Source organism: Nonomuraea sp. NPDC005692 (genome assembly GCF_040631115.1).
Taxonomy (GTDB): Bacteria; Actinomycetota; Actinomycetes; order Streptosporangiales; family Streptosporangiaceae; genus Nonomuraea.
The window spans coordinates 1-111,399 of sequence record NZ_JBEXYU010000021.1; the positions used below are offsets into that span (position 1 = coordinate 1).

Genomic DNA, 111,399 nt, shown 5'->3' on the forward strand with positions numbered 1-111,399 from the left:
TCAAAACCCACAGCCACTACGACCAAGCAACCGCCTGGTCACACCACGACTACGACCTCACCGCTTGACACTCAACGTCCAGGGATGTCTGACCCGCCCGCTACTCGTCGTCCCAGGCCATCGAGCTCATCCGCCATCCGGCGGGCGTCCGGACGAACTGGGTGGTCTTGCGGCCCGCGCCCTCGAACCGCACGCCGTCCCGGACGCCGGACTTGCGGTAGTCGCTGAACCGCTGGGCGACCGACCCGAAGATCTCGGTGCGCTCGGCCACCTCCCACTCGCGAAACTCCGTCAGCGTCCCGTCGGTGAGCATCCGCTGCCGGGGCTCGACGAAACCGTCCAGGTCGTGGACCACGGGCTCGGACCCGGTGTTGTTGACGATCATCGCCTGCGGGACGAACAGCCCCCGGACGGCGCCGACGTCCGGGCGGCGCCCGCCGGTGTTGGTGAAGGCGTCCAGGAAGGCCGCCATCAGCCGGTCGAGCTCGGCCTTGACGCCGGAGGCGGGCGCGTCGCCGGCCAGCAGCGACCAGACCTCGCTGTCGTGCCGCTCGCCCCGGTGGGGGAAACGCTCGCGCAGCACGCCGTCGCGGGTCATGCCGAGCCGGCGCGCGACCCCGACGCTGCGCGTGTTGCCCGGCGAGACCCACCACTCCACGCGCGCCATGCCGCGCTCGGCGAACGCCCAGTCGATCAGCAGCCGGCAGGCCCGGGTCACCAGCCCCCGGCCCTCGCCGGCCGGCTCCAGCCAGCAGCCGATCTCGCACACCCCCGACACCGCCTCGAAACGGGTGAACATCACGCCGCCGACCAGCGTGCCGGCCAGCCAGATCCCGTAGATGCGGGCGCCGTCGGCGGCCTGGTCGTCGGCGTAGCGCTGCAGGACGGCCGTGGCCGAGGCCAGGTCGGTGCTGCGCGAGGCCCACGGGATCCACGGGTCCACCGACGGGCGGGCGCGGTCGATGTGATCGAGGAACTCCTGGGCCCGCCAGGGCTCCAGCGGGCGGAGCTCGGCCTCGTCGCCGAGCGGAACTGCGAACACGGACACCGTCCCAAGGTACGTAACGAGCGTTCGGTATGTAAGGTAGCAGCATGCCGCCCGCCGCAGGAGACCGTGAAGCCCGCCGTGAAGACGTCTCGCAGGCGGTCTGGCAGGTGCTGGCCGACAAGGGGTTCGGCGGGCTGACGCTGCGCGCCGTCGCCGCCGCCATGGGCGTGTCGACCGGCCTGCTCATGCACTACTTCCCCACCAAGCGGGCCCTGGTCGGGCACGCGCTCGACCTGCTGGAGAAGCGCACCGCCGCCCGTCCCCGCCGCGAGCCGCCGGCCGCCGGCCTGGCCGCGCTGCGGGCCGCGCTGCTCGACATCCTGCCCCTGGGGCCCGCCGACGTCGCCCGCAACCGCATCTGGGTCAGCTCATGGGATCTGGCCCTGGCCGACGACGATCTCGGCGCCGGCCAGGCCGCCCGCTACACCCGGCTGCGCTCGGCGCTGCGCGCGCACCTGGAGACCGCCCGCGACCTCGGCGAACTGCCCCCGCAGGCCGACCCGGAACAGCTGGCGGCCGGGGCGGTGGCCTTCACGCACGGGCTCGTCGTCCAGGCGTTGTTCGACCCCGGCCGCTTCCCCGAGGACGTCCAGACCGCCCTGCTCGACGACTTCCTCGCCTCGATCGCGGCCCGCCCCTAGCCGGCCACCGAGACGACGTGCCCCGCGGAGGCGGGGTCGCCGGCCAGCTTCAGCATGCAGTCGGCCAGGTCGGCGCGGGTGGTGGAGCGCCCGCCGCGCAGGTTGAGGTCCACGGCCGTGCGGTAACGGCCGGTGGGCCCGCCGTCGAGCAGGCGGGAGGGGCGCACGATCGTCCACTCCAGGCCCGAGGCGCGCAGCAGGCGCTCGGACTCGGCCAGGTCGGTGTAGGAGTTCTTCAGCAGCGGCCGCAGGATGAGGGGCTTGAGCACGTACCGGGTGAACAGGCCGTCGCCCGCGTCGGCGACCATGCCCGCGGCGCTCACCAGCAGCACCCGCCGGGCCGAGACCCGCGCCATCGCCTGGAGGATCGAGCGCATGCCGGTCGTGTGCACGGTCGTCGGGCCGCGCCCGCGCGGGCCGAGCGCGATCAGGACGGCGTCCCTGCCCTTGATCGCCGGGGCGACGGCCTGAGAGTCGGCCAGATCGGCGGTCACGGTCTCGACGCGGTCGCGCAGCCCGGCCGGCAACCGGGCGGGGTCGCGGACGACGGCGGTGACCTCGTGGCCCAGGTCGAGCGCCTGCCGGACGAGCTCCAGCCCCGTTCGGCCGGTCGCCCCGAAGATGACGAGCCTCATGTCGTGCCCTTCACGAGAGGGTGGGTGAACACTTACTCACCCTACTCGCCACAGCCCTCAGACGGCGTCGGCCGGGACGTGCGCCGCCGCCAGCGCCCGCGCCGCCGCCACGACCGCCGCACGGCGACGGGCCAGCGCCCGGCCCGCGTCGGGCTCGTCGAGGATGAGCCGGCGCATCTGCGGGGCGGCGAAGTTCCACGCCACCAGACCCAGCACGGTGAACAGCCAGTCCTGGGCCGTCGCGCGGTCGCGCATGCCGGCCGCCGTCAGGCCCTCGACGTGCTCGACGTAGGACTCCCTGCGCTCGCGCTCCCCCTCGACCGGCGCCTCGCCGACCTCCAGCGCCTCCCACATCAGCAACCGGACCAGCTCCGGATGCTCCTGGTACCAGTCGAACAGCACGCCGACGGCCTCGGGAAGGGTGCGCGGGTCGAGGCTCACCGCGTGGCAGATCTCGTCGAGCTTGTTGCGCACCACCGTGCCGAACAGCTTCTCCTTGCCGCCGAAGTAGAGGTAGATGGCCTGCTTGTTGGCCTGGGCGGCGGTCGCGATGCGGTCGATCCTGGCACCGGCCAGGCCGTGCTCGGCGTACTCGGCCGTGGCGGCCGTCAGGATGCGCCGCCTGGTCGCCTCCGCGTCGTAGCTCATGGCGGCAATTAAACCATCCGGTTGACATTTTGGCGGAAGCGCGCCAGGGTTCTCGTAAACCAACTGTATGGTTTATTTCTGAGGAGACCGATCATGACCGTGAACACCCTTGCCCCCGTCCCGGTGAGCCTGCCCCTGCCCGCCGCGCTGGCCGGCCGTACCGTCGTGGTCGTCGGCGGCAGCTCCGGCATCGGGCTCGCGGCCGGCGCGCTGCTGGCCTCCGCCGGGGCGCGCGTGACGCTGGTGGCCCGCGACCGCGACCGCCTGGCCGCGGCCGTGGAGCAGGTGTGCACCCCCGGCGCCACCGTGACGGGCATCGCCGGTGACGGCACCGACGAGCGCGACCTGGAGCGCGTGCTGGACGAGGCCGGCGGCCCCGTCGACCACCTGCTGGTCACCGCGGGCGGCCTGGCCGGCGGCCCGTTCCTGGACACCCCCGTCGACCGGCTCCGCCAGGCCGTGGACGGCCGGTTCTGGGGCGCCTACGCCGCCGCCCGCGCCGCCGCCCGCCTCATGCCCCCCGGCGGCTCGGTCACCTTCAGCTCCGGCCTCTACCTCCAGCGGCCCGTCCCCGGAGCGGCCGCTGCCATCGCGATCCTCGGCGCCGTCGAAGGGCTCACCAGGACCCTGGCCGTCGAGCTCGCCCCGATGCGGCTGCGCGTCAACGCCGTCAGGTACGGCGTCGTGGACACCCCGCTCTCGCGCGGCAGCCTCGGCCTCGACGGGGCGGAGGCGGTCGCCGCGGCCGGCCGGAACACGCCGCTCGGCCGGTTCGGCACCGCGCAGGAGGCGGCCTCGGCCGCGCTGTTCCTCATGGCCAACAACTTCGCGACCGGCACCGTGCTCACCGTCGACGGAGGCCAGAGCCTGGTCTGACCTCCGCTCGGAACGGCCCTCAGGCCAGGTTGAGCTGCCAGGAGACGCCGAACCGGTCGTTGACCCAGCCGAACCTGGTGCTGAAGCCGTAGGAGCCGATCGGCATCAGCGGCTGGCCGCCCTCCACCAGCGCCGCGTAGAGCCGGTCGATCTCCTCCTCGGTGTCGCACGCGACCCAGATCGACATCGAGGGGGTGAAGCCGAACGCGTGCCGCTCGCTGCTGTCGATGCACATGTACTCCTGGCCGGCCAGGGTGAACGTGGCGTGCGTGACGGTGCCCTCGGGCCCCGGCCCCTCCGGGCCGTAATGGGAGACGGCCACCACCTTGGAGTCCTCGAACAGCGACACGTAGAAGTTCATCGCCTCCTCGGCGTCGCGGTTCTGGAACATCAGGAACGTCGTGGTCTTCTGGGTCATGACTGGTCCTCCGTCGGTAGGTAGAAGGCGGTGGTGGCGGCGACCGCGGCGGCGGCGGCCTCGGGCGGCGCCCCGGCCTCCTCGAAGGCCGTGCCCCACGCCCGGCTGCTGGCCGTGATGTAGCGGCGGCCGTCGCCGGTCAGCTCGAAGCCGGTCTTGTCGGGCAGGGGCAGCCCGGAAAGGTGCAGCCCCAGGCCCAGAAGCCCGAGGTCCCAGCCCACGCCGACCGCCCCGGGCCCGAACCTGCCCCACATCTCCGGCGGCACCTCGGCGGTGTGGCTCAGCTCGAACAGGGTGCCCCCGCCCTCGGCCGACAGGCGCACCTCGACCTCGGAGAAGCCGGGGTCGGGCCCGAACAACCAGCTCACCCTGAGGTAGGAGGGCGGCTCGCAGGCGAGGATCTCCCCGCCCGCGTTGCCCTCCAGCTGGTACGTGCCCCCCAGCCGCAGATCGCCGGAGACCGGCATGAACCAGCGGGCTATGCGCTCACCGTCGGTGCAGGCGTCCCAGACGTCCTCCACCTCCGCGTCGTAGTGGCGGGTCAGTGTCACGGTCTTGCGCTCGCCGTCCTTCAGCTCGCGCCTGATCCGGGATATCTCGTCAAGGCTGTCCATCGTGCTTCTTTCTTCTGCCCCGCGCCAGCTCGGTGGCCAGCGCGTCGAGGCGCTGCTCCCAGAAGCCGCGGAAACGGTCGAGCCAGAGGTCGACCTCCCGCAGCGGCGCGGGCTCCACGGCGTAGAGCCGTCGCGTGCCCTCGGCCCGCACGCTGGCGAACCCGTTGTCGCGCAGCACCTTCAGGTGCTGGGAGACCGCTGGCTGTGAGACGCCGAACTCTCGCTGGATGACTGCGGTGACCTCGCCGGAGCTCTGCTCGCCGCCGGCCAGCAGCTCCAGGATCCGGCGGCGGACCGGATCCCCGAGGACGTCGAACGCGTGCACGACCTCAGTGTTTCAGGCTCGACTTATATAAGTCAAACCTGGGATAGGTGGTGGCGGATGAAGTCCAGCTCCAGCAGCAGCAGGTTCTCGGCCACGTCCTCCTGAGGGGCCATGTGCGTCACGCCGCTCAGCGGCAGCACCGTGTGCGGACGGCCCGCGGCCAGCAGCGCCGCCGACAGGCGCAGCGTGTGGGCGGCGAAGACGTTGTCGTCGGCCAGGCCGTGCACCAGCATCAGCGGACGGGAGAGGCTGGGCGCGTCGGCCGGCAGCGAGCAGCGGTCGTAGGCCTCGGGATGCTCGTCGGGGTGGCCCAGGTAGCGCTCCTGCCAATGGGTGTCGTACAGGCGGGGATCGGTCACCGGGGCGCCCGCGACGGCCACGTGGAAGACGTCGGGATGACGCAGCACCGCCGCCGCCGACAGGTAACCGCCGTAGGACCAGCCGCGGATCGCCACCCGGCCCAGATCCAGGTCGGGGTGGCGGGCGGCGGCGGCCTGCAGCGCGTCGGCCTGGTCCTCCAGCGCGGCGCTCAGCTTGTCGAACCGGACCGCGCGCTCCCAGGCCGGCCCCCGGCCCGGCGTGCCCCGGCCGTCGGTCACCAGCACGGCGAAGCCCTGGTCGGCGAACCACTGCTCGATGGCGAAGCCGTCCAGGCCGCGCAGCACCCGTGCCGCCATCGGCCCGGCGTACGGCGACAACAACACCGGCAACCGCCCCGACCCCGGCACGTGCCCGGACGGGAACAGGATCGCCGTACGCAGGTCGCGCTTGCCCAGCGCCACCAGCTCCACCCGCGGCCGCAGCACCGGGACCGCGCCGTGGGAGGCGATCACCCGGCCGCCCACGGCCACCCGCACCCCGTGCTTCTCAAGGGAGCGGCGCACCACGACCGTCGCCCCGCCGGCCCGCGTGCCGGTGTGCACGCCGGGCTCGGCGGTCACCCTGACCAGGCCCTCGGCCCTGGACCAGGTGCACAGGTGCCGTTCGGTGGGCTCCTCGCAGCACTGGAGGAGCACGGTGTCGCCGTCGACGGCCAGCACCGCCAGCACCTGCAGGCCGGGCGGGGTCACCACGTCCTGGCCCACCATCAGGCGGCGGGTGTCGTCGCGGTCGACCGTCCAGACCAGCTCGCCCGCGGCCGTGCGCGACGGCACGCCGGGCACCAGCTCCAGCCAGGCGTCGTCGGTGTCCTCACGCACCGGCGTGGTCGCCCCGGTGGCCGGATCGACCTCCAGGACGCGGGTGGTGCGCTGGTCGCGGCTCTGCACCAGCACCAGCAGGCCCTGCCCGGTCCACGACACCGCCGCCACGTACTCGAAGGCCGCCCGGTCCCACACCACCCGGGTGCGCCGGCCCTCCAGCGTGACCAGCCACAACGACACGTCGGCGTTGGCCGTGCCGGCCGGCGGGTAGGCCACGGTCCGCGGCGGCCGGCCGGGGTCGGCCGGCTCGGCCAGGCACCACTTCTGCACCGCCGCGTTGTCCACCCGGGCGGCCAGCAGGCGGGTGCCGTCGGGCGCCCACCAGTAGCCGCGGTGACGGCCCATCGACTCGCCCGCCACGTGCTCGGGCAGCCCCCACGTCACGTCGGTGCCGTCGGGAACCAGCAGCGGCCGCTCGCCGACGTGCAGCGCCCCGCCGGAGACGAACGCGACGTGCTCGCCGGTGGGGTCAAGTCGCGGGTCGGAGCCGGTCAGGCCGAGCGGGGTCACCTCGCCGGTCAGCAGGTCGACGGTGTGCAGCGCGCCGTCGACCGCGTAGACGGCCTTGGTGACGGCCGCGTCGGTGGCGTAGGCGACGATGCCGGAGGCGTGCTCGCGGGTGCGCTCCCGGCGGGCGCGCTCGGCCTCCGGCATCCGCGCGCCGGGCACGGGCGCGCCCGGCTCGGCCAGCAGGCGCTCCTCCCCCGTGGCCACGGTGAACGACCACAGCCGGTGCACCGGGTCCTCGCCCGAGGACGACCGCAGGAAGATCACCCGCGCGCCGTCCGGGGAGATCGTGAAGTTCCGCGGGACGCCGTAGGTGAAGCGGGCCGTACGGGCGTGCTGGCGGGGAAGTGTCAGGGGAGGCATGGCGCGATCATAGGCACGGCCCGTCGAGGCGGCGCAAGGCAGGCCAAGGTGGCGGCGCGGGCACGCTCCCGCGCCGCCACGCGAGGTCAGCGGTCCTCGAACCGCACGTCGTCGAACAGCGCCTCGTCGCCGGTCGGAGCGGTGCCCGCGCTGCTGAAGGCGTAGCCGTCCATCGAGGTCACGGCGGCCGTACGGGGCAGCGTGGCGATCTGCCGGTCACCGGCGTACAGGGTGGCGGCCGAGGTGGTGGCCTCCAGGCGGATCCTGGTCCAGCCCTCGCCGACCGTCCCGGCGGCGGCCAGGGTCGTCCACTTCTTGGTGGCGGCGTCGTAGCGGCTGACCGCGCCCGCCCTGCTGATGCTCAGGTGGTAGGCCGACGTCGTCCCGCTGGTCACCGTGAACAGGAAGGAGTTGGTCACGCTGACCGGCTTGTAGCGGAACTCCAGGGTCTTGCGCGCGCTCGCGGTCGTGCTGCGGGCGGCCTTGGCCATGAGGGTGGTGGACCTGTCGGACAGGGTCAGCGCCCGGTCGGCGCCCACCTCGTACGGCGACACCCACGCCGCCGACAGGCTCTGGTAGCCGCGCGGGCGCAACCAGATCGGGTCGTTGTCGAAGGTGTCGGTCGTGGAGTGGAGCTCGACCTCGTTGAGCATCGCGCAGCTCGGGCCGATCTCGGCGTCGCAGCCCGGCGTGGCCTCGACGACGATCTTGACGTGCCGGCCGGTGGCGTTCACCGGCTGGTGGCGCAGCGCGTAGTCGGTGCGTCCGGTGACCGTGGCCACCGGACGGCCCCAGTCGGCGCCGTCCTTGGAGACGTAGACAGTGGCCGAGGCCGGGTGCCCGGGGCGCAGGCTGAGGCCGATCCGGTTGAAGGTCTGCTCGCGGTCCAGGTGCAGGACGTACTCGCCGGGCCCCTGGGAGACGGCGCCGGACCAGTACGCGGTGCTGCCGTCGAAGGCGCCGTCGGGGCGCACCCGCGGCCGCCGGGCGTCGGCCCAGGTCATGTTCGTCTCGACGGTCAGCTCGCCGGCTCGCTGCTTGGCGGCCAGGTCGATCCGGCCCGCGCCGGGGGCCAGGACGTCCAGGTGGCGGCGCTTGACGGCGTACCAGCCGCCGTTCTCGAACCTGCCGCTCGCCGGGCAGGCGGTCTCGTTCAGCGTGCCGTCGGCCCTGACGCCGGGCAGCTTGCAGTTGTCGAAGAGCTGGACCAGCCGGTTGGCGCCGACGGCGGCCAGCGCGGTGTAGCCGGACGAGCCGTGCGTGTCGTAGACGCCGTCGCGGTTGTGGTAGGTCACGCGCTGCTGCGTCCAGGAGTCGCCGCGGCCGTCGGGGGAGATCGCCAGCCAGCTGTCCGGGCGGCCCGAGCTGAGCACCAGCACGCCGTTGGGCATGAGCAGCAGGCGCGGGGCCACGCCGCGCACCGTGCAGCTCTGGCCGGACAGCTGCAGGTCGCGCACCGCCGACCAGGTGCGGCCCTCGTCGGTCGAGCGGCTCCAGGCCAGCGTGGAGTAGGTGCCGCCGTCCTTGCGCATGACCGCCAGCAGGCTGCCGTCGGCGGTCTGCTCGACGGCCGTCTCGTTGTACGTCGCCTCGCCGGCCGGACGGGCGATGACGCCGCGGCGGGCGAAGGTCCGGCCGCCGTCGGCGCTGGCGTACAGCTCGGCCTGGTTCTTCCCGCCGGTGGCGGTGTAGCGGGCGTAGACGGTCACCAGGACCGTCCCGTCGGCCAGCTGGATCGGCACGCCGTGCGCCACGCCGCCGCCGACCAGCTCGTCCGGGCTGGTGAAGGTGGCCTTGGCGGTGTCCCAGGTCTGGCCGAGGTCGGTGGAGGTGTGCACGTCCAGCTCGTTGGTGTGGGCGTCGACCTTCGCCAGGTAGTAGGCGGTGCCGAACAGGCGGCCGTCGTGCAACTGCACCGGCGCCTCGCGCAGCGGGGTGGTGCGGGCCGGGCCGAAGGTCAGGCCGCCGTCGTCGGAGACGGCCATGCCGCTGGTCTGGGCCATGACCGCGTCCACATTGGTGGACCAGGTGGCGATCAGCTTCTGGCCGGGCGTGCCGTCGGGCCGGACCACGTCGATCGCGGTGAGGTTGGGGAAGCCGGCGTAGTCGCGGCGCTGGGCCGCCGTCGGCTCCTTGGCCGCCGGGCGCGGGCTGGGGTAGACCCAGTCCACGAAGGCGTCGCTGCCCGATCCGGCCAGGTAGCCCTCACGCGGCCCCGACTCCTGGGCGGTGAGGGCGGGCGTGTCGGGAATCGAGCAGTACGCGGCCGCGTGCGCCGTCCCCTGCAGGACGGCGGGAAGGGGGACCAGCAGGCAGGCGGCGAGCAGCGCTCTTGTGGGCAGCACGGGGGAAGGACTCCTTGCGCAACGAACGATCGACGTCCGTTTTGTCGTTTATTTACGCAAGAAGGCTATATTTGACCAAAAGTGGAGGCGTAAGTTGTAACTGCCTTATGTCCGCTTTGTGATGTTGTGCGGGTCAGTCGTCGAGCCCACGGGCCGACAACGCCTCGCCCAGCGCGTCCGCGTGCCGCAGAGCCCCCACCACCAGCGGCACCGCGAAGGCCCGCACGCTGCGCTCGACCCCTCGCGCCCGCTGCGCCTCCCTGATCCGCACCGCCAGCGACGCCACCACCGGCACGCTGCGCACAGTGAGCGAGAGCAGCAACGACAGCCGGAACGGGTCCAGCCCCACGAACCTGACCGGCGACAGGACGCGCTCCAGCGCCGCCAGCATGTCCGCCGTCCGCGTGGTCAGCGTCACCAGCCCCGCCAGCGCCACGGCCAGCACCACCCGCAACGTCGAGGACACCGCCGCGTCCAGGTCCGCGAACACCAGTTGCAGCACGAACAGCATGACCGCGAACCAGCGCACCGGCCGGACCTGCGCCCACGCCGCGCGTCCCCCCACCCGCGCCGACGCGTACAGCGCCGCCACCACGACCGCCGCCCCCGCCAGCGCCACCGGCGGCCGCACCAGCACCAGCGCCGTGCACGACACCGCCAGCCCCGCCAGCTTGACCCCGGCCGGCAGCCGGTGCAGCCACGAGCCGCCCGGCACGTACGCCCCGGTGAGCCCGTTCACGCCATCAGCTTGGTGTAGTGGCCGATCGCCTCGGCCGGCGTGCCGTCGGCGACCACCCGGCCCTCGTCCAGCACCAGCACCCGGTCGAACCCGGCCAGCAACGGCAGGTCGTGCGTCACCGCCACCACCTGCTGCGGCATCTCCCGCAACAACTCGGCCACCTGCCGCGAATGGCGCAGGTCGAGCAGCGTCGTGGGCTCGTCCATGACCAGGATGTCGGGTTCGAGCACCATGACCGCGCACAGCGCCAGCAACTGCTTCTGGCCGCCGGACAGGTGGTGGGCCGGATGGTCGGCGTGCCCGCCCAGGCCGTGCCGGGCCAGCACGTCGTGCACCCGGCGCTCGACCTCCTCGCGCGGCAGGCCCTTGCGGCGCAGGGAGAAGGCGACGTCCTCGGCCACGGTCGGCATGACGATCTGCGCGTCGGGGTCGGTGAACAGGAACCCCACCCGCCGCCTGATCCGCGCGGCCTGACGCCGGGTGTCCAGGCCGAGCACGGTGACCTCGCCCGAGGTCGGCAGCGCCAGGCCGTTGATCAGCCGGGCCAGCGTGCTCTTGCCCGAGCCGTTCGCGCCGACCACGCCCACCCGGCGCTCGGCCAGGCTCGCGGTGACGCCGCGCAGCACGTCGCGGGCGCCCAGCCGGACGTGCACGTCGGCGAACTCGATCATGCGACCACCTCGAACAGCGCGGCCACGCCCAGCCCGCCGCCCACCGCCGCGGCCGCCAGCCCCAGCGTGCCCGCGGGCGCCCCGGCCCGCACCAGCCTGGAGAAGAGCCTGGTCACCACCACCGCGCCGGTCGCGCCCCACGGATGGCCGAGCGCCAGCGCGCCGCCGCCGGTGCACACCCGCTCACGGTCGGCGTCCAGCGGGTCGAGGCCGAGCGCGTCGGTGACGGCCAGCACCTGCGCCGCGAACGCCTCCACGATCTCCACCGCGGCCACCCGTCCCATGTCCACCCCCGCACGTGCCAGCACCCGGCGGACCGCGGGCACCGGCCCCCACCCGGGCAGCGCCGGATCGCACCCGACGACGGACCCGGCCAACAGCCGCAACCCCGGCAGGCCGGCCCGCTCGGGCGCCAGCGCCACGGCGGCCGCGCCGTCGCTGACCGGGGAGGAATTACCGGCGGTCACTGTACCGCCCGGCACGAACGCCGCGGGCAACCGGGCCAGCGAGGCCGCCCGCAGCGCCCTGGGACGCTGGTCCTCCGCCCGGCCGCCGACCGGCACGACCTCCTGGTCGAAGGCGCCCGCCGCGCGGGCGGCCAGCGCCTTGGCGTGGCTGAGGCGGGCGTAGTCGTCCTGGCGGTCGCGGCTGATGCCGTACGCGCCGGCCAGGGCCTCGGCGGCCGGGCCCATGTCGGGGTCGGGATGGCCCTCGGGGGCGAAGGGCGCCCGGTCGTAGGGGCGGTCCGCGCCCCGCGGCGTGCGCAGCGGCGCGGTCGAGGCGCTCTCGGCTCCCCCGGCGATCACCAGGTCCATCTCCCCCGACGCCACCGCCTGCCCGGCCACCAGGATCGCGGCCAGCCCGCTGCCGCACTGCCGGTCGACGGTCAGGCCGGGCACGCCGTGACCGAGCCCGGCGGCCAGCGCCGCGACCCGGGCCACGTTCCCGCCGGGGCCCATGCAGTTGCCGAGCACCACGTCGTCCACCGGCCGGCCGGCCTCGGCGGCCACCGCCTCGATCACGGGGGCGGCCAGCCGGTCGACGGTCACGTCCTTGAAGGCGTGCCCGGCCGTGCCGATGGGCGTACGGCGGGCCGCCACGATGACGGGTCGCCCGCCCACGTCAGACCAGCCGCCGCAGCTCGGGGTCGCCGCCGGCCAGCCGGTCGGCCACCAGGCCGCGCGCCGGCTTGCCCGACCCGGTACGCGGCAGGGCAGGGACGGCGTACCAGCGGCGGGGCCGCTGCGCCACGTCCAGCCCGCTGCGCGCGACGGCCTCCAGCAGCGCGCGCGGCGGCGGCGAGGCGCCCTCGACCACCGCGGTCACCACCGAGCCGAGCGACGGGTGCGGCGAGCCGATCACCACGATGTCCCCCACACCCGGCACGTTCCGCAGCACCGCCTCGACGTCCTCGGGCACGACGGTCGCGCCGCCGGTCTGGATCGCGCCGTCGCCGCGCCCGCGCACCCGCAGCACCTGCCCGGCCCGGTACGGCTCGGCCAGGTCGCCGACCGTCATCCAGCCCGCGCCGTCGCGGCGCAGCGGACCCCTCGCGCCGCCCAGATAGCCTTCGGCCAGCCACGGCGAGCGCGCCCACACCTCGCCCAGTGTGCGCCCCGGCTGGGCCCTGACCTCGATCTCGACCTCCGGGAAGGCGCGCAGCCCGCCCCCGTCGGCGTCGAAGGCCACGAACGACAGCTCGGTCGCGCCGTAGTAGGACATCACCCGCACCCCCGCCCGTCGGGCCAGTTCCCGCGCCCGCCCGCTCAGTGCCGCGCCGCCGACGACGGCCGTACGCAGGCCGGGAGCCTGCTCCAGCACCTCGGGCAGCCGGTGGGGCACCAGGTGGATCGCGGTCGCCGCGCGCAGCGACGCCGCCGTGGGCCGCCCGCCCGGCACCACCGCGGTCGCGCCGACGGCCAGCGTGTGCACGGCGGCGAAGGCGTACAGGGAGGAGACCAGCGGGCCGGGCACCAGGACGACGTCGGCCGGGCCGATGCCGGCCAGCTCGGTCAGGTGCGGGAAGGAACGCGTCCAGGACGCGCGGGTGCGCGCGACCGCGCGCGGCCGGCCCGTGCTGCCCGAGGTGAAGCACGCCCACGCCCGGTCGCCGGGACGGGGCTCGGGCACGAGCGGGGCGCCCGGCGCGGACCGCAGCGGCTCGTCGACCCGCAGGTCGGCGCCGGCCGCCCCGGCCACCCGCGCCCACCGCTCCGGGCTCCAGGCCGGGTCGCCCACCAGCGGCGTCACGCCCGCCAGATCGGCCGCCAGCACGGCGGTCAGCAGCTCGACCGGGTCATGCAGGGCGATGGCGGCCAGCTCGCCGCGCCCGCGAAGATGCCGCGCGCCGCCCTGAACGCGTCCGGCCAGCTCACCGTAGGTCAGCGAGCCGCCCGGACCGCGCAGCGCGACCCGGGACGGGCTGTCGGCGGCGTGCCGCAGGACGTGCTCGGCGACCGGCATCAGCGCACCCGTTCGCGGTGGACGGCCGGAACGGCGTCGGGATAGGCGCGCTGCGTGCCCCTGGCCACCAGCGCGGCCACCACCGCCTTGAGCGCGTCGCCCGGCAGGAACACGGCGCTGAGGGCCAGTGCCTTGGTCAGCGGCAGCCCGGTGACCAGCGCCTGCACCGGCACGCCGACCAGGTAGACCACCCCGATCCCGCCCACCGCGCACGCCACCAGCAGCCGCAGGACGCTCGGCGTCCGGCCCGCCCGCTCCACCAGCAGCCCGGTGACCGCGGCGCCGGGAACCCAGCCGAGCAGGAACCCGGCGGAGGCGGCGGTGAACACGCCGAGCCCGCCGCGCCCGCCCGCCAGCAGCGGCAGCCCGGCCGCGACCAGCACCAGCAGCACGACCACCGCCAGCGCCCCCCGCCGGCTGCCGAGAATGGCCCCGGCCAGCATGACGCCGAGCGTCTGGAGAGTGATCGGCACCGCGTTGCCGAAAACGTTGACCGCGCCCGGCGCGCCCAGCACCGCGATCAGCGCGGCGAACACCGCGATCCTGGCCAGGTCGCCGGTGGGGAACCGCCGCTGTCTTCCTGCGTTCGTCATGAGGACGATCCCACACCAGAACGGGTCCGTCCCGCATGCAGGGTTCCCACAACGCCGGTGGCTACGCCTTGTCAGAGGCGCTCATGCAGTGCGCCGTCCGGAACGCGTTGGCGATCTTCGTGTGCCAGGAGTCCAGCTCGCGGGCCGACAGGGTGGTGTTCGGGAAGGTCACCGTGACCCGCCGGGACACCCCGGAGATCGTCGCCGCCATGGAGACGTGGATGCGGTCGGGGATCACCGTCGTGCCGTCGGGGTAGTGCACCTGGACGCGGTAGTCGGCCACCGCGCCGCCCTTGGCCTCCAGGCAGGCGCGGGCGCCGTTCTCGACGCGGAGCATCAGGCCCTGGTTGATCTGCCTGCCGCGCATCGGGACGAGGTTGTAGCGCAGGCTGGCGCCGGAGAAGGAGGAGGCGATGAGATGGCCGCCCTGCCAGTCGCCGCTGCCGCCCCAGTTGCCGACGGTGGCCTCGCACCCGCTGCGCGCGGCCGCCTTCCTGGCCAGCCGGGGGGCCAGGGCCTGGGCGGGCCGTCCGGCGCCGTCGGTGGTGTAGGTGCGGGAGCCGTCCTTGTAGGTGTGGTTCTTGGCCAGGTTGCGGATGCAGGCGGCGGCGTCCGTGCTGGGGCCGGCCGCCAGCGCGGGGGCCGTCAGGGTGGCGGCCGCCAGCGCGGCGGCGCACAGGACAGGGGGGAGCCGGGTCATGGGCATGAGAAGGCATTCCTCTCGCGGGGGACGCACGACGGGCCCGCTTCGGCAGGCTGCTTCGCCCTATGGGCGACCGCGTCGGCTTTGTCGCGATATTGATGCCCGAAGAACTCGTAGCGGAACGTTGCCAGAGCGCTACTGTTCGTAGTGATTACAGGTAGGTCGCTCTGTTCAGGGTTCGACCACGGCCCAGCCGTGCGGGGGCAGGGTCAGCAGCGAGCCGTCCAGGACGCTGTCGCCGGCGGCCAGGCTCCCGGAGAAGGGCAGCGTGACCTGCGACGGCTCGTCGGAGGTACTCAGCGCGACGGCCAGCGCGTCGCCGCCGGAGCGGCTCTCGTAGGCGTAGAGCTGGTTGGACAGGACCAGGTCGGTGGTGTGGGCGCGGGGCAGCCACCGGTGGCGGCGGCGCACCGCGACGAGCCGCCGGTGCAGGTCGAGGACCGGCAGGCCGGCCGGCGGCATCTCCAGCGGGGAGGCGGGGAAGGTCGGGCGCACGGCGTCGTCGCCGCCCTCGCGCTCCTCCTTGACGCCGCGCAGGGCGTACTCGTCGCCGGCGTACAGCGAGGGCGTGCCGGCGACCGTCATCAGCACGGCCAGGGCGTGCGGCAGGTGGCGCTCGTCGGCAAGACGGCTGGCCAGGCGGGTGACGTCGTGGTTGCCGACGAACGTCATCGGCACGAAGGACTCGGCGAAGGCGGTGTGGCGCTTGAGCGCCCAGGCCAGCTCGAAGGCGTTGCGGTCGTTGAGCGAGCTCCAGATCGCCTTCCACAGCTCGTACTGGGTGACCGCGTCCACGCCGGTCTCGGCCACGAACGCGGCGTAGTCGCCGTGGATGACCTCCCCCACCACGTACGCCTCGGGCCGCCCGCGGCGCACCTCGGGCAGCACCCGCGCCCAGAACTCCGGCGGCACGGCGTAGGCGGCGTCCAGCCGCCAGCCGTCGGCGCCGCGGTCGAGCCAGTGGGCCATCACCGCCGCGACGTGCTCGGCGACGGCCGGTTCGGCGTGATCGAGCGCGACGAGCGACTGGTGCCCCTCGAAGTCGTCGTGCGCGGGCGCGCCGCCGCCGGCGGGCCAGCGCAGCCGGAACCAGCGCGCGGCCGCCGAGCCCGGCCCCTCGCGCAGCGCCTGCTGGAAGCGCGGGAAACCCTGGCCCACGTGGTTGAAGACGCCGTCGAGGAGCACCCGCAGCCCGCGCTCGTGGGCGGCCGACACCAGCGCGTCGAAGTCGCCGTCGTCGCCCAGGCGCGGATCGACGCGGAAGTGGTCGAGGGTGTCGTAGCCGTGGGTCTCGGCGGCGAAGATCGGGCCGAGCTGCAGCCCGTCGGCGCCCAGCGCGGCGGCGTGGTCGAGCCACGGCGTCAGGCCCGCGAGCCGGTGGGTGACCCGCGGCACGGCGGCGCGCTCGGCGCCCAGGAAGCCCAGCGGGTAGACGTGCCAGAAGATCGCCTGCTCTGCCCAGGACGGCACGTCAACCCCCCGATGAAGATCCGAAGCCCATTCTAGGCGGGCCCCCGCCGCGAGCCGCCCGCCGGGGGCTCGACCGTGAGGCGCTTGTAGAAGAAGCTGCAGTCGAGCAGCGTTCCGTCGGGGGCGCCGGCGTAGCCGGGCACGACGCCGTAGCGGGTCCAGCCGCCGGTGAGGTAGACGTGCTCGGCGGCGCTGCCGGTCTCGGTGTCCAGCACCAGCAGGCCGGCCCCGGCCGCGACGGCGCCGTCCTCGGCGGCGGCCAGCAGGAGGCGGGACAGGCCGCGCCCGCGCGCCTGACGGTGCACCAGGAGCTTGACCAGCTCGGCCCGGTGCCACGAATTGGGCTTGCGGGCCGGCACCAGGCTGACCGTGCCGGCCAGGAAGCCGTCGGCGTCACGGCAGCCCCACACCGCCATGCCGCCCTCGGCCACCGCCGCCGCCTGCTCCCGCCACCAGGCCGCCGCCTCGGCCGGGCCGAACGGCTTGAGGAAGCCGACCGAGGCGCCGCCGTCGACGGCGTCGGCCAGCAGCACGGCCAGCTCCTCGACGCTGCCCGCGAACTCCTGCGCGGACATGCGGGTGACGGTGTGCACGAGAGGGCTCCTTCTGTCCGGGCTGCGCTCAGGGCAGGACGACGAGCAGGGCGTAACGGGCGGGCGAGGGCCCCGGGCAGCGGAACCGCGACCGCCCCCACAGGCGGAACCGCAGGCAGTCGCCCGCCTCAAGCCGGTGGGCGCGGCCGTCGGTGGTGATCTCCACGACGCCTTCCAGCACCCAGACGTGCTGTTCGAGCCCGGGGACCGGCGGCTCGTCGTAGGAGATGTCCGCGCCCGGCCGCAGCCGCCCCTCGACGACCTCGCCGCGCAGCCCGGGATGCGGCGGCGAGACCGAACGTCGCTCGAAGCCCGAGCTCTCGTCCCGCCACACCGCCTGGGACGCCGCCCGCACCACCTGCGCCGGCTCCGGCTCCACCTCGGCCAGCAGGCGCGACATCGTGCGCCCGTAGACCGCGCAGAGCTTGTTGAGCAGGGCGGCGGTGGGGCTGATCTCACCGCGCTCCAGCCGGGACAACGTCGAACGGCTGATCCCGGCCCGCCGCGCCAGCTCGTCGAGCGACCAGTCGCGCTCGACCCGCAACTCGGCGAGCCGACCGGCCAGCCGCTCGTCCAGCTCGTGTCTCATATTCGGGACCATATCCCAGATATGGGATCAGCGACGACCCTTCCTGCGGATCCTGATGTCCCGCATGTCGGTTACCGCGACCTGCAGCACCTGGTACGGCACCCCGTACGCCTCCAGCGCCGCGACCGCCCGCCCGGTGGCGTCGTGCTCCCCGTCGTCCGGCCCGGCGGGCACCTGGCAGCGGAAGGTGAACGCCGACACGGTCCCGTCGTGGGTGAACGTGCCCGCCTCGGTGAACGCCGTGTCGTGCGCCGCCAGCACCGCGGCCCGTCCCTCCTCGTCGATGCCGTCGAACTTCCCGCGGATGGTCACCCGGAACAACGCTCAGCCCTCCCGTACGGCATAGATCAGCAACGGCTCGCCGAGCAGCCCCTCGGTCACGTCCAGCAGCTCCAGCACGGCCTCGGCGATGGCGTCGGGCCCCTCCCCGGCGGCCACCCGCCTGCCGACCTCGGCGTAGACCAGCGAGTGCAGGCAGCCGATCTGCCAGGCGACGGCCCGCGGCAGCGGATCGCCCGGCTCGGCCCCCGTCTCCGCGGCCAGCGCGTCGGCGAGCGCGTCGGTCATCTGGCGGCCCAGCTCCTCCAGGCGCGCCCGCAGCGTGGGAGCGGCCAGCATCATCTCCAGCACCTGGCCGAACCCGGCCGTCAGCCCCAGGCTGCGCTCGCGTCCGCGCACCTCCTCGCGCAGGCGGGCCAGCACCGCCCGCACCGCCGACACGCCCGGCGCGCGCTCGCGCACGATGTCGGCGAGCCGCTGCGGCGAGGCCTCCTCGGGCGGCAGCACGAGATCTTCCTTGGCGGTGAAGTAGTTGTAGAGCGTGTTCACCGACACCTCCGCCGCCGCGGCGATCTCGGCGATCGTGACCTGGTCGAAGCCGCGGTCGACGAACAGCCCGATCGCCACGTCGGAGAGGTGCCGGCGGGTCTTGCGCTTCTTGCGCTCGCGAAGCCCTTCGGTCATGCCAGGACTCTACTGCAAAATTGAAGTGGATTGCAGTTTTGGGGCCGTCATCGGGATTCGGCGTCGGCCGCGAACCGGTCCCACGCCGCCTGGCGGGTGATGCCGAGGGCCTCGCCGATCCTGGCCCACGTCACGTTGCGGGCGCGCAGGATGGCCACCCAGGCGCGCAGGTCGCGCTCGGCCTGCTCAAGGGTGAGCACCTGGCGGGGCAGGGAGGCCAGCACGTCGTCGTCGGACATGCCGGTCACGTACTTGTCGTCCGGGGCGGGGCCCCAGTGGACGCGCCCGGCGTCGCTGGCCGGCGGCTTGCGGAGCTCGGCGTGGACGATCTGTTGGCTCAGGTCGACGCAGGCGTCGCAGATGTAGACGCCGGGCCCGGCGACGACCTTCCTGGCCTCCTCGTGTGGCGTGCCGCAGAACGAACACCTCGTCGCCAGCTGCTCGACGGGTGTCATCTCCCGGGGTCTCCTGCTGCGTGTCGTCATGCTGTCAGCCTCCCCTTGACGGACCGCCGTGTCAAGGGGAGGCTGACGGCCATCGGGACCGCCGGCGAACGCGCGGCGGGCGTGCGGCAGCAGCGCCCGCACCGCCGGGCCGCCGCCCTCCCGCCAGACCAGGGCGAGCAGCGCGGGTGTCCGCACGTCGTCGATGGGCAGCGCGGTGAGCCGGTCGCGGTGGAGCGCGGCCATCGACTCGCTGAGGATCGCCACCCCGAGGCCGCGGACGGCCAGGCCGGCGATGGCGTCGGCGGCGCCGGCCTGCAGCGCGATCGGCGGCCGCAGCCCCTGGGCCGCGCACGCCTCGTCGAACACGGCCCGCAGCCCCGTGCCGCGCGGCATGCACACGATCGGGTGCTCGCGCAGGTCACGCAGGGCGATCCGCCCCCGCCCGGCCAGCGGGTGCTCCGGCGGGACGGCCGCGACCAGCCGCTCGTTGACGATCGTCAACGCCTCCAAGCCCTCGGGGACGGCGTTCGCGACGCCGATGAGCGCCAGGTCGAGCGCGCCGCCGCGGACGCCCTCGACCAGCTTGTCGGAGTTGTCCTCCAGCAGGGACAGCTCCACGCCCGGATGCGCCCGGCGGAAGGCGGCCAGCGCGTCGAACAGGGGTGTGACCGTGCAGCCGAGCACCATGCCGACCGTCAGCGTGCCGCGGATGAGGTCGGTCACCTCGCCCACCGCCTGGCCCACCGCGCCGGCGGCGGCCAGCGCGGCGCGGGCGTGCTCGAGCGCCGCCTTGCCCGCGACGGTGAGCGTGGCCACCCGGGCCGAGCGGTCGAACAGCTCGGCCCCGAGCTCGCGTTCGAGCTGCCGGATCTGGGCGCTGACGCCCGACTGGCTGATGTGCACCCGCTCGGCCGCACGGGTGAAGCTGCGCTCCTCGGCCACCGCGACGAAGTACTCCAGCTGCCTCAGTTCCATAACCGTAGATTCTAATGGCTATAGCAAGCATCTGTTGGACTTCTGCTCCGACAGTCGGCAGGCTGGCACCATGACCGCATACAAGAAGGCCATGCAGCCCGAGGACATCACCCGCCTGTTCGTCGAGCGTTCCAACGCCGGCGACGCGGCCGGCGTCGCCGCGCTCTACGAGGAGGACGCCGTACTGGCCTACCCGCCCGGCAGCCGTACCGTCGGACGGGCCGCCATCCAGGAGTTGTGGGAGAAGGTGCTGGCCGGCCGCCCGCACTTCGAGCCGGAGCAGCCGCTGCCGACGCTGGTCAGCGGCGACCTCGCCCTCACCTCGACCCCGCCCAAGGACGGCACGGGCGCCCGCGCCCAGGTCGTGCGGCGCCAGCCCGACGGGAGCTGGCTGCGCGTGCTCGACCAGCCCGAGTTCGTCAGCCCCGGCGAGCGGGCCTAGGCCGGGACGGTGCCGCTGACGGTCGTGCCCTCACCGGGCACGCCGCGCACCGACAGGCGCCCGCCCAGCGCGGCGAACGCCTCGCGCATCCGGCCGACGCCGCCGCCCGGGGCCGTGGCGGCGAAGCCGCGGCCGTTGTCGCTGATCGTCAGGCGCAGGCCCTGGGCCCCGGCGGTGACGGCGAGCGAGGCGGTGCTCGCGCCGCTGTGGGCCTCGACGTTGCCCAGCGCCTCTTCCGCGACCGCCAGCACGGCCCGCCGCAACGGCGCCGCCACCGGACCGGCGGGCAGCGCCCAGATCTCCACGGTGATCCCCGTGCGCTCGGACCACCGGCCGCACAGGCTCTCCAGCTCTCCGGCCAGAGCCGGTCTGGCCTTGTCCATGATGCCCGTCATCGCATCTCCTCCGGCCGCCCTTGCCCTTGAACGGGTGGGACTGCCCTGAGCATGGCGATCGGGGCGTTGAGCCTGTGTTGAGCCGTCGTTGAGCCCTTGTCCGGGCACGATCGTCGAAGCGTAGCACCACGGCCCGCCGGTCACCCGGAAGGCGTGCGGCCGGGCGCGAAGGGGTCGAGCCCGGTCAGGGCGGTGCTCGCGGCCCACAGACGGGCCGCGAGCTCGGCGTCGGCCATGTGCCCGCGCACCGGCTCGCGGGCCGGCAGGCCGCGCATCCCCAGCACCCTGGGCCCCCACAGCTCACCCCCGCGTACGGACGGATCCAGCACGGCCCGCACCGCCGGCCACGCCGCGGCCTCCTTGCCCTGCAGCAGCAGCCCGGCGGGCAGGCCGCGCAGCCGCTCGCCGGCGGTGCGCGGGCTGACCGGCCGCGAGGGCGTCAGGGAGTCGAGCGCGCCGCCGGGATGGGTGACCACGCTCGCCGTGGTGGCCCCCGCGGCGCGCAGGCGGCGGTCCAGCTCGAAGCCGAAGAGCATCTGCGCCAGCTTCGAGCGCGCGTACACCCGCTTGGGGCGGATGTCGCCGAGGCTCTGCAGGTCGTCCAGGTCCAGGGTCTCGGACCTGGCGGTGAGGCTGCCGGTGGTCACGACGCGGGCGGCGGGGGCGGCGGCCAGCAGCGGCGCCAGGTGCGCGACCAGCGCGAAGTGGCCGAGATGGTTGGTGGCGAACATCAGCTCGTGGCCGTCCTTCGTCTCGCGCCGCGGCGGGTGGTCGAGCAGCACGCCGGCGTTGCACACGACGGCGTCCAGGCTCGGCAGCCGCAGCGCCGCGACGACGGCCTCGACCGAGGCGAGATCGGCCAGGTCGAGCGGCACGTGCCGGACGCAAGCACCGGGGACCCGGCTGCGGATGGAGAGCGCGGCGGTCTCCGCCCTGGCGGGGTCGCGGCTGCCCAGGATCACGGTGGCGCCGGTGCCGGCGAGCTGCTCGGCCACGAAGTAGCCGATGCCGGCATTGCCGCCGGTGACCAGGAAGTGCCTGCCCCGGGCGGACGGCAGGCGCCTGACGTCCCAGGGCGCGGTGTGGGAGGACACGGAAGCTCGTTTCTGTAGTCACTATGAATTCAGAATCATTCTAGTTTTTGCTACGATGGGAGCATGACGACAGGACGCCGCGAACGCAAGAAGGCGCAGACCCGCAAGGCCCTGGCCGAGGCCGCGGTGCGGCTGTTCGCCGAGCACGGCTACGACGGCGTCACCGTCGCCCGGGTCGCCGACGAGGCCGACGTCTCCATCGCCACCTTGTTCGCGCACGTGCCCGACGGCAAAGACGCGCTGATCTTCGACGACGGCGACGAGCGGCACGTCTGGCTGGCCGCCGCGGTCCGCGAGCGGCCTGCCGGGCAGAGCGTGCTGGCGGCCCTGCGGCGCTGCCTGGCCGAGCGGGGGCCGTTCGCCGGCGACCTGCCGCCCGAGCAGCGGCGCAAACGCGACCTGATCGTGGGCACGCCCGCCCTGCGGGAGTACTCGCGCCGGCTCTGGATCGCCGCCGAGGGCCCGCTGGCCGAGGCGATCGCGGCCGAGACCGGGCGCGACCCCGCCGACATGACCGTGCGCGCGCTGGCCCGCTACGTGCTGGAGATCCCCGAGCTGGCCGGCGCCGAGCCCGACCCGCGCGCCGCCCTCGACGCCGTCTTCGACCTCCTGGAGTCCGGCTGGCCCGAGCGCGGCTGACGCCGGCGGGGCGTTGACGCGGCGGACCCGGCTCTGGTCCGCTGTACGTCACTGATCATCTACTTCGGGGAGCGAGCCCGTGTGGTTTCCCAGGCGCCTGGCCGCCGTGATCGTCTCGTCGGTTCTGGCCGTCTCGGCCGTGCCCGGCGCGGCCCGAGCCGCCACGCCCGTCACCGTCTGGCACTGGAACGCGGCCGGCAACACGCTGAACCACGGCTCGACCGGCAACGGCATGGTCCGGGCCGCCGTGGGCTCGATCGTGGCGCGGGGCGCGACCCTCGTCTCGTTCAACGAGCTGTGCGCGAGCCAGTACCAGGCGCTGGTCACCGGCCTGCGGGAGGCCGGCTGGCCCGCTGACCAGGGCAACTTCGCCCGGTTCGTCGCCACCTACCCCGCCCGGACGGGCGGGCCGTGCGGCGGTGGCGAGTACGGCAACGCCCTGTTCAGCAAGCAGCCACTGGGGGCCGCCGAGCGGATCACCCTGCCCGACGACGGCAAGACCGAGCAGCGGAAGATGATCTGCGCCCCCCTGCAGTCCCGCCCCGCCCTGCGGTTCTGCGTCACGCACACCACGTACGTGGACGCCTACCGCGCCGCCCAGCTCGACGCCGTGCTGACCAGGCTGGAGGCGTACCACGCGGCCGGTGACACCGTGGTCGTCGCGGGCGACTTCAACCTCCCGCCCGACGCCGCCCGCCTGAACGGCTACTACTCCCCCACCGTGAACACCCCCAACAACCGCGGCAACACCGGCCGCTACCACGAGCTCGACGACGCCGACACGGGCAACTGCCCCGGCTACGGCGAGCTGACCGTCAGCACGCCGGACGGCAAGGGCCCCTGCGGCTCGGGGACGAAGCTCGACATGATCTTCGCCAGGGACGACCGGATCAGCGGCGCCTACTCGGCCGACTCGCTCGCCCCCGCGACCACGTGCACCGGCAACCCGGGCGGCCTGTGCTCCGACCACCGGGTGCTGGTCGGGACCGTCACCCTGTCGTGAGAACGGCCGTGGCCCACCCCGGGGAGTACGGGACGGGCCACGGCCTGTCCGGCCGGCGGACGCTCACCGACCCGGCCGGACCAGCAGCACGTTGCCCAGCGCGCGCTGCCCGGTGGCGTCGGAGGGACGGTTGACGATGCCGCTCCGCGCCGTCGCCATCACGCTGGAGCCGCCGCCGTCGAGGTTCATGGCCTCCACCGCGCCCAGGCCCCGCATCAGCTCGGCGGCCCGGGCGATGCCGAGGCCCTCGCTGTAGCCGTCCTGGCGGCCGTCGACGACCACCAGCAGCAGGCGGCCACGGTCGTCCAGCCCGACCATCGAGCGCGGGTTGGCGCGGACGGTCCAGTTGTAGGTGAACGTCTGGTCGGCGCCGTCGCGGATGACGCCGTCGGCGGCGGCGTCGACCGACACCCGCCCGTCCCGGACGAGCGTCGGGCCGACCTGCAGGATGGTGGTGTCCGGGGTGAGCGGGACGCGGCGGCCCCGGCTGTCCTCGACCCGCTCGGTGACGGTCAGCCTGGCCCCCACGGCGGCGTGCGCGAGCAGCCAGTCGGCGCTGTCGCCGATCGCCTGGACGGTCGAGCCGCCCGCCGGCACGGCCGCGCCGCGCGTGCCGTTCACCGCCAGCACCCTGCCGCGGGCGTCCAGAACGACCTCGGCGCCCGCGCCGGACGGCGGGGTGCCCCACTCGGGGGTGAACCGCACCAGTTCGCTGGGGTCGGTGCACTTGAAGTCGTGCTGAGGCTTCTCGGTGGGCAGGTCGCCGCCGACGCCGCCGCAGTTCCAGATCTCGCCGGGCAGGCGGTTCACGCCGTCGATCTCGATGGTGTCGCGGCCCGCGCGCAGCGTCACGTGGGCGGTGTAGGCGTCGGCCTCCAGCCGGCGGCCGCCCTGCGTGATCCTGATGCCGCCGCGTCCCTGGGTGGCGCTGCCGATCAGCCTGCCGTCCTTGACGTACAGGCCGGTGGGCGAGCTGTTGAGGAACCACTGGGCGTTGACGCCCGCCACGGCGCCGGTCGAGGCCATGAGGTCGGTCAGCGTCTCCATGCCGCTCAGCGTGGGGCCGAAGTCGGTGTCCACCGTGCCGCGGAAGCGGCGGAAGTCCACGCGCAGCACGTGGACGCGCTGCGGCGCCCCGGCGTCGGTGCCGTCCTGGGCGGTGTAGCGGGTGCCGCCGGTCAGGCCGGCCGCCTTGATGCGGGCCAGGCCGGCGGCGGCGTCGGTGGCGGTCGCGTACCGGCCGACGCGCACGACCCAGCCGAGCACGCCCGCCGGCCGGTCGGCGAAGGCGGGCAGGTCCACCTGCTCGACGCGGGGCTCGAAACCCTTCTCGCGCAACGTCGCGGCGACCCGGTCGGCGATCTCCCGTGGGCCCAGCGCCGTGGCCGCCCGGTTCAGCGGGCCGTCGATCGTGGCGGGCAGGTAGACGTGCACGGTCCAGAAGTCGTCGTCGTTCTTCGCGCCGAGCGTGAGCTGCGTCAGCGTCACGCCGGGGGCCACGTCCACGGTGTCCGGGGACGCCGTGGTCCCGGTGGCCGCCGTGGCCGGGGACGTGACCAGCAGCGACGCGACCGCCATGAGAGCGGGGAGAGCTTTGCGGTACATGCGCGCCACTCCACCGCAGCCGGGTGACGCGCACCCGCCCTGGACGGGACGCCCCCGGAGCCGCCACCCGAAGATCACATGAACGCCGCGGGGCCTGCTGACAGGCGCCTGTCAAACAGCGGCCACCCACCTTGTCGGCCAGGTCGCGCGGGCGCACAGTCAAGGCACATCACCGCCCAGGAGGATGGATGAACGGAAGACCCGCCCCCCACCGTCACGCCTTGACCGCGGTAAGACGTCTCTTATCCGCTGGTCTGGCCGTGTTCGCCGCCGCCTTCCTCGTCGCGACCCCCGCCGGGGCCATGGCGCTGCCGACGGCCAAGGAGTTCGTGTCGAACCTCGACCTCGACTGCTTCAAGACCACGACGTACCAGCCGCCGGCCGTCGCGCTGTCGCTGCGGCACATCAACCCGGTGCTCGCCAACCAGCCGCCCGTGCAGGTCACGCTCGGCCCGCGTGAGCAGCTCTGCGTGCCGGTGGCCAAGAACAACGTCATCCCGCCGGCGACCGTGCTCAACTTCATCAGGTACGTCGACCTGTCCTGCTACCGGGTGACCGGCCCGCAGATCAGCCTGCCCCTGTCGCTGCGTCACCTCAACCCCGTCCTGCAGGGCCTGCCGGGCCTCAGCGTCACGCTGGTCTCGCCCCAGCAGCTGTGCGTGCCGGTCAGCAAGAACGGCGTCGTCCCGCCGCCGGACGTCCTCAACGTCGTCTCGCACATCGACCTGCTGTGCTACGCGCACACGCCGAACCCGTCGATGAACAAGGCGCTGAACCTCACCCAGCTCAACCCCGTCCTGGTCAACCAGATCCCGCCCAGGACCGTGCAGGTGGCCGCCGCCCGTCAGCTCTGCGTCCCGGTGCAGAAGAGCGGCGACCAGATCCCCGCGGACGTGTTCGCCCTCGTCCGCTGGGTCGACCTGGAGAAGTTCGACGTCGTCAGCCCGGCGACCCCCATCGTGTCGCTGACGCTGAAGCACCTGAACCCGGTGCTGGCGAACCTGCCCGCCGAGGAGCTGCGGCTCACCGGCGCCTCGCAGCTCGCCGTGCCCGTCTCCAAGAACGGCGCGGTGCCGCCCGGCTGACGCACCCGGCCGGGCCGGAACCACCGGCCCGGCCGCCTACCGCGCCGATCCCGCAGGACAAAGGATTCCCCAGCTTCGGGTCGTCCGGGAGTGGCGTCCCCCTGGCGGCGGTATGACCTGTTTCCGATAGGTCGTGGAGCATTCGGGGGAACGGTGGGGATGTCCTGGCGGGCGGCCGTGGCGCTGCTCGCCGCCGTGGCGCTGACCGGCGGTTGCGGCGACGGCGGTCCGGACGGCTCCGGGGCGGGCGAGGCCGGGCCCGGCGTGCCCAGGCAGGCCCGGCCCGTCATCACGCCGGACGCCCCGATCGTCCCCGACGACGCCGGCGACCTCCCCGACCCCACCGCGCAGGTGGGCCTGGACTGCCAGAAGATCCTCCAGGACCGGGACTTCGCCGGACCGGCGGCGCAGAAGATCGACGAGGTGGCCGCCGACCCCGGCAGCTCCGACAGCCAGAAGGCGGTGGCCAACGCCTGCGGCGCGGTGATCAAGGCGAACAGCGGGAAATGGGACGAGTCGATCAAGCGGGCCGACGCCGCGAACCGTCACCGGAAGAAGATTCCCCCGCAGATGCGCGCGCCGTTGTTCGCCATGATCGACCAGGCGGAACTGGAGAGCGCCGCCGCGCTGGGCGATCGCGACAGGGTCCGGCAGGTCATCGCCCGCATCAAGCGGGAGGGCGGCCAGGTCCCGGACGGCTACCTCAGGAACGCGTGCGCGGTGGTGTCCGGCACCGGGACCCTGCCGGAGTGCGCGACGCTCACCGCCTCGCCCGGCTCCACGCAGCCGTCGTCCGAGCCGTCGTCCGAGCTCACGTCCGGGCCCTCGCAGCCGTCGGAGCCGGGCGAGCCGTCCTCCGGAGAGCCCGGCACCGAGCCGCCCGGCGAGCCCCCGGACACCGGCGGCGGGACCGAGCCGCCCGGCGACCACTCCGAGCCGCCGCCGGAGGAGACCGGCCCGGCGCCGGGCCCCTCGTGACCGCCCCACCGCCCGCCGCCGAACCCCCGGACGACGTCGGCGGCACCGGCCAGGACGTGTCCCGCCTGTGGCGGATCCTCGCCCACGTGGTGACGCCGACCACCTTCATCGCCGCCATCATGGTGTACTTCGGGGCGGTCCGTACCAACACCATGTACGCCCGCCTCGGCGTGGACCAGAGCATGCTGGGCCTGTCCCTGCAGGACTACGCGCTGCGCAGCGTCACGCTGGCGGCCGAGCCGCTGATCCTCGTGCTGGTGACGGCCCTGGTCGCGCAGCCGGCGCACGCGTGGCTGACCCGGTCCGCCCAGCGGCATCGTGCCTTCGCCAGGTGGGCGGTCAGGGTCATGGCCGTCCTCGGGGTGGCAGGGGCTGCGGCGGGCATCGCGAGCCTGGCCGGATGGCGGCCGCTGCCGCCCTACGCCATGCCCCTCTGCCTGGGCCTGGGCGTCTTCCTGCTGGTCTACGGCTCCTCCCTGCGGCAGCGGCTCGATCCGGCTCTCACGCCCTCCGCCGCCGACCAGCTCGTCCGGCGCACGCTCTGCACGGCGCTCCTGCTGTTCCTGCTGCTGTGGGGGATCACCCTCTTCGCGCAGTCACGCGGGGAGCGGGAGGCCGACCGGACGCTGGCCGACATGCGCAGGCTGCCGAGCACGGTGGTCTACGCGGCCCGGCGCCTGAACCTGCAGGGGCCGGGCATCACCGAGACCGCCCTGCCCGACCCCGGCGCGATGTACCGCTTCCGCTACACCGGCCTGCGCCTGCTGATCAACTCCAACCAGCGGTACTTCCTCCTGCCCGCCTGCTGGATGTCCGACCTGTCGGCACGGGCCATCGCCCTGCCCGCCGACGACTCGCTGCGCCTGGAGTTCGGCGTGTTCCGGATGCCCCCCGACTGCCCGCCCTGACCGCCCCCCTGGCCGACCGCCGGTCGCGGTCACACGCCGATATGCACGTACGGCGCCCAGAACATCGGGCTGCCGAAGCGGGCGGTGCCGCGCAGCCGGGTGACGGCCCGGTGCAGCGCCACCGCGGGGTCGGCGGCGCCCGCGGCGAGGACGGCGTACACGTCCGCGGCCACCTCGGCGGCCGAGGCGTCGTACATCGACCACAGGGTACCGATCACGTTGCGGTAGCCCGCGAGCTGGAACGCCGCGGCCAGGTGGATGGCCTCGTCGGTGAGCGCGGCGTCGCCCTGCGCGGTCTCGCAGGCCGACAGGAAGGCCAGATCGCCCCCGTCCACGCCGACCGTGGTCAGGTCGAGCACGGTCAGGTCGGCGTCGTGCAGCGCCAGGCGGCTGGCGGAGGGGGCGGCGTCGTCCTGGTCGCCGTGGCAGGCGAAGTGGACCCGCCGGTAGGCGGGGATGGCGTCGAGCACGGCGCGCCGGGTGGCGGCCGAGTCCTCGATCACGACCGCCCGTGGGCCCAGGGCGGCGCGGATGGCCCGTACCTCGGCGGGGACCTGGGGCAGGTTCGCGTACTGCCGGTCAGGACGCGAGGTGGCGGCCAGCGCGGCCACCAGGACCGGCGCGGACGGCGGCGCCGACGGCATGGCCCTGGCGCGGAGCAGAGCCTGAAGGGTCGGCGTGTAGGAGGACACGACGTGGTCGCCCGCCCACGGGCCGCCGTCACGGTGCCGTCCGGCGGCGTGCAACGGCAGGCCCGCCAGCGGCCCGGTGGGGCACCACCAGAGCCTGGGCGGGTCTCCGTCCGAGGCCGCGGGCAGGTCGAGCTCGTGCAGCACGGGGCCGGTGACGGCGTCCCACAACCATTCCAGGGTGGCCAGCACGGTCTGGGCGGCGGAGATGCGCGCCGCCATGCCGCCGTGCGCCGCTCCGAGCGTGCGGCGGAACTCCCGAGCCCGCCCGGCGGCCTCCTCACGGCTCAGCCGCGGCAGCGGCAGCACGCGCAGCCCGCCGGAGGTGAGGAGCAACGCGTCGCAGCGCCGCCGGTCCACGTTGACCAGGACGACGGGACCGCGGTCGGCGGCCGCACGCAGGGCCGTGAAGTCAGGTGGCCGGAGGAACGACCCGAAGCCCGGCAGCTCCCTGATCCGGTCGCCCAGCTCGGTGAAGCGGGCCGTCGCCCGGCGCCGCAGGTCGGCTTCGAGCCGCCGGTCGGGACGTCCGATCAAGCCGAGTTCGTCGGGTCGCAGTGACTCGCCGGCCGACGGCCTGTCCAGGACGGCGCTCACCTCGTCGAACTCGGCGGCGAGCCCGGGATGACGGGCACGCAGCTCGCTCCGGTCGCTCCTGGTCTGGAGCAGCTGGGCCCACAACACGCTGCGTCCCTGTTCGAGCAGCTGGACGGCGGCCCTCGGCGCTCCCGCGACCAGTGCCGCGGCGGCCGCCTCCGTGGCCAGCCCCGCCGCCTGCCTGAGCTGGTACTCCTGCGAGCCCCGGTCGAGCCCGCGCCAGGCCGCGAGCGGCAGCAGCTCCTGCACGCACACCCGGTACTGCTCCAGGGCCTCGACCGGGTGGCCGTGGTGCAGGTTGTAGCCGGCGTACATGCGGGTGTTCTCCAGCCGGGCCAGGGAGTCCTGCGAGGTGACGCCGGCGGAGAGCCGGAAGGCGGCCATGGCGCGGTCGCGGTCGCGGCTGCGGCGGCGGCGTTCGTACCTCTCGTTCAGGGCCAGGCCGAGCTGGGAGGCGCGGGCGGCCAGCAGGGGGTCGTCGGGCGGGGTCGCGTCCACCGACGCCTCCAGGTGCCGGATGGCGGCGCGCAGGTCGCGCATCCGGTCCGTACGCCAGAAGCGCAGCAGCCGGCCGTGGCCCACCACGTGCTGCTGACCGGCCCACGACGGGTCGTCCCTGGACGTGGCGGCCAGCCCTTCCCGGCCCAGGCGGACGATCTCCTCCAGGTCGCCGGGGTGGTCGTCGTAGCGGCTGACGTACAGCAGCGACAGGCCCTTGGTGAGGACGGGCCGGAAGGCGTGGCCGGGTGGGAGCATCGCCAGGGCCTCGCGGCCGGCCGCGATCGCCTCGTCGAGGTCGCCGGGCCGGCCGCGCACGTCGGCGCGGCGGCGCAGCACGCCCGCCTTGTGGTACAACATCGGCGCCCGTTGCGTCAGGTCGGCGGTGGGAGCGGCCAGGGCCCGTTCGATCGTCTCGGCCGCCTCGTCGAGGTCCCCCCTGTCGCCGCGGTGGTCGGCCCGCTTCCACAGGCCGCCGCTGAGCGCCTGGAGCGCGGGGCCCGTGAGCGGAGAGCGTGACGGCAGCGCGGCCAGCGCGGAGCGGGCGAGGTCGACGGACCTGTCGAGGTCGGCGACCTCGCCGAGCATCGTGTACCGCTGCGACAGCACGATGGCCAGCTGGGTCTGGCAGGGCGGCCGTTGCGGGTGGCCCTCGGGCAGCTCGTCGAGCGCCTGCGTGAGGGTCCGCGCGGCCGACTCGACGTCGGCGCGGTCGCCGGTGCGCTGGGCGCGGATGCGCCACGCCTCGGCCAGGTTGAGCATGGCGTTCGCCCGGACGGATCCGCGCACCGGCAGGCGCAGCGCCTCCTCGCCCGCCGCGATCGCCGCGTCCAGGGCGGCCGGGGACCCGGTCGACTCGGCCCGCGCGGTGAGGGCCTGCGACAGCACGTTCAGGGCGAAGGCCCGGTTGGGGTGCCCGTCCGGCAACTCGGGCAGGGCCCGGCGCAGGGCGGAGATCGCCTCGTCGAGCGTGCCGGGGTCGGCGGCGAGCCGGGAGTTCTGGGCCAGCGCCCGGCCCAGCGCCAGTTGCGCGTTGAAGCGCCGCTCGCCGGGCGGCGCCGAGCGTGCGGCCCGGCGGGCCAGGTCGAGGGCGGCGTCGGCGCCGGCGCCGGCGGAGTGGGCGGCGCCGTCCTGCAGCACGATGCTGAGCTCCGACTCGAGCACGCTGCGGTTGGGATGGTTCGCGGGCGTCGCGTCGAGCGCCGCCCGGTACGCGTCCACGGCCGCCTTCAGGTGGGCCGGATCGCCGTCCTGGCGGTGCAGGCGCGACATCGTCATGCCCCGGACGTGCTCGACGAGCCTGCGGTCGTCGTGGCCGGACGGGATGAGCGCGTCCGCCTCCGCGACGAGGCCGAGCGCGTCGTCGAGGACGGCCCGCTCGCCGGTCAGGTCGTGGACGGCGCACCGGACGAGAGCCAGCTGCACCTTCAGGTGGCCGGTGACCGGAAGGTCGGTCCGGGTCAGGTCGGCGAGCATGTCCGCGGAGCGGTCGAGGTCCCGGCGGTCGCCGCGCGCCGCGTAGCGGGCGTACAGGGCTCCGGTGAGGGTGAAGCGCAGCAGGTGGAGCCGGTCCTCGTCGTGACCGGGCGTGGTCAGGGCCCGGTCGGCCTGGGCGATGGCCGCCTCCAGCTCGTCCGGATCGGCGGTGATCGCCCTCATGACCCTGGCCGTGGCCCGGCTCACCTCGTCCTGCAGGTCCTCGCCCGAGCCCAGGTCGGCCTGGTCGCCGGTGACGGAGAAACGGGCGGTGCTCGTCGCCTGCAACTCCTCGCGCAGTTCCTGGTCGTCGGGCCGGTCCCGCAGGAGGGCGCGGACGCGGGCGGCGAGCTCGTCGACGTCCTCCAGACGCGCCCCCTGGGAGATGCGGCTCCACAGCAGGTTGCGCAGCACCTGGTCCGCGAACCGGTCGAGCGCGGGCAACCCCGGGCGCGGGTCGCCGAGGGCCCGGCGCAGGACGGTGATCGCGGCGTCCCGGTCGGCGGGCAGCCGGGTGGCGCCGAACCGGGCATACAGCGCCAAACCGTGCTGGAGCACGGCGAAGCGGCGGGCGGGCAGGTCCGCGGGCAGGTCGTCCGCCAGGGCGGCCCAGCCGGTGAGCAGGTCGTCGAGGTCCTCGGGGCGTTCCAGCATGGCGTAGTGGTTGCCGACGATCGTCAACCGGCCGATCTCGTACCGCCGGCGGTGCAGCCCTGTGTGGGGCAGGAGCGCGATCGCCTCGTCCATGGTCGCGATCGCCGTCCGGGCGAGCTCCGGCTCCCCGGCCTCCGTCGCCCGCACGCTCAGCACCACCGACAGCCTGTTCAGATCCGCCGCCCGGTCCAGGTCGGAGTCTCCGTCGGGACGGCCCAGGGCGACCGCCCGGCGGCACAGCTCCAGCGCGTCGGCGAGGTCGCCGGGCTCTCCCCCGCCCATCATGCGGCGTCTGGCGACGGTCAGCCCCAGCTTCGACAGCGCCGCGGCGGAGCCGGGCGCGAGGTCGGCCGCCTGCCGGTACCGGACGATCGCGGCGTCGATGTCGGCCGGGGCGGCGGTGAGGTCCCACTTCGCGACCAGCGCGTCAGCCGCGGCGATCAGGCCCGTGAGTCGTTCCCGCGCATCCGCGGGAGGATTCTCCAGCGCGGTCAGGCAGGCGGCGACGGCCTGGTCCAGGTCGTCCCGGGCGCCGGTGCGGCCGTGGCGCATCAGCAACGCCCTGCCGTACGGCGTGCCGCCCTGCCGGGCGTACAGGTCCACCGCCTGGTCGAGGGCTTCGAGGTCGTCCTCGCGTTCGAAGCGGGCCAGCAGCTCGTCCGGGTCGGGTTCCATGTCCGCTCAGAGCGGCCGGAGGAATCTCGGGATACCGGAGAGGGCCGTCCATCGTGGACGATGTGGCCATGACCGAGGACGAGGCGCGGGCGTACCTCTGCGCCGAACTTCCCTCCCTGCGGCGGGACGCCGCCGCCGGCGGCTGGTTGGCGGCCCTGGCCGACGCGCTGACCGTGCTCGACGAGGGCGGCACGGCCCGCGACGTGCTGACGCTGCTCGACCCCGCCACGGCCGACGAGGCCGAGGAGGCCGACGAGTGGCGCGGAGATCCGCAGCCGTATCTGCTGTTCGGCGCCGCCGGGCCCGAGCTGCGCGGCGTGTACGTCTGCCCCGACGGCTGGTGCCCCCGCCGGTCGGGTCGCGACGCCGCGAACCGGCCCCCCGTCTGCGACCTGCGCCGGCGGCCCATGCGTTTCACGGAGTCGTGACCGCCGTGCTCGACGGGCTGCTCACCGAGGTCGGCAAGAAGGCCACCGAACGCTGGCTGTCCCCGGCCTGGCCGCTCGGCCTCTGCTTCGCGGCGGCGGCCTGGTGCGCGGTCACCCTCGGCCATGCCCACGCCCTCGATCTGGGCCTGCTCGTCCGGCGCACCCGTGCCGACCTGACCCGGATCGGCCTCGATCCGGTGGCGCTGGTGACGGTGGGGGTCGTCGCGGTGCTGGCCGCCGCCGTGGCGGCGGGCCTGGCCCGGCTGGCGGTGGGCGCGGTCGAGCGGTTGTGGCTGCTGGAACGGCGCGGGCGCAGGCTCACCTGGCCCGGGCGTCGGCTCGCGCTGCTGGAGGAGCGGGTGCGGGCCGAGTACCACGGACTGCGGGTCTCCCTGGTGTGGCCCCGGTTGTGGTCGCTGCTGGAGGATCACCAGCGCGTGCCCGTACGCGAGGCCCGCGCGGCGCTCGACACCGCCGCGCTCACCGTGAGCTGGGGCCTGCTGTACGCGCTCCTCGGCTGCGCCTGGTGGCCCGGCGCCGTGGTCGCGGCGGGCCTGGTGACCGGCGGCTGGGCGGCCGGCCGGCGCCATGCCCACGCGTACGCGACCCTGGTGGAGAGCCTGGTGGACGTCCGCCAGCGTGACCTGGCCACGGCGCTGGGCGTGGAGCTGCCGCACGGTGTGATCACGGCGGAGGAGGCCGGCCAGATCAACGCCCGGCTGCACAAGGGCGGCCCCGACCTCCCGCCCCGCCGCCGCCGCCGCGAGTGAGGGCCCGACTCAGGGCGGCCGGGTGCGGCCCGTGCAGTTACGGCGAGCTCGGCGAACTGATGCGCGCTCCCTGGCTCTCGGCATTGGCCCGCTTGGAGCCGGTCTTCTTCGGCTCGGTCACCCGCGCTCCCCCCGCTCGACTACGGCGAGAGATCGAGGCACAACAGAGATCAGCTCTAAGCCCCAGAAGACCATCGCAAGGTCCACAGGTCGGTGCAGCTGGCGAAACCGTGCGGGGGCTTCTGGCTCAGGTGCTCGGCGAAGGGCGTTCGTGGTGGTGTGCCCTCGGGAGGCTGAGACCGGCTGCGGAAGAGGTCGTACCGTCAACTTGCCCGGTTGTCATGGGAGAACCGTTCCGGGCGGAACTCGGCGAGCGTCTCGTCCCTGCTCCCGCTGACGATCTCCGACGCCAGCAGCCGGCCGATCACCGGCCCGAGCGTGATGCCGCTGTGGGAGACGGCCTCGTAGTAGCCCGGCACGGACGGCACCGCTCCCACCGAGGGGTATCCGTCGCCCGGGATGGGTCGGTCGACCACCCGTGTCCCGACGACGCGGGAGTCCTCGAACCTGGGAACGACGTGCCGCGCCGACTCGTGGAGCAGCCGTTCGAGCGCCGCCGGATCTTCGCCGGTGTCGATGAGCGCGTCGACCTCGCGGCTGTGGAGGACCACCGAAGCGTCTCCGTCAGGACGGATCGCGACGCGGGGCGCGTGCATGGCCCGGCGGATCGGCACCTGAGCACACTCGATCCGGGTGACGAGGCCGGGCTCCCGGCGCATCGGCAAGTGCCGCGCGACGAGCCCGGCGACGTGGGCGGCGCCGGGTCCCGCGGCGTTCACGACCACGTCGACGTCGAGACGGCTGCCGTCGGACAGGGCGACGGTCCGTACGCTCCCGTCGGCGGCGGTGCCGATGTCATGGACCGTGGCGCCGAACCGGTGCTCGGCGCCGGCCGCGACGGCCTGGCCGACCAGGCGGCCGACGAGATGGCGTCCGTGCACCCAGGCTTCGTCGGGAAAGAACACGACCGGAACCTCGTCGGACACCGTGAGCGCGGGTTCGAGGCGGCGTGCCTCGGCTCCCGTGCGTACCTCGGCCCGGTAGCCCCAGCCGGCCAGCAGCCCGGCCGTTTCCAGGAGGCTCGCCTCCGTCGCGGGGTCGTCCGCCCAGCGCAGGTGGCCGTCGGGGTGCCACCATGGGTCCGGCCCGATGATCTCGGCAAGCTCGCGGTACGCCGCCATGCTCGCGACGTTCAGGTCGAAGTAGGACCTGCTCGCGGTCTTGGCACTGGCGTTGACCCACGAGAACGACCAGTCGGTGACCCCTTCACCCGGCCGGCCCGCATCGACGAAGACCACCTTGACGCCGTGCCGTGCCAAATTCCAGCCCACACAGGCTCCGAGAACGCCCACCCCGATGACAGCAACACATCCAGGCCGCTCCACGACCCGATTTTCTCACGAACATTCGTCTCCGGCCCCATGGCAAGCGTCATGGCTTTCTCTTTCTGCGGTGCGGATGTGGTGACCGGTGAAGCGCGGCATCGAGGCTGTCCGATTGATGGACGGTTCGTTATCGGCCGCCCCTTCTCCTTGGGCACTCAGATCGGCGGTTCCCTCAATTCCGGCGGCTGCGACCATTACCGCGCGACCTCGCCGGGTGACCACGCGGCTCTCCCGGCGACATCCGCAGCTGATGGACGGGCCCGGCGAACACACCGACGACACCGGTGAGCTCGCCGCCGTCGTACGCAGTTGGAAGGACCGGTTCGGCGCGGTGGTCGTCGGCTTCGCCGACCTGTACGTGAGCGTCGCCTCTCCGCCTGCGACGCTTCAGGAGGCTCTTCACGTCGCGACTGAGCACTTCGCCTTCTGCCCGGACAACATCACGGTCGCCGCCTACGTGGAACGCATCGTGGGACTCGACTCCCGGGATGGAGGGTGTGGGGGTGGGCCAGTTCGGCGTCCCATGTCTGCACAAGATCGGATACCGCGTCCCGATGGCGTGGACAAGGCAACAACCGAGAACAAGTGGACGACAGGCAGGGGCGCTGAGCTGCGTGTTCCTGCCGAGGCCGGAACCGGGTGACAGCCCTGGGCCCGAGGAGATGAACTGGCTCCGCCCCACCAGTACCGCGATCAAGTTTGTGTGGCGTGGCGAATCGGGGTTCCAGTCAATCCGTCAGCCACCAAGACTGGGCCCCTGCCTGCCGCCACCTGCGCGACGGGCAGGCGTTTCACGGCCTTCGGGCTTGCTCGGACCACTGACGAGGAGATCTCATGCTGAGAAGATTCATCCCGGCTGCTGTCGCTGCCATCTCCCTTGCCGGGCTGGCGTTCGCGTCACCCGCGAGCGCGGCAAGCCTTCCCGATCGCATGTATGGCTGCGGGCGGGGAGATTTCTGCATGTATTCGACAGAGGTCATCTCGGAAGCAACGAAGATCAGCATCGGCCGGGGCGAAGACTGGTCGGCCATCGGGGTGCTCTTCAGCCCGTACAAGAACGTCCGGTCCTTCTTCAACTACGGCTGGCCCGACACCGAGGACCACGTCGTGGTCTCGTACGTCAATTCGGTCGGCCAGAGCGGGTCGATGTGCGTTCACCGCGCCGAGGACGGTGACGTCGGGGCGGGACACGAGACCTACCCTCTGCCGGTGACGGTCATCAAGATCGACTGGGTCAACGGCGCCCAGGGTCCGTGCTGGGGGTAGTCCGCATCCGCCGGGAATCCGGCGGACCGGGTCCGGTCTGACGCCACGGGGCCGTCGGACCGGACCGCCCGGGGGTTGTGCGTCCAGGACCGGTCGGGGGTTGTGCGTCCAGGACCGGTCGGGTCGGTCCTCGGGTGGATTCACCAGCAGCCGGCGAACCCGTCCGCGAAGCTGGTGTTGATCCGGAAGGTGCCGGGCCGAGGTTGCCCTCCATGTCCGCGCCCTAGGAAACGATCCGGGAGCTCGGCGCGGACCCGGACACCACGTCGCGGACGAGGCTCGGGGGCTCTTCCGTTGGCGTTGCGCGCCGCTCGGGGTGGGATGGCCAAGACGAAAGAGCGGTCCCGAGGACTGCCCGCGCCCTTGCCGAAAAGGGGGCGACCATGGCCGCCAAGACGGCGGGGTCCAGCTCGTCCTGCACCTCGGGCGGGCTGTCGCAAGCACCGACCGCGCCGCCCTCATCCTCGGCTTTCTCACCGAACACCTCACGGACACCCTTCTGGACCAGCTCGCCCACGTGGGGCTGCCTCCAGGGGCTGGGGGCCGGCGACCGTCACCGCGAAGCGTCCGATGGAGGGGTGACGACCAGACCTTCCTGGGCCCCTCGGGCAGCGTCAGCGCCGACCGGGCTCATCACCTGCGGTGGGCGCGGCCCTTGCCGCCACCCGAACCACGACGCCCAGCGTTCAATGCCGGTTGGTGTTGTCCACGACGAGACGGCCCAGCCGCTGTCGGGCGTGGCGTAGGCGTGTTCCGGCGGCACCCCGTACGGCGTCGCCTCCATCGGTCCTGCACGTGGCGGTCAGGGCGGCGTCCGAGTTGTCGTACGCGGGACTGCCGAAGGCGGCGCGGCGCCGGTGCTGTCCGCTACGAAGCCGCCATCCCCATCGCTGCCGTCAGCGACTGGCTCGTCATTCTTTGACCGTGGGATACGTGGTGGTAACGCCGCTGTCGGCGTCGTAGGAGTCGGAGAGTTCGATCGTCGATGGGTTCAGGTCGCGGACCGCGTGTCTGCACTCGATCTCGAAGGCGATCTCGGTAGGAGTGCTTCCGACTTCCTTGAGGTAGAGCTCCAGTCGCTGGTTCAACTGATCTGTCTCATCAATGTCGTACAAGGTGACGAGGCCGCCTGCGACGAGGGCGTCGAGCGAATCCGTAACTGGCGTGAATCCGCGGAGCATTTCGCAGTCGATCATCGCCAGGTCCGTGGAGGGCTGCGACGAGTTGAGAAGGCGGGCAGTGATGTACAGGGTCACTCTCTCCCCCTTCTCTGCTGTGTCGTCCGGTCCGGGCAGCTGCCACGGCTTGCCGTCCTGGGCGAGACACTTGGCCTGGACGCTGAATCCCTGAACTGTCTGAGTCATTGACGCCTCGTCACTTCCTGTGGTTGCTGACATTCCCGCGTTCAGTGCTCGGCGTCATGGGCGATCGACAGTCTCGGATCGACCATGCGCTCGTTGCGCGGATGGTGAACGTGGAAGTCCGGCATCGGCACCGCGGGCCCCTGGCCGAACACGCCGGCCATGTAATCCACCAGGTCTTTGCATTTGTCGGGATCGAACACCTCGTGGTCGTTCTCCTCGACGGTGCCCCCGATGACGACGCGGTCATGGCGCGGGAACATGTACCCGCTCTGCCCGTACAGGTATTCCAGGTTCACCTGCGGCCGCAACATCGCGAGCTGTCCTCGGTACGAGATCATGTTGTTGTCGTTCCACAATTCCTTCGCGCCGAGGCCAGTGCAGTTGATGATGACTTTTTGCGTCAGGGACGTGAGCACGTCCGTGCTGTTGATGAATCTCCGGCTCACGAACATGACGCCGCGCGCCCTCAGGTCGCGTTCCAGCCTGGGAATGAGGATCGGCGGTTCGACGAGCAACGTCCGGTACCTGTATCCGGAGGTGGTGTGTCCTTGGAACGGCAGGCGCGGGAGATATTCGCGCGGCGGCAGCAGTCCCGGCACGAGTTCATGCACGACGTCGATGCCCGAGGTGGGGCGGACGCTGTAGTTGTCGACCTCGGACACGCCGAAGCCCTTGCCGATGCTGGCCTTGAACATCGTGTAGGCGGTCGCGAGGATGTACTGGAACTCCTGCACCTTGGCGAAGTCCTTGGAATACTCCAGGATCGACGCGGCCCATTGGCCGCCGGCCTTGTACGACGTGGTCTCGACCGGCTTGCGGTCGGAATAGATCGTGACGTTCAGCCCGAGGTCGAGCAGCAGGGTCGCGGCGGTCATTCCCATGACGCCCGCGCCGATCACCGCGATCTCCCTTTCGATGACCTTGGTGTCGACCTGACGTTTGAGGACCATGTCCCGCACCGCGGCGGCGCAGCCCCAGCTCAGCGTGATGCCTCCACCGCCGTGGCCGTAGTTGTGGATGACGAACTTGTCGCCGAGCTCCTCGCCGCCGAGCCGATAGGAGTTCTTGCGGTAGGGCCTCAGACCCGCGACGCACGCGCCCGGCTGATGGGGGTCGAAGGTGAAGTCCGGAGTGGGCAGGTTGGAAGGTGTGCTCACTCCACGCTCGTCCAGCAGCATGTCGGGCTCCGGTGATCAGATGCTTGGCCATCGGTACGCATACCCGTGCAGGCGTCCGGCCCTTCCCCGGACTCCAACGCTTGACCGGTTTCTGGACGACTGTTTCCAAGGCGGCGACGACGTCCGGCCGTGCCGCACATGGACGTCTTGACCTGCGGAAATACCCGTCCTGAGTAAGGTCAAGGCACGGCTCCCGCGCGTTCGCCCGGCCGGCCGCGCGGGTAGGCGTCCCAAGCGGCCGGACGATCCGCGCCTGTCCCTTCCGACTGATCTGCCGTACGGCGGGCATGCCCAGGAGCGTCATCGTGCCCTTCACCGTTGCCGACTACATACTCAAGCGGCTGAGCCAGCAACAGGTCGACACCCTGTTCGGTGTGCCCGCCGCATATGGTGCCCCGCTGTTCGACGCGGTGGGCGCGCACCACATCACGCCGGTCGTGACGGCCACCGACCTCGAAGCGGGATACGCGGCCGACGGTTACGCGCGTACGAAGGGCCTCGGCGCCGCCGCGGTGGCCAACGGCGTCGGCATGCTCAGCATGATCAACGCCATCGCCGGCGCGTTCGTCGAGCGCAGCCCGGTCGTCGTCGTGAACGGCGGCCCGAGCGCCGCGAACCGGGCCAACCTGAAGAACCTGGACGTCCTGTTCTCGCACTCGACCGGCCAGCCCGACGGAGACCTCAACGCCTACCGGCTGGTCACCGCGAGCGCCGCCCGCGCCGAGCAGGCCGCCGACGTGCCCGCCCTGGTCGACAGCGCGATCTCGACGGCGATCAGGAAGAAACGGCCGGTCTACATCGAGATCGATCGGACCATCTGGACGGCGGCCTGTACGCCCCCGGCCGGCGCGCTGCCCGTCACCAATCCGGCGGCGGGCACGGAGCAGCAGCTCGCCACCACGATCGTGGGCCTCGTGCGCGCCGCCACGAAACCCGTGCTCCTGCTGGGCGTCGAGGTCCAGCGTTACGGACTGGCCGACAAGGTCGCCGCCCTGATCGCCAAGCTCGGTGTCCGCTGGTCGACCCAGGTGCTGGCCAAATCGGTGCTGTCCGAACAGGACGACGGCTGGGTCGGGGTCTTCGCCCCGCCGAGCAGCCAGCCCCCCGAGGTCCGGGACGCGGACCTGATCGTGATGCTCGGCTGCGTCTTCCCCGGCAGCTACGCCACGTTCATCCGGGACAACACCGACCACATCGTCACCGCCTACGACGGCAAGGTGAAGATCAAGAACGGGAGCAAGCAGAACGCGGACATCACCGCCCTGGTGACCGCACTCGTGGCCGAGGCGGCGAAGGAGGCGCCGGTTCCCATCTCCGCGGCCGTCGACCCGGCCCCGCCCGTCGCCACCGGCCCGCTGACCTACGCCCAGGTGTTCGACCGCGTCGGTGTCGCCCTGGAAGCCTCATGGCTGGCGATGCCGGACACGTTCCTCGGCGGCGCCTCGGCGGCGAACCTGCCGGTCAAAGGCCGCGACGGGTTCCTGAGCAGCGCCGTGTGGGCCTCCATCGGCCATTCCGTGGCCGCTGCCGTCGGCGCGTCCTTCGGGTCGAGCAGGCGTCCCCTGGTCATCTGCGGCGACGGCGGCTTCCACATGACCGCCCAGGCACTGTCCACGTTCGTACGCTATGACCGCAACCCCGTCGTCGTGGTCATCGACAACGGCATCTACGGCCTGGAGCAGTACCTCATCGACTCGGACTACTTCACCAACCCCGGCGTGACGCCGAAGCCCTACGTCCTGCTCAACCAATGGGACTTCGTCAAGTTCGCCAACGCTCTGGGCGTGCGGTCCACGTACTCCGTGGACACCGCGGCGGAGCTCGACCAGGCGCTCGCCACCGTGAAGACGTCGCCCAGCGCCCCGGCGCTGATCGTCGCGAAGGTCGACTCGCGCGGCCTGCCTGCAGTGCTGCCCTGAACCACCGTCCGAACCCACCTCCTGACGCAATGAGGGACGCGTCGCCGCAAAGCGCCGCGAGGACGCTCCGGGCGCCCTGCGGCGGCCGCCTCACCCTGGACCGTCTGGCGTGCTGTGAAGGAACCGTTCGGGATCGAGGCGAGGGACGGCCTTGGGATGACCTGGAAGGTCGCCGTCCGAGGTTGATCAGCATTGGGTTAGGTTGGTCGAGATGATGACATATATGGATTTTCCGGCGGAGCTGGTGACCGAGCGGCTGCGGTTGCGGCGGTGGGTGCCGTCGGACGCGGAGGAGTTCCGCGGGTTGTGGTTTGAGCGGGACCCGCGAGTGCCGGCGGCCCGGCGGATCGACGCCGAGGGACGACCGACGGTCGAGGACGTCCGCAGCTGGCTCATTGACAATCCGCTGACGGCGGCTCCTGGGCTCGGGTTGCTGGCCATAGAGCTGCGCGACACCGGTGAGTTCATCGGGTATTGCGGATTGACCGTCGGCCAGGGATCGTTCGACGAACCTGAGATCGCGTACGAGCTGGCACAACGAGCTCACGGCCATGGTTATGCGACAGAAGCCGCCCGAGCGGTCCTGGAAGCCGCGATTCGAACAGGGCGTCGCCGCCTCTGGGCCACTGTGCGGGAGTGGAACACACCCTCGTTCCGCGTCCTTGAGAAACTCGGCTTCCACCGAAGCGACCGCATCGACGAGGACGTCGAACACGGTAACTCGATCTGGATGACGCGCGTACTCGACCCGCGCTAGAGACGCGAGCATCGGCCACCAGATCACGCAGCTCGCACAGGTGGCCACCGCCGAAGTCCTCGACGGGACGCAAAGGGTGGGAGTTCCCGGGTCGGCCACCCGACACATCACGCGTCAGGTGAGGGGCTTAAACTGCACGCCGTGTTCCCTCCAGTGAAGATCATCGCCGATGGATTGGTGATTCGTGAGTTCGGGCCGCAGGATGCCGTGCCTGTGGCGGCCTTCGTGGCCTCCGGGGATCGAACGGCGCTGCCCCCCGGCTCCCCGGAGATGGTCGCCGACGTGCACGGGTGGCTGACCGACACCGTGCACCGGCGACGGCTGGACGGCGAGGGCGTACACCTGGCGATCGTGGAGCAGGCCACCGGCGAGATCGTCGGCAGTATCGGGTTGCGCGACACCGACTGGGAGGTCGGCCGCACCGAGATCGGTTACGGAATTCAGACAGGTCAGCGAGGTCGCGGCTATGCGACCGAGGCCGCGCGCGCGGTCGGACGGTGGGCGCTTGTCAACGGTGGGATACGGCGTGTTCAGTTGCGCTCCCGCATCGACAACGCCGCTTCCCTACGGGTGGCCGAGAAAGCCGGATACCAGCGGGAGGGCACCGTGCGGATCGCTGAGCGGGACGGGGGCGAGGCTTATGACCTGGCAGTCTTCTCGATGATTGCCACATGAGCAGCCGCAGAGGCTGACGAAGCCGCCGCTCGTGATCCGGGCGGAGCTTCATCGACCAGCGCGCGTCCCGTACAAGGCGGGCCGCGGGCTGGGTGGCGGGCGAATCGCTGGTGGTCAACCCGGTGTGGGTGGTCCTTCTCGAGATCGCCGCACCATGGGGCGAGAAGTGAATCCCTAGGCCAGGCAGGTGCTGCTCTGGTTGCCCGGCCTGGCGTCGCGGATGACGACGTGACCGGGTCCGTCTGCTGCGGTGCAGTCCGTGCCGTGGGCGTCGATGGTGCCGAGGTCGGCGGGAAAGGCAGCGCTGGGCGGGAGGTTGCGGGCGTCGATGGTGAAGGTGATGCGAGTCCCGCTTCCGGCCCGCGGGTCGACTCTCTGCACGGGGCTGAGAGGGCGCAGGCCGGCGAGTTCTTGGCGGAAACCTCGGCCGTTGTTCCACATTTCGACCGTTGTCGATGTGCAGAGGGTTGCGATGGCTGCCAAGAGCCACCACTCGGGGCCGAGTAGGGAGTCGAAGTAGCCGAGGGGCGGGGAGGCTGACCACGAGTGCCGCTGGTCGATGGCCACGGTGAAGCAGAGGTCTCCGAGGACAACGATCTCCGAGGTCAGCCAGTGATTTCCGGCGACTCGCGGTGCTGGGTGCAGTGCGTGCCGCGTCACAGCCGACAGCAACAAGGCCGGCAGCCTGGGGTCGTCCAGTTCTACCCCGAAGTACATGCCCGGCCGTTCGAGGACGGCGGCGTCGAACTCGAGCACGGTGATATCGGCCGCGCTGTACCTCCGCGCTTGTGAGGCGCCGGGCTGGTCATCAAAGCTCACGGTTCTCCCTGCGGGCGCGCTGCCAGGCCGTCTCGAAGTCTTCGCTGCTGATCTCCTGGTCCTTCAGTTCTGGGCCGAAGAGGTCCACGACGGGCGGGTTGAACGGCCAGTCTTCTGGATCGTTCTTGAAGACGTCCCGGTAGACGATGGTTCGATCAGCAAGCGCTCCGAAGCCGGGCAGGTGAACGTCTCCAGGACCTCACGAGCCGAACGGGCCGGCGAGGGCCACTGCGATGCCCGCGGTGTGGGTGACCCCGATGGCTTCGGAGCTTCGAGGACGACGGACACGAAACCGGCCGTCACGTAGCGGTTCGATCGACGGCGCCTGGACCGACCACGGGTAACTCGTGCAGCTGCTGAACAGCATCGTGAAATGGCTGGTGAAGGGATAGAGCTGCCGGAGTTTCGGTTCCGCGCCGGCAGCCTCGATCAGAGCCACGATGCCCGGGTAGGCGTTGCCGGGGTGCAGGGCTTCATGCCGCTCGTGATGCCAGCGCCAGACGAGCAGCAACTGCTGCCAGCGCGCCTCGACGGTCTCCGCGGGGCCGAGCCTGCGGGCAGCAGCGAGATCGGGAAGCTCTGGCCTCGGCGGGATCCGAGGTATCCGACCGGAGGTGCCGGAGTTCATCGTCATGGTGTGTCGCCGGCTTTCAGCTGTGGATCGGGAAGGATGCCTGGAACGCCAGTCGTTCGTCGGCTCGCTCGCCGATGTGAGAGAGGATCTCGTCGAGCGCGATGAACTCCTCCCACGTTGCTCGGCCGGTGGCCTCGGACAGGCGGGCCACGATGAGGTCCTCCAGGTCCGGGACGCGTTTGTTCTTCCAGACCTTGTCGGCGAGGCTGACAAGAAGGTCTTCCAGGCCGGCATCCTGCCGCGTCCAGGATGCGTGCGTCGCGGCGAAGCGGGCGTGCTCCGGGTTGACGCCGCGGCCGAGCAGAAGGGCTTGCCCCGCTTCCTCATGCGCCGACCCAGGGCCGGAGAGCTCGCCGAGATGGACGGCCTTTCCTACGTCGTGCGTCGCGGCCCCGAACAGCACCGCCTCACGGTCGAAGATCAAGGAGGGACGGTGCTTCTCCAACCAGGCGACCAGTTGGTACCCGACATCGTGCACGGCCCGCAGGTGGGCCACCAGTCGCAGCGGGCTTCCCACGTCGGACAGCAGCTCCGCGATGTGTTCTGGCAGAGGGATCAGCGGAGGGTCGACTGCGCCACTCGTGGCCCTCGACATGGCGGCGTCCATCGTCACCTCGCCAGGGTACTGATCGCGCCTCCTCCGGGGACGTCGTGAGAGTGGAGGTCCTTGGCCTGGTGGCCAGTAGAGCAGCTGGGGCCCGTGTTGCCATCGGGATCGGGGCCGAATTCCGTCGAGAAAGATCTGGGCGATGGGTGCGGAGCGTTAGCCGCTGGTGTCCGCGTTGGTGTGTCGGCTCGCTGACGACCGGCGTACCGGAAATTCTGCAAAGAAATCCGGGAGGCGGTGTCGGATCGGGGCGGTGGCGTTCGTAGCAGGGGTGAGGCCCCCCGCAGGGGGACGGCGCCAAGGCGAAGGGACCACGACATGAAGCTGACGACCATGACTCAGGTCACCATCGACGGAGTGATGCAGGGAAACGGCGCCGCGTCGGATGACCGCGGGAACGGATTCGAGCGCGGCGGATGGGCCCGGGGGAAGGGTGACGACGAGACCAGGTCGTTCATCACGCAGGCATTTCAGCGCGCCGAGGCGTTCCTGTTCGGCCGGCGCACGTATGAGCTGTTCACCGGCTCCTGGGGGCAATCGACCAGATGCGTGCACATCCCATCGGCGTGGCCTTGAACGAGGCGCCCAAGTACGTTGCCTCGACCACGCTCACCGCCCCGCGTTGGCGGGACACGACCGTTCTCCGCGGTGACCTCGCGGCGGCCATCAGTGAGCTGAAGGCCAGGCCCGGGGGTGAGCTGCAGGTGCACGGCAGTGGCATCCTGATCCAGTGGCTGCTGGAGAACGACCTGGTCGACGAAATGACTCTGATCACCGTCCCGGTGGTCGTCGGCCAGGGCGCGCGGTTGTTCCCCGACGCGGGCCCGGATCTTGCGCTCGACCTGGTCGAATCGCGGGTCGACACCAAGGGTGTGTCGATCCAGGTCTACCGGCCGGCTGGGCGCCCGCGGTATGCGACGGTCTGAAGTCCCTGGCCACCGGACCACGCTGTCTTGACGTCACAGGAGTTGATCTTCAAATGCGGTACCTGGTTTCCGTGATCGATGACAAGAGCGATCCTGGCAGCACGGACAGACGGCCCGCCATCAGCGCGTTCAACGAACGGCTGATCGCCGAGGGCTACTGGGTCTTCTCGGGCGGACTCGCCGACACCGACGCGGCCACGGTCATCGACAACCGGGGCGAGCAGGCGGTGTTCAGCGATGGGCCTTTCGTGGAGTCGAAGGAGTATCTCGCCGGCATCTGGGTGTGGGAGGCCCCCGATCTGGATGTGGCGCTCAAGCTCGCCGCCGAGGCATCGAAGGTCTGCGATCGGAAGATCGAGGTGCGGCCGTTCCTGTGAGCAGCGGTGGCCGGCCGACGGTATACCCCCAACCCCGGCGCCTGGCTGACCACCGCCGCCAACCGCAAGGCCATCGACCGGCTCCGGCTGATCTTCACCTGCTGCCACCCGGCGCCGGCGATGCAGACCCGCGTCGCTGACCCTGCGCGTGGTCGGCGGCCTGACCCTGCCCGAGCTCGCCCGCGCCTACGTGGTGGCCGAGACCGCCATGGAGCGGCGCATCACCCGCGCGGAAGCCTTGTCGCTGCCGGGGATGGTGCCGGCGCTGCCGTGGAACAGGTCGGTGTTGGCGGAGTTCCAGTTCTCCACCACCTGCGGCCCTCGTGGATCTCGCGGCGCAGCTCGCCCTGTAGGTGGGGTGCTCGGGCCGCCGCGGGTGATAACGGTCAGCTGCTTGAAGGACTGCCAGGCATGTTCGGCAAGTAAGGGGAAGGCCCGGAGGTGCCGGGGCATGCTGGAGGCATGAGGGATGATCAGATAGCCGCTGCTGTCCGTGTGCTGATCAATCAGTACGACCCCGAAGGTCTGTTGGGCATGGGGGCTCCCAAGGACGAGTACGGCCCTGAAGTGCATGATCTGACCGCTCTGGTGTGCGGCGAGGAAGAGATCACAGCCGAGGCTGTGGGCGCGGTCTGGAACCGATGGTTCAACGAGGTCTCCGAGTGGAGCACCCGGAAGCCTGAGCAGGTCAATGAGGTTGCGGCCGCACTGGAGAGGCTTCGTGGCCGGCGACAGCGCTCGAACCTGCCCTGATTACCGGGCTCAGGATCGCCGGCTCGGCGAACGGGTCGTCAACTGCCGCTCGGGGTGGGTCCCCTGATGCGCGAACTGGTTGGTCAGGCCGCCGAGGTGTTGGGGTGGCCCTGAGGAGTCTGGGTGCAGAGATCGGCGATAGCGATGATCATGGGCTGTCATCGCAGCTGCCGTCCGCGGTCGGCCGTTGACGCCCGTTCCGTCAGTTGCCTGTGCAGGACACTCACCGTCCGACGTGCGTAGGGTCCCGCATGGCACGGCGGTGTCTACGCCTTTGGTGTCGCAGGGCGCGGTCGTGGTGGAGGTCTCCCAGGGCGGTCAGGACGAAGACCGCGGGGCCGAATCCGCCGTCGGATCGCTGGTGGGTGAGCAGGTAGCCGATCGCGCGGCCGGGACAGGTAGCCGCGCCCAGCTGCGGAGCCGAGGCCGGCCGCGACCGCAAGTTCTGAGCACGGCACTCAGCCGTTACCACGAGCCGAAGCAGGTTCCGTGGCGGCAGTGCGCCTCCACGGAACCTGCTTCGGCTCATGAAGAGCTACAGAAAGGAGCTGACAAGTTCGGCGAGCTCCTCCGGCGTCACGATGCGCACTCCCAGGCTCTCGGCCTTGGCCCGCTTGGAGCCGGCCTTCTCGCCGGCCACCAGCAGCGACGTCTTGGCCGAGACGCTGGAGGACGCCTTGCCGCCGGCGCGCTCGATCAGCTCGTTCATCTCGTTGCGGCTCAACGCCTCCAGCGTGCCGCTCATCGCGCCGGTCACCACGACCGACATCCCGGCCAGCGGCAGCCCGGACCCGCCGCCGGTCTCCGGGGAGCCGGGCTCGGCGGGGGGCGTCCAGCCCGGCTCGGCCATGTTCACGCCCGCCTGGACCAGCTTGTCGATCAGCGGCCCGACCTCGACCAGCTCGGCCACCACGACCGGAGCCTTCTCCGGGCCGATGCCCTCGACCGCCTGGATCGCCGCGGCGTCGGCGGCCCGGATGGCCTCCATCGAACCGAAGTGGCGGGCGATGCGGCGGCTCATCGACCGGCCGGTGCCGCGGACGCCGAGCGCCGCGAACACCCGGCTCAGCGGCCGCCCCTTGACCTGCTCGAAGGCGGCCAGCAGGTTGTCGGTGCTGGTCTCGCCCATGCGGTCCAGGCTGAGCAGCTGCTCGCGGGTGAGGAAGAACAGGTCGGCGAAGTCGGCGATCAGACCGGCGTCCAGCAGCTGCTTGATGCGGTTCTCGGCCAGGCCCTCGATGTCGAGCTGGTCGCGTCCGGCGGCGTAGACGATGGAGGCGATCGCCCGGCAGGCCCGCCCGCGCACGCACCGCCACCGTTCCTGCGAGCTGTCGATGGCGTCGCCGCAGGACGGGCAGACCTGCGGGATCGGGATCGGCCGCTCCTCGCCGGTGCGCAGGTGCACCACCGGCGACTCCACGCGCGGGATCACGTCGCCCGCCTTGTAGACGACCACGCTGTCGCCCAGCATCAGGCCGCGCCGGGTGATGTCGGCGACGTTGTGCAGCGTGGCGTAGGTGACGACGCTGCCGTCGAGCTCGACCGGCTCCAGCACGGCGCGCGGGGCGATGATCCCGGTGCGGCCGGTGTTCCACTCCACGCCGACCAGCTTGGTGATCTTCTCGGTGGCGGGCAGCTTGTAGGCGGTCGCCCAGCGCGGCGCGCGCGAGCTGAACCCGGCCTCGGCCTGGTCGGAGGCCAGGTCACACTTGATCACGATGCCGTCGATGCCGAACGGCAGCCCGGCGCGGGCCGCGGCGATCTCGCCGACGCGTTCCTGCACCCGCTCCAGAGTGTCGGTGACGATCCCGGCGACCGCGGTGGCGGCCGTGGTCTGCACGCCCTGCCCGGCCACCCACTCCATGACCTGGCTGTGCGGCAGCTCGCGCAGCCGTACCGCCAGGTCGGAGTCGTCGCCCGGCGCGGGCAGCGCGCCGTAGCCGAAGAACGTCAGCTCGCACACGTACGGCCGGTCCTGGGCGCGCAGCGTGCCGGCGGCGGCGCTGCGCGGGTTGGCGAACGTGGTGCCGTCGTGCGCCGAGCGCTTGGCGCATGCCTCCTCGAACTGCGACGTCGTCATCATGACCTCGCCGCGCAGCTCCACCGTGACCGGCTCGGCCAGCCGCTCGGGCAGGCCGACGATGGTGCCGATGGCGTGCGAGACGTCCTCGCCCGCGGTGCCGTCGCCCCGGGTGACGAGCTGGGCCAGCCGGCCGCCGCGGTAGCGGGCCGAGATGGCCAGGCCGTCGAGCTTGGGCTCGACGCTCCACGCGGTGACCGGACGGCCGAGCCTGCGCTCGACCGAGGCGGCCCAGTCGGCGAGCTGCTCGGCGCCGAACACGTTGTCCAGGCTGAGCATCGGCACGGTGTGCGGCACGTCCCCCACGACCGCGCCGCCCGCGACCTTGCCCGTCGGCGAGGTCGGCAGCACCTGCTCGGGATGGGCCTCCTCGTACGCCTGGATGCCGCGCACCAGCCGGTCGTAGGCGTCGTCGTCGAGGGTGGAGGTGCCGTCGGCGTAGTAGGCGGCGGCGGAGTCCACGGCGAGCTGCACGGCCTCGGCGTAGGCCGTGTCATCAGCGAGGACGGTAAAAGGGGGCGTCTCGGTCATAGCACTACAATGCCGGTAGCCACCGACAATCCGGACCCCCTGCCACTTCCAGTCGGCGGCGGTCCGACGAGTCACTCGCCGACGATGTCACCGCGATGCTTGCCTGGCTGTCGTCGTGAGGTGAACGCGCTCAGCCGGAAGGTCCCAAGGAGGAACGTGCGCAGGTCCTCGCTGCCTGTAGGCGCCTCGACGAACGCGGTCAGCGCTGCAAGCATCACCTCCGCCTTGGTCGGGAGACCGGTGGCACGGGTTACGTCGTGGACGCCAGGAATGAGCAGGCCACACGCGGCTTCCTCGACCGGATCGGTACGGTTGACAACGTGGTGCTCAGCATCAGCGGGCGCGGCCAGGCTGCCGGGCCGCTCTCCGCGATCACCGCGGACGCGCTGCGCCAGGCCGTTGCAGACAAGCTGATCCCGCACTTCCTGACCGCGAAGGCAGCGGCGACGGCACTGTCGGAGCATGGCTCGATCACTTTCGTCGCCGCTGCCTCGGCCGCGTGGTGGACACCGAGTGGTGTTCGTCATCGGCAACACCTTCACCACGGGCACGGTCCTCATCGACGACGGCGGAGGCAAGCTGAAGGCGTGAGGATGATCCCGGTCACCGGTCCCGGGTGAGCCGGCCAACCGGCTCCCCCGGGCCGGACCCTGCGACGACCTCACCCGCCAAGTAGCTTTGCGGTAGGTCGCGGTAGCGGTTCATGATTGGTACGAGTCGGGCCTACCGCCCGTCGTGCCGGCTCGAAGTCCGACCGTTTTCCCCGGAAGCGCGTCCGAGTCCGACCGGACACAGCAAGCGGCATGAACGGGAAGCCATGGCAGTGGAGTTCGCGATCGGTGAGTACATCCTGGTGCAGGACGGGAGGACCTTCGAAATCTTCCATTGCCTGACTGAGTCCAGGCGATACCATGTGGCGTTCCTCGGCGTGGACGCGAAGCCACACGGTGACGGCTTCAAGGTCACGATCGGTACCCGGTACAAGGACCGGATCGTCAACGGGGTGCCGCTGAAGATGGATCAGCAACAGTTCGCGCGTTTCCAGGACTTCATGGCCGCGGCCATCGCAGCGCGCGACGGCACGAACGCCCCATAGCCGGCTACCGGGGCGTCTGGCGCTGCCGGGCTCGCCCAGCTGCGGAGCTGATCGACCCCGGATTGTCGGTCAAGAGGACGAACTCCCGATACGCGCGGACGAGTTACAAGGTTCTCCTGCCCGTACTCGTGATCAGTGCGTCGAGAGCGGCTCGGCCCTCTTCGGCGCGATGCGGGATCAGCAGGAGGGTATGGGCTCGTTCCAGCCGAGCGTCGATGCCCTCCCACTGGGCGACCGAGGCCGCCAGCGCGTCCGGGTCCGCGTGGAGCCTGCCGCCGGCGCGAGCCAGGCATGCCGAGGCCCAGTGGTTCTCGCCGGCTGTCAGCAGCGCGACCGCGAGCCGGTCCGGGGCGTCGGGCAGCCCGGCGACGACCGCGAGCTCGGCTCCCGCCGCCTGCGCGTACGCCGCGTAACGTCCCATCGAGAACGTGCCGAACGCCCGCTCCACCAGGGCGGCGGCGTCGCTCAGGTCCCCGGATTGCAGCGCGGCCCGGGCATCGACGAACGCGCCGAAGGAAGTCAGCCCGGCCTGCGCGTGGTCGACCACCACGCCGGCCCTGTGACGCCAGAGCCGGAAACGGCCCTGGTCGTCGAGAAGTCCATGGGCGAGCGCCATGGCCGACACGGAAGGCAGCAGCCATCCGGCCGGCGGCCGGCCGGCTCGTTCCCAGCCCTCCCACATCCGTTCGCCGTAGCGCAGGGCCGCGCCGAGATCTCCGGTGAGGACGAGCGCGGGGATCAGTCTGCTGGCCGAGATGTAGGGGTGGTCCCCGACGAGGTCGTCGGCCATCATGAGCCGACCGGCGCTGATCGCCGCGGGCAGATCTCCCGCGACGATCGCGTCGGTGCAGGCCACGTGCAGGGTGTCCACGATCTCGATGGCCGAACGCGGGTCGTCGCGGTCCATCTCCGACAGCAGTGCCAGCCGCTCCTCGGCGTACCGCCGGGCTTCGCGATGCCGGCCGGCCCGTACGGCGGCGGTCGTCACCGCGTCGAGCCCCGCGCTGATGAGCACGGCGTCGCCCGTCGTCCGCGCGACGGCGAGCGCGCGGGCGGCCAGGACCGGGTCCGGGTCGAAGGCGCCCGGCCGCTCGGTCCAGGCCGCCGCCGCGGCGAGGGCCGCCGCCACGGTCGGGTCGCCGGGGTCTCCGGCCTCGACCGCCTCGGTGAGATGACGGCGAAGCCGCTCGCCGGGAATGCCCTCGGGGAAGGAGGCGAGAAACCTCGCCGCTGTCTCCACCGCACGGGCCAGCGCGACCGCGCGGCCGTTCTCGTCGCCCGCGGCGTGGGCCTGCGCCGCCGAGGCGAGCAGCAGGTCGAACGCGTATTGCCCGGAGATGTTGTCCAGGGAGCAGTCGGCCGCGTGCCGCAGGTCTTCGGCCGCTTCGGCGGGACCGGGCGCTCGTTCGGCTGCCTGCCGGTAGTGGCCTTGGGCCTCGGCCAGGAATCGGCGGGCGAAGGCGAGGTGACCCAGCGAGCGGGCCAGCCGGTGCGCCGCACCACCCGGTCCGGGCGGTGCGGCGGCCAGCGCCGCACGCAGATCGTCTGAGACCTCGTCGAACTCCCGCCGCCAGACCTCGGCGCCGTCCTTCTGGCTGTCTTCGAACGGCGCCGCCGCCCCGGCGCCGTTCTGTCCGGCGGCGATCAGCCGCTCCCGCACCGCCGTCGCGGTACCGGCGGCCCACAGCAGATGGAGTTCCCGAGCCGCGTCGTACTCGCCGGAGTCTCGTAACAGGTCCTCGACGAAGGCTCTGACGGTCTGCAGGAGCCGCCATCGGCTCGCCGTTCCCGGGGCGCGTACGACGAGACTCTTGTCGACGAGCCGCCCCAGCACATGGCTCACGGCGCCGGATGGGCGGCCGGCGGCGAGCGCCGTCACGGCGGCCAGGTCGAACCCGCCGCAGAACACCGACAGTCGTCGGAACAGCGCCTGCTCCTCCTCGTCGAGCAGGTCGTGACTCCATTCGAGCACCGCGCGCAGGGACCGGTGCCGCCGGTCGGCTGCCCGTCCTCCGGTGAGCAGCCTCAGCGCGTCGTCGAGCGCGACGAACAGCCCGGCAAGCCCCAAAGAGGCGCTGCGGGCCGCGGCGAGCTCGATGGCCAGAGGAATCCCGTCGAGCCGGGCGCAGATCTCCGTCAGCTGGGCCAGGTCGGCGTCGAACTCCGGATCGGCCGCGGTGGCCCGGTCGAGGAAGAGCGCCTCCGCGTCGGAGGCCAGAGGCAGCGGGCCGATCGGCACGGTTCGTTCGCCGGGCACGCCGAGGCGCTCGCGGCTCGTCACGAGGATCCGGGTGCCCGGACAGGCTGCCAGCATTCGCTCCGCGAAGCCGGCGGCGGTGTCCAGCACATGCTCGCAGTTGTCGAGGACGAGCAGCGCCCGATCGCGGCGAAGCCGTTCGACGACGGCATCCTCCAACGGCTGCTGGGCGCGCTCACCGACCCCGAGCACCTTGGCCGTCGCCTGCGCGACGAACCCGTCCCGTACGGGAACCAGATCCACGAACGCCCCGCCGGCCGGGTACGTGGAGCAGATCTCTGCCGCGAGGCGGCTCTTGCCCGCGCCGCCGGGACCCAGCAGGGTGACCAGCCGGGAGGCGCCGAATGCCGCCAGGACCGCCTCGTGTTCCCGTTCGCGCCCGACGAACGAGGTCATCGGGGTGGGAACCCCGAGGTGCGGCCCATCCGGGATGTCGCGGTCCACACCGGCCTGCACCGCCTGCTGCGCCAGCTCCTGCCGGTCGGCCACGCCGTACTTTCGCAGCAGCGAGGCGACGTGGCTTTCGACCGTGCGGACGGAGATGTGCAACCTGTTCGCGATCTGCGCGTTCGACAGCCGCGCCGCCACCGCCGCCAGCACCTCGGCCTCGCGCTGGGACACCTTTGCGATCATCCGGACATCATCACGTACGTGCGGACGTCACGGAGGTCTCAGTAGCGAATCGGTGGAGACCACGGATGTGGAACGGCCGCCACGTGCAGCATTCTGATCATGCAACCGACGAACACCGACACGAGGGAAACGCCATGGACAAGGTCATCTCGCAGGACGGCACCGCGATCGCCTACGACCGGATCGGGCAGGGCCCGGCGGTGATCCTCATCGGCGCCGGCCCCAACGACCGATCCGCGACCGCGCCCCTGGCCGAGCTGCTGGCCAAGGACCTGACCGTCTACAACTACGACCGGCGCGGCCGTGGCGACAGCGGTGACACCGCCCCCTACGCGGTGGACCGCGAGTTCGAGGACATCGAGGCCGTCATCGCCGCGGCGGGCGGGTCGGCGCACCTGTACGGCACCTCCGGCGGTGGCATCATCGCCCTGGAGGCCGCCGCCCGCGGGCTCGCCGTCGACAGGCTGGCGGTGTGGGAGGTTCCCTACATCCTGCCCGGCACCCGTACGCCGGTGCCGGCCGACTACCGCGAGCAGCTCGTGGCGCTGCTGGCCGAGGGCCGCCGGGGCGACATGTGCGAGCTGTTCCTCACCGCCGCGGTCGGCATCCCGGCCGAGTTCGTGGCCCCGATGCGCGACTTCCCGGGCTGGCCGGCGATGGAGGCCGTGGCCCACACGCTCATCTACGACGCCACCATCACCGGCGACTTCTCCCTGCCCGCCGATCGGCTGACCGGCGTCACGGCGCCCACTTTGGTGATCGACGGCGAGACCATCCCGTGGATCAGCAGCACGGCGCAGGCCGTGGCCGACCTGCTGCCGGACGTCCGCCGGGCCACCCTCACCGGTCAGCCGCACAACGTGGCCCCCGAGGCCATCGCCCCCGCGCTCGCCGCGTTCTTCACCGACGCCACAGCATGAGCACCATCGTCTCGCAGCTGTTCGTGTCGCTGGACGGTGTCGTGGAAACCCCCGAGCAGTGGCACTTCCCTTACTACGACGAGGAGATGGCCAACTCGCCGCCCTCAGGCAGGGGACGGACCGGCACGTCACCATCAGCGGCAGCTTGACGGGCGGGCGCGGCAGGTCGGCGGATCGATTGTGGGCGCGTGGGACGTTCAGCGGGCGAGGGTGAGTTCGGCCAGTTCCCGGAAGTCGCGGCGGCGGCCGTCGAGGTCCGCCTCGGCGAACGCGGTCTCGCCGAGGCGCTCGCGCGCCTGCCCGGCGATGCGGGCGGCGTCCGGCAGCGAGCGGTCCGGCGTGCCGCGCACGGCCTCGCTGGCCGCGATCAGCCGCGCGGCCTGCTCGTCCTGGCCTTCGCGCAACGCGACGTCGGCGATCCCGACCAGCGCCTCGGCGATGGTCGGCGGGAACATGTTCTGCACGGCCGCGTCGAACGCCTTGCGCCGGTACGCGCGCGCCTGCTCGACGTCGTCGGCGAGGTAGCCGTACAGGTCCATGATCGTGGAACGGACCGAGGCGACCATCTCCTCGTCCGCCAGCACCGCCCGAACGGTGGCCAGGTGCTCGCGCACCTGGTCCGCCTCGCCGCGCCAGCGCGCCAGCTTCGCCTGCCCGAGCGCCAGCTCGGCGAGGGAGTCCGGCCAGACGATGCCGTCGGCGTGCCGCTGGGCCTCGGCCATGGCCGAGGCACTGGCCCGCTCGTCGCCGAGCAGCCAGTGGAGCTGGGCCTGGCGGGCCCACACGCCCACGACGTCCTCGGTCGCGCCCACCTCGGTCAGCGCCACGGCGCCCTCTTCGTAGTACTCGCAGGCACGGGCGAACTCGCCGCGCATGGCGAGCCGATCGGCCAGGAAGGTCAGCGACAGGGAGATGCCCATGCGGTCGCCCAGCGCGCGGAACTCGGCGAGCGCGGTCTCGGCGTCGAGGTCGACGTCGGTCTCGTCGGCGCCGAGCGTGAGCCGGAACCGGCCGCGGGCCAGCCTGCCCTGCGCCCGCACCCAGGGATCGGCGCCGGCGATCAGCGGCTCGAACGCCGGCAGGAACGCCCCCGGGCCCTGCAGCGTGCGCTCCAGCAGCGCGGCGAACCCGAGCAGCGGCTTCCGCGACCCGCTGCTCAGGGCCAGCCGGTGGGCCTCCTGGATCCACTCCCGCGCCTGGAACTGGTCGCCGCCCACGCCGGACGTCACGAACATGGTCACCATGAGGTACGCCATCGCCCGCACCTCGTCGGGCACCTCACCCTTCAGCCCGGACGCGGCGATGCTCAGCTCGGCGCCCTCGGCCCGGTGGCCGCTGAGGAACCAGTAGTAGCCGGCGCCCCCGACCAGCCGCATCGCCTCGTACGCCCACCCCTCGGCGATCGCCCCGCGCAGGGCCGTGATGATGTTGTCGTGCTCGGCGTCGAGCACGGCCAGCCACTCCAGCTGCTCGGCCCGGCGCAGGTGCGGGTCGGCGGTCTCGGCCAGCTCGGTGAAGTGGGCCAGGTGCGCCCGCCGCGCCGCCTCGGACTCCCCGGCCTCCTCCAGCCGCTGGGCCGCGTACTCCTTGATGGTGTTGAGCATCCGGTAGCGCGGGGCGCCGTCGTCGTCGGCCAGCAGCAGCGACTTCTCGGTCAGCGCGGTCAGCACGTCGAAGACCAGCTCACCGTCCGCCTCGTCGCCGCACACGCGTTCGGCCGCCTCCAGGCTCGCACCGCCGGAGAACACCGAGAACCGGCGCAGCACGCCGCGCTCGGCCTCGCTCAGCAGGTCCCAGCTCCAGTCGACGACCGCGCGCAACGTCCGGTGCCGGGCGAGCGCCGTACGGCTGCCGCTGTTCAGCAGGCGGAACCGGTCGTCGAGACGGCGGGCGAGCTGGTCGACCGACATGGTGCGCAGCCTGGCCGCGGCCAGTTCGATCGCCAGCGGGTTGCCGTCGAGCGCCCGGCAGATCCGCGTCATGGCCGCGAGGGTGGCGGCGTCGGAGCCGATGTCCTTGCGCACCAGGTCCGCGCGGTCGCGCAGCAGCCGCACCGCGGGCGAGGACCCGCTCTCGGCGGGCGAGGAGCCATCGGCGGGCAGCGTGAGCGGCTCGACCTGCCACAACACCTCACCGGTGATGCCGAGCGGCTCGCGGCTCGTGGCCAGGACGCGCAGGCCGCGGCACTCGCCCAGCAGCCGGTCCGCGAACGCCGCGGCGGCCTCGATGACGTGCTCGCAGTTGTCCAGGATGAGCAGGATCGAGCGGTCCCGGATGGCGGTGATGAGCCGGTCCATCGGGTCGCCGCCGCGCCCGCCGCCGAGCATGCCCTGGTCACGCAGGCCGATCGTGGTCAGGGCGGCCTGCGCCAGCTCGCCGCCGGCCCGGACCGGGGCCAGCTCGACCAGCCAGGCGCCGTCGGGCAGCTCGGGGAGCATCGTACGGGCGGTCTCGGTGGCCAGCCGCGTCTTGCCGGAGCCGCCCGCCCCCGTCAGGGTGACCAGGCGGTATCTGGCGGCCAGATCGGCGACCGCGGAGACGTCGTCGTGCCGGCCGACGAAGCTCGTCAGCTCGGCGCGCAGGTTGGTCCTGCGGTTGTCCGTCCGCTCCCCCACCTCGCCGCGGAGCAGCGCGGTGTGCAGCTCCGACAGCTCGGCCGACGGGTCGGCGCCCAGCTCGTCGGCCAGCCGCTCGCGGGTGCGCTGGTAGAGGGTCAGCGCCTCGTTGCCGCGGCCCGCCTCGGCCAGCGCCCGCATCAGCGCCGCCACGAACCCCTCGCGCAGCGGGTACGCGGCCACCAGCCCGGTCAGCTCGTTGACCAGCTCCGCGCCCCGGCCGAGCCGCAGGTCGGCGTCGATGCGGTCGCCGAGCGCGGCGACGTGGAGGTCGTCGAGCCTGGTGACCACGGCGTCGAACGTGTCGCTGTCCTGCATCACGATGTCGGCCATGGGGGCGCCGCGCCACAGCTCCAGGGCACTGCGCAGCAGGTCGGCGCGGGCGGCGGGCACGGCGGCGCGGGCCTGGGCGATCAGCTGCTCGAAGCGGCACACGTCCACCGCCTCGCGCGGCACGGCCAGCCGGTAGCCGCCGGAATCGGCCTCGATCACGCCGTCCGGCAGCACCCTGCGCAGCCTGGACACCAGCGCCTGCAGGGCGTTGACCTCGTCGGCGGGCGGCCGCTCCCCCCAGATCCAGTCGATCAGCCGCGCGCGCGTGACCATCCGGCCCGCCTCCAGGGCGAGGGCGGCGAGCAGCGCACGCAGCCGGACCCCGGGAACCTCGACCACGGCCCCTTGGGCGTTCCGGACCTCGAAGGGCCCCAGCAATCCGACTCGCACACCGCAATTGTGCCGGAACCAGGACAACACCTGACCCATCCCCGCCCGGCCGCCCCTTGGAGTCGCAGGTCGGACGGGGTGGGCGGGGTCAGCCGTCGGCCTTGCGGCTGAGGTGTTCCCAGGCGCGGTACTCCGCGGTGCGGGCCTCGTCCATCTGCTGGACGAGGTCGTACGAGAGGCTGCCGACGATCAGCCGGCGCGGCGGCTCGGGCAGGTCCACGAGCTCCATGACGACGGGCGCGGCGTTGCTCGGCGGCGGGCCGGCGTCCTCGCCCCACATGGCGGCCAGCTCGGCCCGCAGCCCGTCGTAGAGCGGGTCGGGCTCGGTGGCCGTGGTGCCCAGCGTGAACAGGCCGGTGTCGTAGCCGCCCATCTGCAGGTTGGTGACCTTGACGCCGAACGGCGCGAGCTCCATGGCCAGCGCCTGGGTGATCGAGTCGAGCGCCGACTTGCCGGCCGCGTACAGGCCGACCGAGGCGACGCCGCCGCCCGCGCCCATCGAGGTGACCTGGAGGATGTGCCCCGACCCCTGGGCCCGCAGGTACGGCACCACCGCCTGGGTGACCCAGATCGCGCCGAACAGGTTGACGTCGAAGTGCGCCCTGATCTGCTCCTCCGTGGCCTCCTCCAGCATGCCGATCAGCATGCCGCCGGCGTTGTTGACCACGACGTCGAGCCTGCCGAACGCGGCCGCCGCCTTGTCCACGCCCGCCCGCACCGCGGCGCGGTCGGAGACGTCGAGCGGCAGCCGGACGAGCGAGCCCGGGTGCCGGGCCTCCAGCTCGGCCAGCGGGCCGACGTCGCGGGCGGCGGCCACGACCCGGTCGCCCCTGTCCAGGGCCGCTTCGGTGAACGCCCGGCCCAGCCCGCGGGACGCACCCGTGACGAACCACACGCGCATGCGCTCTCGCCTCCTTTTCAATCCAAGACGAGACGGCCCGTCTCGCCACATGTCCATTAGTGTGCCACCAAGACGGGGCGACTTGTCAAGACGAACCGTATCGTCTCGTTTATGGGCTATGATGGCCGGCGTGAAGAAACCCGATCCCGCGCGCCGCAGCGAGCGCTCCCGGCAGGCGATCCTCCAGGCCGCCAGGGAGCTGGTGTCCGAGGTGGGTTACGCCAAGGTCTCCGTCGAGGCGATCGCCGCGCGGGCCGGCGTCGGCAAGCAGACGATCTACCGGTGGTGGCGGTCCAAGGGGGCCGTGGTCTTCGACTCCTTCCTCGCGCTGAGCGAGGGCGACCAGGGCGTGGTGCTGCCCGACACGGGCGACATCGAGGCCGACCTGAAGACCGTCATGCGGGCCACCGTGGCGGAGTTCGCCGACCCCGGCTTCGAGGCGCCGATCCGGGCGCTCAACCTGGAGATCGTCGGCGACCCCGAGCTGGCCGCCCAGTACCGCGAGAAGCTGGCCGGCCCGGTCGACGAGGGCAAGAAGGCCCGCCTGCGCAGCGCCCAGCGGGCCGGCCAGATCGCCCCCGACGCCGACCTCGACCTCGCGCTCGAACTGCTCTACGCCCCCCTCTATCAGCGCTGGCTGCTGCGCTCCGGCCCGCTCACCCCGCAGTACGCCGACGCGCTGGTCGACCTGGCGCTCAAGGCCCTGCGTCCCTGAGCCACGGCCGGGTCCCCGGGTCTCACAGGGCCCGCAGCAGGTCGGCCAGCGCCTGGAGCACGGCGTCGCGCCGTTCCTCGTGCAGCCAGCCGTGCCCGGCGTCGTCCAGCACCCGGTGCTCGCCGCGCGGGAAGGAGGCGGCCAGCTCGGCGTGCAGGGCGAGCTTGCCGGCGTTGATCTCCCGCAGCACGTCCTCCGGCCAGAGCTGGGACTGGGTGGCGTCCGCCCCCATGGCCGACAGCACGATCACCGGCACGTCGGGCGCCGGCGGCGCGGCCCTGAACTCCTCGGAGACCTCGTCGTAGAGGTTGCGGCCCTCCAGCCAACCGGTGCGCCAGGCGGTGAGGTGGTGCTCGACCAGGGCCTCGCGCACGCCGTCCGGCCAGGCGGCCAGCAGCTGCTCGACGGCCGGACGCGCGGCGTCGAGCTGCTCCGGCGTCGGCTCCGGGAGCGCCTGTTCCTGCATCCGGTCGAGCATCTCGCGTGCCTGGCGGGGCGCGCGGGCGGCCATGTCCTCGTGGAAGGGGTCGAGCAGCAGCAGCGCCGCGACGTCGCCGGGGAAGCGGCGGGCGTAGTGGCGCGCGTACGCGCCGCCCAGGGAGTGCCCGGCCAGTACGTACGGGCCGCGCACCCCCGCCGCCCGCAGCGCCTCACGCAGCTCGTCGGTCACCTCGGCCGCGGTGCGGGGCAGCTCGACCGGCTCGCTCCAGCCGGTGCCCGCGCGGTCGTAGAGCACGCTGGTCGTCAGCTCGGCGGCACGGTCGTGCACGTTGAGGTAGTCCAGGCCGACGACTCCGGCGCCGGGCAGGAACACCACGGGCGGGCCGCCGGTGCCCGAGCGGTGCAGCATGATCCGGCGGCCGGCGACGTCGTGCAGCCGGCCCAGCGGAGGGGCGTCCAGGGCGTGGTCGGTCATGATTCATCCTTTCTCAGGTTTGAGAAAGGTAGCAGGTGTGAGATCGTACGTCCATGGACACGGTGGACCTGCTTCTGCACCCCGTACGGCTGCGCATCGTGCACGCCATGGCGGGCGGCCGCACGCTCACCACCTCCGGCCTGTGCGACCTGCTGCCCGATGTCTCCAAGGCGACCGTCTACCGGCACGTCGGCCTGCTGGCCGAGGGCGGCCTGCTCGATGTGGAGGGCGAGCAGCGGGTACGCGGGGCCGTCGAGCGCCGCTACCGGCTACGCCCGGCGCGGGCGGCCATCGACGCCGAGACCGCCGCGTCGGCCTCGCGGGACGACCACCGCCGCGCGTTCGCCGTGGCCATGGCGGCCCTGCTCGCCGAGTTCGGCGCCTACCTCGACCGCGACCAGGCCGATCCGGCCGCCGACCTGGTCGGCTACCGCCAGCACGCGATCTGGCTCAGCCCGGACGAGCGCGCCGCGCTGATCGCCGACCTGCGCGCCGCGCTCCTGCCCAGGATCGCCAACCCGCCCACGCCAGAGCGCACCCGCCACCTGATCAGCCCGATCCTGTTCCCGGCAGAGGAGCCGTCCACCTGAGCCCCCGGATGACTTCACCGGTAGCCGGTCAGGCCGTCCGCCAGCTGTTCCTCGTCGCCGTCTCGATGCGCGGACAGGGCCTGCTGCAGGGCGAAGGACGCGCGGATGACGGCGATGCGGGCGGCCATCGTGCCGTCCGTCCAGCCTCCCAGCGTGAGCACCCGATTCAGGAAGGCCGGGCCGTGGCCGGCCCCGACGGCCGCGAGGTCCTCGGCGGGATCACCGATCGTGACCTCGTCCCAATCGATCACCCCGCTGAGCACCGGCAGTCCGTCGCCGTGCTCCCACAGGACGTTCTCCGCGCCGAGGTCGCCATGGACCACGGCGTCGGTGAGGTGGGGAAGGCTGTCGAGCGCCGCGAGCTCTCGCTCGGCTCGCTGACGCCCGCGATCGGACATGAGGCCGAACAGCTCGGCGCGGACGCCCGCCGTGAACTGCCGCCATCGATCCTGTGGTGCCGGCAGGGCCGCTCGCACGTCGTCCTCGGCGCCGATCCTGGCCAGCTCGGTGAGCAGCGTGACGTACTGCGCCGCCACGGCCTCGGCCACCCGGGGGTCTTCGAGCACTTCGGCCTCCAGCGGGGCACCGGGAACGCGGCTGAGGACCAGGAACCGCGGCTGGTCCGCGCCGGGAGTGCCGGCCTGCGGCAATGGCCGAGGCGTGCGGAAGCCGAGCTCGAATCCGGCGAGCAGGCGCAGGACGGCGGCCCGCTGCGGCAGCCGGGCGGCCGCGGCCTCGGTGCGCGGCAGGCACACGACACGATCCGGGCCGATCACCACCTGATGGAACTGCCCTTGACGGACGGTGAGTTCCTCCGGTTCGACGCCCGGCAGCAGCCGGCTCAGCAGAGCGCGATTCGTCTGCAGGATCTGCATGAGAGGCGAACTGTCCTTTCCTCGGGCAGGCGATGCACGTGAGGCTGCGTCACCCTGCCTCGCGAGCGCTGGTCGAACCTGATCAACCCCATCAAAGCGGCACGGGCACCGTAGGCGCCAATCGTTTCCGTCACCGCACTAGCGGGGCGGCGCGAGGGCCGTGAACCGTTCGTGGGCGGCCTCGTCGCCCAGCCGGTCGAGGGCGGCCAGCCAGCACGCCCCGGCCGTGGCGTCGCGGGCGGTCCTCACCTGCCGCCCGGCCAGCCGGGCCAGGACGGCGGCGCGTACCGGGCCGTCCGTGGTCAGCACGCCGCCCGCCAGCACCAGCGGCCCGTCGCCGGACAGCCGGGCCGCCGTCGCGGTCAGCCGCCGGGCGGCCTCGGCGACGATGCCTGCCGCGCGCTCGTCCCCCGCGGCGGCCGCCCGCGACACCAGCGGCGCGGCGGCGGCCACGAGCATCCGGTCGGCCTGGGCCAGCCGGACGATGCGGTCCGCCCGCCGCCGCGGCTCGCCCGCCACCCCGAAGTGCGCACTCACCAGATCCACCAGCGGCTCGTACGCCAGGCCCGCGCCCGGAGCACGGCCCATGCGGCCCTCGGCGCGGTCCCGGGTGTGGTCCGGATGGTCCGGAAGGCGGACTTCGGGGTCGTCGCCGGGGCGGTCCAGGGCGCGGACGGCGGCGCGCACGCCCGCCCGGCCGATCCAGAACCCGCCGCCCTCGTCGCCCAGCAGCCAGCCGAGCCCGTCGGCCACCGCGGTCACCGTCCGGCCGGAGAAGCGGGCCGCCGCGGCGCCCGTCCCGGCGAGCAGCAGCGTGCCGGACGGCGCGGCGGTCCCGGCCGCGTAGGCGATCTCCACGTCGCCGACCATGCGCGGCGGCACGGCGATGCCGCACTCGGCCCACGTCCGGCCCAGCGTCGCGGCGAAGGCGTCGTCGCCGCCCGCGACGCCGGCCACCGAGGCGGCCACCAGCGCCGGGTCCAGGCCGTCGAGCGCGCGGCGCAGGGCCTGCCCGATCGCCAGGCGGGCCGCCGCGGGCCCGTGCGCGGCCGGGTTGCCGGGGCCGGCGGTGCCGTGCCCGAGCCTGGTGCCGTCCGCCGCGTGGACGGCGGCGCGGGTGGTGGTGCCGCCGGCGTCCACCCCGGCGAAGAGCATCACCGGACCAGCCGCGCCGCGCCGGGCGCGAGCGTGAGGGTGGCGCCGCACGCCTGGTAGGAGCCGGTCGCCGGGTCGAACGCCTGCGTGATCCGGTCGAGCGTGACCTCCACCGGCCGGTCGAAGCGGGCGTTGCAGACCAGCCGCCGCTCGCCGTAGTGGCCGACCAGGACGTCGCCGGCGTGCTCGGCCGACGTCCACCCGGTCAGCTCGGCCGCCACCGGGCGCAGCCAGCGGGTGTTGAGGTCGCGCACGACGCCGTAGCGCTCGGTCGGCACGCCGTCACCGCCGATGAGCGCCGGCTGGAAGCCCTCGCCGCGCGCCGGGTCGGGCGTCCAGTAGGTGAAGTACTGGATGCCGGTGTACCCGTAGGCCAGGGCGGTGTTGACCTGCCAGGCCAGCTCGGCGGCCGACGGCTCGCGGTGGCCGTCGTAGGCCAGCGTCTGGACGTACATCCAGGCCGGCAGCCCGGCCCGGCGGGCGTGCTCGCGCACGGTGGCCAGGTCGGCGAAGTAGCCCTCGTCGAACCCGCCGGCCAGGAACGGGTACCGGTCGAAGGAGAGCACGTCCGGGCGGACGACCCGGGCGAACTCCCCCACGTACGCGTCGTAGGGGCCGGTGGCGTGGCTCGGCAGCAGGTTGGCGTAGGCGAACGCGCCGGCCGCCCGCGCGGCGGCGACCCCGGCCGCCAGCCGCGGGAACTGCTCGGCCACCGGCTCGTCCATGAGGCTGAGGCCGCGGAAGGAGCGGAACGGGCGGTAGTCCTCGACGACCTGGGCGATCAGCGGCGCCGGATCCACGTCCAGGTCGCGCATGAGCACGTCCACCCGCGGGTCCGAGGCGACCAGCATGCCGAGCCCGGCCTCCTCGGCGCGGGCCAGGGCGTGCCGCAGGATGACCCGGTCGCTCAGGTAGTTGCCGGTGATGACCAGGTCGATCCCGGCCTCGGCGATCTCCCGGTAGCGGGCGGCCGTCGTCTCGTGCGGCGGGGGCGGCCAGAAGGCGGCGATCGTCAGGCTCACAGCGCGCCCGTCCTGATCCGGCCGGCGTAGCGGGCCGCGAGGGCGTCGTTGTGCGCGTCGGAGCCGGGGATGTTGGCCGACAGGTAGACCGGTGGGACCGTGCCGTCCGCCTGGAGCTTGCCGATCGCCTCGGCCACCATCAGCTGCACGATCAGTGCCGAGGTGATCGAGGAGATGCCGCAGACCGGGCCGTGCCCGGTCGGCAGGACGGCGTCGCCGTACGGGGCCAGGTTGTCGATCACGATGTCGGCCAGCTCGAACAGCCGCTCCCCCGACGGATGCCGCGAGGTGATGGCGGTCGAGTGGGCCAGCGAGGTGATCGCGACGAGCGGCAGGCCGCGCTCCTTGACCAGCCGGGCCATCTCCACGGTCGAGCCGTTGCCGCCGGAGTTGGAGGCGATCACGAACGCGTCGGAGTCCTCCACCGTGTGCAGGGCCAGCACCTGGTGGGCGGTGCGCGGGTCGCGCTCGGCCAGCGGGTCGAACTCGCCGGGATCGGCCGAGCCCAGCACCACCGGGTCGCGCAGGGTGAGCCGGTTGGTCGGGATGAGCCCGCCCGCGCGCCCCGCGACCTCCAGCGCCACCGCCTCCGAATGTCCCGTGCCGTAGGCGTGCAGGACGCCTCCGGCGCGCACGGTCGCCGCGACCAGCGAGCCCGCGCGCCTGATGGCGGGCAACTGCTCGGCCGTCAACCGGTCCAGCCGCGAGCGCGTCTCGTCGGCGAAGGCCATCACAAGATCCATCAAACTGTCCTCAACGGTTCATGCCGGCGGTGAGCCCGGCGACGATCTGGCGCGTGGCCAGGACGAAGAGCACGACCAGGGGGATCGTCGTCATCACCAGGCCGGCGAAGAGCGTGCCCCAGTCGTTCTGGAACTGGCCGAAGAAGTGGGTGAGGCCGACCGGCAGGGTCAGCTTGCTCTCGTCCCGCATCAGGACCAGGGGGTAGAAGAAGTCATTCCAGATCGGCACGAACTGGAAGACCACCACGGTCGCCAGCGCGGGCCGTACCAGCGGCAGCATCACGTGCCAGAAGGTGGCGAACGGTCCCGCGCCGTCCAGGGCGGCGGCCTCGTCCAGCTCGTGCGGGAGCTGGCGGAAGAACGCGGTCAGCACGAACACGTTGAACGGCACCGACCCGGCCGCGTAGACCAGCACCAGCCCGGCCAGCGAGTCCACCAGCCCCATGCTCTCCAGCAGGTAGAACAGCGGCAGCACGCCCAGGTGGGCGGGCAGCGTCATGCCCGAGACGAAGTAGGCGGCGAACAGCCCGCGCCCCCGGAACTCCCGGCGCCCCAGCGGGTACGCCGCCAGCAACGACACCGCCGCCCCCAGCAGCACCGAGCAGACCACGACGATCGCCGAGTTCACCACGTACGTGGAGAAGGAGGCGTCGGTCCAGGCCTTGGCGTAGTTGCCGAGCCCGCTGGGCCAGCCGAGCGGCTGGTCGAAGATCTCGCTGGTCGGCCGGAGCGAGCTGAGCAGCATGACGAGCAGCGGCGACATGGAGAGGACGGCGTAGCCCCACAGCAGGACCCGGATCGCCACGGCCTTCACGACTTCCTCCTCAGGACCCGTTCGAGCAGCAGCGTCGAGCCGAAGATGAAGGTGAACATGAAGACCGCCAGTGCCGAGGAGGTGCCCAGCGCGTTGACGTCGCCCGAGGCGAAGGCCGTCCGGTAGAACAGCAGGCCGAGCACGTCGGTCGCGCCCGCGGGGGCGCCGTTGGAGCCGCCCAGGGCGTAGACCAGGGCGAAGGTGCCCATGCTGCCGATGAAGCTGAGGATGGTAACGGTGGCCATGGCCGGCTTGAGCAGCGGCAGCGTGACGCGCCAGAACACCTGCCAGGAGCCGGCTCCGTCGGTCCTGGCGGCCTCGGCGTACTCCTGCGGGATGCCGCCGAGCGCGGCGCTGAACAGCAACATGGGGAAGCCCACCCACTGCCAGCTGGTGATCAGGATGACGGTCGGCAGCGCGGTGTCGGGGTCGCCCAGCCACGGCATCGCCAGGCCCATCGGCTTGAGCAGCGCGTTGACCGGGCCGAAGGCCGGGCTGAGCAGCAGGGTCCACAGGTAGCCGATGACCAGCGGGTTGACCAGGTACGGCAGCGCGAACATGGTCTGCAGGGCGCGCTTGCCGCGCCGTACGCGGAACAGCGCCAGCGCGAAGGCCAGGCCGAGCGTGTTCTGCACCAGCATGGTGCCGGCGAAGAGCAGGAAGTTGTGCCCCAGCGCCGGCAGCAGCTGGTCCAGGAAGGCGCCCGACAGCAGGTTCGCGTAGTTGCCCAGCCCGGCCGGCTGGTCGCGCAGGGTGCCCTTCCAGGAGAAGAAGCTGTAGGTCAGCCCGGTGAACAGCGGATAGACCACGAACGCCGAGTACAGGAGGAAGGCGGGGATCAGGAACAGGTACGACGATCCCCGCCGCGCGGCTAGAGCCATGTGGCCACGCTCTTGTCGAGCTGCTCGGCGGCCTCCTTGGCGCTGATGCGGCCCAGCAGCATCTCCTGCAACGCCTTGGAGAACACGGTGGCCGAGGTCGGGTTGCCGTAGGCGAACTCGTTCATGAAGTAGGTGCCGCCGCGCTGGGCGAAGGTGGCGGAGACCTCGTTGAGCAGCGGGTCCTTGGAGGTGACGCCGGGCACGGCGGAGAAGATGCGCAAGGTGTCGGTGAAGAGCCGGCCGTAGTCCTTGGAGGCCAGCCAGGCGGCGAACTTCAGCGCCTCGGCCTTGTGCCTGGTCTTGACGTTGACGCCGTACGAGCCGTCGGTGAAGCCGGGCATGACGCCCTCCCCCTCGGGCGTGGGCGGCGTGAAGACGCCCAGGTCGACGCCCTTGGCGTGCTCGCCGAAGAAGTTCAGCTCCCACAGGCCGCCGGGGAACATGGCCGCCTTGCCGGAGGAGAACAGGATCTGCGCGTCGGTGTAGGAGACGCCGGCCACGTCGTCGGGGAAGTACGGCTTGAGCTTGTTGAGCTGGTCGATGCCCTCGACGAAGCGCGGATCGGCGAACTTCTTGCGCTTGGCCTTGACGTCGGCGATGAACGTGTCGCCGCCCCAGTGGGCGGTGCCGAAGATGCCGGCCACGATCGGCAACATCCAGTCGTCCTTGCCACCGAAGGCGAACGGCACGATGCCCTTGGCCTTGAGCTTGTCGGCCGCGGAGATCATGTCGGCGTACGTCTTCGGCGGGGTGAGGCCGTTGTCGGCGAAGATCTTCTTGTTGTAGATCACCTGGAGGGTCTGGACGGCGAACGGCACGCCGTAGACCTTGCCGTCCTTGTCGCCCTTGGCGTAGCGCAGGACCTTCTCGTCGTAGGCGGCCAGGCCGGGCACGTCCTTGGTGTCGAGCGGGAGCAGCCGTCCGGCCTCGACCAGCGGCTGGAGGTTGGCGCCGGCGCGCAGCCAGGCCAGGTCGGGGCCGCTGTCGCCGGCCAGGCCGGTGGACAGGATGGTGTCGTACTCGGTGGCCGTGGTGAAGGAGCGGGCGTCGACGTCGATGCCGGGGTGGAGCTTCTCGTACTCGGCGAACATCTTGTCGTAGTTCGCCTCGGGGCCCCAGCCCCAGACCGAGAGGGTGATCTTACCGGAATCGGCACTCGTCGTGGCGGAGGGGGCACAGGCGGTGACCGCCATCGCCAAGGCGACAGCGGCGGCGGCAAGGCGCATGGGGGCTCCTAGCGTGGGGGCAGGCGGTGCTTGCTGACCGCGTCGGTGGCCGCGGTGAGCAACTGGTTGCTGGTCTCGTGGGTGCGCTGGACGACGCCGATGTAGAGGCAGTCCAGGACGAGCATCTGGGTGTGGCGGGCGGCCACGCCGCCGGCGCGGAAGGGGGTGTCCTGCGCGGCGGTGGTCAGCACGATGTCGGCCACCTCGGCCAGCGGGCTGCGGGGGAAGTTGGTGACCGCGACGGTGGTGGCGCCGCGTTGCTTGGCGATGGCCAGCGGCTCGACCACTTCGGCCGTGGTGCCCGAGTGGGAGATCCCGAGCGCCACGTCGTCGCGGTCGCGGGCGTTGGCGCTGCAGACGGCGCTGTGCACGTCGGTCCACAAGGCGCCGGGGCGGCCGATGGCGTGCAGGCGCAGGTGCAGGTCCATGGCCACGCCCGCGCTGCCGGCGACCGCGAAGAAGTCGATGAACCGGGCCCGCACCAGGGCGTCGACCGCCCGGTCAACGGCTTCCAGGTCGAGCTGGGCCGCCGTCTCCTCCATGGCGCGCATGTCGCTGGCCAGCAGGCTGCGCAGCACCAGGCTCGCGGGGTCGTCCGGGGAGAAGGCGATCAGGCCCTGCTCGCGCGGGGCGGCGTCGTTGCGGCCCAGTTCGGCGGCGAGCGCCAGCCTGAGCTCGGGATAGCCGGCCAGGCCGAGCTGCCGGCAGAAGCGGGTGATGGTGGTGAGCGAGGTGCCGCACCGCTCCGCCAGCTCGCCGATGGTCGAGGCGGCCACGGTGGCGGGCTCGGCGAGGATCGTCTCGGCGATGCGCCGGTGGGTGGCCGTGAGGGTGGGCTCGATCCCTCGGATTCTGGCCAGGATCGGTGACATGGGAGGAACCCTCCCGCTTCCCGCAAGGTATGTCAATAGTTCACATTCAACGTCCAATGTTAGAAAATTTCCCTCTTGTGTGACTCGATGGGACTATGTCACTTTCGTGGCCATGCGCAACCTCCTCATGGCGCTGGTGCTCGGGAGCACCAGCCTGCTGCCCGCCCGCGCCGACGCCGTGGACATCCAGTTACTGGCCTTCAACGACTTCCACTCCGGCTTCCCGACCAGCTTCGCCATGACGCCGTCCGGGCCGGTCGAGGCGGGCGGGGCCGAGTACCTGGCCGCCCACATGGACCGGCTCCAGCGCGACAACCCCGACGGCACGCTGCGGCTCTCGGCCGGCGACAACTTCTCCTCCAGCACCATGAACGCCACCGCCCTGCACGACGAGCCGGGCATCCAGGCGCTCAACATGATGCGCCTGGACGCCTCCAGCGTCGGCAACCACGAGTTCGACGAGGGCATCGCCGAGTTCCGCCGGATGGAGAACGGCGGCTGCCACCCGATCGACGGCTGCGCGCTGCCGGGCTTCAAGGGCGCCGCGTTCCCCTACCTGGGCGCCAACATCGTCGACACCACCACCGGCAAGCCCGCGCTGACGCCCTACATCGTCAAGGAGGTCAAGGGCGTCAAGGTCGGCATCATCGGCGTCGACTACAAGAACGCGCTCAACGAGGCCCCCGGCCCCACCAAGCCGCTGGAGGGCCGCGACGAGGCCGAGGCGGTCAACACCTACACGGCCGAGCTCAAGGCCAAGGGCGTGCGGACGATCGTCGTCCTGATCCACCAGGGCGGCGGGCAGACCGGCGGCGGCCTGCCCAACGAGTGCAACAACCTGGCGGGGCCGATCAAGGACATCGTGCAGCGGTTCGACCCCGAGGTCGACGCCGTGATCTCCGGGCACACGCACAACCCGTACAACTGCCTGGTCAACGGCATCCCGGTCACGCAGACCTCCGCCCACACGCGCGAGCTCACCAAGGTCGTCCTGACCGTCGACCGGACGACCGGCAACCCGACCTCCGCCAAGGCCGAGAACATCACCGTCACCCACGACATCAAGCCCGACGCCCGGATCGCCGCCCTGCGCCGCAGGACCGACGAGCAGGCGCAGAAGCTGCTCGACCGGCCGGTCGGCCTGCTTGCCCGCGACCTGACCGCCCAGCGCAACGCCGCCGGCGAGTCCACCGTCGGCCACGCCCTGGCCGACGCCCGCCTGTTCGCCACCTCCGCCGCCGAGAACGGCGGCGCCCAGATCGCCGTCCAGCCGCCCTACGGCGGCGGCATCGGCGGCGACCTGATCGTCAACCCCACCGGCAACGAGATGTCGAACCTGGTGACACACGGCAAGGCGCTGCGCGTGCAGCCGTTCGCCAACATGCTCGTCACCATGACGCTCACCGGCGCCCAGCTCGAACGGCTGCTGGAGCAGCAGTGGTGCGGCCAGGGAACCGCGCGCGTGCTCGGCGTCTCGCAGGGACTCACCTACACCTACGACAACGCCAAGCCGGCCTGCGACCGCGTCGACCCGGCGAGCATCAAGCTCAACGGCGCCGTCGTCGACCCCGCCGCGAAGTACCGCCTGACCGCCAACTCCTTCGTCGCGACCGGCGGCGACGGCTTCTCGGTGCTGACGGAGGGCACCGAGCGGGTGGAGAAGGTCCGCGACATCGAGGCGTTCGAGTCCTACATCCGGGCCAAGAGCCCGCTGCCCGCCCCGGCCCTGAACCGGGTCACCCGGGTGAACTAGCCGTCCCCGTCCCGTCCGCCGTGCTCCCGGCGGGCGGGGTCGGCGGCCGTCAGCCGAACCCGGCGGACAGCAGCACGATCTCCGACATCGGCCGCTGCCTGCCGGTGAGCAGGACCCTCGGATGGAACGGGATGGAACGCCGCGGAACGCCCATGGTCTGAGGCGCCGTCGTCGACGGCGCCCGGATCATGAGGAGGTCAGATGCAGCTCTCCATACCGAGGAGGCTCGGCAGACGATCGCGGGCCGTCCTGGTGGCGGCCGTGGCGGCCGCCGCGCTGGCGGTAGCCGTACCGGCCCAGGCGGCGGCGCCGCCCAGCACGCACGCCATCGCCTGGGGGAAGGGCGGTTTCGGGCAGCTCGGCGACGGCGGCTACGCCGACCAGCAGCTCCCCGTCAAGGTACGCGCCGAGGAGCAGGGCTTCACCGAGGTCGCCGGCAGCCTCACCCACTCCCTGGCCATCGCGGCCGACGGCTCGGTCTGGGCCTGGGGGCAGAACAACAACGGCCAGCTCGGCGACGGCGGTCACACCGACAGCAACGTCCCGGTCAAGGTCCAGGGCCTGACCGGGGTCGCGGAGGTCGCGGCGGGCTGGGGGTTCAGCCTGGCGCGCACCGGCGACGGCCACGTCTGGGCCTGGGGGGTCAACAACTCCGGGCAGCTCGGCCTGGGCGCGTTCGGCGGCTCGTACGCCACCCCGCAGCTGCTCGGCGAGTTGCGCGGCATCACCCACATCGAGGCCGGCTGGTTCCACAGCATGGCGTTGCGGAACGACTTCAGCGTGCTGGTCTGGGGGGACAACTCGCGCGGCCAGCTCGGCGACGGCACGGGCGTGGCCAAGGCGAGCCCCACCGTGCTGCCCGGCCTGGGCGGCGAGAGCGGGCCGGTCTACGACATCGCCGCCGGGTTCTCCCACTCGCTGGCCGTCCGCTCCGACGGCACGCTGCTGGCCTGGGGCGCCAACAACTCCGGCCAGCTCGGCAACGGCACCACCTCCGTCACCGCGTCCTACAGCCCGGTGCACGTCGTCGGCAGGTACGGCCAGGTGCGCGCGGTGGCCGCGGGCTGCCGGCACAGCTACCTGGTGGACGGCTCGGGCAACGTGTGGGGCTGGGGCGACAACACCGAGGCCCAGGTGGCCTTCACCGGCGCGCTCGTCAAGCAGCCGCAGCTCGTCCCGGGCCTGTCGGACGTCAAGGACGTCGCGGCCGGCTGCGCCTTCGGCCTGGCCCTGACCGGCGGCGGCGAGGCGTACGGCTGGGGGCAGTACAACTCCGGCCAGACGGGCACCGGCGTCCCGGTGCCGATGCCGCCGCGGCCCAACGCGTGGGGGCCGGGGCTCACGTTCATCGCCGCCGGCGGCGACCACGGCCTGGCCATCCGCAAGACCGGCTGAACGCGGACGAGCCCGCGAATCTCACGGGCCGTCCGATGACATCTGCATCTGTTCGCCGCCGTCCTCCGGGGTGCAGGCTGAGGCCCTCGACATCCCCCGAGGAAGGCGGCGACGACCTCTCATGGCCCTGCCGCTCACCCTGACCCGGCCCCGGCGGCCGGGCGGCCTACCCTGGTCAGCCGGGGAACGTCGACGGGCGGTGGGCAGAGTGGCGGGCAGGGCGGAGTTCTGGCGGTCCGACCGGGTCGTCCGGCTGGCGCCGGTCGTCGCCGTCGTGTGCAGCTCCCTACTGCCGCTGCTGCAGGTGACGCTGTCGTTCGGCTACGAGGGCAACGACAGCCGCACCGGGCTGTGGAGCCTGGCCGCGACCGCGGCCTACCTCCCCCTGCACCTGCGCCACGTCTGGTACGCCGCCCACGCCCGCCGTCCGCCGGCCGGTCGCTGGACGTTCGCGGTCATGGCCGTCGTCGTGCTCGGCGTGACGCCCCTGGCCGGGAACATGTGGCCGCGGGCGTACGCGGGGCTCGTGGTGTCGGCCGTGCTGGTGCTGCCGGCGCCGTGGTCGTACCTGGTCTGCGTGACCCTGGTGGCGGCGGCCGCGCCGGTGGCGCTGCTGCTGGGCCTGCCGTGGCAGGTGGCGTCGTGGCCGATGTTCTCGGTGTTGTGCGGCGGCGGGGCGCTGCTGCTGCTCGTCTGGCTCGCCGCGGCCCTGACCCGGCTGCAGGCGGCCAGGGAGGCGCTGGCCCAGCAGGCGGTCGCGCAGGAGCGGCGGCGCATCGACGACGACCTGCGCCGTACGCTCGGCGGCGCGCTGGAGTCGATCGCCGCCCGCGGCGAGCGCGCGGCGGCGGCCCTGACCACCGGAAACACCTCTGGCAGCGACCCCGGCCCCTCCCCCGGGCTGGCGGCGGAGCTCGGGCGGCTCGCCGACGACTCGCGCCGCACGCTGGCCGAGGCCAGACGGCGGGTGCGCGGCTACCGGCAGCCGTCGCTGCGGGCCGAGCTGGAGACGGCCGCCACGCTGCTGTCGGCGGCGGGCGTGCCGACCCGCCTGGAGCTGCCCAGGCAGGGTGTCCCCGAGACGATCCCGCTCCGGCCGCGCGCGGCCCTGCGCGCCGCCGTCACCCGCCTGCTGCGCAGCGACGGCGTGCGCGCCTGCACGATCGCCGCCACCGTCGCGGGCGGCCGGGTACTGCTGGAGGTCCGCGCCGACGACGTGACCGAGACGATCGAGGTGCCGGCATGACCGCGCAGATCCCGCCGGCCTGGGTGCTGCGGCATCCGCACCGGCCTTTCGTCGCGCTGCACGTGCCGCTGGCCGCGCAGGTGCCGGTCTACATCGGCATGGGCATGGAGGGGCCGCCCGGGGACCCCGTCCTGGCGGGCCTGGGCGTCCTGGTGGCCCTCGCGCTCCAGCTCCGCCACAGCCTGGCCGCCTCCCGCGGCGCGCGCCCGGCGGGCTGGCCCTGGACCCTGGCGGCGCTCCTGCTGCTGGCGAACCTGCCCCTGTGGTGGCTCGCCACGCAGTGGGAGGCCGTGACCGTCTTCGCCCTGGCCTCGATCGTCATGCTGCTGCGCGGCCCCGCGCGGGCGGTGGCCGCCGTCGCGCAGGTCCTGCACCCCGCCGCGCTGGAGGTCGCGCAGATGTTGCGGGACGGCGACACGGTGCCGCACGCCCTGCTGCTGGCCGTCTACCCCGTGCTCGGCCTGGTCGTGTTCGGCGGGGCGCTGGTCGCCGGGGCCCGCCTGGTGCTGCTGCTGGAGGAGCTGGAGGCCACCCGGGCCGAGCTGGCCGCCGCCGCGGTCGGCGAGGAACGCGTCCGGGTCTCGCGCGACCTGCACGACCTGCTCGGCCAGAGCCTGTCGGCCATCTCCCTCAAGGGCGACCTGGCCCTGCGGCTGCTCGTCAAGGACGCCGGCGCGGCCCGTGCCGAGATCGAGAGCCTCACCGGAGTCGCCCGCGACGCCCTCAGGGACGTACGCGCGATCACCCGCGACGAGCTGGCCGTGTCGCTGGGCACCGAGATCGACGGCGCGGCGGCCCTGCTCGGCGCGGCCGGGGTCGACACCCGGCTCGACGTGGCCGCGCTGCCGCCGCTGTCCGGCCCGGCCCACGACGCGCTGGCGTGGGCCATCCGCGAGGGCACCACCAACCTGCTGCGGCACAGCGAGGCAACGACCTGCGCCATCACCGTGGCCCGCGGTGGCGGCACGGTACGGTTGGAGATCGTCAACGACGGCGTGCGCGGCGTCGGCGGGCCGGGGTCGGGGCTCGCCGGGGTGACCGAACGCGCCCGCGCGGCGTCCGGCTCGTCGTCCACCGCCGTCCACGACGGCCGTTTCCGGTTGTCGGTCGAGGTCCCCGAGGAAGGCCCGTGATCCGCGTACTGATCGCCGAGGACATGCACATGATCCGCTCGGCCCTGGTCGCCCTGCTCTCGCTGGAGGACGACATGGAGGTCGTGGCCGAGATCGAGCGCGGCGACGAGGTGCTGGCCGCCGCCCTCCGGGTACGCCCGGACGTCGCGGTGCTGGACATCGACATGCCCGGCCTGGACGGCCTGTCGGCCGCCGAGCAGCTGTCGCGACGGCTGCCGGACTGCCGCACGCTGGTGCTCACCGGGCTCAGCCAGCCGGGAAACCTGCTGCGCGCGCTGAAGGTGCACGCGCGGGGGTTCATCGTCAAGGACGCCCCCGCCCAGACCCTGACCGACGGCATCCGGCGCATCGCCCGCGGCGAACGGGTGATCGACCCCGAGCTGGTCGCCGCCGCCCTGGAGACCGGCAGCAGCCCGCTCACCGCCCGGGAGACCGAGGTGCTGCGCGCCGCCGCGTCCGGCATCCGCACCGCGCAGATCGCGACCCAGCTCTCGTTGTCGCAGGCCACCGTGCGCAACTACCTGTCGAACGCGATCAGCAAGGTCGGCGGGCGCAACCGCATCGACGCCATCCGCATCTCCCGCGACGCCGGCTGGCTCTGAGCCGGCGGGGTCTTCGGCCACGACCTCAGACCGCGTACTCCTTGAGCGGGAACGCGTCGTCGACGTCGTCCGGCATGGGCTCGTCCGGCGCCCCGAAGAACCAGCGGGCCGCGGCCCGGCCGTGCCGCTGGTTGCGCTCGACGTAGTCGCGCATCCGGTGCTCGTAGGCGGCCAGGCCCGTGGCGTGGTCGGGGGCCTCGGCCAGCTCCCCGGCCAGCACGTACGCGCCGATCAGGGCCTGTGAGGTGCCGCGGCCGGAGGTCGGCGCCGCGCAGTAGGCCGCGTCGCCCAGCAGGGTGACCCGGCCGTTCGTCCAGGTGTCCATCACGACCTGGCCGGAGGAGTCGAAGAAGAACTCCTCCGCCTCCCGCATGGCCGCCAGCAGCCGGGGCACCTCCCAGCCCGCTCCCGCGTAGTTCTCGGCCACCAGGCGTTCCTGCTGGGCTCGGTCGCGCCGGTCGTAGACGAGGTCGTCGGCGGCGAACGACAGGCCGACCCGCAGTTCGGTGTTGCCGTGGGCGGTGAAGGCGAGGGCGCTGCGGCCGGGGGTGTTGTGCATCAGGCCCGTGTCCCGCAGGTCCAGGATGTTGCCGGTGGTGAACAGCGCGCCGTAGATGCCGAGGTTGCGCACGTAGCGCGACTCGGGGCCGAAGGCGAGCGCGCGCACCCTGGAGTGCATCCCGTCAGCGCCGACCACCAGGTCGAACGTGCGCGGCGCGGCCTTCTCGAACCGCACCCGCACCTCCGCCGCGTCCTGGTCGATCGCGGTGACGGTGTCGTCGAACAGGTACTCGGCGGTGTCGCGGGTGGCCTCGTACAGGACCTTCGTGACGTCGGACTTGAGCACCTCCAGCTCGCCGGAGATCGCGGTGGCGGGCAGCACGGCGAGCGTGTCGCCGGCCTCGTCGACCAGCGTCATGGAGGTCATGGTGGTCGCGTGCCGGCGCATCTCGGCCAGCATGCCCATGCGCTCCAGCACGTCCAGGGCCGAGCCGCGGAAGTCGATGGCCGCGCCGCCGCCGCGCGGGGCCGGGGCGCGCTCGACGACGGTGACCTGGTGGCCGTGACGGTGCAGCCAGTAGGCAAAGGCGGGGCCGGCGACGCTGCCGCCGGAGATCAGGATCCGCATTGGAATGTCCTCTTTCGTCGGTGAACGCTCCACACCGTACGCAGATTTGGGCAAACGCGCAAGACGTGTGTCTAAGGCGCCCGTGCTAGGCTTCCGGCCATGGGAAATCGCGAAGACCTGCTGGCCGGGGCGCGGCGCTGCCTGGAGGAGAAGGGCTGGGGGCGCACCACCGTCCGCGACATCGCCACGGCGTCGGGCGTGAGCATGGCCGCCATCGGCTACCACTTCGGCTCACGCGAGGCGCTGCTCAACGCGGCCCTGGTCGAGGCCATGGGCGAATGGGGGGAGAAGGTCGGCGCGGCGCTGGCCGCCCTCGACGACCCAGGCAGGTCGCCCGCCGAGAGCTTCGAGGCGCTGTGGGAGCAGCTGATCGGCTCGATCAACGAGCACCGCACGCTGTGGCTGGCCAACCTGGAGGCGCTGGTCCAGGCCGAGCACTCGCCGGAGCTGCGCGAGCAGCTCGTGGCCGGTCAGCGCGAGGGGCGGCGGGGCATGGCCGCGCAGCTCACCGGGGTGCCGGAGGAGGAGATCGGCGACGGCGAGGTGCGCGCCGTCGGCTCGGTGCAGCTCGCGCTGCTGCTGGGGGTGATGGCCCAGTGGCTCAACGACCCGCAGGCCGCGCCCTCGGCCGCCGACGTGGTCGCGGGGCTGCGAGCCGTCACCACCCGGTTCGGGCTGGTCAGGTGAGGGAGGCGACGATCACCCGGGTGGCCTCGGCGATCAGCGCCTCCCTGGGCGGCGTGCCGTAGCCGGGGCGGTCGGTCATGACGGCCACCACCAGCGGCGCCGCGCCCGGCGGCCACACCACGGCGATGTCGTTGGCCCTGCCGTAGTTGCCGGTCCCGGTCTTGTGCGCCGGCTTCCAGCCCTTGGGCAGGCCCGCCTTGACGCGCGCCGCGCCGGTGGTCGTCCGCAGGAGCCAGTCTTCGAGCAGCGCGCGCTTGGCCGGGGACAGCACGTCGCCGAGCAGGATCTCCCGGTAGTCGGCGGCGATCGCGCGGGGGGTGGTGGTGTCGCGCGGGCTCTTCGGGCCCATCCTGTTGAGCTCGGGCTCGTAGTGGTCGACGCGGCTGACCCGGTCGCCCAGCCCGCGCAGGAAGGCGGTGAGCCGGGCCGGGCCGCCGACGTCGCGCATCAGCAGGTTGCCCGCGGTGCCGTCGCTGTGGCGGATGGCGGCGTCGCAGAGCTGCCGGACGGTCATGCCGGTGGCGACGTGCTGCCGGGTGATCGGTGAGATGGAGTCGATGTCGGCCCAGGTGTAGGTGACGCGGTCGTCCAGGTGGCCGAGCGGGTTGTGGTGCAGGACCGCGGCCGCGGCCAGGGCCTTGAAGGTGGAGCAGAACGCGAAGCGCTCGTCGGCGCGGTGGGCCAGCGTGGCGCCGGTGCCGGTGGCCAGCGCGTACACGCCGAGGCGGGCGCCGTGCCGGCGTTCGAGCGCGGCCAGGCGCGCCACCGCCGACGGCCTCGCGCCGGGCGTCGCCGGGGACGGTGACGCGGGTGGCGTTCCCCGCGCGGGCGGCTCGGTCGTCCGGCGGACGTCGGCGCCGCAGGCCGCCAGCGGCAGCAGGGCGGCAGCCGTCAGCAGGGCACGCCGGGACTGCTCGTAGGACATTCGGTGCTACCTGCTCCCCCGCCGGTCGATCTTCCCGGCACCACCCTAGGCGTGCTGCCAGGTCAAGGCCGCCATTGCCAACCTTTGAATGGCCGTTTAATATCCTGAACGTGCCATCAGGAGAGCGGACGTTCGTCGAGGAGAACCGGCGGGCCCAGATCATCGACTGCGCCGTCGAGGCTCTGGCGACGCTCGGATACCAGCAGGCGTCGATGGCGAAGATCGCCAAGCTCGCCGGCATCACGCCGGGCCTGATCGCCTACTACTTCGGCAGCAAGGACGAGCTGATCGAGGCGGTCGTCAGGCACGCGGTCAAGCTCGCCACCGACCTGATGGTGCCGCGCATCCTGGCGCAGACCACCGCCAGCGACGGGCTGCGCGTCTACTTCGAGACCAACCTCGAATTCATGCGGGTGCACCGCAAACCCCTGCTGGCGCTGGTCGAGATCATCACCCACGATCACGACGGGCCCTACGCGGGCCAGCAGGGCACCGCCATCGACGACATCGAGAAGCTGCTGGCGTGGGGCCAGCAGACCGGCGAGTTCCGGCAGTTCGAGCTGCGTCCGATGGCGATCGCGATCCGCGGCGCCATCGACGCCGTGCCGAGCTACGTGCTGAAGGACCCCGACTACGACCTCAGCGCCCTCGCCGCCGAACTGGCCACCATCTTCACCCTCGCCACCAGGAGGACCTCATGACGCCGGCGCTCGAGATCAGCGGGCTGACCAAGAGATTCGGTGACAAGGTCGCCGTCGACGCGATCCACCTCACCGTCCCCCAGGGGTCGTTCTTCGGGCTCGTCGGCCAGAACGGCGCCGGCAAGACCACCACCCTGTCCATGGCCGTCGGCCTGCTGCGCCCCGACGCGGGCGGCGCCACGATCTTCGGCCAGGACGTCTGGTCGGCCCCCGAGCGGGCCAAGGCCCTGGTCGGGGTGCTGCCCGACGGCATGGCCATGCCCGAGCGGCTGACCGGCCGCGAAGTGCTCACCTACCTCGGCCTGCTGCGCGGCCTGCCCAAGGACGAGGTGGCCCGGCGCGCCGACGAGCTGCTGGCCGTGCTGGAACTGGACGGCGCCGGCACGACGCTGGTCATCGAGTACTCCACCGGCATGCGCAAGAAGATCGGGCTGGCCACCGCGCTGCTGCACGCGCCCCGGCTGCTCGTGCTGGACGAGCCGTTCGAGGCGGTCGACCCGGTCTCGGCCGCCACGATCAAGCGGATCCTGCGCGGGTTCGTCGCCAACGGCGGCTCGATCGTGCTCTCCAGCCACGTCATGGCGCTGGTGGAGCAGCTCTGCGACCGGGTCGCGGTGATCGACAAGGGCACGGTCGCCGCGGCCGGCACCCTCGACGAGGTGCGCGGCGGCCGCTCGCTGGAGGACACCTTCGTCGCCCTCGTCGGCAACGACGACGCCGGCGTGAAGGAGCTGTCATGGCTGTCGCAGTGACCCCGCCGACCAGCTTGAACACCTTGGCCACCGTGACCACCATGGCCCGGATGAAGGTCGCGCTCCTGCGCCACGCCTTCCGGGGCACGCGGGCCCAGACCGCGGGCACGGGCGCCGCGCTGGGCGCGCTGCTCGCCGCCGGGACGATCTACCTGGCCTTCGCCGCCCCCGAGCTGCTGGCCGCCGCCTACGCGGTGTGGCTGCTGGGCTGGATGCTCGGCCCCGTCTTCATGGGCGGCGGCGACGAGACGCTGCGGCCGGAGTACTTCACGATGCTCGGCCTGCCGCCGCGCCGACTGGCGTCCGGGCTGCTGGTGGCGGCCTTCGTCGGCGTCGCGCCGCTGGTCAGCCTGACCGCGCTGCTCGGCCTGCCGATCGCGGGCGCGCGGCTCGGGCCGGCCAACGCCCTGGTGGCCGTGCCCGCGATGGCGTTGCAGCTCGCCGTGTTCGTGCTGCTGTCGAAGCTGGCGGTGGCGCTGGTCGGGCAGGCGCTGCGGTCCCGGGCGGGCGCGATCGCCTCCGGCGTGCTCAACGGCGCGATCCTGGCGGCGCTCGGCCAGATCTGGATCTTCTTCGTGGCGTTCGGCCAGACCGGCATGCCGTCGTTCGTCCGGTATCTGCCTTCCGGGTGGGGGCTGCTGGCCGTCCAGGGCGACTGGTGGGCGCTGGCCGCCCTGGCGCTCCTGGCCGTGCTGCTGCTCGGCGCGTGGGCGGTGCTGCTGGGCCGGCGCGCGGGGGCGACGCAGCGGTCCGGGCGTACCCGGCGCCCGATGACGGCCGCCACCGCCAACGGCGCGATCGTCGCCAAGGAGCTGCGCACCTGGTCACGTGACCTGGTCCGCAACCACCAGCTCACGTTCGCGCTGTCGTACGCCGTCTGCTTCGCCGCCGTCCCGCTGGTCGTCGGCTGGAACGGCATGCTGCCCTACGCGGGCCCGATCTTCGTCGTGATGGCCGCGGCCATGGCCGCCAACCAGTACGGCGCCGACGGCACCGCGCTCTGGCTGACCGTGATGACCCCCGGCGCGAGCGACGTGCGCGGCCGGCAACTGGCGTGGCTCACGGCGCAGACGCCGGTGGCGGCCGTGCTGACCGTGGCGTTCACCGCGATCACCGGCGGTCCGTGGCCGCTGGTCCTGGCGCTGCTGGCGGCCCTGCTGGGCGGCGCGGCCGGGCTGGTGCCGCTGATCTCGGTGTACGGGCTCGTGCCCGGCACCGACCCCCACCGCCGCGCCGGCAACCCGCTGCGCACCAGCGAGGACGACAGCGGCCTGACCGGGCTGGCCTACCTGACCCTCGCCCTGGTGGCCCTCACGGGACTGCCCGCGGCGCTGGTCGCCCTCCGGTACGGCTGGGCCGGGGTCGCCGTCGGCGTCCTGACGGGAGCGCTGTGCGTCTGGGGTCTCGGCCTGCTCGCCGAACGCCGCCTGCGTGCGCAGGGCCCCGAGCTGCTGGACCTGATGCGCACCGGCCGCAGGCAGCAGCCCGCCGTGGCCTCCCGCTTCGACCGGCTGTCCACGACGCAGCGCATGGTCACCTGGTGGTGCTTCGGCCTCGGCGCGATCCCGCTGGTGCCGCAGGGCATCCTCGCGGCCGTCTTCGTCTCCAACGACATGCTGCGCCACTCCTGGTTCCTGGCCACCTACATGCCGTCCGGGCTGCGCTATCCGGTCGCCGCCGGGTTCGTCCTGCTCGGCCTGGCGATGTACGGCCTGGGCCTGTGGATGATCAGGCCGCGACCCTCGCAGTAGGTTTTGACACCTCCTACGGCTAACCGCTATCTATTGGCTAACCGTTAGGGGGTGAGGCCGTGCAGGACGCGGTGCTGGCGATGCTCGCCAAGGAGCCGTCGCACGGCTACGACCTGCGTGCCCGCCTGCGGCACAGCCTCGGCCCGCTGGGCGGGTCGATGAACCCCGGCCAGATCTACGTGACCCTGGCCAGGCTGGAGAAGGCCGGGCTCGTCGCCTGCGAACGGGCCGACGGCCTTCCCGAGCGGCCCGACCGCAAGGTCTACGCGCTGACCCCCGACGGCCAGCGCCGGGTGGCCGCCTGGCTCGCCGAGGTGGGCTGGCCGAAACCCGACCTGGCCGAGTTCCATCTCAAGCTCGCCGCCGCCGCCGCGGCCCGGCTGGCCGACCCGGTCGAGCTGGTGGCGGCGCAGCGCCGCGAGCTGCTGCGCCGCCTGCGCGAGGTCCAGCAGGCGGCGCTGGACGAACCGCCCGGATCACCCGCCGGCCTGCTGCTGGAAGGGGTCGTGCTGCGGTTGCGGGCCGACCTGCGCTGGCTGGACGCCTGCGAGCGCACCTGGTCCCGGGCCGAAGACGAATACGAGGGCGCATGAACGTGTTACGGGCCCGCGGCCTGGTGAAGACGCACGGCCAGGGGCAGAGCCGGGTCCACGCGGTGGACGAGGTCGACCTGGAGGTCCCCCAGGGCCAGACGCTGGCGGTGACCGGCCCGAGCGGCTGCGGGAAGTCCACCCTGCTGCACCTGCTGGGCGGCCTGGAACGGCCCACCGGCGGTGAGGTGTGGCTGGCCGGCCGGCGCGTCGACACGCTGAGCGAGCGGGCCCTGGCCCGCCTGCGACGCCGCTCGGTCGGGTTCGTCTTCCAGGCGTTCCACCTGGTGGAGGAGCTGTCGGCGGCCGAGAACGTCGAGCTGCCCGCGCTGCTGGCCGGCCGCTCGCGCCGCCAGGCCAGGCGGCGCGCCGACGCGCTGCTGGACCGGGTCGGGCTCGCCGCCCGCGCCCGGCACCTGCCCTCGCAACTGTCGGGCGGCCAGCGCCAGCGCATCGCCGTCGCCCGCGCGCTGGTCAACGACCCGCTGGTGGTGCTGGCCGACGAGCCCACCGGCAACCTCGACACCGCCGCCACCCTCGACGTGCTGCGGATCTTCGGCGAGCTGCGTTCCGCCGGGCAGACCCTCGTGATCGTCACGCACGACGAGCGGGTGGCGGCCACCGCCGACCGGCTGGTCTCGATGCGCGACGGCATGTTCGTCGACGACACCCACCTGGCCGCCGCCCACCCGCGAGGGCTGGGCGGCCTGATCGGGCTGGAGGACTGAACGTCATGGGCACCGTCGTGCTCGTCACCCGGCTGGTGCTGGCCGACGTGCGGCGGCACCGCGTCCAGGCCGCGATGCTGCTGCTCGCGGTGACCGTGGCCACCGCGACGATGGCCCTGGGCCTGTCCCTGGGCGACGCCAGCCGCTCGCTGTACGAGCAGACCCGCGCGGCCACCGCCGGGCCGGACGTGGTGGCGCTGTCCGGCGGCTCGGGCCGCGCGGCGACCTCCGCCCTGGCCGCGCTGGCGGACGACCCCGACGTGGTCGCCCACCACGGCCCCTACCGCATCGTCTACGCCGACCTCACCGCCCGCGGCTCGACGTCGTCCCAGGTGGTGGTGCACGGCTTCGCCGAGCGGCCCGGCCCGGTCAACCGGCCGCTGGTGACCTCGGGCCGGTGGGTGCGTCCCGGCGGCGCCGTCCTCGAACGCGGCTTCGCCACCGCCCTGGGCGTCGGCGTCGGCGACCGCGTCACCGTCGCCGGCCGGCCGTACCCCGTCGTCGGGATCGCCGTCACCGCGGCCACTTCCGTCTACCCCTGGGCCGCGCAGATCGGGCCGGGCGGCGGCCCCAGCGACTACGGCGGCCTGGCCTGGCTGACCAGCTCGGACGCCCGGACGCTGGCCTCCTCCCGGCACCTGCCGGTCACCACGGCCATCGACCTCAAGTTGCGCGACCCCGCCGCCACCGAGGCGTTCCGCGACGCGCACCGCGACCCGGACCTGCGGGTCAACTTCCACTCCTGGCAGTTCACGGCCGCGCAGGACACCGTCATACTCAAGGACAGCCAGCCGATCCTGGTGGTCGGGAGCTGGCTGCTCAGCTTCCTGGCCGTCACCGGCGTCGCGGCGCTGGCCGCCGGGCGCGCCGCCGCGCAGACGCGCCGGGCCGGGCTGCTCAAGGCCGTCGGCGCCACCCCCGGGCTGATCGCCACCGTCCTGCTCACCGAGTACCTGGCGCTCGCGCTGGCCGGCGACGCGCTGGGGCTGGCGATCGCCCGCCTGACCGCGCCCGCCCTGGCCGGCCCCACGGCCAGCAGGATCGGCGACGCGGCCGAGCTCGGCGGCTCCGTCGTCGTCACCGCGACCGTCCTGGCCGTGGCGGTCGCGGTGCTGTCCACGCTGCGTCCCACGCTGCGCGCCATGCGCACGGCCACCGTCACGGCGCTGTCGGCGACCGCGCGCCCGCCCCGTCACCGGCCCTGGATCACCGCCCTGTCGGCGCTGCTGCCCACGCCGCTCCTGCTCGGGCTGCGGCTGACCGCCCGCCGCCCCGGCCGGGCGGTGCTCCAGGCGTGCTCCACCGCCACCACGGTGATCGCGATGGTCGCCCTGCTGACCCTCCACGTCCAGCCGGAGCGGGGCTACGGCCTGGACGGCTCATCCGTCCTGCCCAACCTGCGCGGCATACAGGACCGGCGGCTGATGCTCGCCGTCACCGTGCTGCTGATCGTCCTGGCCGTCGTGAACACCGTCACGCTCACCTGGACCACCGCCATGGAGGCGCGCGCCACCATGGCCGTCGCCCGCACGCTCGGCGCCACCCCCGGGCAGGTCGCCGCGGGCCTGTCCAGCGCCCAGCTGCTGCCCAGCCTGCCCGGCGCCGTCGTCGGCGTCCCCCTGGGCCTCGGCCTGCTCTCGCTCTTCGCGGCCGGGAACTCGGTGCAGGCGCCCTTGTCCTGGCTGGCCGCGGCCGCGGCGGCCACCCTCCTGACGACCGCGGCGTTCGTCGCCCTGCCCGCCCGGCTGGCCGCCCGCCGGCCCGTGGCCCAGGCACTCAGCGCCGAGACCGCGTGACCGGCCGCGCGCGAACCCGGTGGACGGCTTCCGTGATCTCCGGCTAGGGTGTGGCGCGTGTCCGGTCCCGAGGCGTCAAGACGCTAGCCACCGATCGTCGGTGGCTTCTCGTGATGTCATGCGGCCGCGCCGTCCCTGAGACGGCGCGCCCTTCCGTCATCCGATCACCTTCGTCCGGACCGGTTCCTCCCGGCTGTTCCGCCACCGTCGTGGCGTCGAACCCGGGCCTTTCTCCCTCGCGGTAGCGCCCGCGCCCTCGTTGTGCCGCCGGCGCGCCGCGTTCCTTCGTGCTGCCTTTTGGAGTACCGCTCGTGCCTTTCGCCATCTACGTTCTCGGGCTGGCCGTGTTCGCCCAGGGAACGTCGGAGTTCATGCTGTCCGGGCTGGTCCCGGCCATCGCCGCCGACCTGGGCGTGTCCGTCCCGGCCGCCGGCGCGCTGACGTCCGCGTTCGCCGCGGGCATGGTCGTCGGGGCGCCGCTCATGGCGCTGCTCAGCCTGCGCTGGCCACGCCGGCAGGCGCTGCTCGTCTTCCTCGTCGCGTTCGTGCTCGTGCACGTGGCGGGCGCGCTCACCACCGACTTCGCCGTGCTGCTGGCCACCCGCGTCCTCGGGGCGCTGGCCAACGCCGGTTTCCTCGCCGTGGGCCTGGCGACGGCGGCCGGCATGGTCGCCCCCGACGCCAAGGGACGGGCCACGTCCGTCCTGCTCGGCGGCATCACGCTGGCGTGCGTCGCCGGGGTGCCCGCGGGCGCCGTGCTCGGCCAGGCGTTCGGCTGGCGGTCGGCGTTCTGGGCGGTGGCGCTGGTCTCGCTGCCGGCCGTTCTCGCCGTCGTGCGGTCGGTGCAGGCCGGCGGGCAGGAGAGCGCCCGTCCGCGCGCCCGGCACGAGCTGCGGGCGCTGCGCGAGCCGCGCCTGCTGGTCGCGCTGGCGCTGGGCGCGCTGGTCAACGCCGCCACCTTCTGCACCTTCACCTACCTGTCGCCGCTGGTCACCGAGGTGAGCGGCGTCTCCGACGGGTGGGTGCCGGTGCTGCTCGCGCTGTTCGGGCTGGGGTCGTTCGCCGGGGTGACCGCCGCGGGCCGGCTGTCCGACGCGCGGCCGGCGCTGGTCCTGGTCGCGGGCGGGCTCGCGCTGCCGGCCGGGTGGGCGCTGTTCGCGTCCGCGGCGGGTGTTCCGGTCGTGGCGTTCGTGCTGGTCTTCGTGCAGGGCGCGCTGTCCTTCGCGGTCGGCTCGACCCTGATCGCCCGCGTCCTGTACGCGGCCGCCGCGGCGCCCTCGCTCGGCGGCTCCTTCGCCACGGCGGCGCTCAACGTGGGGGCCACCGCGGGCCCGGCGCTCGGCGGCGCGGCCATCGCCGCCGGGCTCGGCTACCGGTCGGCGCCGTGGGTCAGCGCCCTGCTGGTGGTCGTGGCGCTCGCCGTGGCGGCCCTCGTCCACAGGTCGTCGGCGAGCGTCACGGCGCGCTGACCGGGGGCGGGAAGATGGTCCGGCGGCAGTGAGCAGGTGCGGTCGCCGGGCATGCTCTCGTGGATGCGATGGCATGCCCGGCGGTCGTGTCGCTGTTGCGCAGCCAGACCGGGCTTCAGGGTGGCATATGCGGAAGGTAGGGTGTGGGCTTGTGACGACGTTCCGGATCAGCGAGGCCGCGGCGCTGCTCGGGGTCAGCTCCGACACCGTCCGGCGGTGGGTCGACGCGGGCCGGCTGGCGGCCGAACGCGACGAGCACGGCCACCGGCGGGTCGACGGCGCCGATCTGGCGGCCTTCGCCCGTTCGCAGATCGAGAGCGACGGCGAGGGCGGCCGTTCCTCGGCGCGCAACCGCTTCCGCGGGATCGTGACCGAGGTGATCCGCGACGCGGTGATGGCCCAGGTGGAGATCGCCGCCGGGCCGTTCCGCGTGGTGTCGCTGATGAGCCGGCAGGCGGCCGACGAGCTGGGCCTGCAGGTGGGGGTGGTGGCGGTCGCCGTGATCAAGTCCACCAACGTCGTCGTGGAGATCCCCGGCCACGAGCGCGTGGCCAGTCAGGTGTGAGGAGCCCCCCTTGGTGTTCAGGCGTCTTTCCCGATGGACGATCGCCCTGCCCGTCGCGTTCGCGCTGGCCGGCCTGGCCGGCTGTGGCTCGGGCGGGCCGGCCACGTCCGCCTCGTCCGCTTCCGCCGCGTCCGCCGGTGGGGGCGCCGGGGAGGTGACGGTGTTCGCGGCGGCCTCGCTGACCGGCACGTTCACCGAGCTGGGCAAGAGCTTCGAGAGCGCCCATCCGGGCACGACGGTGAGGTTCAACTTCGGCTCCAGCGCCACCCTGGCCCAGCAGATCGTCCAGGGCGCTCCGGCCGACGTGTTCGCCGCCGCCAGCCCGGCCACCATGAAGACGGTCACCGACGCCTCCCTCGCGGGCGCCCCGGCCACGTTCGTCCGCAACAAGCTGCAGATCGCGGTGCCCGCCGCCAACCCGGCCAAGGTCGACGAGCTCAAGGACCTGGCCGACCCCGCGGTGAAGGTGGCGCTCTGCGCCGAGCAGGTGCCGTGCGGGGCCGCCGCGGTCAAGGCGCTCGGCGCGGCCGGCCTCAAGGTCCAGCCGGTGACCCTGGAGCAGGACGTCAAGGCCACGCTCACCAAGGTGCAGCTGGGCGAGGTGGACGCCGCGCTGGTCTACCGGACCGACGTGATCGCCTCCGGCGGCAAGGTGACCGGCATCGACTTCCCCGAGGCCGCCCAGGCGATCAACGACTACCCGATCGCGGCCCTGACCAAGGCCCCCGCCGGTGACCTGGCCAAGCAGTTCGTCGACCTGGTGCTGTCCCAGCAGGGCAAGGACGTCCTGGCCAAGGCCGGTTTCGAGGCCCCGTGACCGTTCGCTCCCGACGTCCCGGCCCGGTGGAGCCGCCCGGCGGGCGTCCGGTCGCGGGCCGTGAGATCTCGGGGCGGGCGCCGTGGATGCTGGTCGTGCCCGCGCTGGCGGGGCTGGCGTTCCTGGTGCTGCCGCTGGCCGGGCTGCTGATCCGGGCCCCCTGGTCCACGCTGCTCCGGCGGCTGGCCGAGCCGCACGTGCTGGAGGCGCTGCGGTTGTCGCTGCTCTGCGCCACCGTCGCCACGGCCTTCTGCCTGCTGCTCGGCGTGCCGCTGGCCTGGCTGCTGGCCCGGGTGTCGTTCCCGGGGCGGCGGCTGGTGCGCGCGCTGGTCACCGTGCCGCTGGTGCTGCCGCCGGTGGTCGGCGGCGTGGCGCTGCTGCTGGTGCTGGGGCGGCGCGGCCTGGCCGGTCAGTGGCTGGAGTCCGCCTTCGGCATCACGCTGCCGTTCACGACGGCCGGTGTGATCGTCGCCGAGGCGTTCGTCGCGATGCCCTTCCTGGTGATCAGCGTGGAGGGCGCGCTGCGCGGCGCCGACCAGCGCTTCGAGGAGGCCGCCGCGACGCTCGGCGCCTCCCGCTGGACGGTCTTCCGCCGGGTGACGCTGCCCATGGTGATGCCGGGCGTGGTGGCCGGGGCCGTGTTGTGCTGGGCGCGGGCGCTGGGCGAGTTCGGGGCGACGATCACGTTCGCCGGCAACTTCCCCGGCACCACCCGCACGATGCCGCTGGCGGTCTACCTGGCGCTGGAGACCGAGCCGGAGGCGGCGATCGTGCTCAGCCTGGTGCTGCTGGCCGTCTCGGTGGTCATCCTGGCCAGCCTGCGCGACCGGTGGGTGAGCGCGCCGTGACCCTCGACGCACGTCTGGTGGTCACCCGGCCGGCCTTCACCCTCGACGTCTCCCTGCGGGTCGCCGCCGGCGAGGTGGTGGCGCTGCTCGGCCCCAACGGCGCCGGCAAGACCACCGCCCTGCGCGCCCTGGCCGGGCTCACCCCGATGACCGGCGGGCGGATCAGCCTGCGCGGCGCGCCGCTGCACACGCTGCCCGCCGAGGGCCGCCCGATCGGCATGGTCTTCCAGGACTACCTGCTCTTCCCGCACCTGTCGGCGCTCGACAACGTCGCCTTCGGGCCGCGCTGCCAGGGCGTGCCCAAGGCCGAGGCCCGCCGGACGGCCGCCGCCCTGCTGGAGCGGGTGGGCCTCGCCGCCCACGCCGCGGCCAGGCCGCGGCGGCTGTCCGGCGGGCAGGCGCAGCGGGTCGCGCTCGCCCGCGCGCTGGCCGTACGGCCCGAGCTGCTGCTGCTGGACGAGCCGCTGGCCGCGCTCGACGCCCACACCCGGCTGGAGATCCGCTCCCAGCTCCGCCGCCACCTGGCCGACTTCGCGGGCGCCACCGTGCTGGTCACCCACGACCCGCTCGACGCGATGGTGCTGGCCGACCGGCTGATCGTCATCGAGCACGGCACGGTCGTGCAGGAGGGCCCGCCGGCCGAGGTCGCCCGCCATCCGCGCACCGACTACGTGGCCCGTCTGGTCGGGCTCAACCTCTATCGCGGCGTGGCCGAGGGCGTGCGGGTCAAGGTCGGCGAGGTGTTGCTGCACACGTCGGAGGAGCTCGACGGGCCGGCGTTCGTGGCCTTCCCGCCCGCCGCCGTGGCGTTGTACCGCAGCCGCCCCGACGGCAGCCCGCGCAACCTGTGGCACGCCCGGATCGAGGGCATCGAACGGCACGGCGACAACGTGCGCGTGCACCTCGACGGCCCCCTGACGGCCTTCGCCGACATCACCCCCGCCGCCGTCGCCGACCTCGACCTGACCCCCGGCCAGCGGATCTGGGCCTCCGTCAAGGCCACCGAGACGCACGCCTACCCGGCCTGAACGCCCTGATCCCACAACCGGTCGTCCACGCCGACCCGGATGCCGGTGACGCCGCTGACGTGCCGGCCGCCGCACCGGTCACCCGGCAGCACCAGGTGCGGCCCCTGCTCGTCGAGGGCCCGGCAGTCCATGCCGACGGCCAGCATCGCGGGTGTGTTGCCGAACTCCGGGTCGAGCTCACCCCACGACAACACCGCGCGGTGACCGTCGCGGCCGAGCACCGAGATCAGGAAACGCAGCCGGCTCTTGCGCTCGGCGGGGTCGAACAGCGGCCCGGCCGCGTGCAGCACGTCGATGAGCAGCGGCCCGGCGAAGTAGTGACGTCGCGGCCCGGAGCTGCGGCACTCGAAGCTGACGGTGGTCTCGCGCTGCGGCATCGACCGGAGCGCGGCCATGCTCAGCTCGACCGGCACGCGACGCCAGACGGCCGAAAGTCCTTGCTGTTTCAGGAGGACGGGTCGACGTACGTGATCTCCTGGATGGCGGCGACGTCGGCGAAGCCGGCGATCGTCAGGACGGGTTCGAGCAGCGGGTTGGCGATGAGCCGGATCCGCTCGGCGTGCGTGAACAGCACGGTCAGGCCCGCGCTGTCCAGGTACTCCACCTCGCTCAGGTCGACGAGCACCATGCTCTCGCCGGTTCGGGCCAGCGCCTCCTCCAGGGCCCCGGCGTTGCTCATGTCGATCTCGCCGGCGGCGGCCACGACCTGGGTGCCGTCCGGCCGCGTCGAGGCCGCGAGGGTCAGAGGGGTGGTCATGAGCTGATCCTCGCATGCATGTCGACGGTGGTACCGGCCGCGCCGGGTTCGATGGTGACCTCGTTCATCAGGGCGCGCATGAGCGCCACGCCGCGGCCCCGGTGCGGGTTCGCCTCGGGCTCCGGAGGCTTCCAGCGGCCGGTGTCGGCGACGGTGAGCCGCAGGTCGCCGGGGGTCGCGACGGCCCGCAGGCGGATCGTCCGGCCGGGGGCGTTGCGGTGGCCGTGCTCAATGGCGTTGGCGCACGCCTCCCCCGCCGCCACGAGCACGTTCTGCACCAGCGAAGGGGTGAGCTGGCAGCGGGCCAGCCACTCCCGCAGGGCCGAGCGCACGGGGGCGAGCTGGCTCGACTCGGCCGGGAAGTCCACCTCCAGCGGGGCGGGCTGGCGGTAGAGCAGCAGCGCGACGTCGTCGTTGAAGCCGCCGTCCGGGGTGAGGGAGGCCATGACGTCGCCGGCCAGCTCCTCGATCGGGGTGGACCGCCCGACCTGGACGGCGGCGCTGGCCTCGCCGATGCCCGCGGTCAGCGGACGCCGCCGCCGCTCCACCAGCCCGTCGGTGTAGAGCAGCAGGGTGGACCTGGCCGGCATGGTGCACCGGGCCTCGGTGCGCCCGCGGGCCGACCGTACGGCCAGCGGGGTCGAGCGGCCGCCCTCCAGCAGCTCGGTGGTGCCGTCGGCGTGGGCCAGGATGCCGGGGGGATGCCCGGCGCTGGAGTAGACGAGGTCGCCGGTGGCGGTGTCCAGGACGCCGCAGAAGACGGTGGTGCACTTGGCGCCCGGGATGAGGGCGGCGAACCGGTCGAGCGCGGTGAACACCTGGGCCGGCCCGGCGTCCTGGAGCAGCAGGGCCCGGCAGGCGCTGCGCAGCTGCCCCATGACGGCCGCGGCCTGCAGCCCGCGCCCCACGCAGTCGCCGACGACGATCCCGATGCGCTCGTCGGCCAGCGGCACGATGTCGTACCAGTCGCCGCCGACCTCCAGCGGGCTGGTGGCCGGCTCGTAGCGCACGGCGAAGCCGCTGGGCAGCCGGGACGGGCCGAGGATGGCGCGCTGGAGCGCCACGGCCGCCTCACGCTGCTGGTCGAGCTGGTGCACCCGGTGCAGGGCCTGGCCCAGGTGGCCGGCCAGCAGCGCCAGCAGGGTCTGGTCCTCGTGGGTGAACGGCCGGTTCTGGCCCAGGTCGATCCAGACGGCGAGCAGGCCCTCGGGATGCTCCAGGGTGATGCCGGCCCCGTCCCCCTCGGAGGCGACGGCCCGCAGGGGCGGCTGCCCGCGCAGGCCCGTGAGCTTGGCCCGCACCTGTTCCGGCAGGTCCTGCCAGGTCGGGCCGGACGGGGTGGTGACCAGGCCGGGGGAACCGTCCTCGTCCCAGACGACGGCCGTGACCTGCCGGGCGCGCCAGACCTCCTGCAGCGCGTCCAGCCCGCCGGCCAGGGCGTCGTTCAGGTTGCCGGCCTGCGAGACGCGCAGGCCGAGCGCGGCGAGCGCGCTCTCGCGCTGCACGAGGTAGTGCTCGGCGGTCACGTCGCGCAGGGTGCCGACGACGCGGCGCCGCCGGGTGCCGGGGTCGGTGACCGAGTTGAACGTGACCGCGACCCACACCTGGTGCCCGTCACGGTGGGTGACGGGGATGACCGCGCTGCCCCTGCCTTCGCCGACGAGCCGCCCGAACGCCTCGGCGACCAGGCCGTGGGCCTGCGGGTCGCGCTCCTCGTCCGGCCACCAGGGGTGCCGGGGCCGGTAGGGCAGGCCGTCGGGGCCGTAGCCGAGGATGTCGGTGAACGCCGAGTTGATCTCGATCACCACGCCGTCCTCGTCGGTGACGAAGAACGCCTCCTGCAAGGAGTCGATCATGGCGTTGCGCCAGCGGGTGTGGTGGTTGCGCATCCGCGCCAGCTCCACGTTGGCCCGCGCCCGCGCCAGCAGCTCGGCGGCGGAGAACGGCTTGACCAGGTAATCGTCGGCGCCCGCCGCCAGGCCCTCGATCGAGGCCTCCTGCCCCGCGCGCGCCGACAGCAGCAGCACCGGCACCCCGGCGGTACGCGGATCGGCCCGCAGGGCGGCGACCAGGGCCAGGCCGTCCAGGCGCGGCATCATCACGTCGCTGACCACGAGGTCGGGCTCCTCGGCGTGCACGGCGTCGAGCGCCTGGAGACCGTCGCCGACGGCGGTGACGTGGTAGCCGGCGCCCTTGAGCAGCCGGACGAGGTACTCGCGCATGTCCCGGTTGTCGTCGGCGATCAGCACCCGGGCCGGCGGGCCGCCGCTCGGGCCCGGCGAGCCGCCGCCGTCCGCCGAGACGTCCGAGGACGTCCCCGCACCGGTGACGTCGTCCTCGGGCAGCCAGCGCAGCGCCTCCTGAACGAACGGCTCGGCGCCGGACGAGACCGCCTCCGCCGGGCGGGCCGGCACCAGGCTCCCGGCCGGAAGGTGGTCGGCGCCGAAGGGCAGCCGGATGGTGAACGTCGTGCCCTTCTCCTCGGCGCTCTCGGCCGTGATCGTGCCGCCGTGCAGGCCGACGAGCTCCTGGACGAGAGCCAGCCCGATGCCGCTGCCCTCGTTGGAGCGCGAGCGGGCGCTCTCGATCCGGTGGAACCGTTCGAACAGGCGCGGCAGCTCCTCGGCCGGGACGCCGATGCCCGTGTCGGAGACGGTCACCACGGCCTGCCCGTCCCGCACGCCCACCTGGACGGCGATCGAGCCGTCGAAGGTGAACTTCAGCGCGTTGCTCAGCAGGTTGAGCACGACCTTCTCCCACATGGTCCGGTCGATGTAGACCGGCTCGTCCAGCGGCGGGCAGTCCACCTGGAAGGACAGGCCGGCCTTGTCGACCGCCGAGCGGAAGACGCTGGCCAGGTCGGCGGTCACCGCCGCCAGGTCGACCGGCTCGTAGCGGGCCTGCATGCGGCCGGCCTCGATCCGGGAGAAGTCGAGCAGCGTGTTGACGAGCCTGCCCAGGCGCAGGGCGTTGCGGTGGACGACCTCCAGGTCCTGGCGCACCTCGGGGGCGGCCCCGGCCAGCGTGTTCCGCAGCTCCTGCACCGGGCCCATGATCAGGGTGAGCGGCGTGCGGAACTCGTGGCTGATGTTGGAGAAGAAGACGGTCTTCGCCCGGTCGAGCTCGGCCAGCTCCTCGGCCCGCCGCTGCTGGGCCTGGTAGCTGCGGGCCGAGGAGATGCCGGTGGCGACGTGCCCGGCGGCCAGCTCGACGAACCCGCGGTAGCCGTCGTCCAGGGCGCGGTAGCGGTTGAGCGCGGCCACCAGGAACCCGTACGGCCTGCCTCCCTGCTGCGGCAGCGGCGCCACCAGCGCGTGCGTGGGCGGCTCCGGCCAGTTTCCGGGCGGCAGCCCGGCGTACGGGGCGGTGTCGAGCGCCACGAGTGCCGGCTCGCCGCGGGCCGGGGCCTGGACCGGCCACACCGCGTCCGGGTCGCCGGGCGAGATGACGGCCGGGGCCGCCGGATGCCCGGCGGGCAGGCCGGTCGACCCGGCCAGCCGCGCCCGGCCGTCGCCGTCGAACAGGTACGTCAGGGTGAAGGGCAGGTCCTGGAGGTTGCGGCCGAGCTGGCGGCAGGCGAAGGCGAGCATCTCCTGTTCGGTGCGGACCACGCTGGGGTCGGAGCCGAGATCGCGCAGGGTGGCCATGCGGCGTTCGCCGATGACCCGCTCGGTCTCCTCGCTGACCACGCAGAGCATGCCGATCACCGAGCCGTGGTCGTCGCGCAGCGGGCTGTAGGAGAAGGTGTGGTACGTCTCCTCCGGGTAGCCGGCCCGCTCCAGGAACAGCAGCAGCGCCTCGTCCCAGGTCGCCTTCCCGGTGGCCAGGACGGTGTCGATCCGCGGGCCGATGTCGCCCCAGATCTCCGCCCACACCTCGCGGGCCGGCCGGCCCAGCGCCCACGGGTACTTCTGGCCCAGCGTGTCGCGGCGGTAGGCGGCGTTGCAGAAGAACGTCAGCTCCGGCCCCCAGGCCATCCACATGGAGAAGCGGGACGACAGCAGGATGCTGACCGCCGTCTGGAGGCTCTGCGGCCAGTGCTCCGGACGGCCGAGCGGGGTCGCCTCCCAGTCGACCTCGGCCAGGTCGCGGCCGACCTCGTCGTCCACGGTGAAGATCCCGGCACCGGCCGCCGCCGCGGGCCGCCGCTCACCGTGGTCGTCGTGTGTCATCCGGCTCCCCCCTAGTTCGCTGCGGGCGCGTCTACCCCGCGTCGCGCCGGTGATGCCGTCGCGGCTGTGGACCGGCAGGTCAGGTACCACCTCGACCGTAGGTAGAATAGGGCAAATCACTCCGGGGGTCGGGCCTCCGCCCCTGCTCGGCGCGTGTGCCGGCGGAGCGAGCGGAAGGAGCCGGACGTCAGCACCGCCGATGAGACGCACCGCGCGGCGGCCCGCCGACGGCACGAACTCCCCGCCGTGCCGGGCCAGGCGACGCTGGACCGGGTGGCCTCGCTGGCGGCGCGCATGTTCCACGCTCCCATCGCGACCGTGACGTTCGCCGGTGACGACGGGGTGCGCCGGGTGGCCGCCCACGGCACGCCGGCCGGCCCGTTCCCCGGCGGCTCGGAGGAGAGCCTGTACGCCGCCGTGCTCGCGCGCGGCGAGGTGTGCGTGATCCCGGACGTCACGGCCGACCCGGCGGTGGCCGCCGATCCGCCCGGCGGGACCGGCGTGCGCTTCTTCGCGGCGGCCCCGATCACCGTCCCCGACGGCCGCTGTGTGGGCAGCGTCAACGTCATGGACGTCCGTCCCCGGCAGGCCGCGGCCGAGGACGTGAGCGCCCTGCGGGACCTGGCCGCCCTGGTCATGGACGAGCTGGAGCTGCGCCAGGCCGCCTCGCGCACCCTGGCCACCGAGCGGGGGCTGCGCGCCGACGCCGAGCGCCTGGCGCGCACCCTGCAGCAGACGCTCGTCCCGCACACCCTGCCGGAGGTGCCGGGCCTGCGCGCGGCCGCCGCCTACCACCCCGTCTCGGTGGACGAGGTGGGCGGCGACTTCTACGACCTGTTCCCGCTCGACGGCAACCGCTGGGCGTTCTTCCTCGGGGACGTCTGCGGCAAGGGCGCCGACGCGGCCGTGCTGACCTCGCTCGTCCGCTACACCCTGCGCGCCGCCGCCGTCTACGACCCCGACCCGTGCGCGGTGCTGGCCAACCTGGACGCGGTCCTGCAGCAGGAGCACGCCGGTCAGGTCATGCCGCCGCCGTACTGCACGGCGGTCTTCGGGGTGCTCGACCCCGTGGACGGCGGCTTCGAGCTCACCCTGGCGGGCGGTGGGCATCCGCCCTCGCTGGTGGTGCGCGCCGGGGGCGCCGTCGAGGCCGTCCATCCCGAGGGCGGCCAGCTCATCGGCATCCTGCGCGACCCGTACTTCGCCCAGGTGAGCACCCGTCTGGGGCCCGGCGACGCCCTCCTGCTCTACACCGACGGCCTGACCGAGGCGCGCACCGGCACCGGGGCCAGGCTCGACGAGGAGGGCCTGGCCGCCTACCTGGCCGCCGCCGCCCCCACCAGCGCCGACGGCCTGCTGGCCGCGGTGCACAAACTGATCACGACCCTCGGCGACGGCGTGTCGGACGACACCGCGGTGCTCGCCCTGTCCGTCCCCGCCCGCTCGACGGGCGTCTCTTCTGAGGAGCCCCAGTGCAGCACGACCACGGTCTGACCATCGCCTCCCGGCCCCATTCGGCGCGCATCCGCATCCTCGCGGTGGCCGGCGACCTCGACCACCACACCTCCCCCCGCCTGCACGAGGCCCTGGACGAGCTCGGCCTCGCGCCGGGCGACGGCCTGGTGATCGAGATGTCGGGGCTGCGGTTCTGCGACTCCACCGGCATCTCCGTGCTGGTCAGCGCCCATCAGCGGGCCCAGGACGCGGGCGCCGGCCTGGCGCTGGCCGGGCTCAGCCCGGACATCGAGCACGCGTTCAAGATCATGGGGCTGACCCGCCTGCTGTCCTTCCACGACGACGTCGACAAGGCCGTCGCCGCCCTGCAGTGAGGCGCTAGCTGGTGGCCCGCCAGGCGAGCGAGAGGCCGGTGGCCGCCCGTTCGGTGCGGATCTCCATCATGGTGCCCAGGATGGTGGCATGGTCGGACACGACGGGGACGCCGTCCGGCGTGTACGTGATCCGGGTGCTGACCAGCACGGCGCTGCCCTCGGGCTCGTGCAGGCGGCGCGCGGCGGCGGCGTCGAGCAGGCCGGGCCCGACCACCTCCGAGGCGCGGGCGACCGCCACCCCCGCGTCGGCGAGCGCCGCGTAGAGGGAGACGGCGGTGAAGTCGCGGTCGCGGATCTGGTCGGCCACCGGCCTGCGCACCCAGGACACCTGATGGACGGCGGGCCGCCCGGCGAACTCCCGCACCCGCTCCAGCCGCAGGGCCGTGTCGCCGGGACGCAGCCGCAGCTCCGCGGCGATGCGGTCGGGCGCCCGGCGCATCGCCCGCCCGGCCACCACGGTCCGCACGTCATGGCCCTGTTCCCGCAGGTCGTCGGCCAGGCTGCGGAGCGAGCCGAGCTGGTAGGCCAGGTGGGGCGGGGCCACGTACGTGCCCTTGCCGGGCTGCTGCACGATCAGGTGCTCGTCGCTGAGCTCACGCAACGCCTGGCGCAGCGTCATGAGGGTGACCCCGTAGGAGGCGCTCAGCTCCCGTTGCGGAGGAAGCGCCTCGCCGGGGGCGTAGTGGCCCGACCGGATCTTCGCGGCGAGGTCGGCGGCGATGGCGCGGTATCTCGCCTCGTGCCCGGCGTCGGGGGTCATCGTGGTGCGTCACTCCTGGTCGAGGGCCTTCCGCAGGGTCGCGACGAAGGCCCGCAGGTCGTCCGGCCCGGCTCCGTCGAGCACCCGCCGCATGACCGCGGCGCCGACCACCACTCCGTCGGCGTGCCGGCCGGCCTCCCGCGCCTGGTCAGGCGTGGAAATGCCAAATCCTAGCAAGATCGGCCGGTCGGTGCTGCGCCTGAGCCGCGCGGTGAGCTCCGCCGCCGAGGCGGCCAGGGTGGTCCGCTCGCCGGTGGTGCCCATCAGCGACACCGCGTAGACGAATCCGCGGCTGCGGCGCGCGATCTCGGCCAGCCTCGGCTCCGGCGTCGCCGGTGAGGCCAGCAGGACCAGGTCGATCCCGGCGGCGGCGGCCACGTCCGCCAGCTCGTCCGCCTCGTGCACCGGCAGGTCGGGCACGATCAGGCCGTCGACGCCGGCCCGCCGGAGCGCCGCGCAGAACGCCTCGGGACCGTCGTGCAGCACGAGGTTGTAGTAGGTGCTGGCGACCAGCGGCACGCCCACGTCCCCGGCCGCGGCCAGGTCTGCCAGGATCCGGCGGGTGCTCGCCCCCCGGGCCAGCGCCGCCTGGCTGGCCTGCTGGACGGTGACGCCGTCCAGCGTGGGGTCGGAGAAGGGCAAGCCGACCTCGACGGCGTCCGCGCCGGCCGCGGCGAACGCCCGTAGGTAGCGCGTCCAGCCGGGCGTGACGCCGCCGGTGATGTACGGCATGAGCAGGGCGCGGCCGGTGTCCCGGCGGGCGCGCAGGTGGCGCTCGACCGCGCCGGGGGTCAGGATGTCGGTCACAGCAGCTCCTTCAGGGTGGAGACGTCCTTGTCGCCCCGGCCCGACAGCGTCATCAGGACGGTCGATCCGGCGGGCAGCTCGCCGCCGGCCGCGCGGATCACCCAGGCCAGGGCGTGCGCCGATTCGAGCGCCGGGACGATGCCCTCGGTGCGCGCCAGCCGCAGCGCCGCGGCCACGGCCTCCTCGTCGGTCACCGTGACGTACCGGGCCCGGCCCAGTTCGCGCAGGTGGGCGTGCTCGGGGCCGACGCCCGGGTAGTCGAGCCCGGCGGCGACGGAGTGGGCCTCGACGATCTGGCCGTCGTCGTCCTGGAGGAACAACGAGCGGCAGCCGTGCAGGACGCCGAGCCGGCCGCGGGCCGCCCCGGCGCCGCCCTCGGCCTCGACGCCGACGAAGCGCGCCGTGGTGTCGGCGAAGCCGGCGAACGTGCCGGCCGCGTTGGAGCCGCCGCCGACGCACGCGACGACGTGGTCCGGCACGCCGGTCGGCTGGCCGGCCGCGAACTGGGCGCGGGCCTCGTCGCCGATGACCCGCTGGAACTCCCTGACCATCCACGGGTAGGGGTCCGGCCCGATGACCGAGCCGACGCAGTAGTGGGTGTCGCCGGTGACGCCGACCCAGTGCCGCATGGCCTCGCTGGTGGCGTCCTTGAGCGTGCGGCTGCCCGTGGTGACCGGGACCACCTCGGCGCCCAGCATGCGCATGCGGAAGACGTTCAGGCCCTGCCGTTCGATGTCGCGCTCGCCCATGAAGACGGTGGCCTCCAGCCCGAGCAGCGCGGCGGCGGTCGCGGTGGCCACGCCGTGCTGGCCCGCTCCCGTCTCGGCGATCAGCCTGCGCCGTCCCATCCGCCTGGCGAGCAGCGCCTGGCCCAGCACGTTGTTGATCTTGTGGGAGCCGGTGTGGGTGAGGTCCTCGCGCTTGAGGAGGAGGTGCACGCCCAGCTCCCGCGACAGGCGGCGGGCCGGGGTCAGGGGGGTCGGCCGTCCGGCGTGCAGGGCGAGCAGTTCGGCCAGCTCGCCGCGGAAGCCCGGGTCGGCCCACGCCTGCCGGAACGCCTCGTCCACCTCGCGGCACGCCTCCACCAGGGACTCCGGCGCGTACCGGCCGCCGTACTCGCCGAACCGGCCGCGGGCTCCCGGCTCGCCCATCAGCCCGGCCGCCGGGACGGGCTCGCGCAGTGGCGTCGCTTCTCGCATCCTGCTCACCTCGTTCTATAACTCTACCGAGAGTTCTATAACAGTGAGTGTGGCACGGCGACGCCGGCCGCGCCACCCCGGCCCCGACTACGTCGCGCGGAAAAGGGAATCTGGCACTGTCGAGCCGAGGAGATCGGGATGACCACTGAGCAGCACAGCGAGGACGTGCGTCACGCGTGGGTGGACGACGTTCCCGTGGCATGGATCGAGCCGACCACCGGCTCCGGCGGCGCCACCGTGGCGTTGTGGCTCCCGCACCTGGGCGGCAGCACGCAAGCCTGCCTGCCCGCCATGCGCGAGCTGGCCGGACAGGGCATGATCGCCGTCAGCCTCGACCCGTGGCGGCACGGCCGGCGCGGCGGCGAGAGCCCGCCGCAGCTGACCGAGCGCGTCCTGGGCGACTTCCGGCAGGAGATGTGGCCGCTGCTGGGGCGTACGACGGTGGAGTGCGCCCGGGTCCTGGACTGGGCGGCCGCGGAGCTCGGCGCGGGGCCCGGCGCGGTCGCGGGCGGGGTGTCGATGGGCGGCGACTGCGCGGTGGCGCTGGCCGGCATGGACCACCGGGTACGCAGAGTGGCGGCCGTCGCGGCCACCGCCGACTGGACCCGGCCGGGCATGTGCGCGCTGGACGATCCGGCCCGCCTCCTGCCGCAGGGGCACGCGGGCCGCCATGCCCAGTGGTGGTTCGACCGGCTGAACCCGCTCACCAACATCGGCGCCTACGCCCACGGACCGGCCATCGCCTTCGAGTGCGGCGCCGACGACAGCCATGTGCCGCCCCAGGGCGCGCTGCGCTTCCGCGAGACGATCGAGCACGTCTACCCGCGGCACGCCGGCCGGATCAGGGTGACCGTGCACCCCGGAACGGGCCACCTGGACGCCGCCCGCAACCCGGAACTGACGCGCCGGTGCCTGGCCTGGCTCGCTCAGCCCGACAGGCGGCCGTAGCCGACCCGGTGCCGGTGTCTCACGCCGGATCGGCGTCGGGGGCGGCGTCGGGGGCGGCGCCGAGGAGGCGGGCGGCGAGGGCGCGGACGTGCCGGACGAGCTCGGGCGGCTCGTGCACCTCGAACGACACGCCGAGCTGCGCGACCCACATCGCCAGCTCGTCCAGCGAGTTCGACCCGGCGGACAGGACGCAGGAGCCGTCGCCGGCCGGCTCGACCACCGCCATGGTCGGCGGCATCCGGGCGGCGACGACGTCCGCCGGAGCCTGCAGCGTGAACCGCCCCTGGTAGCGGTAGGGATCGACCGAGATCCGCTCGGAGACGTAACGCACGAGGTCGGCCGCGGGCGGCTCCCGGGGCGTGAATCGCGGGCCGTTGGGGGTGTGCAGCCGCAGCCGGTCGACGCGGAACGTGCGCCAGTCCGCCCGGCCGGTGTCCCAGGCCAGCAGGTACCAGCGGCGACCCGAGTTGACCAGCCGGTACGGCTCCGCGGTACGGCGATCCCCGACGCCGTCGTGGGAGCGGTAGTCGAACCGCAGGCTCTCCCGCCGGCGGACCGCCGCGGCGATCGCCGTGAGCGCGGCCGGGTCCACCGCCTCCGCCGCCCCCGCCAGCGGGACCGTCACCGAACGCAGGTCGCCGACGCGGTGCCGGAGCCGGGCCGGCAGCACCTGTTCGAGCTTGGCCAGCGCCCGGACCGAGGTCTCCTGGATGCCGGTCACGCCGGAGACCGCCGCCGTGCCGAGCCCGATGGCGACCGCGACCGCCTCCTCGTCGTCGAGCAGCAGCGGCGGCAGCCCGGCCCCGGCGCCGAGCCGGTATCCGGCCGTGCCAGGGGTGGCGTCCACGACGTAGCCGAGCTCGCGCAGCCGGTCGACGTCGCGGCGGACCGTGCGGGGCGAGACGCCGAGCCGTTCGGCCAGCTCGCCGCCCGACCACTCCCTGGGGGTCTGCAACAACGACAACAGGCGCAACAACCGCGCGGACGTCTCCAGCACGCCGTCCATCCTAGGACCGGAACTGACCTAACCCCTGCCTACAGTCATGAACATGAACGACGACCCGCGCATCCACCCGTTCCGCATCGACATCCCGCAGGCCCAGCTGGACGACCTGCGCGCCCGGCTGGCGGCGACCCGCTGGCCGGACGAACTGCCCGGTGTCGGCTGGTCCTACGGCGTCCCGGTGGGCTATGCGAAGAAGCTGGCCGAGTACTGGCGCACCTCGTTCGACTGGCGGGCCGCCGAGCGGCGGCTGAACGCCTTCGAGCAGTTCACCACCCCCATCGACGGGCAGAACGTGCACTTCCTGCACGTCCGCTCCCCCGAGCCCGGCGCGCTGCCGCTGATCGTCACGCACGGCTGGCCGGGCTCGGTCGCCGAGTTCATGAACGTCATCGGCCCGCTCACCGACCCGGCGGCGCACGGCGGCGACCCGGCCGACGCCTTCCACGTCGTCGCCCCCTCGATCCCCGGCTTCGGCTTCTCCGGCCCCACCACCGAGCCCGGCTGGGACCTGGAGCGGGTCGCGCGGGCCTGGGCCGAGCTGATGGACCGCCTCGGCTACCACCGGTACGGCTCGCAGGGCGGCGACAGCGGCTCGGTGATCTCGCCGATGCTCGGCCGCGCAGCGCCCCGGAACGTCGTCGGCGTGCACGTCAACGGCGCGCTCGGGTTCCCCAGCGGCGACCCGGCCGAGCTCCGGGGGCTCACCCCCGCCGAGCTCGCCCGCCTCGGCCAGTACCAGGACCAGGACCGGGCCGGTTACGCGATCATCCAGGCGACCCGGCCGCAGACCCTCGCGTTCGGGCTGCACGACTCCCCCGCCGCGCAACTGGCGTGGATCGTGGAGAAGTTCAAGGAATGGACCGACCCCGCCCACGAGCTGCCCGAGGACGCGGTGGACCTCGACCAGTTGCTCACCGACGTGAGCGTCTACTGGTTCACCGGGACCGCCGCCTCCTCCGCCCGCCTCTACAAGGAGGGCCAGAAGGGCTGGGGCGCGGTGGCCGAGTACTCCGGGGTGCCGCACGGCGTCGCCGTCTTCCCCGGGGACGCCGGGGTGCGCCGGATCGCCGAGCGCGAGCACCACGTCGTGCACTGGTCGCAGTTCGACCGCGGCGGCCACTTCGCCGCCATGGAGGCCCCCGACCTGCTCGTCGAGGACGTCAGGACCTTCTTCCGCCCCCTCCGCTGACTTCCCGGGCCGCGCGCGGGCCGCCGCCGGTCGTCAGCCCAGGTCGGCGTCGTGCACGACGATGGCCGCCTGCACCCGGTTGGCCAGGCCCAGCTTGGCCAGCACCCGGCTGACGTGCGCCTTCACCGTGGCCTCCGTCAGCCTGAGCTCCCGCCCGATCTCGGCGTTCGACAGGCCGCGGGCCACGGCTCTGATCACGTCCTCCTCCCTGGCCGTCAGCGCCGCGAGCCGCCTGCGCGCCGACTCGGCACGGGAGGGCGCCTTGTCGACGAACGAGCCGATCAGCCGTTTGGTGACGGTGGGGGACAACATGGCCTGGCCCGCCGCGACCGTCCGGACGGCGGCGGCCAGGTCACGCGGCGGGGTGTCCTTGAGCAGGAAGCCCACCGCGCCGAGCCGGAGCGCCTCGTGCACGTACTCGTCCAGGTCGAACGTGGTGAGCATGATCAACTTGGGCGCGTCGGGGGCGGCCAGGACGCGGGCGGCGGCGGTCAGGCCGTCGGTGCCGGGCATGCGCACGTCCATCAGGACCACCTCGGGCCGCAGCCGGGCCACCGCGGCCACGGCCCCGTCGCCGTCGGCCGCCTCGCCGACCACCACGATCTCGCCCGCCGCCTCCAGGATCATCCGCAACCCCGACCTGACCAGCGCCTCGTCATCGACGACCAGGACGCGGATCATGCGGCGGGGATCCCGGCCAGCACCTGGAAGCCGCCCTCGTCCCAGGGGCCCGCCTCCAGCCGGCCGCCGGCCAGCTCGACGCGTTCGCGCAGCCCGACCAGCCCCCAGCCCGAGCCGGGCAGGTCGCCGTCCGCCACCGCGGAGGACCGGTTCCGGACCAGCACCTCCAGCTCGGCGGGGCGGTACCGGACGAAGACGTCGGTCTCGGCGTCGCCCGCGTGTTTGTGCACGTTGGTCAGCGCCTCCTGGACCACCCGGTAGGCGGTGCGCTCCGCGGTGGGCGGCAGCGGGCGGGGGCGCCCCTCGTCGTGCCGGTTGACCACGATGCCCAGGGCACGGGACTGGTCGAGCAGGCGGTCGAGGTCGGCCAGCGTGGGCTGCGGGCCGCGTACCGGATCGGGCGAGCGCAGCACGCCCAGCACCTCCCGCAGGTTCGTCAGCGCCTCCCTGCCCACGCCGCCGATCAGCGCGGCGGCCTCGGCCGTACGGGCGTCGGGGGCGTTGACCTCCAGCGCGCCGGCGTGCAGGACCATCAAGGACACCCGGTGGGCGACCACGTCGTGCATCTCCCGCGCGATGCGCGCCCGCTCCTGGTCGCGTGCCTGGTCGGCGCGGAGAACCTGCTCGCGCAGCAACTGCTCGGCCTGCTCGCGCATCGCGTCGAGCACCTGCCGCCGGGCCCGCACCCACAGGCCGGCGACCAGCGGCAGTCCGAGCATCGCGCCGCCCATCAGCAGCACGTTGACGGCGGTGCCCGCGACCAGCGCGCGATACCCCTCGTTCCAGGACGACACCAGCCCCGCGAGCGCGAACAGCCCGACCGCGCCGCCGACGTAGAGCCACAGCTCGCGACGGCGCAGCCGCGTGCCCGCGTAGTAGGAGGCCACCACCGCGGCGGGCCACATCACCAGCCAGACGTGGGCCACGGCGCCCACCACGACGAGCGGCCACAACCACCGCCGCCCGAGTGACGCGGCCACCCCGCAGCACGCCGCGACCGCCACGAGCACCGGCAGGGGCAGTGCCGACCGCACGCCCACCGAACCGGTCACCGATGCCATGGACAGCAGGAGAACCGTCGTGCCGAGCGCCCACGGCGTGATCCGTTCGGCGATCCTCGAGGTCCGGTCGGTCATGGCCAGAGGCTACAAGGCCCGGCGGGACACCCATCCCCTACGAAAGTCGCGGATGGCCTGTGACTTTCGCCGGGGACGCTTCCGCGTGGGGCCACGGCACGGTGGAGCGCGTGAACAAGATCCTGGTCGCGAGTACCCTCGCGCTCGCCGTCTCCCTGACCACTCCGTACCCCGCCCAAGCCGCGCCCGTGACCGCGCTGCCCGCGCCGACCGGCCCGTACCCGATCGGCAAGGTGGACCTGCACCTGGTCGACCGCAGCCGCCCCGACCCCTGGGTGGCCGGCCGCGACGTACGCGAGCTGATGGTCTCCATCTGGTACCCGGCCCGCAGGGGAACGAGCAGGCCCGCGCCGTACCTCACGCCGAAGGAGTCGGAACTGGTCCTCAAGGGCGTGCCGCAGCTCAGGGACATCCCCTCCGACACGCTCGCCAGGACCAGGACGCACGCCCGCGCAGAGGCCCCCGCGGTCGGACGGAAGGGCGGATGGCCCCTGGTGGTCCTGTCACCGGGCATGACGCTGCCCCGCGCGACGATGACCTCGCTGGCCGAGGAGTTCGCCACCCGCGGCTACCTGGTGGCGGCGATCGAGCACACCTACGAGTCGGTCGCCACGACCTTCCCCGACGGCCGGACCGTCACCTTCGAGGCCGGCAAGGCCGGTCAGACCCCCGAGACGGGCGCGAAGGTGGCCCGGGTCAGGGCCGCCGACACCGAGTTCGTCCTCGACGAGCTGGGCAGGAGCAGGCGCTGGAACGCGCTGATCGACGAGAGCCGCATCGCGATGGTCGGGCACTCGGTCGGCGGCCAGAGCGCCGCGCAGCTGCTGCCCGCCTCCCGGCGGATCAAGGCGGCGGTCAACCTCGACGGCACCTACCACCCGAAGACCCCCGCCCAGCCGCTGGACAAGCCCTTCATGATGATCGGCAACCCCCGTCACCAGCCGGAATTCGGCGGCCCCGACGGCTCGTGGGACACGTTCTGGCCGCACGTGACCGGCGACTGGAAGCGGTGGCTGACCGTGACGGGGGCCGAGCACATGAGCTTCATCGACTACGCGGTGCTCCAGCCGCAGCTCGGCCTGCCCAAGACCCCGATCGACGGCGAACGCGCCATCGCGATCACCCGCAGGTACGTCACCGCCTTCTTGGACCTGCACCTCAGGAACAAGCCCGCCCCCGCACTGGACAGGCCGTCCCCGGACTGGCCCGAGGTGCGCTTCTGGTGACCACGGCCTGAGCTCCGCTCCTGGTGAAGTGCGCGGGTCAGTCGGCCGGCGTCGCGCTCGGTTCGGGTTCGAGGGCTCGTTGTGCGAGTTCGGCGGCGACCGCTCGTTCCCGTAGCAGGGCGGCCTCGGCTCGGGCGGCGTCCAGTTCGGCCCGTACGTCGGCCAGCCGCATGCGCTCCAGCCGCAACTCCCCCAGCAGCTCGTCGCGTTCCTTGACCGCCGCCGCGGCCCGTACCTTCTCACGGGCGTGTTGTCTGCGCTCCTTGGCCAGCGCCGCGGCCGCGTCCTCCTCGGCCGCCGCCAGCTTCCGGGCCAGGTCGCCCGCCTCGGTCGCGGCCTGGGCGGCCTCCCGTTGCGCGACGGCCCGGTCCCGTTCGGCCTCGGCGGCCGCGCGTTCGGCGCGTTCGGCCCGCTCAACGGCTCGTTCCCGCTCCTGCGCGGCCGCCTCCTCCCTGGCCGTGGCCGCGATCACCGCCCGCTCGGCCAGCTCGCGCGCCCGCCCGGCCGCCGCCGCCTCGTCCCGGGCGCGCTCCCTCTCCTCCCGCGCCCGGTCCGCCTCCAGCCCGGCCTGTACGGCCTGCGCCCGCGCCTCCTCGGCCAGCTCCTCGGCCGCCTCCGCCTGCTCGGCCAGCTCCTGGACGACCTGATCCCGGGTCTGCTCGGTCAGCTCCGCCTGGCGCGAGGCCTCCTTCACCCGCCGCTCGGCCTGCTCGGCCCGCCGGACCGCCTTCTCGGCGGTCTGCAACGCCTGCCGTTCGGTGCTGGACGCCTCGCGCAACGCGGCCAGGGCCTGCTCGCGGGCGCGTTCGGCGTCCTGCAGCGCGGTCTCGCGCTCGTTCTCGGCCTCCTCCAGCCGGGCTCGCATCTCGGCGGTCTGCCGGCGCGCGTGCTCGGTGGCCTCACGGGCCAGGCGTACCTGCTCGAAGGCCTGCTCACGTTCGGTGCGGGCGATCGCCACACGCGTGTGCGCCTCGGCCTGGACGGCGCTCAGCTTGGCCTCGACCCCGGCCGGGCTCAGCTCGTCGGACAGGGCCTTGGCCAGCGGCTCGATGGCCGCCAGGAGCCCGGTCTCCATCCGGTCGTACAACTGCTCGGCCCTGGCCAGCGCGCCTTCCAGCCCGGGCGTGGCTCGGCGCAGCTCGCGTTCCCGCTTGGCCGCCGCCTGGCACCCCTTCTCCGGACAGTACGACTTCGGCCGCCCTCGCCCCGGCCGCTGCTCGACGGGAGCTCCACAATGCTTGCAAGGCGTCACCACGCCGACCTCCGCAGTCACGGCGACACCCTAGCATTTTCTAATTTCTGGAAATTCAAATCCAGAAATTGACCATGCGCATGGACATCGGGACGGAGTCCCCCTGCACCGACACACGCGAGCGGCAGAACCTCGTCACCGCAGGTCAGCGCGCTGCCCGCATGATCGGACGGGCAGGGCGCTGACCCCGCGGCGCCGCATCCGGCCCACCAGACGGGCGTGCAGCGCCTCCGGCGTGTCGGCGACGATGCCCCCGGGCACAGTCGCAATGGGGTGGACGACCGTCCTCGTCGCGTCTCTGTTGATCGCCAGAATGCCGTGCAGCACCGACAGTTCGTTCGTGTCCCCCGCCGTGCCGGGCCGAGCACCTGCTCCACGTTCCCGCGCTCACCCGCAGGACGATGACCTGCTCGTACGACGCGCGCACCGCCCTGATCAGGCCCGGCACCACCCGGTGCGCACGGACGGGCAGCGGGTCACGGTGTACGGCGCCGTGCAGTGCCTTGACGGCGAGCAGTTCGGCGGCCGGCCCCACCGGCACGACACGAACGAACGACCGCCGCCGGCGCAGACAACGCACGGTCACCGCGTGTGGGTCATGGCCGCGTTTCCGTGCCGTCGCCCGGGACGATCAAGGAGACGGGGCTGAGCTTCGGGGCGAGCCCGCCCGACGATCAAGTCCCGGCTCGGGTCGGATCGCCGAGCGCCTCAACCTCGTCGACACCGACCCCTCGCCCCCGGGGGCCGACGTTGTGCAGCGGCCGCCACGGGAACCGACGCGTGGAGCGGCTGAAACGGGGTCCGACGGCGTGGAGCGGCTGGGGCGGGGGCGTCCGGGAGGCGTCGGCCGAGCTGGACACGCCCCGCCGAACGCCTGGCGGTCGACGCCGAGCTGAGCCGCCCACGGCGACTCGAACCGCCCCTCGATCACGATGCCGTCCACCAGGCATATCCCGAGCTTCGGGCCAGCCTGCTGTGACGTCGCTCACAAGCTGTCACAGCCATGGAGGGGGTTCCGTCTTAGAGCGCATGACGAACACGGAACGCACCTCAGCGCTGATCACCGGAGCCAACAAGGGCCTCGGCCTCGAAGCCGCCCGCCGCCTCGGCGCACTCGGCTGGACGATCTTCCTCGGCTCCCGCGACGAGGGCCGCGGACAGGCCGCCGCCGCCCGGCTGGCCGAGGACGGCATCGACGTGACCATGATCCCCCTGGACGTGACCTCCGACGCGTCGGTGAGCGAGGCCGTGCGGCTCGTCCGCGAGCACACCGACCACCTGGACGTGCTGATCAACAACGCCGGCGCGCCGGGGAACGTCGTCCCGCCCGCGGACGCCACGGCCGGCGAGATCCACGCGGTCTACGACACCAACGTCTACGGCCCGGTCAGGGTCACCCATGCCTTCCTGCCCCTCCTCCAGGCCGCCGAGCACCCCCGGGTGGTGATGGTGTCCAGCGGCGGCGGCTCCTTCGCCGTCGTCACCGATCCGGACCAGCCCATCTCGAAGATGCACGAGCTCGCCTACAGCTCCTCCAAGGCGGCCCTGAACATGATCACCGTCCGGTACGCCCAGGCGCTGCCGCACATCAAGTTCAACGTCGCCACCCCCGGCGAGACCGCCAACCGCAGGTTCGCCGCGACCGACATGAACCACCACACCGGCCTGCTGACGGTCACCGAGGGCACCGACTCGATCGTCGAGCTCGCGACCCTGGGCCCCGACGGCCCGACCGGCGTCTTCGTCGACCGCCTCGGCCCGATCGCGTGGTGACCTCCGTGCGCCACCAGGCCCGCCCACCTGGTCACGAGGACGTCCAGCCGCACGACTACCCTGCTGGGCGTCGTACGCAAGCAGACGGGAAGGCCCAGCAGATGAGCCGCGGTACGGGAGCCGACGGGACCGACCCCCTGCCCCTGGCGGAGGTGGCCGGTTACCGGCCGCTGCTGTTCTCCATCGCCTACGGGATGACCGGTTCCGTGGGCGACGCCGAGGACATCGTGCAGGACGCGTTCCTCGGCCTGACCCGGGCGCGCAACGCGGGCACCGTGATCACCGATCCGAAGGCGTACCTGACGACCGCAGTGACGCGGCTGGGCATCGACCACCTGCGCTCGGCGCGGGTGCGACGGGAGACGTACGTGGGCGAATGGTTGCCCGAGCCGGTCGTGGCGCACTCCGGCGAGCCGGGGCCGGCCGAGCACGCCGAGCTGGCCGACTCGTTGTCGATGGCGTTCCTCGTGCTGCTGGAGTCGCTGTCGCCGGTGGAACGGGCGGTGCTCATGCTGCGCGAGGTGTTCGGGTACGGCTACCAGGACGTCGCGCGGATCACCGGCAAGACCGAGGTGAACTGCCGGCAGATCCTCACCCGCGCCAGGCAGCGCGTCGCCGCCGGCCGGCAGTCCCGCGACGGCGTGCCGACCCAGGCGCGGCGGGCCGAGGGCGAGGAGCTGGCCCGCAGGTTCTTCGACGCGGCCGGCGGCGGCGACCTGGACGCGCTGCTCGGCATGCTCGCACCCGACGTGGTCCTGCACGGGGACGGCGGCGGCAAGGCGCAGGCGATGGCCAGACCGGCGGCCGGGGCGCCCCGCGTCGTCAAGATGCTGGTCGCGGGGCTGCGCCGGGTCCGCGCACTCGGCGTCACGGTACGGACGGCCTGGGTCAACGGCCGCCCCGGCGCGATCATGTACGACGCCGAGGGACGCGTGGCGGCCGTGGTCGAGCTGGACGTCGCCGACGGCGTGATCCAGGCGATCCACTCGGTGGTCAACCCGGACAAGCTCGCCCATCTCGGCCCGGTTTCCGACGTCGGCCGCCTCCCGAAGAAGTGAGCCGGGTCAGGAGGCGGCGGCGCTGTAGCGGCGGGCCAGCTGGGCGAAGGCGTCCTTGAGCTCGGCAGGGCCGACGACCTCGATGTCGGCGTCGAACCTGCCGAGCGCGGCCGCCAGTCCCAGCCATGACCACGACCCCATGACGAGCCGGCAGCGGTCCGGCCCCGCCTCCTCGACGAGCCCGTCCCGGACGTAACGGGACACGACCGCCGCGGGCAGCGCGAGGATCACCTCGCCGCGGCAGGGCCGGCCGCCCGCCTCGTCCGAGCCCCGGAACCGCGCGGTGACGAAGGCGGCCACCCCGCCGCCGGGCAGCTCGCGCGGGACGAAGCGGGGCCCGGTGGGGGTGCGCGGCGCGATGCGGTCGGCGCGGAAGGTGCGCCAGTCCGCGCGGTCGAGGTCCCACGCGACGAGATACCAGCGCCCGCCCCAGGTGACGAGGTGGTGGGGCTCCACCCGCCGGGGCGGCGGCGGGAGCGCGCCGCCGTCGTCCGCCTCCGAGGGGTAGTCGAAGCGCAACACCTCACGGGCATGGACGGCGGCGCTGAGCGCGACGAGCACCCCGCCGGCGACCTGCGGCTCGGGCCGTGCGCCGGCCCGCTCGACGGCGGTCACCTGGAGGGTGTCGATCCGGTGGCGCAGCCGTGCGGGCATGACCTGCCGGACGGTGGCGAGCGCCCGCGCCGCGGCCTCCTCGATGCCCGCCCCGGCGGTGGCGGCGATCTGGAGCGCGATGGCCAGGGCGACGGCCTGCTCGTCGTCGAACAGCAACGGCGGCAGCTCGCTGCCCGCGTCGAGCCGGTAGCCGCCGTCGGGGCCCTTGACCGCCGTGATGGGGTAGCCGAGGTCGCGCAGCCGGTCGACGTCGCGGCGCACGGTGCGCGGGCTGACCTCCAGCCGCTCGGCGAGCAGCGCCCCCGGCCAGTCGCGGCGCATCTGGAGCAGCGAGAGCAGGGCCAGCAGGCGCGCCGAGGTCTTCCGCATGTTTCCATGGTGCCGTAAGAAGAGGCCATAACCTGACCGCTTCCTCCGCCAGCATGGGCACCGCAAGCGGGAGCCGGACGGCTCCCGGCGACCATGAGCCGAACCGGCGAGGAGCCTTCCATGTCCGTCAATGTCGTGATCCATCTGAACTTCCGGGGCGAGGCCGCCGCGGCGCGCGTGGCCGCGCCCGGCGGCTTCCGCGTGCTGGCCGACGACGTGCCCGCCCACCTGCCCTGGGACCAGGGCGAGAACGCGTTCTTCGTCTCGCTCGGCGCGGGCACGGCCGTCGAGCACGGCGCGTCCTGAACGCGGGAAGAGAAGATGACCGTTCTGAGCAGCAGGGCGCTCAACCGCGCCACGCTCGCCCGTCAGTTGCTGCTCGACCGCGCCGACCTGCCGGTCCTCGACGCCGTCGCGCACCTGTGCGGCCTGCAGGCGCAGGAGCCGCAGGAGCCCTTCACCGGGCTCTGGTCACGGCTGCGCGCCTTCGACCCGGCCGCGCTGTCGGACCTGCTGACCGGCCGGGACGTGGTGCGGACCCACCTGATGCGGCGCACCGTCCACCTGGTCACCGCCGCCGACGTCCTGGCCTGGCGGGCCCGGCACGACGCGATGCTGCGCCAGCGGGTGCTCGGCGTCTACCGCCGCGAGCTGGCCGGGGTGGACCTCGACGAGCTCGCGGCGGCCGGACGGGCGGTGCTGGCCGACGGCGAGCCGCGCTCGATGTCGCAGCTGGCGCGGGCGGTGGCCGGTCGCTGGCCCGAGCCGGGGCCGCGGGCGCTGGGCGAGATGCTGGTCGCCGCGCTGGTCCCGATGGCGCAGCTACCGCCGCGCGGGTTGTGGCGGGCGCGGGCGGGCGTGCGCAACCTGCCGTTGTCGTCCTGGCTCGGGCGGGAGGTGGACCCGCCGTCCGCCGACGGCTCCGACCCCGTGGGGCAGGCCCTCGTACGGCGTTACCTGGCGGCGTACGGCCCCGCCGCCACGGCCGACCTGCGTGCCTGGTCCGGTCTGGCGGGCCTGCCCAAGGCCGTGGCGGCGGTACGCGAGGAGCTGGTCGCCTTCCGGGACGAGCGCGGCCGCGAGCTGCTGGACCTGCCCGGCGCGCCACGCCCCGACCCCGGCACGCCCGCCCCCGTACGGTTCCTGCCGGCGTTCGACAACGCGATCCTGGGCTACGACGACCGCGGCCGGATCATCGACGGCGAACACCGTGGCCTGTCGGTCGCCGGCGCCCGGACGGTTCTGGCGGACGGCCGGGTCTCGGCCACCTGGACCGTCGAGGACGACACCGTGCTCGTCACGCCGCTGCGCGGCCTCTCCCCGGTCGAGCGCGCCGCCGTCGCCGAGGAAGGAGGAGCCCTGGCCTCGTTCCTCTCCGACGGGGTCAGCGACCGCACCCGGATTCTCGGGTACTGAATAGATCCGCATAAGGTCGGCCATACTGTCAAGACCGCGGGCGTCCCTGGTGACGGACGGGCCGACGGGTAGGAGGTGGGCACGAGAGGAGCCGACACCATGAACGTGCCGGAGCACGACGCCGGGCCACACCGGCCGCAGGGCAGCCGCGGGCTGTCCGACCTGACCCACGCCGGCGGGTACGTCGTGGACGACCGGGGCCGGATCGTCGAGGTCGCCCCGCGCACCGAGGTCCTGCTCCGCCGTACCGCCGCCGAACTGCTCGGCGGCGACGCCCACGACCTGCTCCACCGCGGCCCGCGCGGCGAGACGCTGCCGCGCAGCCGGTGCGCGATGCGACGCCCGCTCATCACCGGCGGCACCTCCCAGGGCGAACGGGAATGGCTGGCGCGCGGCGACGGCTCCCTGCTGCCGGCCTCCTGGCTGGTCACGCCCTGCCTGCTGGCCGACGGCAGGACCGGGGCCCTGGTGCTCTTCCACGACGCAGACGAGCCCGGCGCGCAGGTGCCGGAGCCGGTGCACGAGACGTCGATGTCCGAGCTCGACCGGCTGGCCCTGCTGGCGGAGACCACCACGACGCTCACCTCCAGCCTCGACGTGGACGAGACGCTGCGCCAGCTCGTCCGCCTGGTGGTGCCGCTGCTCGCGGACTGGGTGGTGGTGGACCTGCTCACCGAGCACGGCGGCGTGACCCGCGCCGCCGTCGTCCACCACGAGGACGGCGCCCTGGTGCACCACGAGGACCTGGAGGGGCCGATGCCCGCGGTCCCCGAGGAGTCGCCGATGCCGCTGTCGCGGGCGTTGCGCGGGGTGACGGCGACGCTGGCCGGGCCGCAGACCTACCAGGGCGCGCCCGACTCCGGCATCGCGGTCTTCCAGCAGGAGCTGTTCCGCAGGACCGGCATGCACTCGGCGGGCATCGCGCCCATCCGCGGCGTGCGCGAGGTGGTCGGGGCGCTGACGCTCGGCCGCGCCGAGCGGTCCGGCGCGTTCACCACCGCCGACCTGCTGCTGGTGGAGGACATCGCCCGCCGCGCCGGCCTCGCCCTGGACAACGCCCGCCTGTACGAGCGGCAGCGCCGGGTCGCCGAGACCATGCAGCGCCACCTGCTGCCGCGCCTGCCGTCGGTGCCCGGCCTGGAGATGAGCGCCCTCTACGTGCCCGCCCCCCGCGCCTCGCAGGTCGGCGGCGACTGGTACGACGCCTTCACCATGCCCGACGGCGCCACCGCGCTGGTGATCG

At 73.2% G+C, this 111,399-nt stretch carries 109 protein-coding genes and 1 pseudogene (1 of these 110 only partly in view); 52 read left to right on the forward strand and 58 right to left on the reverse strand.

From position 1 onward, the window contains the following. Positions 1-100: 100 nt before the first annotated feature. Positions 101-1,048 carry a GNAT family protein gene (locus ABZ459_RS33360; RefSeq protein WP_357978931.1) on the reverse strand — a complete coding sequence of 316 codons (948 nt, stop codon included), beginning with the start codon at positions 1,046-1,048 and terminating at the stop codon, positions 101-103. A gap of 44 nt (positions 1,049-1,092) precedes the next feature. Between ABZ459_RS33360 and ABZ459_RS33365 the strand changes: the two genes are divergently transcribed. After that, on the forward strand, positions 1,093-1,689 hold the full coding sequence (locus ABZ459_RS33365; protein ID WP_357978933.1) for a TetR/AcrR family transcriptional regulator: 597 nt from the start codon (positions 1,093-1,095) through the stop codon (positions 1,687-1,689). On the opposite strand, the gene ABZ459_RS33370 is transcribed toward ABZ459_RS33365, so the two are convergent. Both ABZ459_RS33370 and ABZ459_RS33375 read right to left on the reverse strand, forming a co-directional pair. Then, positions 1,686-2,324, reverse strand: coding sequence for an SDR family oxidoreductase (locus ABZ459_RS33370; RefSeq protein ID WP_357978935.1), 639 nt, complete (start codon positions 2,322-2,324; stop codon positions 1,686-1,688). The two genes, ABZ459_RS33365 and ABZ459_RS33370, sit on opposite strands and share 4 nt — an antisense overlap. Positions 2,325-2,381: 57 nt before the next feature. Further along, positions 2,382-2,972: a TetR family transcriptional regulator gene (locus ABZ459_RS33375; protein ID WP_357978937.1), complete on the reverse strand. Its 591-nt coding sequence runs from the start codon at positions 2,970-2,972 to the stop codon at positions 2,382-2,384. Positions 2,973-3,065: 93 nt separating this feature from the next. On the opposite strand from ABZ459_RS33375, the gene ABZ459_RS33380 reads away from it, so the two are divergent. Further along, positions 3,066-3,848 (forward strand): SDR family oxidoreductase, encoded by a 783-nt coding sequence (locus ABZ459_RS33380; protein ID WP_357978939.1) that lies wholly within the window; start codon positions 3,066-3,068, stop codon positions 3,846-3,848. Positions 3,849-3,867: 19 nt separating this feature from the next. On the opposite strand, the gene ABZ459_RS33385 is transcribed toward ABZ459_RS33380, so the two are convergent. The 17 genes from ABZ459_RS33385 to ABZ459_RS33465 form a co-directional block, all read right to left on the reverse strand. Continuing rightward, on the reverse strand, positions 3,868-4,266 hold the full coding sequence (locus ABZ459_RS33385; RefSeq protein ID WP_357978941.1) for a VOC family protein: 399 nt from the start codon (positions 4,264-4,266) through the stop codon (positions 3,868-3,870). Then, on the reverse strand, positions 4,263-4,880 hold the full coding sequence (locus tag ABZ459_RS33390; protein ID WP_357978943.1) for an SRPBCC family protein: 618 nt from the start codon (positions 4,878-4,880) through the stop codon (positions 4,263-4,265). Before ABZ459_RS33390 ends, ABZ459_RS33385 begins: the two co-directional genes overlap by 4 nt. Continuing rightward, positions 4,867-5,205 carry a metalloregulator ArsR/SmtB family transcription factor gene (locus ABZ459_RS33395; RefSeq protein ID WP_352356418.1) on the reverse strand — a complete coding sequence of 113 codons (339 nt, stop codon included), beginning with the start codon at positions 5,203-5,205 and terminating at the stop codon, positions 4,867-4,869. The genes ABZ459_RS33390 and ABZ459_RS33395 overlap by 14 nt, the downstream gene beginning before the upstream one ends. A 32-nt stretch (positions 5,206-5,237) precedes the next feature. Continuing rightward, on the reverse strand, positions 5,238-7,277 hold the full coding sequence (locus tag ABZ459_RS33400) for a prolyl oligopeptidase family serine peptidase (RefSeq protein WP_357978946.1): 2,040 nt from the start codon (positions 7,275-7,277) through the stop codon (positions 5,238-5,240). An 86-nt stretch (positions 7,278-7,363) separates the two neighbouring features. Further along, complete coding sequence (locus tag ABZ459_RS33405) at positions 7,364-9,622, reverse strand: exo-alpha-sialidase (protein ID WP_357978948.1); 2,259 nt, start codon at positions 9,620-9,622, stop codon at positions 7,364-7,366. Between the two features lie 133 nt (positions 9,623-9,755). Beyond that, entirely contained in the window at positions 9,756-10,361 is a 606-nt protein-coding gene (locus ABZ459_RS33410; RefSeq protein WP_357978950.1) for an energy-coupling factor transporter transmembrane protein EcfT, read from the reverse strand. Continuing rightward, complete coding sequence (locus ABZ459_RS33415; protein WP_357978952.1) at positions 10,358-11,032, reverse strand: ABC transporter ATP-binding protein; 675 nt, start codon at positions 11,030-11,032, stop codon at positions 10,358-10,360. The genes ABZ459_RS33410 and ABZ459_RS33415 overlap by 4 nt, the downstream gene beginning before the upstream one ends. Continuing rightward, positions 11,029-12,153 (reverse strand): thiolase family protein, encoded by a 1,125-nt coding sequence (locus ABZ459_RS33420; RefSeq protein WP_357978954.1) that lies wholly within the window; start codon positions 12,151-12,153, stop codon positions 11,029-11,031. The genes ABZ459_RS33415 and ABZ459_RS33420 overlap by 4 nt, the downstream gene beginning before the upstream one ends. Before the next feature lies 1 nt (position 12,154). Next, entirely contained in the window at positions 12,155-13,495 is a 1,341-nt protein-coding gene (locus tag ABZ459_RS33425) for an AMP-binding protein (RefSeq protein WP_357978956.1), read from the reverse strand. Continuing rightward, complete coding sequence (locus tag ABZ459_RS33430; protein WP_357978958.1) at positions 13,495-14,088, reverse strand: biotin transporter BioY; 594 nt, start codon at positions 14,086-14,088, stop codon at positions 13,495-13,497. The genes ABZ459_RS33425 and ABZ459_RS33430 overlap by 1 nt, the downstream gene beginning before the upstream one ends. Before the next feature lie 61 nt (positions 14,089-14,149). Next, complete coding sequence (locus tag ABZ459_RS33435) at positions 14,150-14,788, reverse strand: DNA/RNA non-specific endonuclease (RefSeq protein ID WP_357978960.1); 639 nt, start codon at positions 14,786-14,788, stop codon at positions 14,150-14,152. A gap of 174 nt (positions 14,789-14,962) precedes the next feature. Continuing rightward, positions 14,963-16,261, reverse strand: a complete 1,299-nt coding sequence (locus ABZ459_RS33440) for an alpha-amylase family protein (RefSeq protein WP_357978962.1) — start codon at positions 16,259-16,261, stop codon at positions 14,963-14,965. Positions 16,262-16,293: 32 nt separating this feature from the next. Beyond that, positions 16,294-16,854, reverse strand: a complete 561-nt coding sequence (locus ABZ459_RS33445) for a GNAT family N-acetyltransferase (protein WP_357978964.1) — start codon at positions 16,852-16,854, stop codon at positions 16,294-16,296. 28 nt (positions 16,855-16,882) lie between these two features. After that, positions 16,883-17,443: an XRE family transcriptional regulator gene (locus ABZ459_RS33450; RefSeq protein WP_357978966.1), complete on the reverse strand. Its 561-nt coding sequence runs from the start codon at positions 17,441-17,443 to the stop codon at positions 16,883-16,885. Positions 17,444-17,470: 27 nt separating this feature from the next. Continuing rightward, entirely contained in the window at positions 17,471-17,755 is a 285-nt protein-coding gene (locus tag ABZ459_RS33455) for a DUF6204 family protein (RefSeq protein ID WP_357978968.1), read from the reverse strand. A 12-nt stretch (positions 17,756-17,767) separates the two neighbouring features. Beyond that, on the reverse strand, positions 17,768-18,406 hold the full coding sequence (locus tag ABZ459_RS33460; RefSeq protein ID WP_357978970.1) for a TetR family transcriptional regulator: 639 nt from the start codon (positions 18,404-18,406) through the stop codon (positions 17,768-17,770). A gap of 47 nt (positions 18,407-18,453) precedes the next feature. Further along, entirely contained in the window at positions 18,454-19,827 is a 1,374-nt protein-coding gene (locus ABZ459_RS33465; protein WP_357978972.1) for a LysR substrate-binding domain-containing protein, read from the reverse strand. A gap of 70 nt (positions 19,828-19,897) precedes the next feature. Between ABZ459_RS33465 and ABZ459_RS33470 the strand changes: the two genes are divergently transcribed. Beyond that, the gene (locus ABZ459_RS33470) at positions 19,898-20,269 is read left to right on the forward strand and encodes a nuclear transport factor 2 family protein (protein ID WP_357978974.1); all 372 of its coding nucleotides are present in this window, start codon (positions 19,898-19,900) and stop codon (positions 20,267-20,269) included. Here the strand turns inward: ABZ459_RS33470 and ABZ459_RS33475 are convergent. Both ABZ459_RS33475 and ABZ459_RS33480 read right to left on the reverse strand, forming a co-directional pair. Beyond that, entirely contained in the window at positions 20,266-20,664 is a 399-nt protein-coding gene (locus tag ABZ459_RS33475; protein ID WP_357978976.1) for a hypothetical protein, read from the reverse strand. The two genes, ABZ459_RS33470 and ABZ459_RS33475, sit on opposite strands and share 4 nt — an antisense overlap. A gap of 140 nt (positions 20,665-20,804) precedes the next feature. Beyond that, on the reverse strand, positions 20,805-21,758 hold the full coding sequence (locus ABZ459_RS33480; protein WP_357978978.1) for an SDR family NAD(P)-dependent oxidoreductase: 954 nt from the start codon (positions 21,756-21,758) through the stop codon (positions 20,805-20,807). A 63-nt stretch (positions 21,759-21,821) separates the two neighbouring features. Between ABZ459_RS33480 and ABZ459_RS33485 the strand changes: the two genes are divergently transcribed. Both ABZ459_RS33485 and ABZ459_RS33490 read left to right on the forward strand, forming a co-directional pair. Next, on the forward strand, positions 21,822-22,397 hold the full coding sequence (locus ABZ459_RS33485) for a TetR family transcriptional regulator (protein ID WP_357978980.1): 576 nt from the start codon (positions 21,822-21,824) through the stop codon (positions 22,395-22,397). A 79-nt stretch (positions 22,398-22,476) separates the two neighbouring features. Beyond that, positions 22,477-23,400 carry an endonuclease/exonuclease/phosphatase family protein gene (locus tag ABZ459_RS33490; protein ID WP_357978982.1) on the forward strand — a complete coding sequence of 308 codons (924 nt, stop codon included), beginning with the start codon at positions 22,477-22,479 and terminating at the stop codon, positions 23,398-23,400. A 63-nt stretch (positions 23,401-23,463) separates the two neighbouring features. On the opposite strand, the gene ABZ459_RS33495 is transcribed toward ABZ459_RS33490, so the two are convergent. Beyond that, the gene (locus ABZ459_RS33495) at positions 23,464-25,005 is read right to left on the reverse strand and encodes a phosphodiester glycosidase family protein (RefSeq protein WP_357978984.1); all 1,542 of its coding nucleotides are present in this window, start codon (positions 25,003-25,005) and stop codon (positions 23,464-23,466) included. Positions 25,006-25,226: 221 nt separating this feature from the next. Between ABZ459_RS33495 and ABZ459_RS33500 the strand changes: the two genes are divergently transcribed. The 3 genes from ABZ459_RS33500 to ABZ459_RS33510 all read left to right on the forward strand — a co-directional run bounded on the left by ABZ459_RS33500 (position 25,227) and on the right by ABZ459_RS33510 (position 27,976). Then, complete coding sequence (locus ABZ459_RS33500; protein WP_357978986.1) at positions 25,227-26,090, forward strand: hypothetical protein; 864 nt, start codon at positions 25,227-25,229, stop codon at positions 26,088-26,090. 159 nt (positions 26,091-26,249) lie between these two features. Beyond that, complete coding sequence (locus ABZ459_RS33505) at positions 26,250-27,068, forward strand: hypothetical protein (RefSeq protein ID WP_357978988.1); 819 nt, start codon at positions 26,250-26,252, stop codon at positions 27,066-27,068. Next, entirely contained in the window at positions 27,065-27,976 is a 912-nt protein-coding gene (locus ABZ459_RS33510; protein WP_357978990.1) for a hypothetical protein, read from the forward strand. Before ABZ459_RS33505 ends, ABZ459_RS33510 begins: the two co-directional genes overlap by 4 nt. Positions 27,977-28,005: 29 nt before the next feature. Here ABZ459_RS33510 and ABZ459_RS33515 read toward each other — a convergent pair whose 3' ends face one another. Continuing rightward, entirely contained in the window at positions 28,006-32,565 is a 4,560-nt protein-coding gene (locus ABZ459_RS33515) for a CHAT domain-containing protein (protein ID WP_357978992.1), read from the reverse strand. Positions 32,566-32,633: 68 nt separating this feature from the next. On the opposite strand from ABZ459_RS33515, the gene ABZ459_RS33520 reads away from it, so the two are divergent. Together ABZ459_RS33520 and ABZ459_RS33525 are read left to right on the forward strand one after the other, a co-directional pair. Beyond that, a complete protein-coding gene (locus ABZ459_RS33520) occupies positions 32,634-32,993 on the forward strand; it encodes a hypothetical protein (protein WP_357978994.1) in 360 nt (119 codons plus the stop codon). After that, positions 32,990-33,763: a hypothetical protein gene (locus tag ABZ459_RS33525; RefSeq protein ID WP_357978996.1), complete on the forward strand. Its 774-nt coding sequence runs from the start codon at positions 32,990-32,992 to the stop codon at positions 33,761-33,763. Before ABZ459_RS33520 ends, ABZ459_RS33525 begins: the two co-directional genes overlap by 4 nt. A gap of 323 nt (positions 33,764-34,086) precedes the next feature. Here ABZ459_RS33525 and ABZ459_RS33530 read toward each other — a convergent pair whose 3' ends face one another. Continuing rightward, positions 34,087-35,208 (reverse strand): FAD-dependent oxidoreductase, encoded by a 1,122-nt coding sequence (locus tag ABZ459_RS33530; protein ID WP_357978998.1) that lies wholly within the window; start codon positions 35,206-35,208, stop codon positions 34,087-34,089. 214 nt (positions 35,209-35,422) lie between these two features. On the opposite strand from ABZ459_RS33530, the gene ABZ459_RS33535 reads away from it, so the two are divergent. Beyond that, positions 35,423-35,851 (forward strand): DUF4253 domain-containing protein, encoded by a 429-nt coding sequence (locus ABZ459_RS33535; RefSeq protein WP_357979000.1) that lies wholly within the window; start codon positions 35,423-35,425, stop codon positions 35,849-35,851. Positions 35,852-36,042: 191 nt separating this feature from the next. Further along, positions 36,043-36,474 (forward strand): hypothetical protein, encoded by a 432-nt coding sequence (locus ABZ459_RS33540; protein ID WP_357979002.1) that lies wholly within the window; start codon positions 36,043-36,045, stop codon positions 36,472-36,474. Positions 36,475-37,385: 911 nt separating this feature from the next. On the opposite strand, the gene ABZ459_RS33545 is transcribed toward ABZ459_RS33540, so the two are convergent. Then, the gene (locus ABZ459_RS33545; protein ID WP_357979008.1) at positions 37,386-37,838 is read right to left on the reverse strand and encodes a hypothetical protein; all 453 of its coding nucleotides are present in this window, start codon (positions 37,836-37,838) and stop codon (positions 37,386-37,388) included. 41 nt (positions 37,839-37,879) lie between these two features. Then, the gene (locus ABZ459_RS33550) at positions 37,880-39,016 is read right to left on the reverse strand and encodes an FAD-dependent oxidoreductase (RefSeq protein ID WP_357979011.1); all 1,137 of its coding nucleotides are present in this window, start codon (positions 39,014-39,016) and stop codon (positions 37,880-37,882) included. Positions 39,017-39,321: 305 nt separating this feature from the next. On the opposite strand from ABZ459_RS33550, the gene ABZ459_RS33555 reads away from it, so the two are divergent. From ABZ459_RS33555 to ABZ459_RS33565, 3 genes are all read left to right on the forward strand, one after another. Next, complete coding sequence (locus ABZ459_RS33555) at positions 39,322-40,935, forward strand: thiamine pyrophosphate-dependent enzyme (RefSeq protein WP_357979013.1); 1,614 nt, start codon at positions 39,322-39,324, stop codon at positions 40,933-40,935. 223 nt (positions 40,936-41,158) lie between these two features. Continuing rightward, on the forward strand, positions 41,159-41,692 hold the full coding sequence (locus tag ABZ459_RS33560; RefSeq protein WP_357979015.1) for a GNAT family N-acetyltransferase: 534 nt from the start codon (positions 41,159-41,161) through the stop codon (positions 41,690-41,692). Positions 41,693-41,845: 153 nt separating this feature from the next. Further along, positions 41,846-42,367, forward strand: a complete 522-nt coding sequence (locus ABZ459_RS33565) for a GNAT family N-acetyltransferase (RefSeq protein ID WP_357979017.1) — start codon at positions 41,846-41,848, stop codon at positions 42,365-42,367. 174 nt (positions 42,368-42,541) lie between these two features. On the opposite strand, the gene ABZ459_RS33570 is transcribed toward ABZ459_RS33565, so the two are convergent. From ABZ459_RS33570 to ABZ459_RS33580, 3 genes are all read right to left on the reverse strand, one after another. Continuing rightward, positions 42,542-43,186, reverse strand: a complete 645-nt coding sequence (locus ABZ459_RS33570) for a hypothetical protein (RefSeq protein ID WP_357979019.1) — start codon at positions 43,184-43,186, stop codon at positions 42,542-42,544. Positions 43,187-43,385: 199 nt separating this feature from the next. Beyond that, positions 43,386-43,820 carry a DUF6193 family natural product biosynthesis protein gene (locus ABZ459_RS33575; protein ID WP_357979021.1) on the reverse strand — a complete coding sequence of 145 codons (435 nt, stop codon included), beginning with the start codon at positions 43,818-43,820 and terminating at the stop codon, positions 43,386-43,388. A 16-nt stretch (positions 43,821-43,836) separates the two neighbouring features. Next, complete coding sequence (locus tag ABZ459_RS33580; protein WP_357979286.1) at positions 43,837-44,427, reverse strand: phosphohydrolase; 591 nt, start codon at positions 44,425-44,427, stop codon at positions 43,837-43,839. A gap of 318 nt (positions 44,428-44,745) precedes the next feature. On the opposite strand from ABZ459_RS33580, the gene ABZ459_RS33585 reads away from it, so the two are divergent. The 3 genes from ABZ459_RS33585 to ABZ459_RS33595 are packed head-to-tail and all read left to right on the forward strand — an operon-like array spanning position 44,746 to position 45,730. Next, a complete protein-coding gene (locus tag ABZ459_RS33585; protein ID WP_357979024.1) occupies positions 44,746-45,003 on the forward strand; it encodes a hypothetical protein in 258 nt (85 codons plus the stop codon). Next, positions 44,994-45,353, forward strand: coding sequence for a dihydrofolate reductase family protein (locus ABZ459_RS33590; RefSeq protein ID WP_357979026.1), 360 nt, complete (start codon positions 44,994-44,996; stop codon positions 45,351-45,353). The genes ABZ459_RS33585 and ABZ459_RS33590 overlap by 10 nt, the downstream gene beginning before the upstream one ends. A gap of 53 nt (positions 45,354-45,406) precedes the next feature. Beyond that, positions 45,407-45,730: a YciI family protein gene (locus tag ABZ459_RS33595; protein ID WP_357979028.1), complete on the forward strand. Its 324-nt coding sequence runs from the start codon at positions 45,407-45,409 to the stop codon at positions 45,728-45,730. Positions 45,731-45,916: 186 nt separating this feature from the next. Here the strand turns inward: ABZ459_RS33595 and ABZ459_RS33600 are convergent, their stop codons facing one another. After that, positions 45,917-46,042 (reverse strand): hypothetical protein, encoded by a 126-nt coding sequence (locus ABZ459_RS33600; protein ID WP_357979030.1) that lies wholly within the window; start codon positions 46,040-46,042, stop codon positions 45,917-45,919. 150 nt (positions 46,043-46,192) lie between these two features. Between ABZ459_RS33600 and ABZ459_RS33605 the strand changes: the two genes are divergently transcribed. After that, positions 46,193-46,483 carry a hypothetical protein gene (locus tag ABZ459_RS33605; protein ID WP_357979032.1) on the forward strand — a complete coding sequence of 97 codons (291 nt, stop codon included), beginning with the start codon at positions 46,193-46,195 and terminating at the stop codon, positions 46,481-46,483. Between the two features lie 535 nt (positions 46,484-47,018). Here ABZ459_RS33605 and ligA read toward each other — a convergent pair. Next, complete coding sequence (ligA, locus tag ABZ459_RS33610) at positions 47,019-49,094, reverse strand: NAD-dependent DNA ligase LigA (RefSeq protein ID WP_357979033.1); 2,076 nt, start codon at positions 49,092-49,094, stop codon at positions 47,019-47,021. Between the two features lie 71 nt (positions 49,095-49,165). Next, positions 49,166-49,309: a hypothetical protein gene (locus ABZ459_RS33615; RefSeq protein ID WP_357979035.1), complete on the reverse strand. Its 144-nt coding sequence runs from the start codon at positions 49,307-49,309 to the stop codon at positions 49,166-49,168. 42 nt (positions 49,310-49,351) lie between these two features. Between ABZ459_RS33615 and ABZ459_RS33620 the strand changes: the two genes are divergently transcribed. Continuing rightward, positions 49,352-49,714 carry a hypothetical protein gene (locus tag ABZ459_RS33620; protein WP_357979037.1) on the forward strand — a complete coding sequence of 121 codons (363 nt, stop codon included), beginning with the start codon at positions 49,352-49,354 and terminating at the stop codon, positions 49,712-49,714. 197 nt (positions 49,715-49,911) lie between these two features. Then, positions 49,912-50,190 carry a hypothetical protein gene (locus ABZ459_RS33625; RefSeq protein WP_357979039.1) on the forward strand — a complete coding sequence of 93 codons (279 nt, stop codon included), beginning with the start codon at positions 49,912-49,914 and terminating at the stop codon, positions 50,188-50,190. Between the two features lie 103 nt (positions 50,191-50,293). Here the strand turns inward: ABZ459_RS33625 and ABZ459_RS33630 are convergent, their stop codons facing one another. After that, positions 50,294-53,080 (reverse strand): LuxR C-terminal-related transcriptional regulator, encoded by a 2,787-nt coding sequence (locus tag ABZ459_RS33630; RefSeq protein ID WP_357979041.1) that lies wholly within the window; start codon positions 53,078-53,080, stop codon positions 50,294-50,296. Positions 53,081-53,214: 134 nt separating this feature from the next. Here ABZ459_RS33630 and ABZ459_RS33635 point away from each other — a divergent pair, with 134 nt between their 5' ends. Continuing rightward, complete coding sequence (locus ABZ459_RS33635; protein ID WP_357979043.1) at positions 53,215-54,000, forward strand: alpha/beta hydrolase; 786 nt, start codon at positions 53,215-53,217, stop codon at positions 53,998-54,000. Then, the gene (locus ABZ459_RS33640; protein ID WP_357979045.1) at positions 53,997-54,149 is read left to right on the forward strand and encodes a hypothetical protein; all 153 of its coding nucleotides are present in this window, start codon (positions 53,997-53,999) and stop codon (positions 54,147-54,149) included. Before ABZ459_RS33635 ends, ABZ459_RS33640 begins: the two co-directional genes overlap by 4 nt. Before the next feature lie 48 nt (positions 54,150-54,197). Here the strand turns inward: ABZ459_RS33640 and ABZ459_RS33645 are convergent, their stop codons facing one another. Together ABZ459_RS33645 and ABZ459_RS33650 are read right to left on the reverse strand one after the other, a co-directional pair. Then, positions 54,198-57,338 carry a BTAD domain-containing putative transcriptional regulator gene (locus tag ABZ459_RS33645; protein ID WP_357979047.1) on the reverse strand — a complete coding sequence of 1,047 codons (3,141 nt, stop codon included), beginning with the start codon at positions 57,336-57,338 and terminating at the stop codon, positions 54,198-54,200. A gap of 88 nt (positions 57,339-57,426) precedes the next feature. Further along, positions 57,427-58,239 carry an SDR family NAD(P)-dependent oxidoreductase gene (locus ABZ459_RS33650; protein WP_357979049.1) on the reverse strand — a complete coding sequence of 271 codons (813 nt, stop codon included), beginning with the start codon at positions 58,237-58,239 and terminating at the stop codon, positions 57,427-57,429. A 121-nt stretch (positions 58,240-58,360) separates the two neighbouring features. Here ABZ459_RS33650 and ABZ459_RS33655 point away from each other — a divergent pair, with 121 nt between their 5' ends. Beyond that, positions 58,361-58,954 (forward strand): TetR/AcrR family transcriptional regulator, encoded by a 594-nt coding sequence (locus ABZ459_RS33655; protein ID WP_357979288.1) that lies wholly within the window; start codon positions 58,361-58,363, stop codon positions 58,952-58,954. Between the two features lie 22 nt (positions 58,955-58,976). Here ABZ459_RS33655 and ABZ459_RS33660 read toward each other — a convergent pair whose 3' ends face one another. After that, positions 58,977-59,870, reverse strand: coding sequence for an alpha/beta hydrolase (locus tag ABZ459_RS33660; protein WP_357979051.1), 894 nt, complete (start codon positions 59,868-59,870; stop codon positions 58,977-58,979). A 53-nt stretch (positions 59,871-59,923) separates the two neighbouring features. Between ABZ459_RS33660 and ABZ459_RS33665 the strand changes: the two genes are divergently transcribed. Continuing rightward, positions 59,924-60,460 carry a helix-turn-helix domain-containing protein gene (locus ABZ459_RS33665; RefSeq protein WP_357979053.1) on the forward strand — a complete coding sequence of 179 codons (537 nt, stop codon included), beginning with the start codon at positions 59,924-59,926 and terminating at the stop codon, positions 60,458-60,460. A gap of 14 nt (positions 60,461-60,474) precedes the next feature. Here the strand turns inward: ABZ459_RS33665 and vph are convergent. From vph to ABZ459_RS33705, 8 genes and pseudogenes are all read right to left on the reverse strand, one after another. After that, positions 60,475-61,338 (reverse strand): annotated as a pseudogene (gene vph / locus ABZ459_RS33670) (viomycin phosphotransferase); the annotation flags it as partial. A gap of 135 nt (positions 61,339-61,473) precedes the next feature. Then, positions 61,474-62,490 carry a BadF/BadG/BcrA/BcrD ATPase family protein gene (locus ABZ459_RS33675; protein ID WP_357979055.1) on the reverse strand — a complete coding sequence of 339 codons (1,017 nt, stop codon included), beginning with the start codon at positions 62,488-62,490 and terminating at the stop codon, positions 61,474-61,476. Further along, positions 62,490-63,512: a hypothetical protein gene (locus ABZ459_RS33680; RefSeq protein WP_357979057.1), complete on the reverse strand. Its 1,023-nt coding sequence runs from the start codon at positions 63,510-63,512 to the stop codon at positions 62,490-62,492. Before ABZ459_RS33680 ends, ABZ459_RS33675 begins: the two co-directional genes overlap by 1 nt. Continuing rightward, the gene (locus ABZ459_RS33685; RefSeq protein WP_357979059.1) at positions 63,509-64,255 is read right to left on the reverse strand and encodes an SIS domain-containing protein; all 747 of its coding nucleotides are present in this window, start codon (positions 64,253-64,255) and stop codon (positions 63,509-63,511) included. Before ABZ459_RS33685 ends, ABZ459_RS33680 begins: the two co-directional genes overlap by 4 nt. Before the next feature lie 10 nt (positions 64,256-64,265). Beyond that, positions 64,266-65,069: a carbohydrate ABC transporter permease gene (locus ABZ459_RS33690; protein ID WP_357979061.1), complete on the reverse strand. Its 804-nt coding sequence runs from the start codon at positions 65,067-65,069 to the stop codon at positions 64,266-64,268. Then, positions 65,066-65,950 (reverse strand): sugar ABC transporter permease, encoded by an 885-nt coding sequence (locus ABZ459_RS33695; protein WP_357979063.1) that lies wholly within the window; start codon positions 65,948-65,950, stop codon positions 65,066-65,068. Before ABZ459_RS33695 ends, ABZ459_RS33690 begins: the two co-directional genes overlap by 4 nt. Next, positions 65,941-67,176 (reverse strand): extracellular solute-binding protein, encoded by a 1,236-nt coding sequence (locus ABZ459_RS33700; protein WP_357979065.1) that lies wholly within the window; start codon positions 67,174-67,176, stop codon positions 65,941-65,943. Before ABZ459_RS33700 ends, ABZ459_RS33695 begins: the two co-directional genes overlap by 10 nt. Before the next feature lie 8 nt (positions 67,177-67,184). After that, the gene (locus ABZ459_RS33705; RefSeq protein WP_357979067.1) at positions 67,185-68,048 is read right to left on the reverse strand and encodes a MurR/RpiR family transcriptional regulator; all 864 of its coding nucleotides are present in this window, start codon (positions 68,046-68,048) and stop codon (positions 67,185-67,187) included. 112 nt (positions 68,049-68,160) lie between these two features. Here ABZ459_RS33705 and ABZ459_RS33710 point away from each other — a divergent pair, with 112 nt between their 5' ends. The 5 genes from ABZ459_RS33710 to ABZ459_RS33730 all read left to right on the forward strand — a co-directional run bounded on the left by ABZ459_RS33710 (position 68,161) and on the right by ABZ459_RS33730 (position 74,177). Next, entirely contained in the window at positions 68,161-69,801 is a 1,641-nt protein-coding gene (locus ABZ459_RS33710) for a bifunctional metallophosphatase/5'-nucleotidase (RefSeq protein WP_357979070.1), read from the forward strand. A 201-nt stretch (positions 69,802-70,002) separates the two neighbouring features. After that, entirely contained in the window at positions 70,003-71,196 is a 1,194-nt protein-coding gene (locus ABZ459_RS33715) for a hypothetical protein (RefSeq protein ID WP_357979071.1), read from the forward strand. Positions 71,197-71,395: 199 nt separating this feature from the next. Further along, positions 71,396-72,442: a hypothetical protein gene (locus ABZ459_RS33720; RefSeq protein WP_357979073.1), complete on the forward strand. Its 1,047-nt coding sequence runs from the start codon at positions 71,396-71,398 to the stop codon at positions 72,440-72,442. Beyond that, positions 72,439-73,575, forward strand: coding sequence for a histidine kinase (locus ABZ459_RS33725; protein ID WP_357979075.1), 1,137 nt, complete (start codon positions 72,439-72,441; stop codon positions 73,573-73,575). The genes ABZ459_RS33720 and ABZ459_RS33725 overlap by 4 nt, the downstream gene beginning before the upstream one ends. Continuing rightward, the gene (locus ABZ459_RS33730; RefSeq protein WP_357979076.1) at positions 73,572-74,177 is read left to right on the forward strand and encodes a response regulator transcription factor; all 606 of its coding nucleotides are present in this window, start codon (positions 73,572-73,574) and stop codon (positions 74,175-74,177) included. Before ABZ459_RS33725 ends, ABZ459_RS33730 begins: the two co-directional genes overlap by 4 nt. A 25-nt stretch (positions 74,178-74,202) precedes the next feature. Here ABZ459_RS33730 and ABZ459_RS33735 read toward each other — a convergent pair whose 3' ends face one another. After that, positions 74,203-75,306, reverse strand: coding sequence for an FAD-dependent monooxygenase (locus ABZ459_RS33735; protein WP_357979078.1), 1,104 nt, complete (start codon positions 75,304-75,306; stop codon positions 74,203-74,205). Between the two features lie 99 nt (positions 75,307-75,405). Here ABZ459_RS33735 and ABZ459_RS33740 point away from each other — a divergent pair, with 99 nt between their 5' ends. After that, the gene (locus tag ABZ459_RS33740) at positions 75,406-75,993 is read left to right on the forward strand and encodes a helix-turn-helix domain-containing protein (protein ID WP_357979080.1); all 588 of its coding nucleotides are present in this window, start codon (positions 75,406-75,408) and stop codon (positions 75,991-75,993) included. On the opposite strand, the gene bla is transcribed toward ABZ459_RS33740, so the two are convergent. Beyond that, on the reverse strand, positions 75,986-76,918 hold the full coding sequence (gene bla / locus ABZ459_RS33745; protein WP_357979081.1) for a class A beta-lactamase: 933 nt from the start codon (positions 76,916-76,918) through the stop codon (positions 75,986-75,988). The two genes, ABZ459_RS33740 and bla, sit on opposite strands and share 8 nt — an antisense overlap. A 110-nt stretch (positions 76,919-77,028) precedes the next feature. On the opposite strand from bla, the gene ABZ459_RS33750 reads away from it, so the two are divergent. The 11 genes from ABZ459_RS33750 (at position 77,029) to ABZ459_RS33800 (ending at position 87,963) form a co-directional block, all read left to right on the forward strand. Next, a complete protein-coding gene (locus ABZ459_RS33750; protein ID WP_357979083.1) occupies positions 77,029-77,619 on the forward strand; it encodes a TetR/AcrR family transcriptional regulator in 591 nt (196 codons plus the stop codon). Next, positions 77,616-78,371, forward strand: coding sequence for an ABC transporter ATP-binding protein (locus tag ABZ459_RS33755; protein WP_357979085.1), 756 nt, complete (start codon positions 77,616-77,618; stop codon positions 78,369-78,371). Before ABZ459_RS33750 ends, ABZ459_RS33755 begins: the two co-directional genes overlap by 4 nt. Further along, positions 78,356-80,122, forward strand: coding sequence for a hypothetical protein (locus ABZ459_RS33760; RefSeq protein ID WP_357979087.1), 1,767 nt, complete (start codon positions 78,356-78,358; stop codon positions 80,120-80,122). The genes ABZ459_RS33755 and ABZ459_RS33760 overlap by 16 nt, the downstream gene beginning before the upstream one ends. A 59-nt stretch (positions 80,123-80,181) precedes the next feature. Next, complete coding sequence (locus ABZ459_RS33765) at positions 80,182-80,715, forward strand: PadR family transcriptional regulator (RefSeq protein ID WP_357979089.1); 534 nt, start codon at positions 80,182-80,184, stop codon at positions 80,713-80,715. Beyond that, the gene (locus tag ABZ459_RS33770) at positions 80,712-81,440 is read left to right on the forward strand and encodes an ABC transporter ATP-binding protein (protein ID WP_357979091.1); all 729 of its coding nucleotides are present in this window, start codon (positions 80,712-80,714) and stop codon (positions 81,438-81,440) included. Before ABZ459_RS33765 ends, ABZ459_RS33770 begins: the two co-directional genes overlap by 4 nt. 5 nt (positions 81,441-81,445) lie before the next feature. After that, complete coding sequence (locus ABZ459_RS33775) at positions 81,446-83,236, forward strand: FtsX-like permease family protein (RefSeq protein ID WP_357979093.1); 1,791 nt, start codon at positions 81,446-81,448, stop codon at positions 83,234-83,236. A gap of 311 nt (positions 83,237-83,547) precedes the next feature. Continuing rightward, the gene (locus tag ABZ459_RS33780; RefSeq protein WP_357979095.1) at positions 83,548-84,705 is read left to right on the forward strand and encodes a Cmx/CmrA family chloramphenicol efflux MFS transporter; all 1,158 of its coding nucleotides are present in this window, start codon (positions 83,548-83,550) and stop codon (positions 84,703-84,705) included. A 151-nt stretch (positions 84,706-84,856) separates the two neighbouring features. Further along, positions 84,857-85,270 carry a helix-turn-helix transcriptional regulator gene (locus tag ABZ459_RS33785; protein ID WP_357979097.1) on the forward strand — a complete coding sequence of 138 codons (414 nt, stop codon included), beginning with the start codon at positions 84,857-84,859 and terminating at the stop codon, positions 85,268-85,270. 10 nt (positions 85,271-85,280) lie between these two features. Then, entirely contained in the window at positions 85,281-86,087 is an 807-nt protein-coding gene (gene modA / locus ABZ459_RS33790; RefSeq protein WP_357979099.1) for a molybdate ABC transporter substrate-binding protein, read from the forward strand. Between the two features lie 86 nt (positions 86,088-86,173). Continuing rightward, entirely contained in the window at positions 86,174-86,935 is a 762-nt protein-coding gene (locus ABZ459_RS33795) for an ABC transporter permease (protein WP_357979290.1), read from the forward strand. Beyond that, the gene (locus ABZ459_RS33800; protein WP_357979101.1) at positions 86,932-87,963 is read left to right on the forward strand and encodes an ABC transporter ATP-binding protein; all 1,032 of its coding nucleotides are present in this window, start codon (positions 86,932-86,934) and stop codon (positions 87,961-87,963) included. Before ABZ459_RS33795 ends, ABZ459_RS33800 begins: the two co-directional genes overlap by 4 nt. On the opposite strand, the gene ABZ459_RS33805 is transcribed toward ABZ459_RS33800, so the two are convergent. Genes ABZ459_RS33805 through ABZ459_RS33815 form a run of 3 tightly spaced genes read right to left on the reverse strand, consistent with a single transcriptional unit; the run spans position 87,951 to position 92,892 of the window. Continuing rightward, positions 87,951-88,358, reverse strand: a complete 408-nt coding sequence (locus ABZ459_RS33805; protein ID WP_357979103.1) for a hypothetical protein — start codon at positions 88,356-88,358, stop codon at positions 87,951-87,953. The two genes, ABZ459_RS33800 and ABZ459_RS33805, sit on opposite strands and share 13 nt — an antisense overlap. Before the next feature lie 50 nt (positions 88,359-88,408). After that, positions 88,409-88,720, reverse strand: coding sequence for an STAS domain-containing protein (locus ABZ459_RS33810; RefSeq protein ID WP_357979105.1), 312 nt, complete (start codon positions 88,718-88,720; stop codon positions 88,409-88,411). Continuing rightward, complete coding sequence (locus tag ABZ459_RS33815) at positions 88,717-92,892, reverse strand: SpoIIE family protein phosphatase (RefSeq protein WP_357979107.1); 4,176 nt, start codon at positions 92,890-92,892, stop codon at positions 88,717-88,719. Before ABZ459_RS33815 ends, ABZ459_RS33810 begins: the two co-directional genes overlap by 4 nt. Before the next feature lie 153 nt (positions 92,893-93,045). Here ABZ459_RS33815 and ABZ459_RS33820 point away from each other — a divergent pair, with 153 nt between their 5' ends. After that, positions 93,046-94,386, forward strand: coding sequence for a GAF domain-containing SpoIIE family protein phosphatase (locus ABZ459_RS33820; RefSeq protein WP_357979109.1), 1,341 nt, complete (start codon positions 93,046-93,048; stop codon positions 94,384-94,386). Beyond that, positions 94,365-94,721: an STAS domain-containing protein gene (locus ABZ459_RS33825; RefSeq protein WP_357979111.1), complete on the forward strand. Its 357-nt coding sequence runs from the start codon at positions 94,365-94,367 to the stop codon at positions 94,719-94,721. The genes ABZ459_RS33820 and ABZ459_RS33825 overlap by 22 nt, the downstream gene beginning before the upstream one ends. Before the next feature lie 4 nt (positions 94,722-94,725). Here the strand turns inward: ABZ459_RS33825 and ABZ459_RS33830 are convergent, their stop codons facing one another. The 3 genes from ABZ459_RS33830 to trpB are packed head-to-tail and all read right to left on the reverse strand — an operon-like array spanning position 94,726 to position 97,487. Further along, positions 94,726-95,481 (reverse strand): GntR family transcriptional regulator, encoded by a 756-nt coding sequence (locus ABZ459_RS33830; RefSeq protein ID WP_357979113.1) that lies wholly within the window; start codon positions 95,479-95,481, stop codon positions 94,726-94,728. Between the two features lie 9 nt (positions 95,482-95,490). Continuing rightward, the gene (gene trpA / locus ABZ459_RS33835) at positions 95,491-96,288 is read right to left on the reverse strand and encodes a tryptophan synthase subunit alpha (protein ID WP_357979115.1); all 798 of its coding nucleotides are present in this window, start codon (positions 96,286-96,288) and stop codon (positions 95,491-95,493) included. Continuing rightward, on the reverse strand, positions 96,285-97,487 hold the full coding sequence (gene trpB / locus ABZ459_RS33840) for a tryptophan synthase subunit beta (RefSeq protein WP_357979117.1): 1,203 nt from the start codon (positions 97,485-97,487) through the stop codon (positions 96,285-96,287). Before trpB ends, trpA begins: the two co-directional genes overlap by 4 nt. A gap of 138 nt (positions 97,488-97,625) precedes the next feature. Between trpB and ABZ459_RS33845 the strand changes: the two genes are divergently transcribed. After that, positions 97,626-98,435 (forward strand): prolyl oligopeptidase family serine peptidase, encoded by an 810-nt coding sequence (locus tag ABZ459_RS33845; RefSeq protein ID WP_357979119.1) that lies wholly within the window; start codon positions 97,626-97,628, stop codon positions 98,433-98,435. 19 nt (positions 98,436-98,454) lie between these two features. Here ABZ459_RS33845 and ABZ459_RS33850 read toward each other — a convergent pair whose 3' ends face one another. After that, on the reverse strand, positions 98,455-99,432 hold the full coding sequence (locus ABZ459_RS33850) for a WYL domain-containing protein (protein WP_357979121.1): 978 nt from the start codon (positions 99,430-99,432) through the stop codon (positions 98,455-98,457). A gap of 52 nt (positions 99,433-99,484) precedes the next feature. Here ABZ459_RS33850 and ABZ459_RS33855 point away from each other — a divergent pair, with 52 nt between their 5' ends. Then, on the forward strand, positions 99,485-100,630 hold the full coding sequence (locus ABZ459_RS33855) for an epoxide hydrolase family protein (RefSeq protein WP_357979123.1): 1,146 nt from the start codon (positions 99,485-99,487) through the stop codon (positions 100,628-100,630). A gap of 33 nt (positions 100,631-100,663) precedes the next feature. Here ABZ459_RS33855 and ABZ459_RS33860 read toward each other — a convergent pair whose 3' ends face one another. Both ABZ459_RS33860 and ABZ459_RS33865 read right to left on the reverse strand, forming a co-directional pair. Continuing rightward, positions 100,664-101,311, reverse strand: coding sequence for a response regulator transcription factor (locus ABZ459_RS33860; RefSeq protein WP_357979125.1), 648 nt, complete (start codon positions 101,309-101,311; stop codon positions 100,664-100,666). Beyond that, a complete protein-coding gene (locus ABZ459_RS33865) occupies positions 101,308-102,447 on the reverse strand; it encodes a histidine kinase (protein WP_357979127.1) in 1,140 nt (379 codons plus the stop codon). Before ABZ459_RS33865 ends, ABZ459_RS33860 begins: the two co-directional genes overlap by 4 nt. A 110-nt stretch (positions 102,448-102,557) precedes the next feature. Here ABZ459_RS33865 and ABZ459_RS33870 point away from each other — a divergent pair, with 110 nt between their 5' ends. Then, on the forward strand, positions 102,558-103,673 hold the full coding sequence (locus tag ABZ459_RS33870; protein ID WP_357979129.1) for an alpha/beta hydrolase: 1,116 nt from the start codon (positions 102,558-102,560) through the stop codon (positions 103,671-103,673). Positions 103,674-103,710: 37 nt separating this feature from the next. Here ABZ459_RS33870 and ABZ459_RS33875 read toward each other — a convergent pair whose 3' ends face one another. Further along, positions 103,711-104,946 (reverse strand): hypothetical protein, encoded by a 1,236-nt coding sequence (locus tag ABZ459_RS33875; RefSeq protein ID WP_357979131.1) that lies wholly within the window; start codon positions 104,944-104,946, stop codon positions 103,711-103,713. 1,008 nt (positions 104,947-105,954) lie between these two features. On the opposite strand from ABZ459_RS33875, the gene ABZ459_RS33880 reads away from it, so the two are divergent. After that, the gene (locus ABZ459_RS33880) at positions 105,955-106,698 is read left to right on the forward strand and encodes an SDR family NAD(P)-dependent oxidoreductase (RefSeq protein ID WP_357979132.1); all 744 of its coding nucleotides are present in this window, start codon (positions 105,955-105,957) and stop codon (positions 106,696-106,698) included. 101 nt (positions 106,699-106,799) lie between these two features. Then, the gene (locus tag ABZ459_RS33885; protein WP_357979134.1) at positions 106,800-107,756 is read left to right on the forward strand and encodes an RNA polymerase sigma-70 factor; all 957 of its coding nucleotides are present in this window, start codon (positions 106,800-106,802) and stop codon (positions 107,754-107,756) included. Between the two features lie 6 nt (positions 107,757-107,762). On the opposite strand, the gene ABZ459_RS33890 is transcribed toward ABZ459_RS33885, so the two are convergent. Continuing rightward, a complete protein-coding gene (locus tag ABZ459_RS33890; RefSeq protein ID WP_357979136.1) occupies positions 107,763-108,740 on the reverse strand; it encodes a WYL domain-containing protein in 978 nt (325 codons plus the stop codon). A 120-nt stretch (positions 108,741-108,860) separates the two neighbouring features. On the opposite strand from ABZ459_RS33890, the gene ABZ459_RS33895 reads away from it, so the two are divergent. The 3 genes from ABZ459_RS33895 to ABZ459_RS33905 all read left to right on the forward strand — a co-directional run. Beyond that, positions 108,861-109,046 (forward strand): hypothetical protein, encoded by a 186-nt coding sequence (locus ABZ459_RS33895; RefSeq protein ID WP_357979138.1) that lies wholly within the window; start codon positions 108,861-108,863, stop codon positions 109,044-109,046. A 15-nt stretch (positions 109,047-109,061) separates the two neighbouring features. Next, entirely contained in the window at positions 109,062-110,156 is a 1,095-nt protein-coding gene (locus ABZ459_RS33900) for a winged helix DNA-binding domain-containing protein (protein WP_357979140.1), read from the forward strand. A 99-nt stretch (positions 110,157-110,255) separates the two neighbouring features. After that, a protein-coding gene (locus ABZ459_RS33905; protein WP_357979142.1) for a SpoIIE family protein phosphatase crosses the window boundary here: on the forward strand, positions 110,256-111,399 show its 5' portion. Its footprint extends 617 nt past the window's final position; the window shows 1,144 of its 1,761 coding nt (coding positions 1-1,144); it begins with the start codon at positions 110,256-110,258; its stop codon lies beyond the right edge, outside the window.

Excerpts from the sequence above, each read along its gene's own strand:
- ABZ459_RS33900 (WP_357979140.1), top strand. The coding sequence starts at position 109,062 with ATGACCGTTCTGAGCAGCAGGGCGCTCAACCGCGCCACGCTCGCCCGT.
- ABZ459_RS33660 (WP_357979051.1), bottom strand. The coding sequence starts at position 59,870 with ATGACCGACCACGCCCTGGACGCCCCTCCGCTGGGCCGGCTGCACGAC.
- ABZ459_RS33545 (WP_357979008.1), bottom strand. The coding sequence starts at position 37,838 with ATGACTCAGACAGTTCAGGGATTCAGCGTCCAGGCCAAGTGTCTCGCC.
- ABZ459_RS33485 (WP_357978980.1), top strand. The coding sequence starts at position 21,822 with ATGACGACAGGACGCCGCGAACGCAAGAAGGCGCAGACCCGCAAGGCC.
- ABZ459_RS33385 (WP_357978941.1), bottom strand. The coding sequence starts at position 4,266 with ATGACCCAGAAGACCACGACGTTCCTGATGTTCCAGAACCGCGACGCC.
- ABZ459_RS33540 (WP_357979002.1), top strand. The coding sequence starts at position 36,043 with ATGCTGAGAAGATTCATCCCGGCTGCTGTCGCTGCCATCTCCCTTGCC.
- ABZ459_RS33695 (WP_357979063.1), bottom strand. The coding sequence starts at position 65,950 with ATGGCTCTAGCCGCGCGGCGGGGATCGTCGTACCTGTTCCTGATCCCC.
- ABZ459_RS33795 (WP_357979290.1), top strand. The coding sequence starts at position 86,174 with ATGCTGGTCGTGCCCGCGCTGGCGGGGCTGGCGTTCCTGGTGCTGCCG.
- ABZ459_RS33635 (WP_357979043.1), top strand. The coding sequence starts at position 53,215 with ATGGACAAGGTCATCTCGCAGGACGGCACCGCGATCGCCTACGACCGG.
- ABZ459_RS33560 (WP_357979015.1), top strand. The coding sequence starts at position 41,159 with ATGGATTTTCCGGCGGAGCTGGTGACCGAGCGGCTGCGGTTGCGGCGG.
- ABZ459_RS33400 (WP_357978946.1), bottom strand. The coding sequence starts at position 7,277 with ATGCCTCCCCTGACACTTCCCCGCCAGCACGCCCGTACGGCCCGCTTC.
- ABZ459_RS33655 (WP_357979288.1), top strand. The coding sequence starts at position 58,361 with ATGGCCGGCGTGAAGAAACCCGATCCCGCGCGCCGCAGCGAGCGCTCC.
- bla (WP_357979081.1), bottom strand. The coding sequence starts at position 76,918 with ATGTCCTACGAGCAGTCCCGGCGTGCCCTGCTGACGGCTGCCGCCCTG.
- ABZ459_RS33625 (WP_357979039.1), top strand. The coding sequence starts at position 49,912 with ATGGCAGTGGAGTTCGCGATCGGTGAGTACATCCTGGTGCAGGACGGG.
- ABZ459_RS33775 (WP_357979093.1), top strand. The coding sequence starts at position 81,446 with ATGGGCACCGTCGTGCTCGTCACCCGGCTGGTGCTGGCCGACGTGCGG.
- ABZ459_RS33450 (WP_357978966.1), bottom strand. The coding sequence starts at position 17,443 with ATGAGACACGAGCTGGACGAGCGGCTGGCCGGTCGGCTCGCCGAGTTG.
- ABZ459_RS33365 (WP_357978933.1), top strand. The coding sequence starts at position 1,093 with ATGCCGCCCGCCGCAGGAGACCGTGAAGCCCGCCGTGAAGACGTCTCG.
- ABZ459_RS33710 (WP_357979070.1), top strand. The coding sequence starts at position 68,161 with ATGCGCAACCTCCTCATGGCGCTGGTGCTCGGGAGCACCAGCCTGCTG.
- ABZ459_RS33740 (WP_357979080.1), top strand. The coding sequence starts at position 75,406 with ATGGGAAATCGCGAAGACCTGCTGGCCGGGGCGCGGCGCTGCCTGGAG.
- ABZ459_RS33430 (WP_357978958.1), bottom strand. The coding sequence starts at position 14,088 with ATGACGAACGCAGGAAGACAGCGGCGGTTCCCCACCGGCGACCTGGCC.
- ABZ459_RS33380 (WP_357978939.1), top strand. The coding sequence starts at position 3,066 with ATGACCGTGAACACCCTTGCCCCCGTCCCGGTGAGCCTGCCCCTGCCC.
- ABZ459_RS33520 (WP_357978994.1), top strand. The coding sequence starts at position 32,634 with ATGACCGAGGACGAGGCGCGGGCGTACCTCTGCGCCGAACTTCCCTCC.
- ABZ459_RS33575 (WP_357979021.1), bottom strand. The coding sequence starts at position 43,820 with ATGACGATGAACTCCGGCACCTCCGGTCGGATACCTCGGATCCCGCCG.
- ABZ459_RS33770 (WP_357979091.1), top strand. The coding sequence starts at position 80,712 with ATGAACGTGTTACGGGCCCGCGGCCTGGTGAAGACGCACGGCCAGGGG.
- ABZ459_RS33830 (WP_357979113.1), bottom strand. The coding sequence starts at position 95,481 with ATGACCCCCGACGCCGGGCACGAGGCGAGATACCGCGCCATCGCCGCC.
- ABZ459_RS33860 (WP_357979125.1), bottom strand. The coding sequence starts at position 101,311 with ATGATCCGCGTCCTGGTCGTCGATGACGAGGCGCTGGTCAGGTCGGGG.
- ABZ459_RS33460 (WP_357978970.1), bottom strand. The coding sequence starts at position 18,406 with ATGACCGAAGGGCTTCGCGAGCGCAAGAAGCGCAAGACCCGCCGGCAC.
- ABZ459_RS33665 (WP_357979053.1), top strand. The coding sequence starts at position 59,924 with ATGGACACGGTGGACCTGCTTCTGCACCCCGTACGGCTGCGCATCGTG.
- ABZ459_RS33375 (WP_357978937.1), bottom strand. The coding sequence starts at position 2,972 with ATGAGCTACGACGCGGAGGCGACCAGGCGGCGCATCCTGACGGCCGCC.
- ABZ459_RS33755 (WP_357979085.1), top strand. The coding sequence starts at position 77,616 with ATGACGCCGGCGCTCGAGATCAGCGGGCTGACCAAGAGATTCGGTGAC.
- ABZ459_RS33810 (WP_357979105.1), bottom strand. The coding sequence starts at position 88,720 with ATGACCACCCCTCTGACCCTCGCGGCCTCGACGCGGCCGGACGGCACC.
- ABZ459_RS33675 (WP_357979055.1), bottom strand. The coding sequence starts at position 62,490 with ATGCTCTTCGCCGGGGTGGACGCCGGCGGCACCACCACCCGCGCCGCC.
- ABZ459_RS33425 (WP_357978956.1), bottom strand. The coding sequence starts at position 13,495 with ATGCCGGTCGCCGAGCACGTCCTGCGGCACGCCGCCGACAGCCCGTCC.
- ABZ459_RS33595 (WP_357979028.1), top strand. The coding sequence starts at position 45,407 with ATGCGGTACCTGGTTTCCGTGATCGATGACAAGAGCGATCCTGGCAGC.
- ABZ459_RS33640 (WP_357979045.1), top strand. The coding sequence starts at position 53,997 with ATGAGCACCATCGTCTCGCAGCTGTTCGTGTCGCTGGACGGTGTCGTG.
- ABZ459_RS33475 (WP_357978976.1), bottom strand. The coding sequence starts at position 20,664 with ATGACGGGCATCATGGACAAGGCCAGACCGGCTCTGGCCGGAGAGCTG.
- ABZ459_RS33805 (WP_357979103.1), bottom strand. The coding sequence starts at position 88,358 with ATGGCCGCGCTCCGGTCGATGCCGCAGCGCGAGACCACCGTCAGCTTC.
- ABZ459_RS33605 (WP_357979032.1), top strand. The coding sequence starts at position 46,193 with ATGAGGGATGATCAGATAGCCGCTGCTGTCCGTGTGCTGATCAATCAG.
- ABZ459_RS33585 (WP_357979024.1), top strand. The coding sequence starts at position 44,746 with ATGAAGCTGACGACCATGACTCAGGTCACCATCGACGGAGTGATGCAG.
- ABZ459_RS33550 (WP_357979011.1), bottom strand. The coding sequence starts at position 39,016 with ATGCTGCTGGACGAGCGTGGAGTGAGCACACCTTCCAACCTGCCCACT.
- ABZ459_RS33890 (WP_357979136.1), bottom strand. The coding sequence starts at position 108,740 with ATGCGGAAGACCTCGGCGCGCCTGCTGGCCCTGCTCTCGCTGCTCCAG.
- ABZ459_RS33705 (WP_357979067.1), bottom strand. The coding sequence starts at position 68,048 with ATGTCACCGATCCTGGCCAGAATCCGAGGGATCGAGCCCACCCTCACG.
- ABZ459_RS33735 (WP_357979078.1), bottom strand. The coding sequence starts at position 75,306 with ATGCGGATCCTGATCTCCGGCGGCAGCGTCGCCGGCCCCGCCTTTGCC.
- ABZ459_RS33495 (WP_357978984.1), bottom strand. The coding sequence starts at position 25,005 with ATGTACCGCAAAGCTCTCCCCGCTCTCATGGCGGTCGCGTCGCTGCTG.
- ABZ459_RS33515 (WP_357978992.1), bottom strand. The coding sequence starts at position 32,565 with ATGGAACCCGACCCGGACGAGCTGCTGGCCCGCTTCGAACGCGAGGAC.
- ABZ459_RS33390 (WP_357978943.1), bottom strand. The coding sequence starts at position 4,880 with ATGGACAGCCTTGACGAGATATCCCGGATCAGGCGCGAGCTGAAGGAC.
- ABZ459_RS33615 (WP_357979035.1), bottom strand. The coding sequence starts at position 49,309 with ATGCTTGCAGCGCTGACCGCGTTCGTCGAGGCGCCTACAGGCAGCGAG.
- ABZ459_RS33700 (WP_357979065.1), bottom strand. The coding sequence starts at position 67,176 with ATGCGCCTTGCCGCCGCCGCTGTCGCCTTGGCGATGGCGGTCACCGCC.
- ABZ459_RS33415 (WP_357978952.1), bottom strand. The coding sequence starts at position 11,032 with ATGATCGAGTTCGCCGACGTGCACGTCCGGCTGGGCGCCCGCGACGTG.
- ABZ459_RS33715 (WP_357979071.1), top strand. The coding sequence starts at position 70,003 with ATGCAGCTCTCCATACCGAGGAGGCTCGGCAGACGATCGCGGGCCGTC.
- ABZ459_RS33650 (WP_357979049.1), bottom strand. The coding sequence starts at position 58,239 with ATGCGCGTGTGGTTCGTCACGGGTGCGTCCCGCGGGCTGGGCCGGGCG.
- ligA (WP_357979033.1), bottom strand. The coding sequence starts at position 49,094 with ATGACCGAGACGCCCCCTTTTACCGTCCTCGCTGATGACACGGCCTAC.
- ABZ459_RS33760 (WP_357979087.1), top strand. The coding sequence starts at position 78,356 with ATGGCTGTCGCAGTGACCCCGCCGACCAGCTTGAACACCTTGGCCACC.
- ABZ459_RS33855 (WP_357979123.1), top strand. The coding sequence starts at position 99,485 with ATGAACGACGACCCGCGCATCCACCCGTTCCGCATCGACATCCCGCAG.
- ABZ459_RS33845 (WP_357979119.1), top strand. The coding sequence starts at position 97,626 with ATGACCACTGAGCAGCACAGCGAGGACGTGCGTCACGCGTGGGTGGAC.
- ABZ459_RS33505 (WP_357978988.1), top strand. The coding sequence starts at position 26,250 with ATGTCCTGGCGGGCGGCCGTGGCGCTGCTCGCCGCCGTGGCGCTGACC.
- ABZ459_RS33815 (WP_357979107.1), bottom strand. The coding sequence starts at position 92,892 with ATGACACACGACGACCACGGTGAGCGGCGGCCCGCGGCGGCGGCCGGT.
- ABZ459_RS33370 (WP_357978935.1), bottom strand. The coding sequence starts at position 2,324 with ATGAGGCTCGTCATCTTCGGGGCGACCGGCCGAACGGGGCTGGAGCTC.
- ABZ459_RS33465 (WP_357978972.1), bottom strand. The coding sequence starts at position 19,827 with ATGGAACTGAGGCAGCTGGAGTACTTCGTCGCGGTGGCCGAGGAGCGC.
- ABZ459_RS33470 (WP_357978974.1), top strand. The coding sequence starts at position 19,898 with ATGACCGCATACAAGAAGGCCATGCAGCCCGAGGACATCACCCGCCTG.
- trpB (WP_357979117.1), bottom strand. The coding sequence starts at position 97,487 with ATGCGAGAAGCGACGCCACTGCGCGAGCCCGTCCCGGCGGCCGGGCTG.
- ABZ459_RS33725 (WP_357979075.1), top strand. The coding sequence starts at position 72,439 with ATGACCGCGCAGATCCCGCCGGCCTGGGTGCTGCGGCATCCGCACCGG.
- ABZ459_RS33685 (WP_357979059.1), bottom strand. The coding sequence starts at position 64,255 with ATGGATCTTGTGATGGCCTTCGCCGACGAGACGCGCTCGCGGCTGGAC.
- ABZ459_RS33895 (WP_357979138.1), top strand. The coding sequence starts at position 108,861 with ATGTCCGTCAATGTCGTGATCCATCTGAACTTCCGGGGCGAGGCCGCC.
- ABZ459_RS33435 (WP_357978960.1), bottom strand. The coding sequence starts at position 14,788 with ATGACCCGGCTCCCCCCTGTCCTGTGCGCCGCCGCGCTGGCGGCCGCC.
- ABZ459_RS33865 (WP_357979127.1), bottom strand. The coding sequence starts at position 102,447 with ATGACCGACCGGACCTCGAGGATCGCCGAACGGATCACGCCGTGGGCG.
- ABZ459_RS33880 (WP_357979132.1), top strand. The coding sequence starts at position 105,955 with ATGACGAACACGGAACGCACCTCAGCGCTGATCACCGGAGCCAACAAG.
- ABZ459_RS33885 (WP_357979134.1), top strand. The coding sequence starts at position 106,800 with ATGAGCCGCGGTACGGGAGCCGACGGGACCGACCCCCTGCCCCTGGCG.
- ABZ459_RS33630 (WP_357979041.1), bottom strand. The coding sequence starts at position 53,080 with ATGATCGCAAAGGTGTCCCAGCGCGAGGCCGAGGTGCTGGCGGCGGTG.
- ABZ459_RS33580 (WP_357979286.1), bottom strand. The coding sequence starts at position 44,427 with ATGGACGCCGCCATGTCGAGGGCCACGAGTGGCGCAGTCGACCCTCCG.